Here is a 115,343-nt window from a genome sequence, read left to right as displayed (position 1 = left end):
GCTTTGCGCTTGGGATCCGAACCGGTCGGGTCCCGTTTGGCCTCCCATTCCTTTATGCGGACTTTGCGAGCGCATAAGAAAGAGGCTCTTCGTCAGACAGAGCTGAATGATCCGGCTGGTCGAGGACCGCTTGGCTGACGGTGTCGACGATCGCGTATTTCTCGGCCTGATAGTTCCAGTATTCCGAGACGAAGTTTCGGGAGAGCCAGAAGCTGCTTTTGCCCGGAGCGCCGGCCCAGCCGACGCTTCCGAGTTCTGTCGCCTGCTTCAAGAGCCGCTTCAGGTGAGTACTCGAAATCATGAACTGGCTCTGGATGACCTTCGGCGAGATGGGGTCGATCAGGACCCTGTCTGAGCCTGGATCAATCTTGCTGATTCGGGAGATGAGATAGTCCATCACGACGCCGCCGGAGGTCGCCCAGTTGAACAGAGCGAAAGTTACTCCGGGATTCTGCAGGCTTTCGCTATCCAGGATCATCTTGGCGATCTTCGGCTGCATTCGCAGCACCGAAGCGGGATCGGCGGTCGTCCTCGCCATCCTGTCGCCGCCGTCCAGGGCATCCAGAACCAGCAGATGCGTGTAGATCCAGCGGGCCATATATTCGCGGGTCGTTTCGGTGGGCTCAAGCAAGATGATGCGGCGGTCGGAACCGCCGGCGATCGGCCGAACGAAGCGGTAAGCAATCATTTCCTTCAGGAATGCCGCCGCCGTATTGCGGCTTGCAATCTTATGCTTGACCGCGAAATCGACAAACCTGCCGGTGTAGAGCGCCGGGGTGGGATCATCCGGATAGCCGAGAAAGAGAGCATAGCCAGCATGCGCCAGAAGCCATCTTTGCTGCGCGGCAAAGATCGAGGCTATGCGCGGATTCTCGTCGTAGATCGCCATCAGTTCATGCGCGCTATGCAATATAGCGGACAGAAAATGTTTATTTTGACTGAGTTCTTTTGCCGTGAAGGCCATAAGTGCCAACATTCTTTCAATAATTCAGGATCGGCCGGATCATCGGCTCGATATTTAATTAATGGTATTCTTTAAATACCAAAGTTTTGTTTGGCTTGTCGACCGCGAAGCAGGCGTCGAAAACCAGGGGGCGGTCAACTCTGCGCGAGCATTATGTCGGCATCCGCCAATGCAAGGGCCGTCATATTGCGATCTTATCGGAATGATCGAGCTGCCTTGCTTCTTTCGGGATGTGCTGCTAGTGACCCCCGCATAGCTTTGAAAGGCTCAGATATCCGGTCGCAGCCCACCCGGTCAAAACAAGGGACCTCAAATTATGAAGACTATCGTCATCTGCTCCGGCGGATTGGACTCCGTTTCGCTCGCTCACAAGATCGCAGCGGAACATCAACTCATCGGCCTCGTCTCGTTCGACTATGGCCAGCGGCATCGTAAGGAGCTGGATTTCGCTGCCGCCTGTGCCCAGCGGCTTGGCGTACCGCATCACATCATCGATATCACCGCCATCGGCAGGCACCTGACCGGATCGGCCCTGACGGATAACGTCGAGGTGCCGGACGGACACTATGCCGAGGAAACGATGAAGGCGACGGTGGTTCCGAACCGCAACGCCATTATGCTCGCCATCGCCTGCGGCCTTGCCGCCGCGCAGAAAGCGGATGCCGTCGCCGTTGCCGTTCATGGCGGCGATCATTTCATCTATCCGGATTGCCGGCCGGGCTTCATCGACGCGTTTCAGCAGATGCAAAACCATGCCTTGGATGGCTACGCCAGCGTTTCGCTCTATGCGCCCTATGTCACCGTCTCCAAGGCCGACATCGTGACTGACGGCGCGAAGAACGGCACGCCGTTTGCCGAGACTTGGTCTTGCTACAAGGGCGGCATTCGTCACTGCGGCCGCTGCGGCACCTGCGTCGAACGGCGCGAAGCCTTCCATCTCGCCGGTGTCGAAGATCCGACAGAATATGACGATCCAGACTTCTGGGTGGCGGCGACGGCAGGCTACTCGGCCGAGGAGGTGAAGTAATGTTCCGCATCACCAAGCAATTTCACTTCTCCGCCTCGCACCAGCTCGCCCACCTTCCCGCCGATCATCAATGTGCCCGGCTACATGGGCACAATTATATCGTCGAGGTGGAGCTTTCTGCCGCCGAACTCGATTCTGACGGGTTCGTCCGCGACTATCATGAGCTTGCGCCACTGAAGCGCTACATCGACGAGCATTTCGACCATCGCCATCTGAACGAGGTTCTCGGCCATGACCGCGTGACGTCGGAATATCTGGCCAAGCATTTCTACGACTGGTGCAAGCAGCGCCTGCCCGAAATTTCGGCGGTGCGCATCAGCGAGACGCCGAAGACCTGGGCGGAATACCGGCCATGAGCGAGGCGCGCGAAACCACGATCCGCGTCAGCGAGATATTCGGGCCTACAATCCAGGGCGAGGGGATATTGATCGGGCTTCCGACTGTGTTCGTCCGGACCGGGGGGTGCGATTACCGCTGTTCGTGGTGTGATACGCTGCATGCGGTAGACAGCGAATATCGCGATCAATGGCAGCCGATGTCGGTTGACGAGATCTGGCAGGAGGTGACCCGGCTTTCCGGAGGCAAGCCGCTAACGGTTTCGCTTTCGGGCGGCAATCCCGCGATTCAGCCTCTCGGGCCGCTGATCGCTCGCGGCCATGCTCAAGGCTACAGGTTTGCGCTGGAAACGCAGGCGAGCATCGCGAAGGACTGGTTCGCCGATCTCGACGTGCTGGTGCTAAGCCCCAAGCCGCCTTCGAGCGGCATGGTGACGGATTGGGATGCGCTTGCCGACTGTCTCCGTCAGGCGGGGGCGAGACCGCAGATCGCCTTGAAAATCGTCGTTTTCGATGACCGCGATTATGCTTATGCGCGCGATGCTGCCGCCCGTTTTCCGCACCTGCCGGTCTATCTGCAGCCCGGCAACCATACGCCGCCTCCGCCTGAAGCAGACGACGCATCGATCGATATCGACGGCATCATGGATCGAATGCGCTGGCTAGTGGACAAGGTGACATCAGACAGATGGTTCGAAGCTCGGGTTCTGCCGCAGTTGCATGTCCTGCTTTGGGGGAACAAGCGCGGCGTTTAGTGCCGGCTCTGTTGGGCGCGCAGAGGCGGTATTGCCTAGAATCGGTCGAGCCCGGCAATCGGGGTACAGTACCGGTCTCCCCAGGTGAGCGCTGCTGAAGAATTCGGCTAGCCGCATCATCGGATAGGTTGTGTATAATCTTTTCCACGAAGATTAGGCGAGAATATCAGCGGTAGATTTCGCCCGATTTTTGGCCAAAAATAACCCGTCAATAATTCAGGCTATGCCGATTATACTCAGAAAGGATGATGGGACGTTCGAGATTATCCTATGGTAAAACATGGATAATCTTGGAGGGTCGGATGTTGTATCCGCGTGACACCGTGATCGCTGTACTGGGCGTCATGCTGCTCGCGCCCTTGCCTTTGACAGCCGCCGAGAAGGTCGGCCAGGCGGTGCTGATCAAAACCGAGGTCACGGGCCAAGGCGGCCCGATGGAGGTCGATGATCCCGTCCACCGGGACGAGCAAATTCGCACCTCCCTTTCCGGCCTTGGACAGTTCACATTTCGGGATGGCACGAAACTGGCTGTCGGAGCCGGCTCCTCTGTCGTCATCGACAAATTCGTCTTCGATGACTCGGGCTCTGTCAAAAAGCTGACCGTAAATGCGGCGAAGGGTACTTTTCGCTGGATGAGCGGAAATTCGAACCACTCGGCCTATCAGATCGTGACTCCCGCCGGTACGATCGGTGTGCGCGGGACGGTATTTGATTTCTATGTCGGTTCCAACGGCACGACGGCGGTCGTTCTGTTGAGTGGCGCGGCGCAGTTCTGCGGTGCGGGCGGCTGCAAGCAGTTGAAGCAGCAATGCGACTGCGTCGTTGCCAAACGCAACGGTGAGATCAGCGATCCGCGCCGGGTCAACCGCGACGTTCTCAAGACGCTAGGCAATCAGCGAGCCTTGCCGTTCCTCTCCGGCGATCAACAGCTTTCAGGACGAATGGGCTTTGTCGGCGGCGGCGGATGCGGCCTGTCGACGGCGATGAAAGATCGGCCCAACGGCATATCGCCGCGCAGCGTTCCCGCGAATAATCCCGCTCCGGCACAGCCCAATACGCCCAGCGCACCGAGCCCGCGGGCCGAGGCGCCGGCTGCGCCAAGTACGCCCGAAACACCCAGCACGCCGAACACTCCAGACCCGCCAAGCACACCTGACAAGCCGGGTAAACCTCACGAGCATGACAGGGACGACGGCAAGCATCACGGTCACCACGATCATCACGGCAAAGGCGACCACGGATGGGGTGATCACAGCCGAGGCGACCAGGACGACGATGGCGATGATGATGGCGGCGACCACGGCGATCATGGCGATCACGGCGGCGGGCATCACCATCGGTAGCGCAGACGGTGTTGCGGGCGATGGCTGCAAATTCGGCTAGAGGTCGGCCGCCTTGTCTGCAGTTTCGTCGATGAAGTGTCCGGCTCGGCGCGAAATCTGGCCGTAAAATTCCTGCAATAGCCCTGTCGCCACGACCTGCGCCTTGAGCTTTGTGGCGCTGACGAGTTTGCGGCTGCTCGTCGAGCGTGTTCGCAGGGCAGCGACAAGCCGCCTGTGCATGGCCCAAAGTTCCACAAAATCGGCCGATCTTGCCAGGCGCGCATCGCCGACCACCGCAAAGAGTTTAGTCCGCATGCTCTTACCTTTCAGGGTCAGCGCTCCCGCCTCGAGCAGAGCGCAATCGGACAGCAAGCTCGCTGTCGGCTCGGATACCAGAATGTCGAAATTGATGTCCTTGCAGGCGGATTCGATGCGCGCGGCAATGTTCACGGCATCGCCGACTGCGGAGTAATTGAAGCGCGTCTCGGCACCCATGTTGCCGACGCAGGCAAGCCCGGTATGGATGCCGATCCCTATCCTGACCCGCCGTTCGTCCCCGAAACCGAATGCGTCGCTGTTATTGAGGCGAGCGAGTGTTTCCCGCATGCCCAGTGCCGCCTGCACGGCCTTGCCGGCATGGTCGGAGACATCGACGGGAGCGTTCCAGAAAGCCATGATCGAATCCCCGATGAACTTGTCGAGCGTGCCGTCGTTGGCGATGACATGGTGGCTCAGCGCGTCGAGCAGCGTGTTCAGGAATGCGACGAGGGCGGTCGGGGTCATCTCCTCGCTGATCTGGGTGAAGTTTCGCACATCGACGAACATGACGGTCAGCTCGCGCTCATCTCCTCCAAGGCGCAGGGCATTGCGCGTATGTTCGATGCGATAGAGCAGCGACGGCGAGAGATAGTGGCCGAAAGCCCGCCGCACGTCACGTCGTTCCCGGTCGGTCACGAGAAAGCGAAATGCCGTCGCGGCGAAATGCGTGATCGATCCGGCGACGATCGGTGCCAGCGGGTCGAAGAGAAGTCCGCCGTAGAGGAAGGCAAGCCAGGAGGCGACAAGGGCAAAAAAGGTAATCAGCAGGCCGCAGCCAAGTGCGACCGCCGGATTGACGAAGGTGGTGAGGATCACCAGAAGGCTGCCCAAGACGGCAATCGACAGGATTTCCATCCCATCCGCCCAATCCGGCCGGGAAAGGAAACGACCTGAAAGGATCTGCTCTACGATTTGCGCATGAATGGAGACACCCGGCACGTTTTCACCAAGGGCCGTCGTGCGGACATCCTGGAGGCCGGAAGCGGAGGTTCCGATGAAAACGATACTGCCTTCTACCGCGCTTCTGATATCGGGGGAGGGGGCTTCGGGCGCGAGTACCTTAGCTGCCGAAATATACCGTTCCGCGGTGTCGGGGCTGACATAGAGCCAGAGCTCTCCCGCTGCCGTGACCGGCACCACGAAGTTGCCGATTTTGACCCGGGTCAGCGTATTCGGCGTGTTGGGTGCTGCGTCGAGGACGTAGGTGGAGGCTCCCTGTGCGACACGGAGCGCTTCAAGCGCAAGATTGGGGTAAAGCTGTTTGCCGTCGCTGAGGAAAAGCGGAACTGCGCGCACCACCGCCGATGATGCGCCGGGATTGAGGCTGATATGACCGAGGCCCGCGGCATTGGCTTCCAATTGCGGCTGCAGCGGCGTCGCCGCCTTGATGGCGGGCGGCGCACCGAAGGGGCTTTCGCCCGTATAGGCAAAGCCTGCCTTGACCGGCGGCAGATAGTTCCCCTCGTTGGAGAGACCAAAGCCCAGCACCACGGGCTTTCCGGATAGCGATTGGGAAAAAATCTCATCATTATCCGGGAGTTTGCCCAGCAGCGAGGGGTCGATACCGGAGACGTCGCGAACGACATTGCGAGGAGACAGGCGGTCGGGCTCGGCGAAAAGGACATCGAAAGCGATGGCGGACGCGCCCATATCGGAAAGCTTGTCCACAAGGGCAGCAATCCGGTTTCTCGGCCAAGGCCATTGACCGAATTCGCGTAGGGACGCTTCGTCTATGTCGATGACCCGGACAGGCTGGTTCTCGAAGGTCCGGGGCACCAGGCGCTGATACTGGTCGAATGTCAAATCGCGGGCGAGCCGTAGCAATTGAGGATCGCTTGCCCGCAGGGTCGTCAGCGCTGTGACGATCGCCAGGCCGATAACGACGCCAATTTGCTGCGCGCGCGTCACCATTACGGTGTCAGTCCCTTTGCCCCACGTCCCGGCAATAAGTAGCAATTCAGAGAAATACAAAAATCTATTGATCCGCTGCTGCGCCGAGGAAGAATATGCTGCCTTGTTCCTGGGGGCGATGCAATGATCAAAGTATCTGAGGAATACCGAACAGGATTTTTGCGCAGTCAGCTAGCATGAGGCTGGCTCGGTGGCCGCCCTCGCAATCATCTAGGGCTTTTGATGAAGATGGTCGAGAGTGGCGGCAGCCGAAGAGATAGCGAGGCGGGGCGCCCGCTCAGCGAAGACAAGGCCGCCGGCAGCGCCCCGTTCACCAAGCCGGTGCCACCATATTCATGTGCATCGCTATTGAACTCCTCGATCCATATCCCTTCGGTCGGAACGCCGATGCGATAGTTGTCGCGCGGAACGGGCGTAAAATTCGACACAACAAGGATCGAATAGGAGCGGTCTTTCGGAAACCGCAACATCGCGAAAACGGAATTGGCCGCGTCGTCGACCACCGCCCATTCGAATCCTTGTGGATCAAGGTCGCCGAACTGCAGGGCTTCCTCCCTGCCATAAAGGCCATTCAGATCTCTTACCAGACGTTGCAAGCAGGCGTGTCGCGGCTGGTCGAGGACATCCCAGGTCACGGATTGATCGTGTTGCCACTCGCCCCGCTGGGCAATTTCCCCGCCCATGAAAAGAAGCTTCTTGCCCGGATAGCCCCACATGAAAGCGAGATAGGCCCGAAGATTGGCGAATTTCTGCCAGGTATCGCCCGGCATTTTCGTCAGAAGCGAGCCCTTTCCGTGGACCACTTCATCGTGGGAGAGCGGCAGCATGAAGCGTTCGGAATAGGCATAGATCATGCCGAAGGTCATGATGTCATGATGATGGCGGCGGTAGACGGGATCCTTCGACATATAAGTAAGGCTGTCATGCATCCAGCCCATATTCCATTTGATGTCAAAGCCCAGGCCGCCTTGCTCCGGTGGCTTTGTCACCCCGGGCCATGCCGTGGATTCCTCGGCGATCATGACTGCGTGGGGGCATCGTTGATGAATGATGCTGTTGAGGTGCTTGAGGAATTCGACCGCTTCCAGATTCTCCCGTCCGCCATATTGATTGGGTATCCATTCGCCTTCGTTGCGGCTGTAGTCGCGGTAGAGCATCGATGCCACCGCATCCACCCTCAGGCCGTCCACATGGTAGCGCTCCAGCCACTCCAAGGCGCTGGCGATCAGGAAGCCTTTCACCTCATTGCGGCCGAGATTGTAAATCAGCGTGTTCCAATCGCCGTGGAAACCTTCCCGGGGATCCTCGTGTTCGTATAAGGCGCTGCCGTCGAAGCGGGCGAGGCCCCAGACATCGGTCGGAAAGTGCGCGGGCACCCAGTCCAAGATCACACCCAGGCCTGCTCCATGGCACCGATCGACAAAATAAGCAAAGTCTTCCGGTGTGCCGTAGCGTCCTGTCGGGGCGAAAAGGCCCAGAGGCTGGTAGCCCCAGGAGCCGCCGAACGGATACTCCATGATGGGAAGCAACTCTATGTGGGTAAACCCCATGTCATGCGCATAGGGGACGAGCCGCTGGCTGAGTTCGATCCAATCGAAAGACCTGTTGCCGTCCTGAAGATTTCGAAGCCAGGAACCCACATGCACTTCGTAGACCGAGACGGCCCCTTCCAGGCCATTTCTCGATCGTCGGGAATGGATCCATTTGTCATCGCTCCAGCGGAACGGCCTTGAGGAGGCGACGATGGAGGCGGTGGAAGGAGCAGCTTCGCTCGCCCGCGCCACCGGATCGGCTTTCTGTGGAAGGCGGGTGCCGTTTGCATCGATAATCTCGAACTTATAGCGCTCGCCGGGCGTCAGCCGGGGAATGAAGATTTCCCAAACGCCCGCGGGCGCCCGCAGGCGCATTGGATTGCGCCGGCCGTCCCAGGAATTGAAATCTCCAACAACCGAAACCCGTTGTGCATTCGGTGCCCATACTGCAAAGCGAACGCCGGCAATGCCGTCGATCTCCATGGCGATGGCGCCGAGGGTCCGGCTCAGATTGTAATGGGTTCCCTCGGAAATCAGATGGAGATCGAGTTCGCCGAGCAGAGGCCCGAAGCTGTAGGGATCCTCAGTCGTTTGAACCGCGTCCGGCCACTTGATCCGAAGGCAATAGTCCATTTTTGAAGCAATGGCGGCGGCAAACAATCCAGTGGGGTGAACAAGCTGGCAGGCCGTCAGGACATGGCCGCTCGCCGTGTCGATGATATCCACCCCATCGGCGCCGGGCATGAAGATACGCACGATCGTGAATATGCCGTGCTTATGGATTCCAAGGATGGCAAACGGATCGCCATGGCGTCCTTGCATCAGCGCCGCAATCGCGTCGTGTCCGATGTCGGCGAGAAGATCGGAGCGTTCGATATCCACTAGCGAGCCTCCATAAGATTGGACAGGATGCCCGAAAGTCCTGCCAACGGAATGGGCAGCCATTTCGGTCGGTTCCGTGCCTCGTAGGCGACTTCATAAGCAGCCTTTTCCAGAAGAAAGGCGTCGAGAATCCTGCGCCGCTGTTGGGGCGGCATGGACAGTGCAGCCGACGCCGAAATTGCTTCGAAATAGGCATGCAGAAAAGCCCGTTCCGCATTCCCGGCGAAACGCGCGATGGCCTTCCGCCGACGCTCGTTCTCGTGCTCGATGACCGCATCATTGTCGAGGTCGGCGGTCGCGGCGAGATAACTCAGCGACCGCAACAGTCCGGCCACATCCCGCAAGGGACTTGTCTTGGCCCGGCGCTCGGCAAGGTTCCTCGCGGGCTCGCCTTCGAAATCAATGATCACCGCATCGCCTTCGCTGACGAGGATCTGGCCGAGATGAAAGTCGCCATGCACGCGTGTCATGAGCGTGCCGCGGACGCTTTCGGCCAGCATATCGGCGAGGTCGATAATCGATGCCTGGCGCTTCAGAAGCGGCCTCGCCAGCGCATCGATATCCGGATCGGCGGTCTCATCCAGTTCCGCAAGCTTCGATAGGGCATAGGAGACTTCGCCGGTGATTGCTTTCTTCAGCAATGCGACCTCGGCATCGGCCGCAGTGACCGGTTTGAAAGCCTCCTCCTCGGTACTTTGGGCGAGAACCACATGCAACTCGCCGAGCCGCTGACCGACCATGCCGACGAAGTTCGTCAGCGACTGGAAAAAATCGTCGCGCGGCTGAGCGGCCGGATCGCTCAAGGCGAATTCGTCGGCGGCGCGACGAAGATTGCTCAGCATCCAGTTCCAGGCGTCGCCCTGGTTTCGGATCGCGCCCTGGACGATGAGGAGAGTGGATCGGCGTCCGCCGGAATCCGTATGCGCAACCTCGCCCAGGAAGGGGGCAGTGTGGTCATAGCCGGCCCGGGTCAGAAAGCGCGTCATCTCGACTTCCGGATGCATGCCGGGAAAGATATGCCGGATCAGTTTGATGATGACCAGGTCGCCGATGATCAGCGAACTATTCGACTGCTCTGCCGAGAGCCAATGGATCGGCATGTCAGCGGTCATTTCAAGATGATCGAGCTGATCGGTACCGATGAACTCTATGGTTCCCGTGCGGCCGGTGGTGTGGGACCGTTCGCAAAGGCCACGCACGATCCCGCGCGCCATCGCATCCACGGCAAACCCGTCCGTCAGGAAGCCGACGCGCCGGCCCTGGCGGAGCCTGCCCAGCGCGAGCTGCTGGGCGAGTATGGGGGGCTGTGTGTCATCCCACGCCACGGCAAGCGGAAGCTGGTACGATTCCATGTGATCCGGAAGCGTCGCCTCCAATTCACCGAGCACGACACCTTCGGCAAACGGAATTGGTGTCGCAGAAATCAGCCGGGCCGCCTGCAGCGTCTGGTCTTTCGCCCCAAACCAGCGACGCTTGGCAAGATAGGCCGGCAGGATCTCGGAATTCAGGATGTTCGCATGCCTGGGCTCGTCCACCAATTCCAGCAGGTTCCGGCGGATGACCATCGTCAACAGGTCGGGGAGCTGCTCGGGAGGGGCTGTCCGCCAGGCGGGCCCATCCGCATCGGCGACCAACTGGAACCAGAAGAAGCCGTAGGGCGGTAGCGTCAACAGGTAGGTCAATTGGCCAATGGGCGGAAATGGCGACATGCCCGTCAATTCTATCGGCACGCGCGCCTCGAATTGCGACAGGTCGAGTTCCACGGCCTGCGGCAGCCGGGAAAGATTGGCAACGCAGAGAATGGTTTCGTCTTCGAATTCGCGAAGATAGGCAAGAATCTTACGGTTGTCCGGCGAGAGGAAACGCAGCGAGCCGCGTCCGAATGCCGGATGTTTGCCACGCAGCGCCAGCATCCTGCGCATCCAGTTGAGAAGCGAATGGGCATCCGTGCTTTGCGCCTCGACGTTGACGGCTTCAAATCCATAGAGTGGATCGGCAATCGGCGGCAAAACGAGGCGCGCGGGGTCCGCACGCGAAAACCCGGCGTTGCGGTCGAAAGACCACTGCATCGGGGTCCTGACGCCGTCCCTGTCGCCCAAATAGATATTATCGCCCATGCCGATTTCGTCGCCGTAATAAATCACCGGCGTTCCTGGCATGGATAGGAGAAGCGCGTTCATGAGTTCGATGCGCCGGCGGTCGCGCTCCATCAGCGGCGCAAGGCGCCGGCGGATGCCGAGATTGATGCGCGCGCGCTTATCGGAGGCATAAGTTTCCCAGAGATAATCGCGCTCGGCGTCGGTGACCATTTCGAGCGTCAGCTCATCGTGATTGCGCAGGAATATCGCCCATTGGCAGATGTCCGGAATTTCTGGCGTCTGGCGCAGGATATCGGTGATCGGAAAACGGTCTTCCTTGGCGATCGCCATGTACATGCGCGGCATCAGCGGGAAGTGAAACGCCATATGGCATTCGTCGCCGTCGCCGAAATATTCGCGCGTATCTTCCGGCCATTGGTTCGCCTCCGCCAGCAGCATCACGCCGGGATGGGTCGAATCCAACGCCGCGCGTATCCGCTTCAGAATCGCGTGGGTTTCGGGCAGGTTCTCGTTGATCGTGCCTTCCCGCTCGACGAGGTAGGGGATCGCATCCAGGCGAAAACCGTCGATGCCCGTTTCCAGCCAAAAGCGCATCACTTTCAGCAATTCTTCCATCACCAGGGGATTGTCGAAGTTCAGATCCGGCTGGTGCGAGTAGAACCGATGCCAATAATAGGCGCCGGCGACCGGATCCCAGGTCCAGTTGGATTTTTCGGTATCGACGAAAATGATGCGGGTTTCTGAAAACCTCTGATCGGTATCCGACCAAAGATAAAAATCGCGTTCGGGCGACCCAGCCGGCGCTTGGCGGGCACGCTGGAACCAGGGGTGCTGATCCGAGGTGTGATTGATCACGAGTTCGATGATGACGTGGATATTGCGCTGATGGGCGGCGTCCACGAAGGCGCGAAAATCCTCCATCGTCCCGTAATCCGGACTGACGTTGCCGTAATCGGCAATGTCATAACCGTCGTCGCGGCGCGGCGAGGGGAAGAAGGGCAGCAGCCAAATGGCGTTGATTCCAAGCGCCGCGATATGGTCGAGCTTTTGATGCAGCCCCGCAAAATCGCCGACGCCATCATTATTGCCATCGTAGAACGATTTGATATGGAGCTGATAGATCATCGCATCCTTGTACCAGAGCGGATCGCGTTCTCTGTCGCGCTGCATCGTATCCATTCATGCCTCCCTTGACCGGACGCGCCAGATCGCGAAGGGCAGGCTTTGTGGATCAAGCCTGATCCTCTGCCGTTTGCCGGTCCAACTGAAGCGACCGCCGCCGATGAGATCCTCGGCGTCCAACGTGCCGCCATCCCCGAGTGACCAGTGCCAGAGCGGTATGTCGATCTCGCTCTCCTGCGGATGATCGGGATCAAGGCTGATGGCGACGAGCAGGACGTTGTCGCGGGCAGGGTTCGCTTTTTCGAAAAAGAGAATGTTTTCGTTGGGTGCGTTGAGAAGCGTTAGCCCCAGATGCGAATGCAATGCGCTGTTTTCGCTTCTGATCCGGTTGAGCATCCGGATTTCGGCGATGATGTTTCCGGGCCGATCATGATCCCAGGCGCGGATCTCATATTTTTCGCTGTCGGCATATTCCTTCCGCTTGGCGTCGGGACGTCCCTCGCAAAGTTCAAAGCCGTTATAGACACCCCAAAGACCTGAAAGGGTTGCCGCGAGCGCGGCGCGGATCAGGAAGGCCGGGCGAGGGGCATCCTGCAGAAAATCCGGATTGATATCATGGGTGTTGACGAAGAAATGCGGGCGGAAAAAATCCTTCGCGGTTGTCTGGGTGAGCTCCCGCATATATTGCTCGAGTTCCCATTTGGAATTGCGCCAGGTGAAGTATGTGTAGGATTGGGAAAAGCCGAGCTTTGCGAGCCGGTACATGACTTTCGGCTTGGTGAACGCTTCCGAGAGGAAAACCACATCCGGATGACGCGCCCTGATATCGTCGATCAGCCATTCCCAGAAAGGAAACGGTTTGGTGTGGGGATTGTCGACCCGAAACAATTTTACGCCCTGATCCACCCACAACTGGACGACCCGCAGCAGCTCGAGCCATAGCCCGGGCACCGAATCCTTCGTGTAAAAATCGACGTTGACGATGTCCTCGTATTTTTTCGGCGGGTTCTCGGCGTAACGGATCGTTCCATCCGGCCGCCAGTCAAACCAGCCCGGATGCTGCTTCAGCCACGGGTGATCGGGCGATGTCTGGATGGCGAGATCGAGCGCAATCTCGAGGCCATGATGCTCGACCGCTTTGATCAGGCGACGAAAATCCTCGAAACTGCCGAGTTCCGGATGGATGGAATCGTGGCCGCCATCGGCAGAGCCGATGGCATAGGGGCTTCCAGGGTCGTCGGGGGCCGCCTGCAGGCTGTTGTTGCGGCCCTTCCGGTTGGTCGAACCGATCGGATGGATCGGCGGGAAATAGAGCACATCAAAGCCCATGTCGCGAATGGCGGGCAGTCTGGCGATAACGTCATCGAAGGTGCCATGCCTGTCTGGATCGCCGCTCTGCGACCGCGGGAAGATTTGGTACCAGCTTGCATATGCCGCGCACTTCCGCTCGGCATCGACTGCGCTAGCCTCCGAGCGAACCCGGAATGGCCGCTTGTCGGCTCGCGCCATCAGATCGGACGTATGCGCATTGAGCAGAATTGAGGTCCGCTCCGCCTGGGAGGAGAATTCCAGTTTCTGAAACAGGGCCTGCAGCTCGGCTCGAAGGGTGCCTTGCGCCTCCGCAAGCGCTGCACGAATGAGGTTCATTCCTTCCTGAATCTCGAGCTTGAGATCGAGCCGTGCCTCGTTCTTCTTCGCTAGCTCATAGCGAAAGATCGCAAACAGGCTCCTCCAGGCTTCGACTGCAAATTCATACCGGCCGACTCGTTCCAGCGGGAATTCGGCGCGCCAGCGATCGTTCTCGACCAGCCGCATTTCCGCCTCGCTCCATGCGCTCGCATCCATGGAGCGCCACATCAGAGCCGCGGCGATCGGATCATGTCCGTCGGCGAAGATGTCAGCTTCGACGGAAACGATGTCGCCGACAACCCGCTTGACTGGAAATCGTCCATCATCGACCCGCGGCATGATGTTTTCGATTGCCAGGCGCGGCGAAGCGGTTGCCTGTGCAATGTCGAGCGTTGGGGCGATCGTGATGGGCGTCGATGCGGTCGCCTCGAACGTGATGATTTCTCCCGCGCGCAGGCGAAAGGTCGCATCAACCCCATTCGAGAAGGGGAGAAAGCCAGACGCCGCTTCCCGCAGCGCCATCAAAGGCGCAGGCGCACTTTGCCGAAGGTCCCGGTTGAGGAGGATGATCTGTATACGGTCGGCGTTCCGCAGATCTTCTTCGTTTGAATGAAGGAGAGCCAATACCGGGCTTTTTGCGCTGCGGATGAGAGAAAGCGACGAATGAAATCTCGCGCCGTTCGTGCCGATTTGCGTGTTGGCGGCGCGAATCTCGGAGGAGATATCGAAGGTCAGGTCATGGCGAAGACCTCGCAATCCCGATCCGTCTCCATGGGTGGGATCGAGCGGCAGCGCGGCGCCATATTCGAATCCCATTGGGACCATGAGCCCGCCGCCCAACGACGTGGCAAGCCGCAACGCCCTTATGGACCGGCGCTCGCGTATTTCCCGGCTTTCCGTGCCGTGGGCCATACGTTTGGCAAAGGGCGGCTCTGGAAAAGCGATTTGCCAGCCAAGCGGCTGCTGGACGCGATGTTCCTCGATGAACCACCTTTCGTCGAAGTCCCACCAGGCCATCGATGAAAAGCAGCCATTGAAGCCTGCACCGTCCAATCCAGCTCGCGCCTCGAAGGCGGTACCGGGCGTCCAGGCAAAGAATTGCACATTCGGCGCCTTCTCCCGGACCGCCGCGATCAAGGATCGCCATAGCTCCGGGGGCACCCGATCGGTGCCAAGGCAGCGATAACCCGATATTCCAAGCTGGGTCAGCGCCTGCAGCCGTTTTGTCCACTCCGCCAATAGCTGCGATTGCTGATCTTCTGCGGCGAGGGTGACAAGCGAGCTGCGCGCGTCCAATGGCGAGAGCCTCGGATCGAGCGGGCGCGTATCCTCGGATGCGTCGCGCGCCTTCCTGTCGAGCACGAGGTCCATCATGAGCGCCATGCCGCGCTCTCTGGCCGCCAGCGTCAAAGCTCTCAAACCATCGACGAGAGATGTTCCAAGCGAGAATTCGGGATCGAGATTTTCGAAATTCCGTGGCGCGAACACGCTGTCGCCGCCCCGCTCGAAAAGAGGTGCGGTCAGAACTGTATCGAAGCCGATGTTCTTTGCGTGGTTGAAGACTTCGCGCCAGGCATCGATCCCTCTGAGAAGCAGGGGATTGACGTAGTAAATCTGGGGTGGAGTGCTCGGCAACCCCTCGTTCGCAGTTGATGTCATCGCCGCTGCTCACGTTGGTTCGACATGAGAGTTCGACATGACAACTTTCGCCGCCGCCGCTTTGTTCCCTTTTTTATGCCGCCAGATTGGCTCGCCGACATGTTCTCCCTTGAAGCAGCATGATGCCTCTTCAGAACGTCGTGCCAGATTTTCCCGCGTCTATAAGCAGTTACCGAATTCCTTGCTGCGGTAAGGAAAGCGCCACTCAAAGGCGAAAAAATGCTCGATACCGAGGGTCCCGCACGGTCACGAGAATTCGTTCATTGGAGGGCGGCTTTGCACCAGTCACATTGGAAGACCAGGACAGGCTTTAAAAAACCCTTCAGCCGCCGGTGGGCCGCATGTGCGAAGAAATCGGCGGTGCCGTACTCCCGAAAAATGCTTTCCGACACGAGGATCTGGTCTGCAGAGGCCGAGGCGCACAATCGCGCAGCAAGTTGAACGGTCGAGCCGAACAAGTCATTGCTGTCCTCGACGGGCTCGCCACAATCCAATCCGATGCGTATATGAAGCGGCTCAAGGTTGCCCTGATTGTAAAGCTCGAATTCCTGCTGGATCGCTATTGCGCAATCGACGGCTGCGGTCGTTGAGACGAACGTCGCCATGATGCCATCGCCGGTATGTTTCACCTCGCGGCCTGAAGAACGGGCAAGGCATCTGCGAACAATGGCGTCATGAGCCCTCACCAACTCGGTCGCCATGCGGTCGCCGAGACGTGATGTCATTTCGGTCGAGCCGACGATATCGGTGAAGAGAATTGCCCGGTGGGCAGCATCCATTGCGACTGAGGACTGTCCTGACGCCGGCTCGGGATCGTGAATTCGGCCGAGAAATGCCTCGACCGCCGACAGCGCGACTTCGACAACTTCTGCGGCGATAAAGCCATGTGCCTCGCGGTGCACGCATTGAGCCGTTTCCATATCGGGCGCGTCCATCAGGCAAAATGCAGTTCCGCGCCGCTCGTCGAACCAGTAGGTGAGGAACTTAACCCCATACTGATCTTGAATGTCGAGGTCCTTACGATGCGCTTCGGCGATATCGGCCGCTGTGACCCCCGCAAGATCATGCCGGTCCATGAAGATAGCCATTCTGTGCCCCGCTGGAATCTCCCCATGTATATTAGTTTACCCTAAAGCTTTGTCGTGGCCCATATCATCCTTACAGGTGACGGACGGAAAGGATCTGATGGAGCGGTCGCCGCGGCACGGCGCGCATTCCTGCGCGCCGATCGTTTGGCGATTTATCAGAGGGCTGCTACCGGATGCGGCGATCCGTCGTAAGCGCCCCAGACCGATTGATCGAAACAGATGACCGAACCGGTCATGAGGCCGGATTCGGCCGACGAAAGGTAGGCGCAGGCGCGGGCCACCTCTTGTGGGTCGACCAGACGGCCGAAGGGCTGGCTCGCCGCTGCCTTTTCCAGCCAGTCGGCGGGCGCATCGTGATATTCTTTCTGGATCCGGTCTTCGCCTTCAGAGGCCATCCAGCCGATGTTGAGGCCGTTGACGCGGATACGGTTGCGCAGCAGCGCGTAAGCGGTGTTTTTCGTCAGGGTTTCCAGCGCGCCCTTGGAGGCGCAATAGGCGACGATGAAAGGCTGGCCGGCCTTGGCGGACATCGAGCCGATATTGACGATCGTGCCTTCGATCTTCTCGCGCCGCATAACCTTGACGGCTTCCTGCATCAGGAAGAATGGCGCCCGGACATTGACGGCGAACATGGCATCGAAAAGCTCGGGACTGGTGTCCAGAATGGTGCCGCGATCGGTGATGGCGGCGGCGTTGACCAGCGCGTCGACGCGACCGAAGGTCTGGTCGCAGACATGCACGACGTTACGTGCCTCTTCGACATTGCCAAGATCGGCTTTGACATAGACGACCTTTGCGCCTGTTGCAGCCGAGATCTCCTCGGCCTTGGCCTTGCCTTTCACCTCGTTGCGGCCGCAGATGACGATGCCCTTGGCGCCGCGATCGGCAAAGAGACGGGCGATGGTGGCGCCGAGCCCCTGTGTGCCGCCGGTGACGATAGCGATCTTGCCGTCGAGACGGCTGTGGTCTGTGCTCATGTGGTTCCTCCCGGAAATGGTCTATTACGATATGCGGAAAGCCCCTCGCGGATGCGAGAGGCCTCATCTTGTTGGACGCGTCTTCGGTCCTGTCAGGTCAGCTTCTTGTCCGCCTGTTCGGCAAGTGCTTGGCTGAAGGCCTCGCCGCTCCAGTTCCCTTCCAGCGCCTCATGCATCAATTGCGCCTGCGTCTTCGGCGCGAGGCCGCCGATGGGCGGGTCGCGGTCTAGATTGGTGGGGAAGGAATAGCCTTCGGCACAGGCGGCAATGGCATTCGACACTTCCGCCGCGGAGAGCTTGCCTGCCGATTTCAGTTCCTTCAGCGCCGGAAACAGGCGTGCGCTCATGCGTTCGCGATTGACCGTTTCCATGGCGCGGCCGAAGGCAGAGGAAACCTGCAAAAGGTTAGCCACGCGCTTGATATCGGCCGAGCGGTTGTTGCCGGCCGCGTGGAAGAGGGCAGGGTTGAAGAAGACGACATCGCCCTTTTCGAGCGGAAGCTGAACATGGTTGCGATCGAAATAATCGCGGAACTCCTGGCGCTTCAGCGCGAGATAGCCGGGCACATAGGTCTGGCTGTGCGGCAGGAAAAGCGTCGGTCCGCTTTCGAGCGGCATATCGCAATGGGCAACCGCGCCCTGCAAGGTCAGAACAGGTGAGAGCCTGTGCACATGGGCCGGAAACTGCTCGATCACCTTCGATGTCTGGAAACCGAGGTGGTAATCGCGGTGAGCGGACTGCGCCTCGCCGCCGGGGTTGACGCGATTGACCTGCGCCGTCATCTGGTAGTTTGGTCCGAGCCAAGCTTCGCTGGCGATGGCGACAATGGCATTGCCGTAATATTCCGCGAAGTTGGCGGGATCGGCGAGGCAATGTTTTTCCAGCGAATTCCAGATGCGGTCATTGGCGCCGGGCTTGGCGAAGTGGTCTCCGCCGCCGGTGGCCGTGCGATGCTGTTCCTTGATGATGTCGTCGAAAATCGTGCTGGCGCGATCGATGACGGAGAGATCCTCATAAGCGCGCTTGAAGACGACAACGCCTGGACCTTCGCCGAAGGCCTCGCAGATTTCAGCGAGCACGGCGCGACGGCCTTGAGGATCGGCAATGTCAGCCAGAACCTTGCGGCTGTCGTAGATCAGGACGTTTTTCTCGACGTGATCGGCGGTCGGATAGTCTGAAAGCGCGGTGGTCTTCTCAGCCAGCGCGCGAAAATCGTCGAGGTCACAGGCGTCCTCGGTCAGCCAGACGCGGTCGGCGCGCTGCTTCTGAAGATTGTCGGTTTTCATCAGATGTTCCTCCATCCCTGATGGAGGCACTATACGGCAGATGCCGGTGTGTTATAGATCACAAATCCATCAAAAAACCATCAGAATGAAACGCGTGTCACATCCATTTCTCGTCAAGGACATTGCTTTTCAAGCCGGACTCAGCACCGCCACCGTCGACCGGGTGCTGAACGGACGGGCAGGCGTGCGCCGGCAGACAGAGATGCGGGTGAAGGCGGCAATTGCCGAGCTGGAAAAGCAGCACGCAAGTGTTGCGGTCAGCGGGCGGACGCTGGCGATCGACATCGTCATGGAGACACCGATGCGTTTTTCCGATGCCGTGCGCGCCGCCTTCGAAGCAGAGGTCGCAACCTTTCTGCCGACAGTCTTCCGCTGCCGTTTTCATTTTGCGGAAGTCATGAAGCCGCTTGAAATGGTGCAACTGCTCGATCGAATCCGGCTGCGAGGCACCCACGGGATTGTGCTGAAAGCTCCTGACATTCCCGAGATTGCGGCTGCGGTCGAGCGTGCGGCCAAAACCGGCATCACCGTCGTTACGCTGGTGACGGACCTGCCAAATTCTTCGCGCGCGGTTTACGCCGGCGCCGACAACCGTGCCGCCGGCGAGACGGCGGCCTATCTTGTCGGGAATTACTTCGCTGGGGCCGCCGCCCGGGTGCTTGTAACGCTGTCGAGCGGCCGCTTCCGTGGCGAGGAGGAGCGGGAGATCGGCTTTCGCCGCGTCCTTCGCGAGCGTTATCCGCAGATCGGTGTTGCCGAAATAAGCGAAGGTCACGGCGCCGACGCTGCCACTGGGATGCTTGCCGCCCGCGCCATCGCGGCGGATGCGACGATCAATGCGGTCTATTCCATTGGCGGCGGAAACAGGGCCGTACTCGCCGCCTTCGAGGAGGCCGGAAGGAACATCCGCATTTTTGTCGCGCATGATCTCGATGCCGACAATCGGGCTCTACTTGCCGCGGGTAAAATCGATTTTGTATTGCATCACGACCTGCGGACAGATGCGCGTTCGGCATTTCGAGCAATTATGAGCGGTGTGGTGAAAGAGCGCGTGGCGCCGGCTGTGCTGTCGGCGGTGGAAATTATCACGCCCTACAATATGCCTGCGGGCAACTGACGCGTCGGCGTTTTCCCGCTCAGCGTCGCCCTCCCACTTCATCGATGTGATAGAGAAGGTCGGCCGGATCTTCATAGACGCGGATCGCCCCGGCATCCTTGAGTTCTTCGCGGCCATAGCCGCCGCTCAGCAGCCCGACCCCGAGCGCCTTGCAACGCGTCGCCGCAAGCATGTCCCAGATGGCGTCTCCTACGACAATAGAATTTTCTATCGCAACCCCGAGGGCTTCTGCTGCGGCAATAAACAGGTCCGGGTCGGGCTCGGCGTATTTGACCTTGTCCCGGGTGATGATCGGGAATGCCGTCGGGTCGATCCCCAATGCGGCAGTATTGACCGCTGCCGTCTCCATGCGGCCGCTTGTGGCGATCGCGAACGGAATTCCGGCGTCCGAAAGCCATCGAAGGAGCTCGCTTGCGCCGGGAAGAGGCCGTATCTGGGTGCCGAGACGGTGATAGGCATCGGCATGAAGTTGCCGCAACCGCTCATTTTTCTCGTCGGTTATCTCGATGCCGGTTTCGCGGAGCAACTGATTGGTGAACAATCCGCCGCTCATTCCGATTTTTCGATGGATGCGCCATATCGAGAGCTCGATACCTTCGGCATCCAAGGCTTCTTTCCACGCCAGCACGTGCTGATAGACGCTGTCCACCAGCGTGCCGTCAAGATCGAATAGAAAGGCATGTTCAATGCGCATGGAACTCTCCTGCCCCAGATCTAGGGGAGGAGCGAAAGGCATCAATGGAAACTGGCGGAAAAGCCTTCCGCGGCTATGGGCAACTACCGCTTATCGCTCTCCAGCACCTGCAGCATGGCGGCAATGTAGCCATAGGTAAAAGCAAAGGCGGTGTTTTCCGGATCGCGCCCGGAGAGGCGCGGCACATGATCCGGCATGATCATATATTGGTAGCCGACCTCGGCGTAGGTTTTGAGCGATCGCCACATATCCATGTCGCCTTCCTCCGGAAAGGTCTCCATGAAGGAGAGCTTGCGGCCGCGGATGTTGCGAAAGTGGACGTTGAAGAGCTTGCCCCGCTCTCCGAACCAGCGGATGACGTCGAAGATTTCCTCGGCCGGATTGTCGAGCATTTCGCCGACCGTGCCCTGGCAGAAATTCAGCCCATGGTAGGGGCTCTCATGCATCTGAACGAACTTCTTCAGGCCTTCGACGCTGCCGAGAACGCGTGTGACCCCGCGATAGCCCGGCGGCGTATAGGGATCGTGCGGATGGCAGGCAAGACGCACTTTGCAGGCTTCGGCGACCGGAACGACGCGTGACAGGAAATAATCGATGCGCTCCCAATTCTCCTCCTCGCTGAGGATGCCGGCGATCGAAGGCGGCGCATCGTGATCGGCCTTTTCCCAGCGAAAGGCCTCGTTTCTCGATCCGCCGCGGCCGGTTTCCATCTCCGTACGAGGGATCCCGATGATATTGAGATTGTATTTGACCGAGGGAATGCCGACTGCGGCGGCATTCTCGATCAGGCGGCAGATGGAATCGATTTGGCGGTCACGGTTCGGTCCGGCCGTCAAAATGTCCGGGCTGTATTGCCGTTCGATCACGTTCGAGCTCATCGGGAGCTGGATCATATCGAGAATGAGGCCGAAGCTCTCGATACGGTCACGAAGGGCCTTGAGAATATCAAGCGTCCAGTCGTGCGGATTGCCATCGGGATCGGCATTGACGTGCCTGACGCCCAACTGTGCCATGACCCGGTAGTCATCATCGTCCCGAGCCTGAAACTGCGTACCGACATACATGTGAAATCCTCTCCTCGAATCTCGCCAATGCTAAGCAGCGGGAAGGCAAATTCCTCCCATCAAATCGCGTTCGCGGCAATCCGCCGCGGCTGGAGCAGGCAAAGACTTCAAGCGGCATTGGGAGACGAATTCAGCTTCCTTAGTGGATCGTACTGAGCACTGTCGGGCTTGCGGCAAGATTGTCGACAAGCACCGTTGCCGCATAGCAGGCGACGATTAGTTGAGCTGAAAAGCTCAATACAGGTCTCCAGTCGCGGGCAGGCCGAGATCGATTGTCGGTTGCGATGGAGCAGGTCTCGGCCTCAAGCGGCGCAGCCTCCAGGGTTTTGGCGCCGGAAGCCAGAAGCACGAGAATGTTGAATATGATGAACTGGCGCGGGCTCGCCCCGATAGTGCAGAACATGAGATTGCAGCACAGACAGGCGGCGCAAAGGTAGACACGTTGCTGCTTGCCAAGAAAGCGCTTTAAGGCGCTCAATCCATTCAAAAATCGTCCTGGATTGCTCCACCTGGCATAGCGGATCTGTTTCATATCCTGCCTCCCTGCTCGAATCAGGCAGGCCAAGGAAACCAGCTTTCGCCGGCCGCATGTGTTGCATTGTATTACGGCAAATTCTTTTAGTTTGCGGCGGTCAAGCCCCTTGGGCGCGGGCTCAAAGGATGAGCCACGCCGCTGCAACAAAATGAAACAAGATACAACACTGCTTTACATCGAAAAGCTCTATGTTTGACCCGAATTTGAATGAGAGGTCACGAGATGCTTTTGGATTCTCCTTCACAGCATGGTCGGGCGGATGTGCTGATCTGCCTCGACAATCAGCAGGTCGCCACGCGCATCGGCTCGGTCCTGTCCGCGCGCGGGCTGACGGTTGCCGCCGTTCCGGCGTCCGGCATGGATGCGGAATTCGAAACGAAGGGCTGCCAGGTTGTCGTGACGCATACAGCTATGATCGGACGGGTGCGCAACCGCTTGCGCCTGCCGGTGGTCAATGTCGAGGCGTTCATATTCGAGCGGCCGGATCATTCCACTGAAGGCGCCCCGAAGCAGTTCGACGGCGCCGCCTTCGTAAAACGTGTCCTGACGGTCATGAGCGACGCCGAACGGCGATCGACGCGATGACAGCGCAAGTTTCTACAAGCGCTGTTGGGTCTGCTTGTCGAAGAAGTGGATGCTCGGCGATTTGAGGGAGAGTTTCACCGTCTGGTCCGGCACCAATTCCGCGCGCTCGCGCATGACCCATGTCAGTTCGCGCCCTTCCAGATCGAGGGCGACATGGGTTTCCGAGCCGGTCGGCTCGACGACGGTGACCTTGGCCGGCACTCCGCCATCCGTCGCAAAGGATATGTCTTCGGGGCGAATGCCGACGATGACATCGCGGCCGCCGGCCTGGGCCGGAGCCGCCAGGAGCTCGATTGCGGTGCCGCTCGGGAGCGTAAGCCTCGGATTCGAGCCGCCCGTCAGCCTGCCTTCCAGGAAATTCATTGCGGGGGATCCAAGGAAGCCCGCGACGAAGACATTTCTTGGCCGGTCGTAAAGCTCGAGCGGCGTTCCGATCTGCTCGACTTTCCCACCCTGCAGCACGACGATCTTATCGGCCATCGTCATCGCTTCGATCTGGTCGTGCGTGACATAGACGATCGTCGTCTTCAGCCGCTGATGCAACGCCTTGATTTCGGCACGCATCTTGACGCGCAATTTGGCATCGAGGTTGGATAGCGGTTCGTCAAAGAGGAACACTTTCGGATCGCGTACGATGGCGCGTCCCATGGCGACGCGTTGGCGCTGGCCGCCGGAAAGTTGGGCGGGCTTGCGGCCGAGCAGGGGCTGAAGCCCGAGGATCTGCGCCGCCTCGCCGACTTTTCGGTCGATCTCCGTCCGCTTTGCGCCGGCCAGTTCCAGCGCAAAGCCCATGTTCTGGGCAACTGTCATCTGCGGATAAAGCGCATAGTTCTGGAAGACCATCGCGATGTCGCGGTCCTTGGGCGGCAGGTTGTTGACCACGCGGCCGCCGATCGAGATTTCGCCGCCGGTGATTTCCTCCAGCCCGGCAATCATCCGGAGAAGGGTTGACTTGCCGCAGCCCGATGGCCCGACGAGAATGACGAATTCGCCGTCCGATATATCGACATCGACGCCATGGATGATATCCACCGCTCCATAGGATTTCCTGACGCTTTTGATGCTCAATCCGGACATGAAATTCCTCCTGTAGACCCGATCAGTTTTTCTTGCGGATGCGAAGGGCCTGGTATGGCTTACCCGGCAGCTCGACGCCAAAGGCTGCATCCGCCTTGCCGCCGCGCACGATTGCGCCGTGCCGGGTGGGATGCGGGATCGGGGCTTCCACTTTCTTTGCGGGGGTGATCGTCATCTCCCAGGTGTCGATGATGTCGACATCGTAGTCGGTGCCGTCCTTGGGCAGGCCGGTGGACCAGACGACGGGCTGGTGCTCGCCAAGATAGACATAACGGAGATCGCCATCTTCGGCGCCTGAGACGCGCGTCCAGGGCCATTCACCACTGGCGCCGAGCGGATCGAGCCCGTTGACGACATCCTGCTCCAGCAGGTCGCGCAGGAAGCCGATGCGCTTCCATGCCTCACCACGCAGTTCGCCGCCTTTCGCCCACCAGATGAGGTCTTGCGGATGCGAGTAGGTTTCGCCGTGGCCGGCATAGCCGCCGCGCGTCACCGTGATCCAGAAACGATGCACCAGTTCCTGCGGCGTCAGATTGCCCCAGGATTGGATGATGTTGCCTTCATATTCAGGCTCGTCATTGACGACCGGCTTGCCGTAGGCGTCGCGCCATTCCTGCGTGCGCTTCACATCCCAGTTCTGGATGCAGGTGTGGGTCACCCAGGGCTTGCGATGATCGAAGTTCATCGTCGGTTCGCCATTATGGATGGACTTCAGATGGCCGTAGGGGTCGTTCTCTTCGAGGATGTGGAAATAACGATCCCACTGCACCATCGGCTTGGTGTCGAGAAGGAAGTCATATTCATTGGCGAGCGCCCACCAGACATTCCGATAGGCGGCAAGCCGCGCCGCGAGATAGGCGACATAGCGGAAATCCTGTTCGGCCGACATGTCGGCATAACCCCAGCGGTCGTAGGGGTGAAACATGATAATGTCGGCCTCGATGCCGAGTTCGCATAGTGCGGCTACCTGCCTTTCGAAATGCCGGAACAGGACGGGGTTCGGCCGATCGAAGTCTTCCTTGCCGTCGGCGCCCTTTTCGAAGCAGGGATGGAGAGGTTCGTTGACGTTATAGGGATAGTCCTTCGGAAACACGCCCATGCGGATCTTGTTGAAGCGTGCTTTCTTCAGCGTATCGAGTGTCTGGGCCTGCATCTCCAGCGGCTGATGTGTCCAGGCATAGCAGGTCGTCCCGAACGAAAGGAACGGCTTGCCGTCGGCATAGGCGAAATGAAATTTGTTACGCACGCGCACTGGGCCGTGATTGCCCTGCGAGGGTTTGGTGGCGGTTAGCGAGCCGGTCTTGCCGTCGAGTTCCGGGGTCTTCGAACGCGTCCTGAAGGACCATTCACCTTCGTTGTCGGGCATGAAGCGGACGCGATAGACGCCGTCGCCGTCATAGAAACCGGGCACGCGGATTTCGCGGCTGTTCTGGCTGAACACGGCATCGAATGCTGCGTCGAGATAGGGATTGCCGCCCGAAGGACCGTTGAAAGCGGCCTCGAAGACACCCCATTTTTCGACGGTTGCACTGGACATTATATTCTCCTCGAAAGACTTGCCGATTAGGTGATCGATCAGCCCTTGACGGCGCCGGAGGTGAGGCCGGAGACGAAATATCGCTGAAAGATGAGGTAGACGAGCGTTGCCGGCAGCACAGTCATGACGATCGCGGCATTGAGCTGGCCGTAGTCGTTTGAAAACTGCCCCTGGAAGGACATGAGCCCGAGCGGCAGCGTCCACATGTGCTGATCCTGCAGGAGCACGAGCGCCATGGCGAACTCGTTCCAGGTCGAAACGAAATCAAGGATGAGCAACGCGGCGAGTACCGGCAGGCAAACCGGCAGGAATATCCGGCGGAAGATGGTGAAATGGCTTGCACCATCGATCAGAGCGGCTTCGGACAGCTCCTTGGGAATGCCTTTGAAGAAACCGTGCAGGATGAAGACCTGATAGGGGACGCCAAAGGCGATGTAGGGCAGGATCACGCCGGGATAAGTGTCGATCAGGCCAAGAGAGTTGACCAGCGTGAAGAGCGGCGCCAGCATGACCTGGAAGGGGATCATGGTGCCGAAGACGACGAGAAGCAGCAGTATCTTGCTGAACCTCAGCCGGATCTTGGCGAGCGCATAGGCCGCCATCGCTGAAAGGATGAGCCCGAGCGGCACTTTGATGACGGTAATGATAGTGCTGTTCAGGAAGGCGTTGGCAAAATTGCCGCGACCCCAGGCGCTCGAATAATTCTCGAAAGCCGGATTGAGGGGTGGCACGAAGGCGCCCGTCGTCGTCACATCAGCCTGCGTTTTGAGCGACGTGAAGACAATGAAGACGAAGGGCGCAAGCCAGATCGCGGCGACGAGGAGCAGCGCGATCCATAAGCCGATCAGGACGGGATCCCGCTTGCGCTTTGCCGGAATGATGGTCTCGAAGCCATCCGACATGGATGATGCCGATGCTGCCGTCATTGTTCGGCCTCCTCATGCTTCTGCGTCCATCGCAGGTAGGGAATGACGATGGCGATGGTGATGAGCAGCAGGACAACGGAGATCGCAGCACCGCGGCCGAAATCGAAGATCTGCATGGCCTGCGTGAAGGCCCAGAGCGCCAGCATCTGGGTTGATTGCGCCGGCCCGCCGCCTGTCAGGCCGTAGACGATGTCAAAGGCCTTCAGAGACGAGATGACCGATAGCACCAGAACGATTGTCAGCGTGGTGCGTAGCGCGGGCAGGGTGACGTATCGGAAGATGTTCCAGCGCCCGGCGCCATCGATGCGTGCGGCTTCGACCAGCGTCTGCGAAACATTCTGCAGACCCGCGAGAAACAGAACCATGGAGAAGCCGACGGATTGCCAGAGATAGGCCACGAAGACCGAATAGAGGGCGATGTCCTTATTGCCGAGCCAGTCCTGAATCCAGTCCTGCAGCCCCATAGACGTCAGGATCTCGGTGAAAAGGCCGAAGAAGGGATCGTACATCCACTTCCACATGGTCGCGACCGCGATCGGGGCGATAATGACCGGCAGATAGAAGATGGCGCGGAAGGTATTGCGGGCGAAAAGCTTCTGATTGAGGCTCAGTGCCAGTAGCAGGCCGATCATGGGCGGGAAAATCACGCACATAATCGTCCAGATCACCGTGTTGCGGAAGGCGACCCAGAAAACGGGATCCTGCGTGAAGATATATTGATAATTCGCCAGGCCGACGAATGGGCGTTGGGGATCGAGGCCATTCCATTTCTGAAAGCTCAACACCACCACGTTCAGCATCGGATAAAGCGCGAAAATCGCGTAGATCAGCATGGCCGGGGCGAGCAGGATCGCTGCCTGGACGCGCGGGTCATGTGTTCGGTTGCGGAATGACATTCTGATTGCTCCCGGCGGCAACTGACGCGTGGGCATAAAATGAGGGAAGCCGTCCGCTGCGATTGGCAATCGGAGTGGCGGCCTCCCTCGAGGGATCACGTGCGACCCGCGATGAAGGTCTGCAACTGCTTGGCAGCATCGGCCGGCTGGATATTGCCGGCAGCGACGTCGTTGATTACCCGGAAGTATTCGGTGGTGACATCAAGCGGGAATGCCTGGTCGCCATTCATGTAGACCTTGCTGTAGGTCTTGAAGATATCCAGCCATTTCGCCTCGAGCGGCTTCTGGTTGGTGTACTGGACATTCTTGTTGACCGAGATCGAGCTGATCTGCCCGACGAGATCCTGCTGCACCTTGGTCGACAGGAAGTAGTCGAGGAACTTGGCGGCGAGATCCGGATCCTTGCTCTTGGTGCTGATGTAATTGTATTCGGCAAAGCCATAGAGGCGGTTGGTGTTCGTCGGGAACGGCACAACGCCGTAATCGTCGAGGTTGACCTTGCTGCCGCTCAACTGGCTGACCAGCCAGTCGCCTTCAAGCATCATCGCGGCACGGCCGGCGACGAACAGTGTGTAGGACTGCTGGTTGCTGATGCCCATGAAGGGTTTCAGCGTGTAGTCCTTGGTCCACTTGGCAAATTCGGTGAAGGCATCGGTGGCGCAGGGTTCTTTGGTCCAGTCGGCCTTCATGGCCATCAGCGCGTCGTGTTTGTCGGCCCCGCATTTGGTTTCGAGCAGCACGTCCATCAGACGCATGACGTGCCAGTTGACCGAGCCGCCGAAGGTGAAGGCCGGAATTCCAGCCGCCTTGAGCTTGTCGGCCGCCGCCAGCAGTTCCTCATAGGTCTTCGGCTCCTCGGTGATGCCGGCCTTCTGGAAGAGCTTCTTGTTGTAATAGATCGCTTCGCCCTTGAAGGTGAAGGGCACGCCATGCTTGCCGCCCGGATAAAGATCGGCAAAGGCGGCGGCGGACGGTAGCAGCTCGTCGTTCCACTTGTACTGGGTATAGTACTTGTCGAGCGGCAGCGAGAGGCCGGCCTTCACATATTCGCCGCCAAGGCCAAGCCCGGCCCAGCTAAAATAGATATCGGGTCCCTTGCTGGAGCCTGCTGCCACGCGAAGCGCTGTCTTGTGTTCGTCGACGCCGCGCTGGACGATTTCGATATGGGTGCCTGGATTGGCGGCCTCGAAATCCGCCGCCACCTTCTTGAGGGCACCGTTTGCTGCGCCGTTGTCGAAATTGAGCGTCCACAGTGTCAGGTCCTGCGCCTGGACACTCGTCGCCGCAAAGGCCGCCGCAGCAATCGCCATCGCGCCAAATCGTCTTGCATATTTGGAGTTGATGCGCATTTCCCGTCCTCCTCTGAACAATGCTGAGGGCGGTTTTGGCAAATCAACAGGCACATGTCAACTGGTATGATGAGGTCATCATCATTAAGGTAAGAAGAACCCTTTGAAGCAAGAGATGATGACCGTTGCCGAGGCTGCTCCCGGATCGATATGGCCCAAGGCGCGCTCGCCAAGCCTGGAAGAACGCCCCTTTGTGGCCACCATATGCTTCGTTGCTTCCGTCCCGGCTTCAGCGGCAATCAGAGCTTCCGAGAGACAATCCGCCAGCGATAGTCCTTTGTCGCGTGCCGCCCGGCAGGCGATGGCGGCGGGCGCCCAGGCGTCGACCATGGTTTTCTCCCCCACCTCGGCCTTGCCCCGGTCCTGGATCCCTTTGGCAAGCGCAACGAAGGCATCCACCATGTCGTCATCCGTCAGCGACGGTTTGCCCTTTACCGCGGCGCCCGCACGCATCAAGGCGGTGGCATAGAGCGGGCCGGATGAAGCGCCGACGGCGTTCAGGAAAGCCTTTGCCGCCGTGTTGAAGACGAGTGTCGGATCGGCCGTTGCCGAATCCAGTGGCACAACGGCCTTCGCGGCCCCCGAAAAACCGAGCTCCATGGCTATACCGTGATCGGCATCGCCGATGACGCCGTCGAGCTCGCATAAACGGTCTTTTTCGCGGGTCATCGCCTCCGCTGTGATATTCAGAAGGGACTTCAGATCGTCAACGGTGATTGTCTTTGTCATCGGAGCACTTCACCAGAACGGAACATCGCACAATCACAGGGATGATCGATCAGTCGTTGCAGTTCATCGTCCAAATGCATCAACGTGATCGAGGCACCAGCCATCTCCAGCGACGTGCAGTAGTTCCCAACCAGCGACAAGTGGATCTCTATGCCAGCAGCATCGAGCGTCATCTTGACCTTCCGCATCATGATGTAGAGTTCCATCAGCGGCGTCGAGCCGAGCGAGTTGACAAGCACGGCCACCCGGTCGCCCCGTACGGGCTTCATCTCACCGAGGATTTTATCGAGCAGTTCGGCGGTCACCTGATCGGCCGGCTTGAGCGGACCGCGGGCAACGCCCGGCTCGCCATGAATGCCCATGCCGATTTCCATCTCATCCTCGCCAAGCTGAAAATTCGGCTTGAGCGTCTGAGGCAGCGAGCAGGGCGATAGCGCAACGCCGATCGTGAAGGTGCGGTCGTTCGCCCATCGCGCGATCCGCTCCACTTCGTCCAGGCTGTACATCAGATCGCAGGCAGCGCCGGCGGCCTTGAAGACAAAAACATTGCCGGCGACGCCGCGCCGGCGGTCCCGTTGGTCGACGGGAGCGGAGGCGACGTCGTCCGTCGTCAGCACGGTGCGGACCTCGATGTCATCCATGGCGAGCATTTCGGCCGCCATATCGAAATTCATGACATCGCCGGCATAATTACCATATAAGAACAGGACGCCGGCGCCGCCATTGACCGCCTTGGCGCATTCGATGATCGGATCCGGTGGCGGAGAGGCAAAGACATTTCCGATTGCTGCCGCATCGGCAAGCCCTTTGCCGACATAACCCAGGAAGGTCGGCTCGTGCCCCGAGCCGCCGCCGACGACCATGCCGACCTTGCCGGGCCGCGGCCCCTCGATGGCGACGAGTGACCGCGGCGATCCTTCGAGGGCGCGCACGTGGCGGGGATGAGCCGCCAGAATGCCTGCCAGCATCTCGTCCACGGCGGCTGCGCCGTCATTGATAAGCTTCTTTGTCTTCACGTCAGTCCTCCCGGTCATCTCGCTTCGGAAGACTAAGTTGCGCTTCTCGGGTGTCAGGTCAATCCATCAGAGTGATCGAACCAACGGCAAAAGGCGCGAGCGTGAGGCTTCCGCTTTTTAGTTTCTCGGCCGGGCGCAGGCATCCGAGTTCGACCTGCCGGGCCGCAGCCGTAATGTTCACCAGTAGCAATTGCGGTGCCTCGTTAGCCGGCGCAGCAACAAAAGAAAGGACAGCAGTTGGATCCGAGGAGACGCATTCCCGCCATTGGCTGCCGGCGAGGCGGGCGAGCGTCGCGATCGTATTGAAGAGCGGTCGCCTGCCGCCGGCCGGCGACGGCTCATCCCCGCCGGCGATCAACCCGGACGGCCCTGTCAGTGCCGAAAGCGTCAGGCATTCTAGCCCGGCGTCGAGCACGGCAGCCGCATAGCCAAGCGCGAAAGCTTCGGCGAAACGGCCATTGTGCCGGGGGTCCCTGTTTGCCATTGGGATGCGGTGGCCGGCGGGATTGTCCATCGTCCGGCTGCCATAGGGGTTCTGGCGCATCGGGATGGTGGAGGGGCCTATGCGATAGGGCTTGTCGCCGTAGATGGCGCGAACCGAGCGCGTGATAAATAGCAGGGCTTCCAGCGTCTGCATCACACTGACATCGTCAGCCGCATGTACGATCGGGTTCGTGCAATGGGTGATGAAGTCGAGCGGTCCGGAAGGAACGCGCTTGCGGTTGAGTTCGGTGAAATAGCTGAGCATGCCGCCGCCTAGCCGCACACCCGGAAAGGCTGCATGAGCGGCGGCATAAACCTCTTCAAGCGGCGGACACTCGGGCCATTTGCTACCCGGTGGCGTTGATTGCCGGTCGACCGAAGGGGATATGACGATTGCATCCGGCTTGAAACCGGCATCTCGCATCCAGTTCGCTATTTGTTGAGCTTCGACAAGCGGAGCCTGGCGGCACGGCAATGCGATTTCCAACGTCGATCGGCCAGCGTGAAGCGCCGCGATGGCCGCAAAGGAATTGAAGGCCTCAGCGCCGTGGCCGGCGTCGGGGTCGAAGTGGAACAATAATTCCTGCGGCGCGACTTCGGCCAGCCGGTTCCGCGCAGCCAGTGTTGCCGGCGCTTCTTCCGGCGTAATGATGAGCCCGATTGCAGGCATCGTGCCAGATTTCTCTCCGAGGCTCAGCTTGACCGGGGGTGTATCCGCAGCAAGCGTGGAAGACGCGGTGGGCGAACGTCGCATATCGCCTATGGTGAGAACGATCCGTTGCCGCATGGGCTCACCGGGCGGGATGCGATAGGGCCAGGGCAGGGCAAGCGGGCGAACATAGGTCTTGTAGGAGGCATCGGACCAATTGCGCTGGTCCTCCATTTCGAAAGTGTCGCCTTCCATGCGGCACTCCGCCGTCACGTTTGACGTCACGCCATGCGTAATCGCCCGCATATCCTTGAAGGGTTGCCAGGGTTCGATGAGGTCAGGCAAATGCGTGTCCTCGCGGCTGCCATCGATATGCTCGACCGAAACCGGCCTGCCGGCGACGCCGACGATCGGATGCAGGATACAGAAGCCGCAGCGGTTCGTCTCAAAACCGGTCTTTGTCAGCGCTTCCGCCTCGAAGATCAGCGCTTCACCGGCCTCGGCCGTTATGTGAACGTCGATCGCAAGTTCGGTATTCTCAGGCCCCGTACAGCGCGCCACATAGCTGACAGAAAAGCCGTCCTGATGCTGGTCGATCCGCAGATCGTCGATAGCTGGCGCATACGTGCCCCAATCGCGATCGCGAACCAGATAGGAGACGGCCCGCAAGACTTCGGCGCCGTCGTAGCGGATGGTCCGCAGATTGCCGTCCTTGAAGTCAACGGCGAGCTTGCCGGCGGTCAGCCGCACCGGCGGCGTTTCGGTCTCGTGCGTGCCGTAGAGCTGGAACGGATCGATCTCAGTCGTCATCGCAGCATCGCTCCGATATCGACCGGACGCCCGTTGGCGGCACTCTCATAGGCGGCCTCGACAAGAGCGAAGGTCTTGAGATTGTCCGCACCGGACGTGGAGGTCTCGCCGCCATCGGCAAGGCGGTCGGTCCAGTGCTGCTGGATGGCGAGGACACTCTCCTGAATATTATGCCATGGGCGGGAAGCCCAGGAGAGAAGCCTGGGCGAAGCATCCGACACTGTCGCGCCTTCGGGGCTATTGATCTCAAGACGATAGCCTTGCGAGAGCCGGATCGTTCCCAGCGTTCCGTCAATCTCGATCAGCGTCTCGGGAAAGGGTTCTACACCAAGCTTGGTCGCATAGCTCACGTCGACGATTGATGTCGCGCTATTCTGATGGTCGAGCATGATCGTCGCGACGTCCTCGCCCTTGATCTTCGGATTGACCCGTTTGGTGCGAGCGGTGAGCGTCGCGACGTCGCCAAGGATGAAGCGCGCAATATCGAGCGTGTGGATGCCGAGATCCTCGATGATGAAGCGCTCGCCTTCGGCAAGGTAGGGCTGGCCGAAGAAGACATCGTAGCCGGAGCGGAAGGAAAAACGGCCCCAGAACGGCTCGCCGATCACGCCTGATTGAAGGACGGTGTGCACCGCCTGTATCGGTGTCTGCCAACGGAAATTCTCGTGAACCATCAGGGGGATGGCGGCGTCCGCGCAAGCCTTGACCATGGCTTTGGCGTCGCTCAACGTCTTGGCAAACGGCTTTTGGCAGATGGCGGGGACTTTATGGGTCGCAGCCATTTCCACCAGCGCGCGGTGGCTTTGCACGGTCGTCGCGATATCGACGAAATCGAAGCCGCCGTCGGCGAAAAGAGCCGCCGCGTCGCTGTAACGCCGCGCGACGCCAAACTGATCGCCGACAATTTTCAATCGCTCGGGATCACGATCGCAGATCGCGACGATCTCCGCGCCTTTGACGTCCTTCCACGCATGCATCTGATTGACTGCGAAGAAGCCGCAGCCGATGAGCGCACCCTTGAGTTCCGTCATTCTCAACCTGCCTTTGCCATTTGCATGAGTGTCACGCGCTGCTGGAGACGGCGCTGCGCCTGATCGACAACAACGGCGATGATGATGACCAGCCCTTTGATGACCATCTGCCAGAAGGATGAAACGCCCATCATCACCAATCCGTCGGAGAGGATGCCGATGACGAAAGCGCCGATGATCGTGCCGCCGATCGTGCCACGTCCGCCGGACATGGAGGTGCCGCCAAGGACGGCCGCGGCGATGGCGTTGAGCTCGAAGCTCTCGCCGGTCGCCGGATGTGCGGCCATCAGTTCCGACGAAATGACGATGCCGACGATGGCCGCGCATAACCCGGAGAACATGTAGACGAAGATCTTCACCAGATCGACGCGAATGCCCGACATGCGCGCCGCGCGCTCGTTGCCGCCAACGGCAAAGATATGCCGGCCGATGGGCGTCGAGCGGGCAACGTAGGCGGCAAGCAGCGCGAGAACGATGAGGATCCAGATGGAGACGGGGAGGCCAAGCAGCCGTCCGGCGCCGAAGACATCGAAGCCAGTCGTGTCGAATTCCGGTGTGCCGACCAGGTTTGGAAAGGTCTGGCCGTCCGAAGACAGCAATGCCATGCCGCGCGCTATATACAGTGTTCCAAGCGTTGCGATAAAGGGCGCGACGTTGAGCTTGGTGATGAGCAATCCGTTGATCAGCCCGATCACGATACCGACGGCAAGGGTGATCAGCACGATCTCATAAAGATTGAAGTAAACCGTATATCCGATCGGTAATTCGACGCCGTTGAGGATAAGCGCGCCGGTGACCATTCCGCACAGGCCGACGATCGAGCCGACCGAGAGGTCGATGCCGCCGGTGATGATGACGAAGGTCATGCCCATCGCCAGGAAGGCATTGAGCGCAACGTGCTTCGACATCAGGATCATGTTGGCCGTCGAAGTGAAGTTCGGCGCGAAGACGGCGAAGAAGATGATCACGGCAAAGAGCGCGATGAAGGTCCTGAGTTTCATCAGCGTCAGGAGTACAGAACCGTTCGACCGCTTGGCCGCAAAAGAAGAAGATATGTCCGCGGTCATCACGCGAGTTTCCTTGTATGTCCGTGTCCCTTGGCCGATGCTGCGACGATCGCCTCTTCCGTCGCCTCGCTTCTGTCGAAGACGGCAACCAACTGGCCGTTGCTCAAGACAGCGATGCGGTCGGAAAGCGCCATGACCTCTTCAAGGTCGGAGGTTGAAAACAGGATTGCGAGACCCTTACCGGCGAGCTTGCGCATGGTGCGGAAGACGTCTGCCTTGGCGCCGACATCGATGCCGCGGCTCGGCTCGTCCATCAGAAGGACCTTGGGATCGGTCATCAGTGCCTTGCCGATGACGACCTTCTGCTGATTGCCGCCGGACATCGACGTCACCTCGAAATCGGGGTTGGGTGCCTTGATCGAGAGATCGCGGATCATGTCGCGAATAGCCCTCTTCTCGGCATTGGCATTGATATGGAAGAGGCGAACGAAGCGGCCAAGACTCGCAAGCGTCAGGTTGCTGGCGATCGAGAGCACCTGCACCAGCCCCTCGCGCTGCCGATCCTCCGGGATCAGCGCCAAGCCTTTCCGGATCCGCCGGGTGGTATCGCGTTCTCGGACCTCGACGCCGTTGATGAAAATCCTGCCGGTCGAATGCATGTGCCGGCCCATGACGCATTCGAAAAACTCGCTGCGGCCGGCGCCCATCAAGCCATAGATGCCGAGAATCTCGCCGGCGCGAACGGAGAGCGAGACGTGGTCTACAGCAAGGCCCCCGGTCGGTCGCGGCAGGCTGATGTCCTCGGCGCGGAAGGCTTCCTTGCCGATCGCATGGCCGCTGTCCTTGGCGAAGTCCTTGGCATCCGATCCGATCATCGATCGGACGATCCATTTCGTGTCGATATCGCGGACCATCGCCTGGCCGGTGATCTGCCCGTCGCGCAGCACGGTGATGTAGTCGCCGATCCGCATCAGCTCTTCCAGCCGGTGGGAGATATAGACGATTGCTACGCCCTGCGCCTTCAGTTCGGCGATCACCTTGAAAAGGATGTCGACTTCCGCCGCCGAAAGCGCCGAGGTCGGCTCGTCCATGATCAGAATGCGGGCATTCAGCGAAATGGCCTTGGCGATTTCGACAAGCTGTTGCTGCCCGATCGGCAGATCCTCGACCATAGTCTCGGCATTGATGCCCGCATCCAGCTTCGTCAGAAATTCATTGGCCTTTGCGACCTGCGCCTTGTGATCGATGCCGAAAAGGCCGCGCGTGATTTCGCGTGTCGCAAAAATATTTTCGGCGACAGTCATGTTGGCGAAGAGATTGAGCTCCTGGAAAATCATGCCGATGCCGCGTGCCTGCGCATCTGCCGGACTGTCGAAATGAACGGCTTCGCCCTCCAGGAGGATACGGCCGGCGGTTGGACGTTCGACGCCAGCGATGATCTTCATCAGCGTCGATTTGCCGGCCCCATTTTCTCCCACCAGCACATTGACCGCGCCGCGCCGCAGTTGGAGGTTGGCGCGCTTGACCGCGACGATGCCGGAATAAACCTTGGACACGTCCTCGAGACGAAGGATGATGTCTTCCTCTGTGGTATCGCTCATCGTCATTGTTCCAACGTCAGCGCCGAAGGGGTAATCAGCGGCAATTGGCCGGATGCGGGCAGCGGAAAGGCGCCGGTCACATTGACCGTCTTGCCGGTCAGGCCATCTCGGGGCAAAGCAGCGAGAAAGGACGTGTTCACCTTCTCATTGAACGCTTTGCCGAATTGCGCCCATTCGATCTGGTTCTTGAATTCGTTGAAGTCTACGAAATCCAACGCGTCGCGCAGCGCCGTGCCGCGGATTGCAGGGCCGATCTGAATCTTCGCATCCGCCTTGCCGTCGCCATCGACATCGACGTCGAGCGTTGCGGCACGGGACGTCGTATCGGCGGCGACGATCTTGCCCTTGAGCTTCACGGCATAGGTCCAGGGCGAGGTGCTCTGCTTGCGTGGATTGCCGTATTTTGCGCCGGCTTCATCCGGGTTCGATGCCGCAGCCTGCATCACGGTTTTGAGATCGCCGGAACGCTTTTCAAGGTCGGGTACCGCCTGCGACTGCCAGATCGCGTCGACCTTGGCCGTAGGATCGAAGGCGCTCTTTGCCGCGTTCGCCGCCTTCTCTTCGGCGGTCGGCGTCTTGATGATCTTACAGCCGGGCAGTGCTGCGGCCAGTATGATGACCACAACCGCACCTCTGATCCTCAGCATGCAATGCACCTCAATCTCAAAGAAAAAAGCCTGGAGAGCGCGGCTCTGCCACGCCCTCCGCAATGCTCGGTCCGCCATCAATTCTTCAGCGCGAAGGTCTCAAGCTTGTCGGCATTCCCGCCATTGATGAGAACGCAATCCATGAGCTGCTTTTCTTCCTTCGGGGTCGTCTTGTTCTTGATGTACGCATCGGCCTGCTCAACCGCCATCTGGGCCTGTGCGTAGGCGGGCTGCAGTACGGTCGCCTTGATGCCGCCGGCCTTGATCGAGTCGCGCACATCGTTGGAGCCGTCGAAGCCGACGACGATCACATCCTTGCGGCCAGCGGCCTGAAGCGCTGCGATCGCGCCCATCGCCATGGTGTCGTTGCCCGAGATCACGCCCTTGATGTCCGGGTTCGCCTGCAGGATGGTTTCCATCTTCGCATAGGCTTCGGTCTGACTCCAGTTCGCCGATTGCTTGGCGACCAGTTTCAAATCCGGGTAGTCGTCGATGACGTCATGGTAGCCCTGCGAGCGGATGCCGGCATTGGTGTCGGATTCCTTGCCGACGAGCTCGACATAATTGCCCTTCTCGCCCATGAGCTTGACGAATTCCTGCGCGCCGAGCTGGGCACCCTGATAGTTGTTGGAAACGATCTGGGCGAGGGCAACGCCGGTCGCATTGATTTCGCGGTCGATGAGGAAGGAGGGGATCCCGGCATCCTTGGCCTTCTTGACGGCCGCAACCGTCGCATCGGCGCCGGCATTGTCAAGGATGATGGCCTTGGCGCCGCGGCCGATCGCCGTATCGATGACTTCCGACTGCTTGTTGGCATCGTCGTCGTGCGTCATGACGAGCGTCTCATAGCCCAAATCCTTCGCCTTGGCTTGGGCGCCCACGGCTTCGGCCTTGAAGAACGGATTGTCATGCGCGGGTGTGATGATGGCGATCAGATCGGCCGAAAAGGCCGGCATTACGGTGCCAAGCGCAAGAGCGCCGGCAAAGGCGGCAACAGTGAGTTTGCGTGTCAGTTTCATGGTGTCCTCCCGATTATGAAACAGGCCCTGTTCCCAGCAGGGCGAAAGAAGGGAGGGCCAAACCCTCCCGGGATTTCGGTCAGGTAATGCGGCGGATGCTTTCTGCGATTTCCTGCGGCTCGAAGACATTCTTCCAGTCGTCGCGCATCAGCGCCGGGATGCCGAATTCGATCGCCTTGTTGCAGGCATCCGAAAACACACCCTCGACCTGGTTGAAGATCACGGCGCCGAGGACGTTCATGTGGCCGAGCAGGAAATCGCGAGCGGCCTGTTCCGGGACGCCGCGCGCGACGCACTCGTCCATGGCTTGCCGCATCACAACGAGCAGCGATGCGCAGACCGTTTCCGAAAGCCCAGGCTCAAGCATCGCCATCTGCTCGACGGTGACTCGGTGCGAGCGCATAACCGGCGCCCAGATGATCTTGGCGATCTCCTCCCCGAGTGCGTAGGCAGCTTCCGGCCCCTGCATCAGCGCGGAAACGATATGCTGCTTGGCGAACAGGCCGCCGAAGTGGTCGTTCTTCGCCTGCATATCGGTTTCGTCGTTGAAGATCGGCGGATGGCAGGGATGGGTGACGAAATAGGTCAGGTCGTCGCGCTTCGGCAGGTGGCCCGCAAAAGGTGCCGCGGCGTCTAGGGCGACCACTATCGTTCCAGGCTTCAGCTTGTCGACGATCCCTGCGGCAACCTTGCCGATGGCGGTGTCCGGAACGGCCAGAATGACGACTTCGGCGCCATCAAGGGCCTCGTCCACGGGCACGCACGACAGATCGAGATCGTTCTTCAGGCGCGCCTTGCCGACATCGCTCACCTCGACATGGCGGACATCGAAGCGCGAGCCTTTGAGATTTTTGGCGAGCCGGTACCCCATTTTCCCGCCGGCGCCGAAAAGAGCAATTGCAGTCATGTTTTCTACCTCGTCCATTTCAAATTGTGGTATCGCAAGTGGTATAATGAGTCAATGATCACGCCATTATCCGAAGTGCGTAAGAGTCGTTTTGTAAGCGCGCCTTCCGTCGCGGATCTGTGAGAAATATCCGTCGGTTCCGACTTGTCCGCCTTTCAGCGCGATCTGCAGTCCATTGGTTGGTGCGTAGCTGCCGTGAGCCACGCAGAGCGGCGATCCCGGTGTCTGGGGAAGGGGGAGCAGCGTCGTCAGCGCTTCCACGCGCAATTCCCTGAGCGCGTGGCTCGACGTGTCGCCGCCGGCGATGACCGCACGGCCGAGCTTTTCACTTTCGACGATACGGCGCAGGATGGTGCCAAGGCCCTGTCCGAGCCGATGCCGGGCGCCCGGAAAACGGTCGATCGCGCTGCCGCGATCGGCCGAGGGGCCAAGCGCCGTGTGCAGGATGACGCTGCGGCCCGTCTGCAGGCTGGTAATGCCGGCATTGACGGCATCTTCGATCGCCCGGTCAGCACTTTCGCCGATGAGTGCCAGGGGATCGACGTCGATGCCGTCGAAACCATCCGTCATCGCCGTGCGTATCTGCCGTTCTGTCGTTGGCGAGACACTGCCGGAAACCACTGCGAGGCGTTCGACCTTTCCCGGCGGGGCGAAAACGGGGCGTTCGCCAATCAGACCTTCGTGGCGCCAAGCATTGAGAAGTGCGTATTCGACACCGGAGGACCCGGCGACGAAAGGCCCGTCCTTTGCCGCGCGCCGCCAAAGCTGCGTTCCCGCAGCCGCCTGCGTTTCGGTGCTGTCGACGTCGATCAACACGATTCCTGCCGTCTGGCCTGCGCATTCGTCGACGCGCCGGTCCGCATCCGGAGCCGCCAGGGTCACGAGATCAACGAGGCTGACGGGAAGCGAGGTCTGCTTGCCAAGATGCAGCGTCAGATCGGCTTCGTCCATCGGCGTGACCGGGTGCCGGCTCATCACCGGATGACGGTCGATGCGGTAGACCTTGCCCTGATAGGCCGCGAAAAGGTGGCCGAAGGCCGTGTAGCGCTTGAGCTGCGGCGCACCCACAACGACCGGCACCGAGGATTGCGCAAAAACCTCCCTGCCGATCTCGATCGCCTTGCCGATATTGCCGATGCGCGGACTGGAATCGAAAGTGGAGCAGACCTTGTAATGGCATATCGCCGCGCCGCGCCCTTTCAGCCACTCGAATGTCGGAACAAGATGCTCCTCCATCCATTCCGGCGTTTCGCTGCGGCTTGTTCCGGCAATGCCGATGGCACGGCATTGCTTAAATCGCTCAAGCAGTGCCGCATCGGGGATGCCGAGAAAAAGCACCGTCAGAACGCCGTTCGAGGCCAGAGCTTCCATCACATCGGTGGAGCCGGTGAAGTCGTCGCCGTAATAGCTGATGAGAAGATTGCCCATCGTCGTCACGCGCCCTTGCCGTCGCTGAATTTCGCGATCGAAGCGGCGAGTTCCGGATGATCCTTGGCATAGTCTTCGAGCGGGATGTCGGTGACTGCGGCCTGCCACGCCTGTTGGATCGCTCGGACGCCGGCGGCCGGTCCGAAGGGGTGGCTGACGATGCCGCCGCCGCAGAGATAGAGCAGATCCGTAGTCCGGCCGGTCCGCTGGTAGGTTTCCGGCGCTTGACCACCCCATTGACCCGAACCGGCAACGGGCAGCGGGCAATCCGACGGATCGAACAGCGGCGTGCTGATGGCCTTGAAGGACTCGACGAAGCTTTCGTCCGGTTCCCAATATTTGACGCGGATACCGTTGATCTGGAACTGGTCGACGCCGAGCAGACGCCAAAACTGCTGATAGACCTTGAAATCCATGCCGGCGCCGGGATGGCGGGTCAGCACATCCCAGCCGTTGCGGTGGGCGTGCAGCACCAGTCCCGAGCGCTTGCGCAGGAAGCTCATGCCGCCAAAACCGACGGAATTGATGTTGACGACGGCACAATTGCCGCCGGCTTTCAAAACGAGGTCGTGGTTGCGCATCATCTCGTCGGGATCGGCGTGGGAAATGCCGAAGGCATACATCACCTTCTTCCCGGTCTTCTGTTCGTGATCCAGGATCAGCGGCATGATCGCCTCGACACGCTCCTTGAGAGGCGAGTAGGCGGGGCTCATCAGCTTTTCGTCGTCCTTGATGAAATCGACACCGGAGCTGACGAGGTCGCCGACCAATTCCGCGGTCTCAGTGGGGCGAAGGCCGAGCGCCGGCTTGACGATCGTGCCGATGATGGGACGTCCCTCGACCCCTGTCAGGCGCTTGCTGCCGGCAACACCGAATTGCGGACCGGGATGCGCGCCGCGAAACGCCTCCGGCAGCTTCATGTCGACGATGCGAATGCCCGTCATCCCTTTGATCGAATAGACGCCGCCGATCGCAATCGTCATCAGGGCTGAAAGATCGGTGCCGACGGCATCAAGCGGAAAGGCGATATCGACATCGGCGCGATGAAGGGGACCATGGCCGGCCGCAACTTCGGGCCATGTCGGCCGATCCGCATCTTCGAGCCGCCGGATGCTGAGGACCCGTGCCGCCACCCGCGATTTCAGCTCTTCCGTTTCGCCGGGAACCGGCACGAACGTACCCGTCGACTGATCGCTGGCGATCTTGTCGGCCATCGCTTCGATGTGGCCGGGCGTCTCGATGCGATAGGTGATGGTAATGCTCATCAGCAGCCGTTGCTCCTCTCGCCGACGATTTTGTCGTGGCGTCAACTCGTGATCTGGTATAATGAGTATTCCAATTTGTGCAACGAATTTTTTTGTTCGGGAGGCCCTAAGTCGCGCCGAAGGGCTTTCTCGGCGCTATTTGACATTGCATAAGGGAGAAAAGCCTTGAGCCAGCGAGATGCCATGAGCCAGCCAATCGAACAGATTGTACGTCGGAAGCTCTCTGACGAAGTCTTCGACCGATTAGAGCGGTTGATCACGTCGGGAGAACTCAAACCCGGCGATGAGATGCCGTCAGAGCGTGTTCTCATGGAGCGCTTCGGCGTCGGGCGCCCGGCGATCCGCGAGGCGATGCAATCGCTCGCCAATATGGGATTGGTCAGCATCTCGCATGGCGAGCGGGCGAAGGTGCTTCAACTGACCGCGAAATCGATTTTCCGGCAGGTTGATCTAACGGCGAAGATCATGTTGTCCCAATCTTCGGACTCTCTCGAGCATCTGAAGAGCGCGCGCATATTCTTCGAGCGCGGCATGGCCCGGGAGGCTGCGCCGCGGGCAACGGAAAAAGATATTGCCGATCTCAGAGATATTATCGAACGTCAGCGGGCATCTCTGGGGCATGCCGAAGAATTCATCTCGGCCGACATGCAGTTTCATACCCGGATTGCCCAGATTTCTGGAAACCCGATCTTTGTCGCCGTCAGCGAGGCGATGCTGGCATGGCTGAAGACCTACCATACCGAGATGCTCATCTGGACCGGCAAGGAAAAGTTCACGCTTGTCGAACATGAAGAAATATTGGAGCGGCTTGCCGTCCATGATGCCGACGGCACGGAAGCTGCGGTCCTGAAGCATTTGGAGAGGTCGAGGGCGCTCTATACCAAATAGAGTTTGCGTTTCTGCCTGCCGAACAGCGCCTTGGCGATGTGTTCGATCTCAACGGCTTTTTCACAGAGGATGAAGCCCGTAAATCGGGTGCGAACGATGGGCGGGTGATGGCCTATCGCAAATATATAGGGAAGCTTCAGCCTCTGAAGCGTTTCCACGATCGGAAATACAAATCCGGCGTCAAGATGCAGATCAAGGATCACTGCATCCGCCTTCTTGCCTTCGATCAGTTCGAGAGCGTCCTTCGCCTTGCCGACGGGACCGATTAGGAAAATGCCAAGTTCGCGCAATTTCCCGCGCGCCTTTTCCGAGAGGAAATATTCGTCCTCGACGATCAAGAGCCGCTTGCCCGAAAACATCTGGCTATATGTCACCGCCGAGTCACTCATCTTTCGATCCAGAAACTGTCCCGCAGACCCACGAACATTCAAAGGCAACGGTTGTTCCCGAGCCGGCAAGAGGATGTCAATGATGCTGAGGAACGCAATCCTGCTGCTTGCGAGCATTCAGGGATATTCCAGCCCTACGCATGCAATGTCATATCTCTTCAAATAGCGCTCCATCCCGCGGGAACAATCATCTTGACGCCTTGTTTGGTGGGAAAATGACAGGGGGAGCAGATGAACGAGATCATCGACGTCAAATTCAAAATGCTCTGGAACGCACCGGTTTGCGTCGCAGTAGGTGGCCGCTTCGCCTCGTGCGTGAACGGACCGGAAGACGCAATCCATTTCCTTTCCGTCAGATGGCCGTCCGAAAGAGGCTCATATTATGTGAAGGCAAAGGAAAAGTGCCTCGCGGCCATTTCACATCGCGCCACCTTGGAGGCTGCGCGCGAAGCTTTTGTCATGGCCTGTCTCGAAGCACGTCTGATACGGGACGAGCGATCGGCATCGTGAAAATTGCCGTTTGCATCCGATCGACAATTCCCCGTTCGCCGAAACAACGGGGAACAAAGAGAGCGACGATCGGTTGACGAGGGTGTGACTTTCAAATTGCAGTGCGCTTCCCATGCTCGAAAAACACTCCTTGCCCGATAGCGGCCCTTCTCTCCAGCGCGATCATGCTGATGCGGCAACGCTCGGCGAACTCCGGCACGACGCCGAATCCTGCACGCGTTGCGACCTCTATCGCAATGCCACGCATCTCGTCTTCGGAGAAGGCCCCGAAACCGCCGAGGTTGTGCTGGTCGGCGAACAACCCGGCGACAAGGAAGATCTGGCGGGCAGGCCGTTTGTCGGGCCGGCGGGCCGCTTGCTAGATCTATGTCTTGAAGAGGCGGGGGTCGACCGCGACCGCTGTTACGTCACCAATGCGGTCAAGCATTTCAAGTATCAAATGCGCGGCAAGAAGCGGCTGCATTCCAGGCCCAATGCCGGCGAGGTGCAGCGCTGCGCCTGGTGGCTCGGCGCCGAACTTGAACTATTGAAACCGAAACTCGTCGTGGCGCTCGGTGCGACGGCCGTATCCTCGCTGCTCGGATCGAAGGTGCGGGTGATGCGCGACCGCGGCAGCATCCTTCATCCACCCGGGCAGCTTGACTTTCTCGTCACCATTCACCCATCGGCTCTTTTGAGGATCAGGGAGGCGGACGAAAAGGAGCGAAGCCGGTTGGCCTTCATCCAGGATCTGAAGAAGATCCGAAGTTTCCTGCGGCACTGACCGTCATCCATCACCAAATTCGCTATTCGTCGTTCGGAATATGCGCATCGACGCCGATCGTCCGAAGGTTATTTCGAACTTCCGCGACGCCGGGAATAGATAGAACGATCGCTGTGAGATGACGAGCCAGCGGAATCGTCTCGACGTTACCCTCCAGTGTCACAATGCCGTCGTTGGCGTGCACGTCGACGCTGTTGACGTCGACACCCCTCTGTTCGAGCTGTTCGGTTATGACCGCTTCAAGTTCGTCGCTGTCGATACGATCGCTCGGAAGAGGTCCGACGGTTTGATCCTCGCCTCGTTCGAGGCCGGTCGAATCGGCTGAATCTATGATGAAATCGCCATCCCGTTCCTCGTCGAAATTGGCTGAGGTATCGCCATATCCCCGATTCTCGGGACTTTCAGAGGCACTTCCACTCCCGTCCGAGTACGGCCAGCCGTCACGAAGATTGCGATCTTCATAATCGCGATAGTCTTCCTCGCGCGAGAGCGTTTTTGGCTTTCGAGGCTCAGTCATGTCGACCTCCTTTCCTATGAAAGGACAAACAAGACAGAGCTGATTTTGTTTCATTGATCCCCCTGCTTAACCCGAACATTCGCGACGAGAGGACGGCGTTCAGCTTTTGGACCGCGTTTTGGGCATGCAGGCATGACTATTTTTTTATTGTTTCGCTCCGTCTGGAACCAAGGTGGAGAGTGTCCGTTTCACGGGCGGAGGAAGCAGCTAAATGTCCAAATATTTGTGGAATCGTTCGGTGACGGTCGTCACCCAGGAGAGCGGCCACTACCTGACGATCAACAACACCGAACAGGCCCTTAAATTTCTTCTTCGCGAATGGCCGCCGGGCAAATCCGATCGCATTCATGCCACGGCCAAGAAAACCTTGATCAGCACCTATCACAGTCAAGGGTCGGTAGATGAAGCGCGCGATGCCTTTTTGGCGGCCGCCGTTTCGGCGGGCATAGCGATAAAGGATTGATGCGAAAGCAGATACAAGAATCGGAACCGGATGTTCCGGGCAACTTTCATGCAAAGCCACTTGAAATCGGAAACGTCCAACCGTATTTAGGCTTCACTTCCCGTGTTGATGGTCTGCTGCTCGACGTTTGTTGTCGCTGCGTTTCAGGCTGTCCGGGTTGGAAAGGGCGCTCCCCGAAAGGGTTGAGCGCCCTTTCTCGTTATGCTTGGATTCGGGCCGGAGGCCGGCTTCCTCGCAGCAACATTGCAGGCTTCTTATTCTCTCGCAGTAGATTGCTGCCCCGATGATCGCCCGCCAAGCGTCAGGCAAGGCGATCCTTGAGGATCTGTGGCCTCAGGGATTGCCAAGCCAACGCTCGACCGCCGGTGTCTTGCTTTCGCGATGCAGCCAAGTTGGACACATCGCCACGTCCGTCAGCCGGAGCCGGTATTGCCGAAACTACTAGACTATATCGACAACGCCTTGCGCAAACGGGCAAACAGGCTCGGAGGCCTCCCGGCGAGCAACGGACGAATGGAACGTGCGACTACGGCAGAACTGACCGTCTCGCCGAAATGGCAGTAGCAGACAATTCCGTGCAGCTCATGATCCGTGAGTTCGAAGAAGCGCTTGGCTTCTCCGTAGCTGTCGTTTTCCAAACCAGCGGCGCGAAGAACCGGATCCGCAAATGCGACGGAGATTGGGGAGCTATCCGTCCGCATTGCCGCCCTGGTTTCACTAGGCTGAAATTCGGTTTCGCGCAAAGTGGAAAGAAACTGTCGGGGACTCCGCTCGAGAAGATCTATCCAACGTTCGAGCCGTTGGGTTCGCGACATCTCTCGATTAAGGAAGTCCTGATCGACTTTTGCAATTTTCTGCAAATCATCGCGTGCATGCTGCTTCATCTCGGCCTCCTATTTGGCGATAGTTGGTCCCCTACGATGTAACTCCAGCCCGGATTGATGGTGATCCCAAAGAGACGAGATGTCCAGTCAACTTGGGGTGCCGGACGATCTGCGGAACGAGAAAAATTGTCCGTCCCTCCTTCAATCGCGTGTGGGCAAGATCGAAAGTTTGCATCTCGGCGCTGATGCCTGTCTTTCCGGCAGAGGCATCCTGCCAACCGAGGAGGGCGGCAATGTTCCGATCCCTGCCGACGGCCGCTTTATCCGAAATGATCGCGAAAGGCCTGCGGCGTGGTTCCGAAGGCTCTGAGGAAGCTCCGCCGCATTGTCTCTTCCGAACCGAAACCGCAGCGTATACGCGCCTGACGAACGGACAAGCCCTGCTCCAGGAGGCGCCGCACAGCCTCAACGCGGATATCCTCGACAGCCCTGGCCGGCGTGCGCCCCGTTGCCTGGCGATAATGCCGGGAAAAGCTGCGTGCGCTCATGTTCGCTTGCTCGGCAAGCGCCGGCAACGAAAGATCGGCGCGCAAATTGTCGATGATCCATCCGTGCAGCCGGTCGAAACGATCGCCGCTCTCCTGCAGCGAGAGCATCGTGCTGAACTGTGCCTGGCCGCCCGGCCGCTTCAGGAAGACGACGAGTTCGCGCGCGACGGCGAGCGCCAATTTGCGGCCGAGATCTGCCTCGACCAGCGCAAGTGCCAGATCGATGCCAGCGGTGACCCCTGCCGACGTCCATATATTGCCGTCCTGAATAAAGATCGGATCGGGTTCCAACCGCACATTCGGGAAGCGTTTTGAAAACTCCCTGCATCTGTTCCAATGCGTCACGGCGCGCCGCCCATCCAAAAGTCCCGCTTCGGCGAGCAGAAAGGCGCCGCTGCAGACCGAAGCGATCCGCCGCGCGCTAGCTGACCGCCGGCGGATCCAGTTGACAAGGGCCGTTTCCTCGCACGCTTTATTGACGCCGACACCACCCGCGACCATCAGGGTATCGATCGGTTCATCGTCCTGGGGCAGCAATGCCGTTGCAAGTGTCAGCCCCGAGGTCGTCCCGGTCTGCCCGTTCATGGCCACCGCGATCGCGTTATAGGGCCTCGGCTGACCGGCAGCGAAGGCCTCCTCGTTGGCGCTCGTAAACACCTGCAATGGCCCGGTTACATCGAGCAGTTGGGCATCTTCGAAAGCGAGAATTTCAATGTGGCGCATGGTTGGCTCAAAATGAGGGGAGTTTGGCGAATACGCCAGATGGTGATCGCGTAAGCTTGCCGGAGTCAACAACTGGAGATGCAAATATGACCATTCGCTTCGGACTGCTCGTTTTTCCCGGCATTCAGCAGCTTGACCTGACAGGGCCCTACGAAATCTTTGCCTCGACGGAGGGTGCGGAGGTCCATCTGATCTGGAAGGACACTTCGCCGATCATCTCTGCCACGAAACTGGTGCTTCAGCCGACGACAACCTTCGATGACTGCCCTCGGCTCGACGTCATCTGCGTGCCCGGCGGTGGCGGCATCAATGCATTGCTTGAGGATGAGGCCGTGTTGTCCTTTATCCGCGCACAGGCGGAGCAGGCACGTTTCATCACCTCGGTCTGCACCGGCTCCCTGGTGCTGGGCGCCGCCGGTCTGCTCAAGGAAAAGAGGGCGACGACGCACTGGAATGCCCAGGATTTTCTGGCGAACTTCGGCGCTATTCCAACCGCCGGCCGCATCGTCCGGGACGGCAATCTCATCACGGCCGGCGGCGTGACGGCCGGCATCGATTTCGGGCTGGCGGTCGTTGCGGCCCTTATTGGTCAGGAAGAAGCGGAAATGGTTCAGCTCTCGCTGGAATACGCGCCCGCCCCGCCGTTCCATTCGGGTACGCCGGAAGAGGCGACAGCCGATGTGCTCGCGAAGACGAAGCGACGCCTTGCCGGCACGCGGGTTGCACGAGAGGCGATCATCGCCCGATTGATGGCGTCTCAGAGCGAACCGGTTTAGGCGGGCATCGCGGAAACCAACCGAGAACATCTCGGCCTCCACGCCGGCGGTTGCTTCCTGTCGATGAGACAGTCGGAACCGCTGGCGATGTCACCGAAGTGCAATCGATTGCAGATAATGAAGTGGCGATTTACCACTGCATTTATCGAGGTTGCGATGAACAATCGGGCAAATAAAATACTTCCCCACCATCGGTTTTCACATTCGCTTGGCGCGCCTCTGGCTCGGGTTCAGGGTGTTATAGCGCATGTGTTCGAGGCTCCAGAGAACCACCACGGCGCAAACCACCAGCATTTCACGGTGAAGATCGAAACCGTCCTGAAATTTGACGGCGGCGACGATGATATTACCGGACAGACAGTATTCGTTGCCGTGCGTTTCGGCGACAATGAAGGGCTCGATCATGAAATTCCCGACTTGAGGACAGGAGAGGCGATCGAGCTGCAGGGCGAGTACATTTCCATTGCGTCAGCCTACCCCACCGAAGACAACAGCAACCCGGTACTGCCGGTCCTCCACTTCACGCACCATCCCGTAGGTTACGTGCTGTATGAAGGGGTCCACTATAGCTGAGCTTCGAGTTTCAGAATTCCGCCAAGCCAGGAGCGTCAGGCCGGCTCTCCTGCCGTGTGCACCACGCTTGACTCAGGCATCAATTCTGCGACCGTGGGAATATGATACTGCGTCTAGCGTTCGCGGCAGAAAGGCTAATCGTATGAACGGATTTTGGTTTTTTCGCTTCATGCGCCTTTTTGTGACGACCTCGATCGCCACGGCTGCCGCGGTGCTTTCGCCGGCACTGCCGACGTCAACGGCTTATGCGCTTGATGCCGCTTCACAGACGAAAGCCTCGGACAATCAGATCCAGAAACTCATCGGGGTCTTGGGGCAGACCTATGCCCCGCAGGACCTTCGCCAGCGGCGGGCCGCTTTCGAAAGGCTTATGGCGTCGACGCCGGATCCGACGCGCGTCCAGATCCGTCATGTCGATGCCAACGGGGTCGACGCCGATCTGATATGGCCCGCACGACTTCACCATCCGATTGGTCGGCGCGCGATTCTCTATCTCCACGGAGGAGGGTTCTACAGCGGCTCGCTCAGAACGCACCGGAATATAGCGGGCTCTCTTGCAAAGGCTGCGTCAGCCGATGTGCTCTTGGTCGATTATCGCCTGCTGCCAGAGAATAAGTACCCGGCCCAGATCGATGACACTCTGGCGGCCTATCGTTGGCTTCTTGCCTCAGGATATAAGGCCGAGAACGTGGTGATTGCCGGGGAGTCGGTGGGCGGAACACTGGCCATCGAGGCCACTCTCAACCAGCTTCGGATCAAGGCATCCTTGCCGGCGGCCGTAGTCGCGATGAGCCCGGTGACCGATTTCGCTGCAACGGGTGACTCCATGACCACAAATGCTCAGAATGATCCATTCATGGGCAAGGGCGAGCTGGAGATCATCCGCAACGCCTACATCGGCGACAAATCTCCGGTCTCTCCCGAGCGGTCCCCGCTCTATGCCGATATGACCGGCTTTCCGCCCTTACTCCTGCAGGTTGGTTCGCGCGAAACGCTGCTCGATGACACGCGCCGGCTGGAAGACAAGGCGCGCGGGGCCGGGGTCGACGTTACTACGGAGGTTTGGTCGGGCATGATCCATCAGTGGCAAATCTTCCCGTTCTGGATAGAGGATGCGCGCAAATCGAATAAAAAAGTCGCCGAGTTTGCCGTCTCTCATTTTGCCGACAGGCCTGACGAATAGGTAATCGATGGCTGAGAGGCGACGGTTCTACAGGCATTGAAAATACCGAGCACGAACTCGATCAAATCGCCCTGATATCAAGGTGTTTCCCAGCTATCATTTAGGTGCGCAGGCTCGCGACAGGCCAATGCAGTCTGCCGCGTCCGTGAAAATGGTTATAGGTGTGATTTCAATGCGGCGGCTTGTCGTCGCTCCTTATCTTCTGCCCGTCCAGATAGCCGTGCTCATATGCTTTGGCGCGACTGCTTTCCTCTGGATAGGGATTTTTCTCCGCCTCAGTCTCCCTTTTGCCGGCTTCAACGCCGCGCGCATAGGCGGCTTCATCATCGTCCTCGCCGCCAACACCATTTCCCGCACTATCTATCTTGGGCGGCTCTACCGAAGGTGGCTGGATGGGATTGGGAAGCCCCGCGTCCGGAGTTGGGACGGGTGACGTCGGATCATATTTTGCCATGGCATTGTCCTCCTGTAAGAAAACGCCATCGCCCCGCCGCGGTTCCCCGCGCGATCCCAATTCTGCTTCGTCATATCGCCGCTTGTTCGATCGAAAGACAACTTACGCCGCGGATGTTCGTCATCTGCGAAAAGCCAGGTCTCATTCGCCGCATTATCGATCCAACTTGAAGGAAAGCTGCACGCCGCGCGGCAAGGGTGGCAGCGGCCGGCTGATATCGACGCGGCGCTTCCAGGCGGCGCGCCGTTCCTGTTCACGTTCCCGCAGCGCTTTCGAGACTGCGACAAACGTCATGGCGCGTTCTATGACTTGCTCTGTTTTCGTCATGGATACCTCCATTTGTTCACTTTATGTTCTCATGATGGAGGGCAATAGTCAAGCCGACGATAAAGTCTCGCGCAAATGGAAGCCGGCTTGTTGATTGAGCTCCCATCTGAAGGAAGGAACCAGCGAACAAAACTGACTGACGTGCCGGAACAAAAACCGCGAGATATCGTTCAAGTCTATTGGTTTCACCGGAGATTTGTCGGATGTCGCCGCGTGCCCAATGGAAGGGTTATTTGCAATTCGGTTTGGTGACTTGTCCCGTGGCGCTTTATACCGCGTCATCGACATCAGAGCGGGTTTCTTTTCACACCATCAATCGTGCGACGGGCAATCGTGTCCGGCGCGAATTCGTGGACAGCAGCAGCGGGAAACCCGTCGGGCGCGAGGATCAAGTCAAAGGCTACGAAGTCGGTAAGGACGACTATGTGATCTTTGAGCCGGACGAAATCGCCGCCGTTGTCCCCGGAAGCGACAAGACCCTTCATCTCCAGGCATTTGTTGAATTCTCCGATATCGACGATGTCTATTTCGACAAGCCCTACTATCTCGCCCCGAGCGATCGCGGCAGCGAAGAAGCCTTTGCGCTGATCCGGGACGGTATGCAGAAGAAGAAGGTGGCAGCCATCGCGCGAACGGTTCTTTTCCGGCGCCTGCGGACTTTGCTGATCCGTCCCTACGATAAGGGCCTGCTCGCGACGACGCTGAACTTCGACTACGAGGTCCGTTCCGCGGACAAGGCTTTCGAGGACATACCAGACATCAAGATCAAGGGTGAAATGCTTGATCTCGCAAAGCATATCATCACCACGAAAAGCGGCACGTTCGACGCTCAGACATTTGATGATCGCTATGAGGCGGCACTCACCGAGCTGATCAAGGCGAAGCTCGAAGGTCGCAAAATTACTGTCCGCAAAGAGCGCAAGCCGGAAAAGGTTGTCGATCTCATGGAGGCGCTTCGCCAAAGCGCCGGCTTCAAGGGCGAAAAGAAGCAAACACCGAAACGAGCCGCTTCCAATGCTTCCCGGCAGCGAAAGGCAGGTTGATCCATGGCGCTTGAGACCTATCGCGAAAAGCGGGATTTCTCGAAAACATCCGAGCCGAGGGGACGCACGCGCAAGACAGCCGCGCAGAACAGCTTCGTCATCCAGAAACATGCAGCGCGCCGGCTGCACTATGATTTTCGCCTGGAGCTTGACGGTGTTTTGAAGAGCTGGGCGGTCGCAAAGGGTCCGAGCCTGGTTCCGAGCGAAAAACGCCTGGCAGTCCAGGTAGAAGATCACCCGCTCGACTATGGTGATTTCGAGGGCACTATTCCCAAGGGCGAATATGGCGGCGGCTCGGTGATCGTCTGGGATCGCGGTACCTGGGAGCCGGACGGCGATCCGCACAAGGGCTTCAACAAGGGCCACATCGAACTCGAACTGCATGGCGAGAAGCTCCACGGGCGCTGGCATTTGGTCCGCATGGCAAGGCGCGCCCGTGAGAAGAAAGACAATTGGCTGCTCATCAAAGGCGACGATGAGGCGGCCCGCCCTGAGGGCGCGGATGACATTCTCGAAGAGCGGCCGGAATCCGTGAAGACCGGTCGACTGATCGAGGAGCTCGAAGGCGAAAAACCCGGATGGTCTTCGAAGACGGGCAGGATCGAGCAACGGTCGAGCACGGCCAAGCAACCTCAACGGGCCGCGGTGAAAACTTCGGCAGATCCTTCATCCGTGAAAAAGGCTGGGAAATCGGCTTTGCCTGATTTCGTGCCGCCGACCTTGGCGACGCTGACGAAGACGCCACCGAGCGGGAAGCAATGGCTGCACGAGATCAAGTTCGATGGCTATCGCCTGCAGGTCCGCATCGAGGACGGGCGCGTCAAGTTGCTGACACGCAGCGGTCTCGACTGGTCGGACAAGTTCGGGAAAATGCTTCTTACCGAGCTCGCCCGTCTTCCCGTCAAGACGCTGCTTATGGATGGCGAATTGGTGGTCGAGACCGGTTCCGGCGCATCGGATTTTTCAGCCCTGCAGGCCGATCTGAGCGACGGCAGGAACGATCGTTTCGTCCTTTATGTCTTCGATCTCCTTTATCTCGACGGATATGATCTGCGCGCCGCCCCGCTGACGGAACGAAAAAAAATGCTGGAGAGGATCGTACCTTCAGGGAATGGCAAACTCCGCTTCAGCAGCGATTTCGACGCCGATGGCGACCTCATGCTGGAGCATGCCTGCCGCCTAAGCCTGGAAGGCATCGTGTCGAAGCGCGCCGATGAACCCTATCGCTCAGGCCGCGGCAAAGGTTGGCTGAAGTCGAAATGTTCCTTCCGGCAGGAGTTCGTGATTGCAGGTTATGTCCCGTCATCGACGGCGCGCAAGGCGATCGGCTCCCTCGTGCTCGGCATTTTCGACAAGGGCAGGCTGCAACATGTCGGTCGCGTCGGCACGGGGTTTACCAACAAGGTTGCCGAAGATCTCTATTCTCAACTCGAAGCCATGCGGGCGGATGAAAGCCCGTTCGACAAACGCCTTAGTGCCGACGAAGCGCGCGGCGTCCGTTTCGTTCGTCCGGAACTGGTCGCTGAAATTGAATTCCGCACCTGGACAGCGGATGGCCAGCTCCGGCACGCCGCATTCCGCGGTCTGCGCGAAGACAAGCAGGCGACTGAAATTGTCCGAGAAACCTCCGCCAGTTCGGCTACGGAACCCGAGCTGCCGAAGCGGACGGTCGTTCTCACGCACCCCGATCGTATCTATTGGCCGGACGAGGGCGTTACGAAGGAAGGCCTCGCCGATTATTACACCGATGTCTGGAAATACATGGCGCCTTTCGTCGTGCAGCGGCCATTGGCTTTGCTGCGTTGTCCCGATGGCATCAATGGCCAAAGCTTTTTCCAGAAGCATGCGTGGAAAGGCCTGAACAAGAACATCGTTCTTATCCATGATCCGAAGGAAAAGGATGAGGCCCCTTTGGTCAGCATCGATGACCTCGATGGCTTGCTTGGTCTCGTACAGGCGGGATCGCTGGAACTCCACCCCTGGGGCATTACAATCGCCGATTGGGAACATCCCGATATGATCATCATGGATCTCGATCCCGGCCCCGGCGTGCCTTGGGAGAAGGTGATCGAAGCGGCGGAGGAAACGCGCAATCGCATGAAAGAAGCTGGCCTTGCCGCCTTCATCAAGACGTCAGGCGGCAAGGGTCTGCATGTCGTGTCGCCATTGAAACCAACGGCAGACTGGCAGACCGTCAAAGCCTTCACGAAATCCATTGCCGATCAGATGGCCGCCGACAGCCCCGAGCGCTACGTTTCCACCATCACCAAATCGAAGCGCCAGGGTAAAATCCTGGTCGACTATCTGCGCAACCAGCGCGGTTCGACGGCGGTGGCGCCCTATTCGACGCGAGCGCGGCCGGGTGCCGCGGTCTCGATGCCACTCGCCTGGGATGAACTCAGTCCCGCGATCGGGCCGGCCTATTTCACGGTCAATAATACGCCCAACCGGCTCGCGGCGCTTCGCTCCGACCCTTGGGAAGATTTTCGGGCAGCCGCGGCACCTTTGGAAAAAGCAAAATCCAGAAAGAGCAGAGCGCGCTAGAGCCGGGCTTTGATGTAATCGCGAAATGCCTTTGCGCGAGCGGTCATCTGCCGTCCGGGTGCGCTGATTGCGTGGAGCGTGAGACCCGACCAACTCCAATCGGGCAGGACGCGAACGAGCCTCCCGGTCGATACCGAATTGACGACGACAATTTCGGGAAGAGGCGCGATTCCAGCCCCGGCCTCCGCGAGTTTTAATACGCAAGCGAAGTCGCTTGCTCGCACGTCGGCGCGCAGAGAGACCCTCTCTTCTCGTGCGCCGTTGGAGAGCGAGAGGTGGGTCACGCCCGGTCGCTCCCGCGGCAGAACAAGCGCATGTCGCTCGAGATCCGCCGGAACCTCGATCGGACCGCTCCCTTGCAGATAGGATGGCGCCGCGAACATGCTGACTCTCATTTCCGCGATGGGAAATGCTTGAAACTGCATATCGGGCATTTGCGCCAAGCCCACTCTGAGCGCGAGATCAATGCGATGTGCGACAGGATCCAGTGTTGCGTCCGTTGCGATAACCTCAATGGCGATCTGCGGATAATCCAGCCGAAACGACGTGATAATCTCCGGCAATACCTCGATCGCAATATCAATAGGCGCGGTTATTCGGATCGTCCCACGCGCGATCGACCGGGACCTCCGGACACTCGCTCCGGCGTCATCGAGCAGCGCCAAGGCAGGCATGGCCTTATCATAGAATTCCAGTCCTTCCGCGGTACAAGAGACGGAGCGGGGAGAGCGTGAAAGCAACCGGACGCCAACCGCCTTCTCAAGCCGCGAAATCCGTCGACTGATGCTGCCTTTGGTCTCGTTGAGTTGCCGAGCTGCTGCTGACAGCGTTGCAAAGTCAACCACGGCACAAAAGGCACGCACGTCATCGATCGAGCCAGAGAAGGTTTCCATATCAGCAACCATGTGTTCCGAAATGCACATCTGACGTGAATTCGTAAACCATGATTTTTTGTTTGCAATATCTCCTTGGAAGGAATTCGTCATGTCTGAATATGCTTTGCCAAGAAAATGGTCGCCGAAGACGGCTGCCTTGATCGGCATGCGCGTCATTCTCGCGGCCCTCTTTGCTGCCGCAGCGCTCGCCAAAATCGCTGGCGTGCCTCAAATGGTTCAGGAGTTTGACGCTATCGGTCTCGGCCAATGGTTTCGTTATTTCACCGCAGTTGTTGAATTGGCCGGAGCAGGCCTGACCATCTGGCCACGCCGGTCGGCCCTTGGCGCTATTCTGCTTACGGGCGTTTGCGTTGGGGCATTCTTCACGCAACTCTTGGCGTTGCACGGCGATGTCATACACACGATCATTTTGGGCGCTGTCGCAGGCGGTCTCGCTTTTATGCAGCGCAGCCAGCTCATTCAAACCCGCTGACCGTCGGGTTCGAGTGAACATATGAACAAGCGTAATCCGATCAAGTCCTCGCCATCTACATTGGCGCTGGCGCTTTTTGCTTTGGCAATCGCTGCGATGCTGGGGTGGGCTTCGACGATCGCGCCAGCCTTCGCAATGCAATCAAAGCCCCAGGAACATAAGGTCGTGTTTCAAGTGGACAGCAATGACGTCACGGCCATGAAACATGCCATCAGCGGTTCCATCAACGCAGCCCAATATTATAAATCCAAGCACGAAGGCATTTCGATCGAGATCGTTGCCAACGCTACCGGAATCGAGATGTTTCGAGACGACACGTCGCCGCTGAAGGATGCCATAGCGGCCCTGCGCACGATGGTTCCAGGCATCACGCTCAGCATGTGCGGTTCTTCGAAGGCAATTGCCGAGCAGAAGGAAGGCCATCCGCTGCCGCTGATCGAAGGGGTCACGGTCGTGCCCTACGGTGTCGGGCGATTGATCGATCTTGAAGAGCATGGTTGGGCCTATATTCATGCCTAGCCATCGGTCGCGTGTAACCTACAGCCGGCGGACATTGCTGCGTGGAATGGCCGGAGGCGCCGCGCTTTCCTTCCTGTCGCGGTCGGATCTTGCGAAGGCGAGCGATGACCCTCCCGTCTTTGAAAACGTGCGTCACCAATTCACGCTGCTAGAGCCTGCAAGAAACCTGCAGCCGACAAAACTCGCGGATCTTCGTGGAAACCAGCTCGATTTTCGACCGGAGCCGGGGCGGGTAACGCTCATTAATCTCTGGGCTACTTGGTGCGTCGCCTGCCGTACCGATCTGCCGGCACTTGATAAATTTTCACGCCAAATGGGTAACCAAGCCACCGTCGTTGCCGTTTGCGTCGATCTCTCAGACGGTGCTCGGGTCGCTGAATTTGTTCAAGACCTGGGGATCAAGCATCTTCGTGTCCTGATCGATCCGAGCGCATCGCTCACGCAACCGCGAGCACCCGCTGAAGCGCCGCTGCCGCTATACGGCATGCCGATCACCTATCTTCTAACCCCGAAAGGCCGGATCGCGGGCTTCATTGAAGGGGCGTCCGACTGGCTTTCTCCTGAAGGTCAAGCCCTCATAAATTACTATGCTTCGTTTTGAGCTACTATGCAGGGAGATTGCAGTGTTGCCGGACAAGGTGGATGGCCATTGTTGGTCTACCCGAAATTCCGGACAGAAAACTGCTATGCGCTTTGCCAGGAATTGCGTTAGCGCTTGGCTTTCGAGGCAGCGGCAACGCTCTTTTTCAACGCATCCAGGATGTTGATGACGTTGCTCGGCGGCGCTTCGGCTTCCGGCTTGGCTTTGGCCGGCCGTTTGCGGCCCTTCTTTTTCGCGGCAATCAGTTCATGCAACTTGTCCTGCACCGGGTCGCTTGCCATCGACGGCGTCCAGGGCTTCGTCTGCTCGTCGATCAATTGCAGGACAAGCGACATCAAGGACGGATCGGTATTGTCCGCCTTAATCGTTTCGAAATAGGCGGCTTCGTCGCGAACCTCGTCGCCGTAGCGCAATGTCCATAATACGATGCCTTTGTCCCGAGGCTCGAGCATGACGGCCCGCTCGCGGCGATACATGACAAGGCGGGAGACGCCGACGGTCCCGGTCGCTGCCATGGCATCGCGGATGACGCAGAAGGCTTCCTCGCCGACGGGATCGTCCGGGGTCAGATAATGCGGCTGGTCGAGCCATATCCATTCGATGGAGTCGCGCGGAGCGAAGACATCGATATCGATCGTGCGGGTGCTTTCAAGCGCGACGGAATCCAGTTCGTCGTCTTCGATCAGCACATAGTCGCCCTCGCCACGCTCATAGCCTTTAACCTCGTCATCCTCCTTCACGGGCTTGCCGGTGACGGAGTCGACATATTGGCTGACGACGCGGTTCCGGGTCTCGCGATTGAGGGTGTGGAATCGGATCTTCTCATTCGCGGAAACGGCCGGCGCCATCGCGACCGGGCAGGTCACGAGCGAAAGCTTGAGATAACCTTTCCAGAACGAACGCGGCGCCATGCATCGATCTCCCGATTCCAAAACGAACGGGAGACACGGCGCTTTGTTCCATGGCTATTCTCAGAGCCGGCTATTCGGCCGCCGTCGCAAGGCATCCATCGATGATCCCGCGGATTTCGGCTCTGCAGGAACCGCAATTGGTTCCCGCGTTCAGCGCTTTGCCAACCGCCTCGACGCTATGGCAGCCATTGCGAACCGCACCGACGATCTGGTTGACGCCGACGCCGAAACACGAGCAGACGGTTGCGCCGGGATCCGGTGCGTTGGCGCCCGGCCGGCCGGCGACGAGCGCAAAGCGTTTGCGCATATTGCCATGCGATGCGGACAGTTGCGCAATCGCCCAGTTGCGGGCGACGGCCACTGGCTGGCGGGCCAGAAACAGCGCCGCAATCAGCCTGTCTCCGTCGAAGAAGGCCAGACGCAGATCGCCAGAGGTTTGATCGGCATAACCGAGCGGTTCGACGTCTGCAGGAATGTCGAACGTGGCGCGGCACCAGTCCGCCCAGTCTTCCGCAGCGTCGTCGAAAGCCAGCTCCATCCGCCATCCGCCATCGGCCTTGGCGAGTGCCCAATAGGCGGCCTCCAGATGCTGCGGCTTTGCCACGGAAACGGCAAAGCCATAGCGGGATGCCTTGAACGGACGTGCCGCAACAGCGACATTTTTCGAAGCCGGCTGGCCGGAAAAGGGATCGGTCAGCGGTGCGACGACGGTATCGATACGCGCCCTTGCGGCGAAACTGTCGTTCCAATGCATCGGCACGAACAGGCTGCCGCGCGCCTGTCGTTCCGTCACCAATGCCCGGACGGTTACCTTGCCTTGTGGGCTTTCGATCTCGATAAGGCTTGCGTCGCTGACGCCGATTTCGATCGCATCGCGGGGATGGATTTCGGCAAAGGGCTCCGCAATATGCGCCGACAGCCGGGCGCTTTTGCCGGTACGGGTCATCGTATGCCATTGGTCGCGGATGCGGCCGGTATTGAGCGTGAACGGGAATTCCGCGCTCGTGCGGTCCGAAACGGGCATCTTGACGGCCACGAAACGGGCCTTGCCATCGGCATGAAAAAACCCGCCTTCGGCGAAGAAGCGCGTCGTCTGCGGTGCTGATCCCGCAGGCTGCGGCCACTGGAACGGCGAGAGCGCGTCATAGTCGTCGGCCGTTATCTCCTCGCAGGCACCAATATCGAAATCCCGACTGCCGTTATTTTCAAAGCTGGAAAGGGCGGCATGTTCGGCAAAAATGCTGGCTCTCGAGCCGAAGGAGAAGGCCTCGGCAAATCCCATCCGACGACCGACTTCGGCCATCTGCCACCAGTCCGGCTTGGCCTCGCCAGGGGAGGGGAGAAAGCCCCGCTGCCGGGAAATCCGGCGTTCGGAGTTGGTGACAGTGCCGTCCTTTTCGCCCCAGCCGAGGGAGGGTAGCAATACATCGGCGCGTCGTGCTGTATCCGTCAGTTTCAGGACATCGGAAACGACGACGAAGGGACAGGCCTTGATGGCCGCTTCCACGGCATCGGCATCCGGCATCGAAACCACCGGATTGGTCGCCATGATCCACAGGGCTTTGACACGTCCGTCGGCAACGGCGCGAAACATGTCGACGGCCTTCAGTCCCGGCCGTTCGGCGATAACGGGGGATTTCCAGAAGCGCTGCACGCGATCGCGATCGCCTGCATTTTCGATCGCCATGTGGGCGGCAAGCATATTGGCGAGCCCGCCAACTTCGCGTCCGCCCATGGCATTCGGTTGGCCGGTCAGGGAGAACGGCCCCATGCCGGGACGACCGATGCGTCCCGTGGCGAGATGGCAATTGAGGATGGCGTTGACCTTGTCGGTGCCGGAGGACGATTGGTTGACGCCCTGGCTATAGCAGGTCACCACCTTTTCCGTCGTCTCGAACAAGCGGAAGAACTCGCGCAGTTGCATCGCCGGCAGGCCGGTCTTGTCGAGCAGGTCGCCGAAGCTCAGCGCCGAGGCTTCCGCGAAAGCGTCCGAGAAGCCTTCCGTGTGGAGCGCGATGAAATTCTGGTCGATGGCGGAGCTCTGGGCGAGGCGCGCAAGCAAACCGGTAAATAGCGCCACATCGCCGTCCGGACGGATTGCCAGATGCAGGTCGGCAATATCGGAGGTCATCGTTCGGCGCGGATCGATGACGACGACCTTCATTCCAGGGCGTTCGGCTTTCGCGGCAGCAAGGCGCTGGTAGAGGACCGGATGACACCAGGCGAGATTGGAGCCGGTCAGGATCACCAGATCGGCCAATTCGATGTCCTCGTAGGTGCCGGGCACCGTATCGGAACCGAAGGCACGGCGGTGGCCCGCGACCGAGGAAGACATGCAGAGGCGCGAATTGGTATCGATGTTGGCCGAGCCGATAAAGCCCTTCATCAGCTTGTTGGCGACGTAGTAATCTTCGGTCAGAAGCTGACCGGAGACATAGAAGGCAACCGAATCCGGACCATGCGCGGCAACGGTTTCGGAAAAGCGCTTTGCCACCAGATCAAGAGCGTCGTCCCAGTTCGCGCGTTGACCGCCGACTTCTGGATAGAGAAGACGGCCGTCAAGATCGATCGTCTCCGCGAGCGCCGACCCCTTGGAACAGAGGCGCCCGTAGTTGGAGGGATGATCGGGATCGCCTTTGACGGAAACCTTGCCGTCGTCGTCGATGCTCGCAATGACGCCGCAGCCGACGCCGCAATAGGGGCAGGTCGTTTTGGTCTCAGCGGGCATTGAGGCGTCCTCCAACAGCCGTAGATATTGCCGGGCGCAAGACCATCTATTCCGCCGCCATCATGAGACTATCGAGCCTGATCGATAGAACTCCGTCCTCATTGCGCACCGGGATGGTGCGGACCGAACCTTCATCCGCCCCGAGCGCCTTGCCGGTTTCAAGCGAGATGACCCAATTGTGCAGTGGGCAGGTGACGGCTGCACCGTGCACGATTCCTTGCGAAAGCGGTCCGCCCTTGTGCGGGCAATGATCCTCGATGGCGAAGACTTCGTTTTCGGCAGTACGGAAGACCGCGATCTTGCCCTGCGGCGTCTTCACGCAGCGCGCGCCGCGCAGCGGGATATCCGAAATGTCGCCGATTTCAATCCAGTTCATGCTCATCTCCTTACTCGGCGGCCTGCGGGTAGCCGATCGTCGCCATCGGCTTGAACTCATGCTTGTCCTTGCCGGAGACGCGCTCCGACCAGGGGTCGACCTGGGCGAATTTCTGGCTGAAGACGAAGCGCTCGTAGTAAGCCTTGCGCTTTTCGGCATCTTCCATGATCTGGCGGCGGATTTCTTCAAGACCGATGCGCTTGGCCCATTTGTAGATGCGCTCGAGATAGCGGGCTTGTTCGCGGTACATCTGAGTCAATGCCACGATATGCTCCAGCGCCTCGTCCTCGGTCTTGACGAGGCCGAGCACTTCCGTGCCCTTGATGTCTAGACCGGCAGCGCCTGCGAAATGAATCTCGAAGCCGCTGTCGACGCAGATGACACCAATGTCCTTGCAGGTCGCCTCGGCGCAATTGCGCGGACAGCCGGAAACCGCCATCTTGAGCTTTGCCGGGGTCCAAGAGCCCCACATGAATTTCTCGATGCGGATGCCCAGGCCGGTCGAATCCTGCGTGCCGAAGCGGCACCAGTCGGAACCGACGCAGGTTTTCACCGTGCGCAGCCCCTTGGCATAGGCCTGGCCGGAGATGAAACCGGCCTTGCCGAGATCGGCCCAGACGGCGGGCAGGTCCTCCTTCTGCACGCCGAGCAGGTCGATGCGCTGGCCGCCGGTCACCTTCACCATCGGAATCTCGAATTTGTCGACAACATCGGCAATGGCGCGCAGCTCGTTCGAACTGGTCACGCCGCCCCACATGCGCGGCACGACGGAGTAGGTGCCGTCCTTCTGAATATTGGCGTGAACGCGCTCATTGATGAAGCGCGACTGATAGTCGTCGGCATATTCATCCGGCCAGTCGCAGACGAGGTAGTAGTTCAACGCCGGCCGGCATTTCGCGCAGCCGCACGAGGTCTTCCACTCCAGCTCCTGCATGACAGCGGGGATGCTCTTCAGCCCCTTGGCCTTGATCAGCCGGCGCACATCGTCATGGCCAAGCTCGGTGCAGGCACACATCGGCTGCACGGCCTTCGGATTGTAGCTGTCGCCAAGCGTGATCGTCATCAGTTGTTCGACGAGCCCGGTACAGGAGCCGCACGAGGCGGACGCCTTGGTATGGGCGCGCACCTCATCCAGGGACGTCAGACCCTTGGCAGTGATCGTCGAGGTGATCTTGCCCTTACAGACGCCGTTGCAGCCGCAGATTTCCGCATCATCCGGCAAGGCTGCAACGGCCGCCATAGGGTCCAGCGGGGACCCTCCCTGGTAGGCCTGGCCGAAGATCAGCGTCTCGCGCATCTCCGAAATATCGGTCGCCTTCTTCTTCAGGTCGTTGAACCATGCGCCGTCAGCAGTCTCGCCGTATAGCACGGTGCCGATGACGCGATTGTCCTTGAGGATCACGCGCTTGTAGACGCCGGCTGCAGCGTCGCGCAGAACGATTTCCTCGCGATCGTCGCCATCTGCAAAGTCTCCGAGAGAAAAGAGATCGATGCCGGTGACCTTGAGCTTGGTCGGCGTGTCGGAATGCACGAAGGCGGCGGAGCGGTCTCCCGACAAATGCGAAGCGGCGACACGAGCCATTTCATAGAGAGGCGCCACCAAGCCGTAGACCATGCCGCCCACCTCGGCGCATTCGCCAAGCGCCATGATGTCGCCATCGGACGTGTTCATGCCATCGTCGACGACGATGCCGCGGTTGACGGCGATACCGGCGTCCTTCGCGAGCCCGACGCTTGGGCGGATGCCGACTGCCATGACGACGAGGGTCGCGGGAATGATGCGGCCGTCTTCAAGCTCGATGCCCTCGACCTTGCCGTTCCCGACAATCGCTTTGGTATTGGCCTTGGTAATGACTTTGATGCCGCGCTCTTCCACCGCCTTTTGCAGCAGATAGCCCGCAGCCGGGTCGAGCTGGCGTTCCATCAGCGTCGGCATGACATGCAGAACGGTGACATCCATCCCGCGGGAGGCAAGGCCGGCAGCAGCTTCGAGGCCGAGGAGACCGCCGCCGATGACGATTGCCTTCTCACGCGACTGGGCGGCGAGCAACATCGCCTGCACGTCGTCGAGGTCGCGATAGGTGATGACGCCGGGCAGATCCTTGCCCGGCACCGGAATGATGAAGGGCACTGAACCGGTTGCGATCACCAGCTTGTCGTAGTTCTCGGTGACGCCGTGATCGGAGGTGACCGTCTTGGCCGCCCTATCGATATTGATGATCCTGTGACCCTTGTAGAGGGTGATGTTGTTTTTGATGTACCAGCCATCGCCATGGATGATGATCTGCTCGTAGTCCTTTTCGCCGGAAAGAACCGGCGACAGCATGATGCGGTCGTAATTGACGCGCGGCTCGGCGTTGAAGATCGTCACTTCATACTGGCCGGGCGCCTTTTCGAGGAGGTGTTCCAGCATGCGGCCGGGCGCCATGCCGTTGCCGATGATGACAAGTTTCTGGGTCATAGGGAAATCCGATCCGAATTACTGGGCAAAAACGCTGGTATTTGCGGTCGCTGCGCTGTTGCGCTGCAACTGCCGGATGGAGAAATGCATCCACACCAGCGAGATGGCGACGATCGCGAAGAGCAGCATGAAGCAGCTCGACCAGAGGCCGGTCATATCCTTGAGCAGGCCGAAGGCGATCGGCAGAATGAAGCCGCCAAGGCCGCCCATCATGCCGACGATACCGCCGACAGCGCCGACGGCGCCGGGATAATAGGCGGGGATGTGCTTATAGACGGCCGCCTTGCCGAGGCTCATGAAGAAGCCAAGGATGAAGATGACGACGATGAAGATGGCCGGCGTGATGCCGAAGGCCGGGCCTGCTGCCGTTGCGGCCGGCAGCGAAAGGATCAAGGTGGTGACTGCCGACACCGCCAGCATCGTGTACATGACGCTTCGTGCGCCCTTCTTGTCGGAAAGCATACCACCGAAGGCGCGGAAGATGCTGCCGGGAATGGAATAGGCTGCGGCGACCATGCCGGCAGTCTCAAGGTTGAAGCCGTAGACGCCGACCAGATAACGGGGCAGCCACAGCGACAGGGCGACGAAGCCGCCGAACGCGAAGAAGTAATAGAGCGAGAAGCGCCATACCTGCACATTCTTCAACGGCGCGAATTCCTGCAGGAGGCTCTTGGATGCGCCGCCGCCATTGCGACGGGCGCGGAAGGCCGGATCGTCCGTCGTGGTGAACCAGAAGACGATTGCCATGACTGCAAGCACCAGCGCCCAGATCTCCGCGACAGCCTGCCAGCCCCATGCAAGGAGAACGAAGGGGGCTGCGAACTTGGTCACCGCGGCACCGACATTGCCAGCGCCGAAGATGCCAAGCGCCGTTCCCTGCTTCTCCGGCGGGAAGAAGGGCGAGATATAGGCGACGCCGACCGCGAAGGAGCCGCCGGCAAGACCGACGCCGAGGCCGGCGATCAGCATCTGCGTATAGGTGTGGGCATAGGAGAGCAGGAAGGTCGCCACTGCGGCGGCCAGCATGGTGAGCGTGTAGACGAGCCGGCCGCCATAGCGCGTGGTCCAGATGCCAAGAACAATGCGGACGATCGAACCGGTGAGAACCGGAGTACCGACCAGCAGGCCGAACTCGGCCTCATTCAGGCCGAGCTCCTGTTTGATGCGAATGCCGATGATCGCGAAGATCGTCCACACGGCAAAACAGAGCGTGAATGCGAGTGTCGATATCCACAGCGCGCGTTGCGGTGCGTCAGAGGACGATGTCGGCGTTTGGTCAAAAGCAGGCATAGCTTCTCCGTGCGCGACAACGTCGCGCCTTCCTGGGTTCAAGTTGAAACAAAAAAGCTGCCGGCCAGGGTTCGCGCACGCTGGGAGCGCGTTCGTCAATCCTGATCAGCAGCTTTGCTTGGGGCGCCCCACGTTGGACGCCAATCTGTGAGCCTTATCGGCCTCAAAAATAACAAAGCAAGTTGCGTGCCAAATTCATGAAGCCAAGAAAATCTAGTATTATCAAAGGGGAAGGAAATTGTTGACCCGCTGACGGCATGGTCAAATCTTGGGCGGCCTTTGCTGCGGTGCACATTAATCGAGCAAGGCGCTCTGGCGAAAGCCGATAAAACAATGCCGCCAGGTGGCGGCATTTTGGGCGAGTTGCGCTGTGTTGCTTGGCCGCTGGGGCCTAAACCACGCGCCTTTCGACGGTTCACGAAGCCTTGGCTTCGAAAGTGGGCGGAAAATCACCCAGCGACTTTGCCTTGACGATCAAGCCTTCGATATCCTGCTCGACGATCGCTTCAAGGTCGGCGAAGCTGTCGATGACGTAGTAGATCGGCTGGACGATATCGATCCGATAGGGCGTCCTGAGGACCGTCAGTAGATCGAACGGCCGGAATTCGCAGGCCTTGCCCTCCATTGCCGCCTTCGCTTCACTTGGCGATGAGACGATGCCCGCGCCGAAGCAACGGCGGCCTTGCGGCGTATTGATCAGGCCGAATTCGACGGTGAACCAGAAGATGCGGAACAGATGCCACGAATAGCCTTTGCCGAGGCGCACGGCGGTTTCGCCGAAATGTCGAACGAAATTGGCATAGCTCTGGTTGGTCAGCAGCGGGCAATGGCCGAATACCTCGTGGAACAGGTCCGGCTCCTCGATATAGTCGATATGCTCGCGACGGCGCAGGAAAGTTGCGAGCGGGAATTTGCCCTGCGACAGGAGTTCATAAAAGCGCGAGGGCGGAATGAGCGCCGGCACACCTTCGACGCCGAAGCCGGTGGTCTCGTTCAGCCGTCGGTTGACATCGAGAAGCTGAGGCACCTTGCCCGACTTGAGCCCCAGGGTTTTGACGCCCTCCAGATATTCGCGGCAGGCCATATTGGCCAGCAGCTTCATCTGACGCTCATAAAGTTCGCCCCAGATCGCGTCTTCTTCGGCGGTGTAATCGTATAAACCGTCCGGGTCGGGCAGTTTGGCGGTGTAGCTGCTTTCCTTGGTCATGCTGATCCTCCCAGCCAGTGCGGCTTTCCTGCAATTGTGCTCCGAGCGGGGAGGATTTTCTTTTCTTTTATGCTGGCTATTGCCATATTGGTGGCAAATATTCTCGAATATGGCGCTGAAAATGAAAGAACCTGGGAATTTTCATCGCAAGCTTCTGCAACTCATCCAGGCCGATGGCAGCCTTTCGCTGGCAGACCTGGCGGAAAAAGCCGGGATGTCGCAGAGTTCGGCCTGGCGGAAGATCCAGGAGCTGGAAGGTGATGGCGTTATCCGCAAGCGTGTGACGCTGCTCGATCCGGGAAAACTCGATCTTAAGCTCTGCGTGATCGCGCATGTTACACTGGAGGATCATCATGAAGAGGCGGTGGCATCTTTTGCCTCGGTGGTGCTGGAGCGACCGGAGATCATGGAGTGCTACGCATTATCCGGCGCCTTCGACTATATGCTGAAGATCCGGGCCAAGGATGTGGAAAGTTATGAGGCTTTCATGACCCGATACCTCATGCGCAACCCGCATGTGCGCACGGTCGTATCAAGTTTTGTGCTGCGCGAGCTGAAATTCTCGACCGAACTGCCGATCTAGCGCTTGTCGCGCCGCATTCGCGCATGCTGACGACTCAGCGCGCACTATCGCCATGCCAACTGTGCGGCATGAGGACCGGAAATCCTTCAAATGTCTTCAGCGTATCGAGGACAATCGAGGTCTTCACGTGCTGCACCGACTCGTGGGGCAGCAGGACATCGTTGACGAACCTTGAAAGGTCATTGAGCCCGCGGGTCGCCACCTTCAGGTGATAATCCATTTCACCCGTCAGCGCATAGGCTTCGAGAACTTCGGGCAGTCCGTTGATCAGTTGGGAAAATCTGCGGGCATTGTCTCTGTTATGCGTTGCGAGGGTCACGGAAATGACCACCAGCATATCCAAACCCAGCTTCTGCCGGTCCAGGTTGGCCTGGTAGCTGCGGATATATCCCTCGGACTCCAATCTGGTCCGCCTTCGCGAGCATTGCGAGGGCGAAAGCGCGATCCGCTCGCCCAATTCGTTGTTCGTCAACCGACCGTCTTTCTGCAATTCCTGCAGCAGGCGCAAATCCAATTTGTCGAGCTGTTCATCCATTGCGCAAAATCTCAAAAACTCTCACGATCCGTGCATAATATCTTCCTCAGGCATGAAGAATGCAAGAACTTTGCGCGTGTTTTGGGCCACACTTTGCATATCAAATTCATCGTCTCTGAAGGAGAAAGAAAATGGGTCCTTTCCCGCACGATGCGCCGCCTTCGGAAATAACCGCCGACAATCCGGCCGGCACCGATGGCTTCGAATTCGTTGAATTCGCTCATCCCGAGCCTGAGAAGCTGCGCGAGCTCTTCACGCGCATGGGGTACGTTCCGGTCGCCAAGCACAGGACGAAAGACATCACCGTCTGGCGGCAGGGCGATATCAACTATCTCCTGAACGCCGAACCCGGCAGCCATGCCGCTCGTTTCGTTGCCGATCATGGTCCCTGCGCTCCGTCGATGGCCTGGCGCGTCGTGGACGCCAGGCATGCGTTCGAACATGCGGTGGCAAAAGGTGCCGTTCCCTATGAAGGGGATGACAAGGCGCTCGACGTCCCGGCGATTGTCGGCATTGGCGGCTCGCTGCTTTATTTCATCGAGACCTACGGTGAGAAGGGATCGGCCTACGATGCCGAATTCGACTGGTTTGGCCAGCGCGACCCGCGCCCCGAAGGGGTCGGTTTCTATTATCTCGACCACCTGACGCACAATGTCTTCCGCGGCAACATGGACAAGTGGTGGGCTTTCTATCGCGAGCTGTTCAATTTCAAGCAGATCCACTTCTTCGATATTGACGGGCGCATCACCGGTCTGGTGAGCCGGGCCATCACGTCACCCTGCGGCAAGATCCGCATTCCGCTCAATGAATCGAAGGACGATACGAGCCAGATCGAGGAGTTTCTGAAGAAGTACAAGGGCGAAGGCATCCAGCACATCGCCGTCGGAACGGAAGACATCTACGAAGGCACCGACAGGCTTGCCGCAAACGGTCTCCGCTTCATGCCGGGTCCTCCGGAGACCTATTACGACATGTCCTATGAGCGCGTGAACGGCCATGACGAACCCATCGAACGCATGAAGAAACATGGTATCCTCATCGACGGCGAAGGTGTGGTGAATGGCGGCATGACGAAAATCCTGCTCCAGATATTCTCCAAAACCGTCATTGGTCCGATCTTCTTCGAGTTCATTCAGCGCAAGGGCGATGAAGGCTTCGGAGAAGGCAACTTCCGTGCTCTTTTCGAGTCCATCGAGGCGGATCAGATCAAGCGCGGCGTCATCGGCACCGCGGCAGAGTGATCTTTCGGCGACCCTGCGCACAGGTGGGGTCGCCCCAATTTTCGGGAGGAATTGAGCGATGGACCAGACGAGAACCCGGGGTTCCGATCGCCGGTCTGCGGCGGCGGAGACGCTGCAATATATGCCCGGCTTCGGCAACGACTTCGAAAGCGAGTCGCTGCCCGGCGCTTTGCCGCAAGGCCAGAACAGCCCGCAGAAATGCAATTACGGTCTCTATGCCGAACAGCTTTCGGGTTCACCGTTCACCGCTCCCCGCGGGACGAATGAAAGATCATGGCTCTATCGCATTCGCCCGAGCGTGCGTCATACCCGCCGCTTTTCGAACGCTTCCTATCCTCTCTGGAAATCCGCACCCTGCCTTGACGAACATTCGCTTCCTTTGGGGCAGCTTCGCTGGGACCCGGTGCCCGTGCCAAACGAGAGGTTGACCTTCCTGGACGGGATTCGCACGATCACGACCGCCGGCGATGTCATGACCCAGACAGGCATGGCGTCACACGCCTATGTCTTCAACGAGGACATGGTGGACGATTATTCCTTCAATGCCGATGGCGAGCTGCTGATCGTGCCCCAGGTCGGTGCCATCAGGGTGTTCACCGAAATGGGCATCATGGACATCGAGCCCCTGGAAATCTGCGTCATCCCGCGTGGCATGATGTTCAAGGTGACGCGCAAGGGCGATGAGAAAGTCTGGCGCGGATATATATGTGAGAACTACGGCGCGAAATTCACGCTGCCGGATCGGGGGCCTATAGGCGCAAACTGCCTGGCAAACCCGCGCGACTTCAAGACCCCGGTTGCCGCCTTCGAGGACAAGGAAACGCCCTGCCGCGTGCATGTCAAATGGTGTGGCAAATTCTACGTCACGGAAATAGGCCACTCGCCCCTCGATGTGGTCGCCTGGCATGGCAACTATATTCCCTACAAGTATGATTTGCGGACGTTTTCCCCGGTCGGCGCGATCCTGTTCGACCATCCCGATCCGTCGATCTTCACTGTGCTGACCGCCCCAACCGAAAGTGCCGGCACGGCGAACGTCGATTTCGTGATCTTTCCGCCGCGCTGGCTGGTGGCAGAACACACCTTCCGCCCGCCCTGGTATCATCGCAACATCATGAGCGAGTTCATGGGCCTGATCCATGGCCAATATGATGCGAAGGAGCAGGGTTTCGTGCCGGGTGGCATGAGCCTGCACAATATGATGCTTCCCCACGGGCCGGACGCATCGGGCTTTGAAAAAGCATCCAATTCCGAGCTTAAACCTGTAAAGCTGGAGAACACCATGGCGTTCATGTTCGAGACGAGGTTTCCACAGCAGGTGACGAAATACGCGGCCGAGCTCGAAACGCGGCAGGACAATTACCTGGAATGCTGGGACGGCCTGGAACGCCGCTTCGACGGCACTCCCGGCATCAAGTGAAGTCCGGTCGAACATCCTCCGACATTGGGATTGGGACATGAAGCTTGCGACTTTGAAAGATTCCACAAGGGACGGTCGGCTTGTCGTCGTCTCCCGCGACCTTACGCGCTGCTCCGAGGTCGGTCACATTGCCCGAACGCTGCAGGCAGCGCTCGACGATTGGGAGCATGTGGCTCCGAGGCTTGCGCTGATTGCTGAGGGTATCGAGACGGGAGCGCAGCCGACGATCCGTTTCCACGAACATGATGCTGCGTCGCCTTTGCCGCGGGCCTATCAGTGGGCTGATGGTTCGGCCTATGTCAACCATGTCGAGCTGGTGCGCAAGGCGCGCAACGCCGTGATGCCGGACAGCTTCTGGATCGATCCGCTGATGTATCAAGGCGGCTCGGACGGTTTCCTTGGTCCACGCGACCCTATCGTGATGGCTGATGAGGCCTATGGGATCGACATGGAAGGCGAGGTTGCCGTCATCGTCGACGATGTTGCGATGGGGTCCAGTCCGGAGGCTGCCCGCAGCGCCATCCGCCTGGTCATGCTCGTCAATGACGTGTCGCTGCGCAGCCTCATACCCGAAGAACTGGCAAAAGGATTTGGTTTCTTCCAGTCCAAGCCCGCATCGGCATTTTCTCCGGTCGCCGTGACCCCGGACGAACTCGGGGAAGCGTGGGATGGCGGCAGGCTGCATCTTCCACTGCTCGTAAGCTTGAACGGCAAGGCGTTCGGCAAGGCGAATGCCGGTATCGACATGACGTTTGATTTTGGCCAACTGATCGCCCACGCCGCCAAAACCCGCAATCTGGTGGCCGGCACGATCATCGGCTCGGGAACGGTTTCCAACAAGCTCGATGGTGGGCCGGGCAAGCCGATCGACGACGGAGGAGACGGCTATTCATGCATCGCCGAGATACGGATGATCGAGACCATTGAAACCGGATCGCCGAAAACTCCATTCATGCAGTTCGGAGACCAGGTCCGCATCGAGATGAAGGATCGGACTGGGCATTCGATCTTCGGAGCGATCGAGCAGACGGTCGAAAAATATGAAGGATCGAAGGCGCCATGAATGAGGTCGTTCTCTACGACTACTGGAGATCATCGGCGAGCTACCGTGTCCGCATTGCGCTCAATATGCTCGGGATCGGCTATAAAACCGTGTCGATCAACTTGCTGGAAGGCGAGCAGCGGAGCGCGGATTATCTGGCGCTCAATCCGCAGGGGTTCGTGCCGACGCTGGTGATCGACGGGAGGACGCTGACGCAGTCGCTCGCAATCATCGAATATCTCGCCGAACTTCGGCCGGAGTGCGGATTGATGCCACAGGACATTGCGGACCGGCAGCACGTGCGGGCGCTTGCTTACGCGATCGCTATGGACATTCATCCTATCTGCAACACGCATGTCGCGGCGCATGTCATGACCATAACGGACAAGGCCGACGCCCGCGACGAGTGGATGAAGCACTTCATCACGAGCGGACTTGGCAAACTGGAAGCAATGCTGGGCGAGAGCAAGGGAGAGTTCAGCTTTGGAGATCAGCCGACGATGGCGGATCTCTGCCTTGTTCCGCAGGTCTACAACGCCCGCCGCTGGGGGGTGGACATGACCGATTTCAGGCGCATAGCCGATATCGATGGCAAGTGCGCCAAACTGCCCGCCTTTCAGGCGGCGCATCCTGACCGCGTGAGACCATAACGGCAAATCCCGACTCATGACGAAGTCTGAAGAATCACTAGACTAAAGGGCCTCTTGGCGCGCCCAGAGGGGTCAAGGCTGGGCTGGCATCGAGAAATGCCACCATCCGTTTGATTTCGCGATGAAGAATCCTCCAGAGGACGTCTGAAGGAGAGGCTGCGAAGTCAGCCAACTTCAGGTTCAGGCAAGCCCCTTTTCGTACCCAGCATTTAAAGAATGGCGGAATCGAGTGGCCGATGCTCATTCAGAGCTTGGGCAAACATGCCGCCTGTTGGTTGTTGAGACGCTGGACTTAACGTTTAGGATTTGCGGGCATGACTACGATCGCTTCTTCCCTGACTGTCAATCAAATCAGACTTCTTTCGACAGCGTCGGTCGCGGCGTGGTCCACCGAAGATGTGGCATCGCTTTCCACAGCGCAGATCCAAGCGCTTTCTTCGGCTCAGATCGCAGCTTTGGATACGGAAGATGTTGACGTCCTCGATACCGAGCAATTGAGCGCCATTTCGCAAGGCGCCATAATTGGTTTGACGCTGGATCAACTGAGCGTTCTCGATAAGGTTTCTATTGAAAGTCTGAGTTCAGGCCAGGTTTCCGCGCTCACCACCACGCAGCTTCATGCTCTGACGACAGATCAGGCTGAGGCTCTGACGACGGATCAGGTCGGCGCCCTGAAGATGGCGCAACTCGCAGCCCTGAGTGCGGACGATATAGCGACGTTCTCGACCGCCGATATCGCGGCGATTGCCAGCAAAGCCGTCTCGGGTCTGGGCACGGACGCCGTCGCGGCGCTTTCTACCGATCAGGTTGCCGCGCTGACGACAAGCCAGGTCAGCGCCCTCAAGACGACGCAACTCCAGGCCTTGGATACCGATCAGCTCGAGACCCTGTCGACCGATCAGATTGCTGCCTTGAACAGCGGCGCGATTGCAGGTCTGAGCACCGATCAGATCGCGGCCTTGAGTACCGCTCAGGTCGAGGCTCTGACGCCGGCACAGGTGAAGTCGCTGAGCTCGACGCAGCTCGCGGTTCTTGGTGCGGATGACATAGCCACATTCTCGACCGCCGATATGGCGGCGATCACGAATAAGGGCATCCTGGGCTTGGTTACCAACATTGTGGGAGGTCTGAGCACCGACCAGATCGCCGCTCTGAGCACCAGCGCGGTCGCTGGCCTGACGACCGATCAGGTCGCGGCTTTGAGTGCTGATCAGGTTGAAGCCCTGTCGTCGACGCAGGTCAAGGTGTTGAGCTCGACGCAGCTTGCGGTCCTTGGCGCAGATAACATTGCGACATTCTCGACCGATGATGTCGCAGCGATCACGAACAGGGCCGTTCTCGGCTTGGATACGGATATGATCGCAGCGCTGTCGACCGATCAGATTGCTGCCTTGAACACCAATGCGGTCGCAAGTCTTACGACCGAACAGATTGCGGCCATGAGTACTGCTCAGGTCGAGGCCCTGTCATCGGCGCAGGTCAAGGTATTGAGTTCGACGCAGCTTGCGGCCTTGAGTGCGGAGGACATGGCGACCTTTTCCTCCGCCGATATCGGGGCAATCACGAACAAAGCGATCCCGGGCTTGAGCGCGGACGTCATCGCGGAGCTCTCCACCGATCAGATCGCCGCATTGACGACGCTTCAGATCACGGGCTTCACGACGAAGCAACTTGAGGCATTGAGCACGGAGCAGGTCGAAACCCTGTCGTCGGCGCAGGTGGCGTCGCTGAGCTCGACGCAACTCGCGGCCCTGGGCACAGCAGACATCGCGACGTTCTCCACCGCCGATATCGCGGCAATTGCCAGCAAGGCCGTGAAAGGCTTGAGCACGGAAGTTATCGCAGCGCTTTCCTCCGACAAGATTGCCGTGTTGACGACAGCCCAGATCGCCTCGCTTAAAACAACGCAGGTCGAGGCCTTGGACGCTGATCAGTTCGATGGCCTGTCGACCGCCCAGATTGCTGCCCTCAGCACCACCGCGATTGCAAGCCTGACGACCGATCAGATCGCCGGTTTGAGCACCGCCCAGGTCGAAGCCTTGTCGCCGGCGCAGGTCAAGGCCCTGTCCTCGACGCAGCTCGCGGTCCTAAGCACGGATGACATAGCGACATTCTCGACCGCCGATATCGCGGCGATCACGAGCAAAGGCATCTTGGGCCTGGGTACGGGCATTCTTGAAGCGCTCACCACCACTCAGATCGCCGCATTGAGCACTGTCGCGGTTCCAAAGCTGACGACCGATCAGATCGCAGCCTTGAGCACCGATCAGGTCAAGGCTCTGACCTCGGCGCAGGTCAAGGCTCTGACTTCGACGCAACTTGGGGCTCTCAGCACGGATGATATAGCGACCTTCTCGACCGCTGATATCGCTGTCATCACTGCCAAAGCCATACCGGGCCTGAGCGCGGACGTCATCGCAGAGCTCTCCACGAAGCAGATCTCCGTATTGACGACGGTCCAGATCGCTGCCCTCAAGACAGCGCAGATCGAGGCTTTGACCTCCGATCAGGTCGAGGCCTTGTCGTCGACCCAGGTGAAGGCGCTGACTTCGACACAACTTTCTGCCTTGAGCGCAGAGGATATAGCGACATTCTCGGCCGCCGATATCACGGCGATCGCCGGCAAGGCCATGCCCGGTTTGAGCACGGACATTGTCGCCGCCTTTACCACAAGTCAGATCGCTTCATTGACGACGGCTCAGCTCAGTGCCCTTACGACAGTACAGCTCCAGGCCTTGAGCACCGATCAGGTCGAGGCTTTGACGCCGACACAGGTCAAGTCGCTGAGCTCGACGCAACTTGCGGCCCTGAGCGCGGAGGATATAGCGACCTTCTCGACCGCTGACATCGCGGCGATCGCGGTCAAGGCCCTCCCGGGCATGAACACGGACACCGTCGCTGCGCTTAGTACCAATCAGATCGCTGTATTGACGACACTTCAGGTCGCAGCGCTCACAACATCACAGCTTACGGCCTTGAGCACCGATCAGGTCGAGGCTCTGTCGCCGACGCAGGTCAAGGCGCTGAGCTCGACGCAGCTTGCAGTTCTGAGCGAGGAGGACATAGCGACCTTTTCCACCGCGGATATCGTGGCGATCACCAGCAAAGCCCTGACAGGCTTGAGCACGGATACCGTCGCGGCGCTTTCCGACGATCAGATCGCCGTGTTGACCACGCTCCAGATCAATGCCCTCAAGACAGTACAGCTTCAGGCCCTGAGCGCCGACCAGATCGAAGCCATGTCGACCGTTCAGATTGCTGCCTTGAGCACCAGCGCGGTTGCAAACTTGACGGCCGACCAGGTCGAGGCTTTGAGCACCGATCAGGTGGGAGCCCTGTCCACGACGCAGGTGCGGTCGCTGACTTCAACGCAACTTGCGGCCCTGAGCGCAGAGGACATAGCTGTGTTCTCGACCGCCGATATCGCGGTGATCACGAACAAGGCTATATCGGGCCTGAGCGAAGATATTATCGGAGCCCTGTCGACTGTTCAGATTGCTGCCTTGAGCACCAGCGCGGTTGTAGGCCTGACGGCCGACCAGATCGACGCCTTGAGCACAGCTCAGGTCCAAGCACTATCCACGGCTCAGGTGAAGGTGCTGAGTTCAACGCAACTTGCGGCCCTGAGCGCAGAGGACATCGCGACCTTCTCAACCGCCGATATCGCGTCGATCACGAGCAAGGCCATGCCGGGCTTGAGCACGGATGTTGTCGCATCTCTCAGCGAAGATCAGATTGCTGCCCTGAGCACCAGCGCAGTTGTGAGCCTGACGGCCGATCAGGTCGAAGCCTTGAGCAGCACTCAGGTCGGCCTCCTCTCCGCTGCGCAGGTCAAGGCGCTGACTTCGTCGCAAGTCGCTGCCTTGGGTGACGATGTTACAGTCTTGTCCACCGACAAGATCGCCGTGCTGAGTTCATCGGGCATTACGGGCTTGACTGCCGATCAGATTACCGCCCTGAGCTCGGCTCAGCTCGACGCCCTGACCAGTACCCAGATCGGCGCACTCAGCTCGACACAGATCGCGGCGCTGAGCACGGGCGACATAGCGTCGCTTTCAACGACCCAAATCGCGGCACTGAGCACCGCTGGCGTCGCAGGACTTTCGACCAAGCAGCTCGCCGTCCTGAGCACCGATCAGATTGCGCTTCTGTCGACCAAGCAGATCGCGGCGCTGAGTTCGGCGCAGGTTGCTGCTTTGAGCACAGACGACATAGCGGCTCTTTCAACAGCCCAGATTGCTTCCCTCAGCACGGCTGGCGTTGCGGGATTGAGCACCAAGCAACTAGCGGTGCTCAGCACCAGTCAGGCTGAAGCCTTGACCAGCGCCGAGGTCGGCGCTCTCCATTCCACACAGATTGCCGCGCTTACTTCGGACGACATAGCAACCTTCTCGACCAAGGACATTGCGGCAATCAGTTCGAGTGCGATTCCGGGGTTGTCGACGGCGACGATCGCCTCCCTGACGACAGCCCAGATCGCGGCCCTGAGTACGCAGGGTATTGCCGCCCTGAGCACAGCGCAGATTGCAGCGCTGAGCACCGCTCAAGTGGAGGCCTTGACGAGCACCCAGGTCGGCGCGCTGAGCTCACGGCAGATCGGAGCCCTCGGCACGGACGACATAGCAACGTTTTCGACCAAGGACATTGCGGCGATCAGTTCGGATACCATCGCCGGATTGTCGACAGACACCGTCGCCTCCCTGACGACGACCCAGATCGCATCGTTGAGTACGGCAGATATCAATGTGCTCAGCACCAAGCAGATCGCGGCCCTGAACACGGCGCAGATGGAGGCTTTGACCAGCACCCAGATCGGAGCACTCAGTTCCACACAGCTTATGGTATTGGGGTCTGACGATATAGCGACCTTCTCGACGAAGGAGATCGCGGCGATCGGTTCGAATGCGATCCCAGGCCTGTCGACGGACGCGATCGCCTCCTTGACGACGGCTCAAATCGCGGCGCTGAGCACGGTCGGCGTCAGTGGACTGAGCACCAAGCAGATCGCGGCCCTGAGTACCGATCAGGTGGACGCTCTGACCAACGCTCAGGTCGGCGCGCTCGGCTCGCGACAGGTTGCGGCCTTGGGCACCGGCGACATCGCTACCCTTTCGGCAAGCCAGATCACCTCTTTGAGCACGGCGGGCATCGCAGGTCTGACCACCGATCAGATCGCGGCGCTCAGCACCGATCAGGTCGAGGCCCTGACCAGCACCCAGGTCGGCGCACTTAGCTCGAAACAGATTGCCTCCCTCAGCGCCGAGGATCTCGACACCTTCACTGCTGCGGAGATAGCCGTAATCACTTCGATTGCGGTCTCGGGCCTGTCGACGGCAACGATCGCCTCGCTGTCGGCGACCCAGGTCGCCGCACTTGGCACGGCGGGCATATCGGGTCTGACCACCGATCAGATCGCGGCGCTCAGCACCGTTCAATTGGACGCTTTGACGACCGCGCAGGTCGGCGCTCTCACCTCGAAGCAGATTGCGGTCCTCAGCACCGACGATATCGCTTCGCTCTCGTTGGAACAGGTCGCGGCACTTGGCACGGCGGGGATAGAGGGTCTGACCACGGATCAGATCGCGGTGCTCAGCACCGATCAGGTTGAAGCCTTGAGCAGTACCCAAGTGGGCGCGCTCAGCGCGAAGCAGATCGCGGCGCTCAGTGCGGACGATCTGGATACCTTCACCACTGCCGAAATGGCCGCGATCGGTTCAAGCGCGGTCTCGGGCCTGTCGACGGCAACGATCGCCTCGCTATCGGCGACCCAGATGGCGGCCTTGGGTACGGCGGCCATAGTGGGGTTGACCACCGATCAGATCGCAGTGCTGAGCACCGATCAGGTGGACGGCCTGACGACGGCACAAATGCACGCACTCAGCTCGAAACAGATTGCGGCCTTGAGCACCGCCGACATCGCCTCGCTTTCGCTGGAACAGGTCACGGCACTTGGCACGGCGGGGATAGAGGGTCTGACCACCAGCCAGATTGCTGCCCTGAACACCAATCAGGTCGAGGCGCTGACCAGTGTGCAGATCGGCGCCCTCAGCTCGAAACAGATTGCCGCCCTTAGCGCGCAGGATCTGGATACCTTCACCTCAGCCGAGCTTGCGGCAATCGGTTCGAGTGCGGCTTCGGGCCTGTCGACGGCAACGATCGCCTCACTGTCGGCCGCCCAAATCGCAGCGCTGGGTACGGCCGCCATTTCGGGTCTGACCACCGATCAGATCGCAGTGCTGAGCACCGATCAGTTGGACGCTTTGACGACGGCTCAGGTCGGCGCTCTGACCTCGAAGCAGATTGCGGCCATGACCACCGGCGACATCGCCTCGCTTTCGGAGGAGCAGGTTGCAGCACTTGGCACGTCGGGTATAGCGGGCTTGACCACCGATCAGATCGCGGTATTGAGCACCGATCAAGTCGAGGCACTGACAAGCGTGCAGATCAGCGCGCTCAGCTCGAAGCAGATTGCCGCCCTCAGCGCGGATGATCTGGATACCTTCACCACGACCGAGATCGCGGCGATCGGTTCAAGCGCGGTCTCGGGCTTGTCAACGGCAACGGTCGCCTCGCTGACGGCGTCCCAAGTCGCAGCCCTGGGGACAGCCGCCATATCGGGTCTGACCACCAACCAGATCGCAGTCCTCAGCACCGATCAGGTGGATGCCCTGACGACCGCTCAGGTCGGCGCTCTCACCTCCAAGCAGATTGCGGCCATGAGCACCGTCGACATCGCCTCACTTTCGGATGCGCAAATCGCCGCCTTAAGTTCGACGGCTGTTGCAGGCCTCGGCAGCGCGCAGGCCGGCGCCTTGACGGTTGAGCAGGTCGAAACGCTCTCGACCAGTCAGATCGCTGGATTGAGTTCGGAGGCGCTGAAGGGCCTGACCCTTGATATGCTGGACACTTTCTCACCGGAAGAACTCGGTGCGATTAGCTCAAGCGCGATGAAGGGGCTATCCACGGACTTTATCGTGACGCTTTCCGCCACCGAAATTGCGGCCTTGAGCACGGCAGGCGTTGCGGGATTGAGCAGCGACCAAGTCGCAGTTCTTAGCGAGGAGCAGGTCGAAGCGCTTTCCACCAGTCAGATCTCCGCATTGAGTTCCACCGGGCTTGCCGGGTTGACCACCACGGATCTGGAAACCTTCTCGACGGAGGAACTTACGGCGATTAGTTCGACGGCGATCAGAGGATTGTCCACGACCGCCATCGCGTCCCTATCCTCCGACGAGATTGCGGCTTTGACGACAGGCCAGATTTCTTCGCTGAGCTACGCCCAGGTGGCGGCAATGAGCACTGCGCAAATCGAAGCGCTGTCGACATCGCAGGTCGGCTCCTTCGACGTCATGCAGGCCGCAGCACTGGATGCTACCGACCTCGCCGCGTTTTCAACCGAGCAGATCATCTCTCTGAGCACGAGCGCGATTTCGGGACTGAGCACCAGTGCGCTGGCCGCCTTGTCAACGTCCCAGGCTGAAGCCTTTACGTCAGGTCAGCTCGCTTCCATGACGTCGGCACAGCTCGCGGCGTTGACGACGAGCAGCTCCGCGTCAGACGCTTTGTCCTACCTGACGGTCTGACGTTCGGAGGTGACCAGATGGCAAATGGACAACTATTATGATCGGCTGGTCATCATTGCTGTGCAGAACAAGGCATTGAGCCTGCCGAGGCAGGCTCAAGCGTGATGGAGTTCTGTTCCCTGGATAGCCGAAAGCTTCCAGTCGGAACCGGGCTGGCGCACGAAGGTCCAGACTTCGGTGGTCTCAGACGCATTGCGATCGTCGCCGTCGACGAGTCGGCCCGTCGTGCGGTCGAGCAGCGCGTCGACGCTCGAATAGCGCATGGCAAGAGTGGCATATTCGGCATTGCCTTCGCGCCAGGCTTCTGAAATATCGCCCTGCAGCAGACGAACGTTGGAAACGCTGTTGCGGACGCCTTTGGTTGCATTCTCTCCGAGCTCCTCGGCAAGATAGGACATTGCCTCCGGCGTGGTTAGACGGCGTAGGGTGTTGTAGTCCTCGGCGCCATAAGCCGATTGGACTTCCGTCAGAAGCTGTTCGAAACGGTCGAGATCGGCTTGCGACAGCCCGATCTCGTCATTGGCATGTCTTTGCGGCGCCTGGCTCGCAGCGCCACCGCCTATCGTCGGAATGGAGAAGGAAGAAGGCCGCGGCGCGCTCATATTGTATGACGCGTTCGATCCCGATGCCGAATAAGAGGTTCGCTGCCGGTTGGCGAAAAACCGCATGGCGAAGCTGATGGCCGCGACGATCAGGCCGATCTGCAGCAGCATGCCAAGGAAACCGAAGCCGCCGCCGAACCCGTGTCCGAGCAGAATGCCGAGAAGACCGCCCGCTATCAATCCGCCGATCATCGACCGGCCGAAACCGTTGAAGAGGCTGGGACGCGGCTGCGTATTGATCGGCGACTGCGTTTGGGTTTGGGTCTGCGGCCGGGGCGTCATGGTTCGGTCGATGGGAGCGGCCTGCGTCGGAGCTGTGCGGGTTATGGCCGGAGAGTCAAAGGTTCGCGTCCCGCGGCTGCCGAATCCACTAAAACCGCCGGCTCGACGCGCATCGGCATCGCTGAAGCTCGCAAGGGACGTAGCAACGGCAAGGGCGACGATGACTGCAAGCTGAGTGAAACGCGGAACTGCACCGGGCATTGTTTCTCCTGTCCTTAGGCAGAAAGATGACTTGTTCCGTATATATAGGAACGCGGCTTGCGATTAAAAGTTGGCGGGAAGTTCGCCTTTGCGCCTGCCTGTTCCGTGTGTCGGCAAGATCGTTGCCCTCCGTCAGCAGCGTTTCCAACGGGAAGAGGCGGCATGGAGCATCGAGGAGATGAAAGCCTTCTGGCGCAGATCGCTTAGCTCAGTGTCTGCCAACTCATTGTTTTGAAGTTCACCGGGGGCATAGTCGGGACTGGATCGCCGATCCCCTCCGGTGCGAGCGGGCAGATTGCCCAAAAGCCACTGCATCACATGCATGCGATACAGAAGCCCGGACAAGATATGGAAGCGGGCTTTCTTGTTTGCGGCCGCCTGCCAATCCTGGGAGGATGCGTTCGGATCATGGTCTTCCGGATACATTTTCGCGGCTCCGTATTGGATGTTTGCCATCGGCCTCCGAAGCCACTGCAACTCCGCTCGTCCTAGTGATACCGGTGCGCAAGCTCGACATCGAAATGCGGGGGCGCATCGGAGGTGATCGGCACAAAACGACCTTTTACCCGGAACACTTTTTCGATGAGCCCAGTGCCGGCCAGAACCTTGGGATCACCGTCGAAGACCAGATTGCCTCTGTCGAGCAATGAGATCTGATCGCAAACCGACATTGCCTGGTTGAGATCGTGGATCGCCATGATGATGGTGACACCCTTTTCCCGGCTGAGCCGGTGGGCGAGATCGAGAACCTCCACCTGGTAGCCGATGTCGAGGAACGAGGTCGGCTCGTCGAGCAGCAAAATCCGTGCTTCCTGCGCAATCGCCGCCGAGATCCAAGCCCGCTGGCGCTCGCCGCCGGACAGTTCCCGCAGGCTCCTGTCGGCATAACCGTGGAGCCCTGTGCTTTCCAGCGCCCAGCGAATGGCATCCTCATCCCGCGGACCATAGCTTTTGAACAGGCCGACATGCGCGAAGCGACCTTGCCGCACCAGTTGCGCCACGGTCATCTCGTCAGGCGCGGCCGGTTGCTGCGGCAGGAAGGCAAGCTGTTTGGCCAATTGTCGCCGCGACATGGATGTGATCGGCCTGCCATCGATCTCCGCGTTCCCACCGGCCGGTTTGATCAGACCGGAAAGGGCTTGCAGGGCCGTGCTCTTTCCGGAGCCGTTGGGTCCGATCAGCGCGCGGATTTCGCCTGGCCTGAAGGAGAGATCGAGGCCGTTCAGCGCTCTTCGAGGACCATAGGCGACGGATAGGCGGGAGCAGGACAGCAGCATGGCATCCTCATGGGGTTTTGCGAAGAAGTGCGATGAGCACAGGAACGCCACAGATCGCCGTGACGATGCCAATCGGGATTTCGTCGGCCTGCCCTATCAGCCGGCCGACAAGATCTCCAAGGGGCACGGTCACCGCGCCGAGGGCGACCGTCAACGGCAGAATGAGGGCATTGCGTCTGCCGGCAAGAAAGCGGGCAAGGTGAGGCACGATGAGCCCGATGAAGACGATCGGGCCAACCGTGCCAACCGCGCTTGCCGCAAGAGCGCAGGACAGGAGCAGAGCAAGCGAAAACTGCCGCTTGTAAGAAAGCCCGAAGGATTGGGCCATCGGGGCTTCGAAACGCAGGAGTTCCAGTGGCCGTCGGATCATGGGCAAGACGGCGAGACCGGCAATCGTATATGGAAACAGAAATGCGGCATGTTCCCAACTCCGCGCGTAGAGACTGCCCGAAAGCCATTCCAGCAGCACTTCGATCCGCGCAGAGCCCCAGCCTGCGATCAATCCGATGGCGAGAGCTTGCAGGACGGCTCCCACGGCAATGCCGCAAAGCGTGATGCGAAGCGGCCCCAAATCGAGGCGAAACGCCAGCAGATAGATGATGCCGCCGGCCAGAAGACCACCCACCGTGCCAACGGCGGGCAGCCATTCAAGGGGGAGCTCGGCGACAGTCGTCGATCCCGTATAGTGAATATAGACTGTGAATAGCAGGAAGATGGTGACTGCAAGCGTTGCCCCCTGAGAGACACCCATGATCGATGGATCGGCGAGGGGGTTGCGGGTAACGCTTTGAAGAATAAGGCCGGAAACAGCCAGATGAATGCCAGCCAGTATTCCCGTGACGATACGAGGCAGGCGGATGTCCATGATGATCGATTGCGCCTGCTGCGAGCCGCCTCCCGTGAACACTGCGATGACATCCGATGCCGGAATATCGGCCACCCCAACGAACACCGCCAGGACGAAGGAGAGGAGCGCGATGAAGACAAAGACGAGCAGGAATCCGGTGCTGCCGGTGTTTCGGAGCGGCAAGGAAGTGGCCATGATCACGCTTTTCCCTCGAACGAGAAGCTGCGGCTTTGCACGAGGTAGATGAACAACGGCCCTCCTATCAGCGCCGTGACGATCCCGACCGGAAGCTCTTGAGGAGCAGCAACGCTGCGCGCGATCACATCGGCGGCAACGACCATCAGGCCACCGAGCGCTGCGGTCAGGGCAATGGTCCATCCCGGACCGTTTGGCCTCAAAAGCCGGGCGATATGCGGCGCGGCCAAACCGACGAACGCGATAGGACCGGCCACCGGCGTAACACCCGCTACGGGGAAAACCGCCAGAAGCAGCAGCAACGGCTTCCAAAACGAGAGCTGCAATCCCATCCCGGCCGCCGCCTGTTCGCTGAGGGCGAGAAGGCCGATCACTCGCTGGCATGCCAATGCGCCGGCGGTGCCGATGAGCACCCATGGGGTCATGTATGTGAGCTGCGTCCACGAACGTCCCTGAAAGCCGCCGGACAGCCAGAAAAGCAATGATGGCACCTGCGGTCCGCTCAACAAGAGGACGTATGTCGTGACCGCGCTGAGGAACAAAGAGATGCTGATGCCGCCAAGCGCCAGATGCAAAGGTCGCCCTCTGCCCCCGCGTGAGACCCAGAAGGTCAACAGCGCAGCCGCCAAACCGCCCGCCAGTCCGACCAATGAATAATATACGGACGAAAGCCACGGTACGAAGACGAAACAGAAAACGATTGGTGTCACCGCTCCGGATGTCACGCCGGTCAGGCCCGGCCCGGCAAGCGGGTTGCGCGTCAGGGTCTGCAGAAGATAACCGGAGACGCCGAGACCGGCGCCCCCGATGAAAGCCGCAAGGCTGCGCGGCAGCCGCAATGTCCATACGAGAATGGAATCGATTTTCCCGTCGGGAGCTAACAGGACCGTCCAAAGAGCACGCGGCTGAAGGGGCTTTGCGCCGATCAGAAGCCCGCCGGCGACGACGATCGCGGCAGCGACCACGATCATCATTGTCATCACCAGCGATCGAAGGTCATTCCGTGGCCGCGTGGCGGCCGCAAGCCTGATCAATTCTGCAGCTCGGTCGGAATCAGCTTGGCCGCCTCCGCCTTGACATCGACGGCAGGGAAGGTGTCAGGGTAGAGGTAATGGGCGGCCTCACGCAGCACCAGCTCGCGGGCGATCGGACCATTGGTTTCCACCCACTCGTCGCCGACATAGAACACGCGACCGTTCTTGACTGCCGAGAGCTGCTGCCAGATGGGATTGTTCTCATGCGGACGATCCGGTCCGCTGTCATAGACGAAGATCACCTGCGGATCTTTTTCCAGCATCGTTTCGAGGCTCAGTTCCTGGCCGAACTTACCGTTCTGCGTCATCGGGCCGGCAATATTGTCGCCTCCGAGCGCTGCAACGATCGACGCCGCGGTGTTTTCCGTATGGAAGGAGAAGGGGGTATCGCCCGCCCACATGATCTGGAAACGCGGGTGCACATCCTTCGGCGCCTTCGCGGCGAAATCTTCGAGATCCTTCTTGAAAGCGGCATTCAGTTCTTCGCCACGCTGCGGATTTCCGAATAGCTTCGAAAGGTCGCTGACCTCCTGATAGCTTTGGCTCAGAAGCTCCATATTATAGGCGACATAGGGCGCGATCTTCTCGAACTGTGCAGCGTTGCCGACGGTATAGCGTTTCATGGCAATGATGACGTCGGGCCGGACTTCCGACAGCAGTTCGAGATTGGGCTTTGCCCGTTGCCCGATCTGCTTCATGTCCTTTGTTAGGCCGAGAAGGTAGTCCGGTTCGCGTCCGGCCGTCATGTAGGTGGTCGCAACAGGCTTGATGCCGAGGGCCAGCGCGACATCGACCGCGAGGTAGGAAACCGAAGCAATCCGTTTGGGGTTGACCGGGGCCTGCACGGTCACACCACGATCATCCACGATCGAAAGCGTCTGTTTTTCCTCTGCGAAAGCGCTTCCCGAGATCAACATGACAATAATGCTTGCAATATTACACACGCTCAACACGCGCCGCCTCATGGCGAACCTCCAGGTCAATATTTGTTACAACATAACGTTCATTCGACAGGCACAGCCTGTCCGCCGCTCAAGGAGAAACGGCACCTCGGCGCTTTTGCCCGAAAAACTTGATCGTTATTGTCTGCTTTAACGACAAAACATGATGAATACAATCATCTTTTGGCGCGGCGTGCGGAATATCGTCATGCCTTTCCGCCAAACCCGACGGGTGCCCGATATTCTGGGTCTTGCGGCATGGCCGATGCCATTCTCAGGTCCGCAATGAAGCGCCACCACAGCAGAAAGCTGGTCGCTCCAAATCCGACGCAAAGGCCGAACCAGATGCCGTAACTGCCCCAGCCGATCCAATATCCGCAGACCGCCATGGCCGGGATGCCGATCAACCAGTAGCCGATGAGCGTGTTTGTCAGCCCAGCCTTCGTGTTTCCGAGCCCCCGCAGCAGCCCGATGCAGATATTTTGAGAACCTTTGAAGAACTGATGGGCTATGGCGAACCAGAGGAGCGTCGTTGCGGCGGCGAGCACGGCCGGATCGGCCTCATCACCCAGGAAGGGGCGCAGCACCGCCTGCGGAAGCAAGACGTAGAGGAGCCCAACAGCCGTCATGATGGAAAAGCTGATCGTGAAGGTGCGCCTCGCGACCGCGCCGATTTCACCAGTCTGCCCTTTTCCGGCCGTGCGGCTCACCAGGATCGACGAGCCTTGAGACAGCCCGATATTGGCTTGGTAGACGATATAGGCGAGCTGATTGACGATGTTGGAAGCGGCGAGAGCGACCGGACCGAACGTCCCCATGAAGACGGTCGCGATCGAGGTGATTGCCGCTTCGGAACCGTAGGTCAATGCGATCGGCGTTCCCATCCTGGCGATTTTTCTTATCGTCGCAGGCTGCGCCCGCCATCCATCCAGCGCGAGGAGGGCGTTCAGTTTTTCGTCCCGCCGGACCGTGCGCAAATAAACGAAAAAGGTCCATATCTGGACAAGCGTGGTCGCCAGACCGATGCCTGCAAGACCCAGTTTCGGCAAGCCGAGCCATCCGTAGATGAAAGCGGCATCGAGCAAAGCGTTGACGCCGATCGAGATGATCGTAACCCGCAAGAGGGAGCCAGCGCGACGCATTCCGACCGCAAACTGACGCAGGACATTGAGCCAGAGCATTGGCAATAGGCCCGGTGCGAGGGTCAGCATAATCGGCTTCGCAAGCTCGACGACCTCGCTGCTCTGCCCGAGAAAGACCAGGCAATAGCTGAGCGCGACGAGGACAATGCCCGCGGCGATCGCCACGATTGTCGCAAGCAGCATGGACGCACGAAGCAAATCACGAATTTCGTCATGCGCAGTGGTGTCAATGGATGAGGTGCCGGTTCTTTTTTCTCCTCGGCCGACCGAGGCGGCAATCATGTTGCCGACGCCCGTTACCATGCCGACGCACATCGTACGCAGTTGGTTATAGAGCAGGATCGCGAGACCGCCGGCAGCAACCGCTTGGACACTGATGAAGCCCATCATCAGGAGATCGGTGCTGGTAAGAGCGACCTGAGCGAACTGAATGCCGGCAATGGGCGCGGCGAGCGCGATGATTTCCCGATAGTTCCGAAATTGCATTGTGGCCACGTCGTTATGCTCCCACCGCTGCGGCGGTTCGAGATGCCAGATATATCGATTCCCGGTACGCATCGAAGAGCCGATGCAGTCGCCGATGTGCTGTCTCGTCGAACAGATGACGCTCCCGAAGCCACTCATCGTCGTAAATGGTATCGAGATATTTTTCGCCCGCGTCACAGACCAGGACCACCATTGTGCTGTTCGGCTCGATAAGGGCCAAACGCTTGAGTGCCACATGGATCCCGGCGCCGGCGGTGCCGCCGACAAGCATTCCCGTTCGGCGAGCGACAACACGGGCAGCAGTGAACGCATCGATGTCGCCGACCGTCAGTCCCTCATCGATCAGAGCGTGATCGACATTGGGGCCGACGGTAAATCCGCCCGGCGCGCCGGCGCCGGTCTGCCAATATTTGCCGGGTCGTCCTCCGAAGATAATCGATCCTGTCGGTTCGACGCCGATGCTCGTTACCTGCGAGCCGAGGCGGCGCAACTCCCTTACCGTTCCGCATAGAGTGCCGCCGGTGCCGACCGCGCCGACGAGATAGTCGACATCCGTGCCGAGGTCACGCAGCAGTTCGGCCGCGAGGCCAACATAACCATTGTTGTTGTTGGGGTTATGGTGCTGATCCGGCCAGAATGCACCTGTTTCCTTGGCAATTTCCCCCGCGACGCGCCGCCGCTCGACAGTGCTTGGGCCTTCTCCCTTGCCCTCGATAAAAACGAGATCGACGCCCATGGCCTTCATCGCCCGAAGCTTGTCGCGCGATGCGTGGCTGTCTACGACTGCGGTAAACTTATAGCCCCGTTCGATCGCCGCAAGCGCCAGGCCCGTTCCGGTATTGCCCGAGGTCGGCTCGACGATGCAGCCGCCCGGCTTCAGTTTTCCGTCCCGCTCGGCCGCCAAGATCATTTCCCGCGCCATTCGAACCTTGCAGGAGCCGGTCGGGTTGAACTGTTCCAGTTTGAGCAGCAATCGACTGCCGGATCCCGTCCGGGCAAGTTCCAGCAACGGCGTGTCGCCAATCAGCTCGGAGCATGTGGTTACCACTCGTTCAGCAGGCCGGCTAATGTGTCTGGTCATTGATCCATTCTCCAGGTGAAACGTTCGCCTTGCCGGGCCACAACAATCTTGGGCGGCAAGGCGAGCTGGTGAAACTCACTCTCGTTCTTGTCCATCTGATAGCCGGCGGTATTGGGGTAGATGATCAGATCGCCATACCGAGGTGCCGCGGGAAATGCGATCTTGCGCCAGGTCAGAACGTCATATTCCATGCAACTGGAGCCGCCGATCGCTGCCCGAACGGGCTCCTGCGGGCGGGCTTCTCCCCTTTGCACCAGAACAGGGGTCGGCAGAAACTCGCTGTTTTTCCATTGTTCCGACAAGCTCATGCTGAGGCCGGCGACGGTAACGATGCCGTGCTCTGCATTTTTCTTGAAACCCTGCACCGGAAAAACCGTGATTCCCGCACCGTCGAGAAGGGCTCGACCCGGCTCGAGGTATAGTTGCACGTCCGCAGCGATCAGCTTCGATGCGAGCGTTCCCTCTGCATCTCGGCTTTGCAGGATCGCGTCGAGCATGGCGGCGCCCGTGGGGGCCTGGTAGTAGGGATAGAAGTGGCTGAAGCTCTTTTCCGCATGAAAATCAGCCGGATCAGCTAGTTCCTTGAAAGCTTTCCAATCGGGCTCTTCGACATAGGTGCAGGCAAAGCCTCCGCCTATGGAAATGGCGGATGCCGGAAAGCCCTGTCGGCGTGCTTCCAGGCATTGGTCGATCAACATCGATGCCAATTCGGCGCGCGGCTGCACCGCATAGCCGTCGAGGTGGAACGAAAAGCCATCCATGATCAGGTGGGCTCCGGCCTTCGCGCAGCGCTCGAGCGCCACGCGAAGGTCATTTGAATTGAGTCCGAAGCGGCTGTTCTGCCCTGAGGGCGGCAGCACACGCAGCAGGACTCGCAAGGGAGCGGTGTCCGCCGCGATGCCGATCGCCCGCTCCATTTCGTCCAGGGCGTCGATGGCAACGGTTGCACCGTGGCGGCAAGCCAGCCACAAGAGATCGTTGCTCTTGGCGGCGCCCGTCACGCCAATATTCTCACCCCGAACGCCGTTGGCCAGCGCATGAACAAATTCGGGTATGCTGGCGACGTCCACTGATCCGTGCAGCCTTGCAACCTCACGCAGCCATGCGCCCGCCTTATTGGCTTTCTTGCCGAAATAAACATGTCCTGCCACGTTCCTTTCCCGCAGAATGCGCTGGAAGGCCGCGAGATTGTCGGCAAAGCTCTCGGGATGGATGATGTGAAACGGGCCATCCGTGGCGCCGTGAATCTGGCTCAGCAGCTCAATGTCCTGCCTGACGGCGGTCGCCCAGGCCTGTTCACGAGCGCGCATCGAATTGATCATTAGCTCCATAGTTCGACCCGCTTGCCGCGGCCGGCGGCAATCCCTCTGGTGGCCAATGCATGGGCGACAGGGATATCCGTGATGATCATGCCGCTGCTGAAGGCGAACACCCGGTCCTCTTGGGTGTTGCGCCCGGGTTTGCGGCCGCCGACGATTTCAGGCAGTTCTGCGTCGATTCTGGCAACGCCGTCCGGGCCGGCGAGCCTCTTTCCGGTGACGCCCAACTGACCCTCGTTCGTCGCGATCGCATAGTCCGCATCGTGCAATGCGCCCGATTCAACCCCCTTGCTGGCAACCGAGATCAATAGACCACCGGGCTTGAGCCACTTGGTCTGGACTTTGGGGTGGGCGGCCCGGCCGGAGGCGGCCACGACGATATCGGACGCTGCGACAGCTTCCGGGACATCCTTCACCAACTCGATCTCACGATCGGGAAAATACTTGGCAAATGTGGAGAGGCTCGCGGCAATCCCGTCGGGATGCGTGCCAAAGAGGCGCAGGGTTTGCAGGCGGGGCAGGGCGGTCAGAAGATATGGCAGCGTATTGATGCCCTGCGCACCTGTCCCGATCATCAGCACCGATCGAGCGTCCTCCTTGGCGCAATGCTTGGCAATGATCGCGGTCGTCGCCGGAGTGCGCGAACCGCCAACGCGATGGCAATCCATGAACGCGAAGGGAAGCCCGGTCGTGTCGTCATAGAGGCTGATCGTGGTGTAGTATTTTTCGGCGCTTTCGCTGCCTTGGCGATAGGAGGTCTTGAACCCGACCTGTTCGAGCGCGCCATCATATCCGAGCATCGAATAGGATACCGCATCCCGCTGCTCGTTCGGGAGCGGCATCATAAGCTTGGTCGGGCAACGCGACTGTCCGTTGGCATAGGACAAGTAGGCGTCTTCGACGAGTCGAATGACCTCCGCCGGCGGCAGCTCGATATCCGATAGGTCGGAACGTGTGAGGATATGGATGGCAGGCGTGTGCATGAACGTCTTGGTCATCGTCGATGCCTTTCGATGTTGCCGATGTGATGTGAGGTGAAAAAAGGGGCGGCGCTGAGCGAGCGTTTCGCTCATCCGACCATCGGGATGGGAGGATCTGCGCTGGGCCGTTTGGCCTCTCGCCTTAGGAGGGAGCCATTGAATGTTTGGCGCTTGGGCTGGGGTCGGGATGCCGGAGATCCCTCAAAGGAATATCGCAAGCCGGCGGCGGGCCTTCGAAAATGTGGCGCGTCGTTTTGCAGGGGAATTTTCGGCCGCTGCGCGCCATCTCGAAAATCATGTCGGGAGTGATTGTCTCACCCAGCCGCCATGCTTCCACCCGGACGGTGTCGTAGTCCAAAAGAACAACTGGCAGGACTTTGAAGCCAAGGCGTTGCGCAATGGTGAGCCTGTGGTGCCCGTCCATGACGAACCAATCGCCGCGATGGACGGTGATCGGCCGCGTCCACCGGCCGGATTGGACGATCTCCTGTTCGAGCTCGTTTACCCTGTCACTGTCGATTTCTTCGGTTGGAATGAGCCTCCTGGGGTCGAGAAGCTGGTACTGAACAATGCTCGTTTTCATTCACGCCTCCCCGACGTCATGATTTGCGAGAGCGCAAGCCGGATCGTTTATGAGCGGGAACTTACACCCTTTTAAGATGCAGTCAATAAAAGATGATGAAAATAATCAACTTTAGAATTAAACTAAGAATCTATCTAAAACAGTGCGTTAGAATCTGGCTAACAAAAGTATAACAACTATTGATAGTATAAGAGGTTGTGCGAAAATGAGCCATGCGATGCTGTCGCAAAGCCCATATGGCATGGAACACGCGGCGGGGTCTCATGTGCTCGTCATTCTGCTTGTCAGATAGTTTTTCGGCAATTTGTCGTTCCGATCATCCTTTGCGCCGACCGCCAACGTGGGTCGCTGAATGGGGAGGACGACGCGCAAATCCGGCGTTTGTATTCAACGAAAGCTGACGGGAAGGTGATTGTCTTTGTTGCTGCTATGCGCCTATGTTGCCGCATCGATTGCCCCCGGAGGAGTTGCACCATGGAATATCGTCGTCTTGGAAAGTCGGGTCTGCAGGTCAGCGAATTCTCGTTCGGATCGTGGGTTACCTTCGGCCGACAGGTCGAAGGCAGCGATGCCGTAAGTCTGATGTCGCGTGCCTACGACAGCGGCATCAATTTCTTCGACAATGCCGAGGGCTATGAGAGCGGGAAATCCGAAATCGTTATGGGTGAAGCCCTGAAATCGCTGGGCTGGAGCCGGGATAGCTTCATCGTTTCGAGCAAGGTGTTTTGGGGTGGCCAGAAGCCGACCCAACGGGGCCTGTCGCGCAAGCATGTTACGGACGCCGCTCACGCTGCGCTGAAGCGCCTGCAGGTGGATTATCTCGATCTCTATTTTTGCCACCGGCCCGACATCGATACCCCGATCGAGGAAACGGTTCGCGCCATGCACGATCTCGTTACCCAGGGCAAAATCCTCTATTGGGGTACGTCGGAATGGTCAGCCCAGCAATTGACCGAAGCCTATGCTGTGGCCCGCGATCTGCGCATCACGCCGCCGACGATGGAACAGCCGCAATACAATATTTTCGAACGCCAGAAGGTCGAGGGTGACTACCTGCCGCTTTATGACCTGATGGGCTTGGGTACCACGATCTGGTCGCCGCTCGCATCGGGCGTTCTGACCGGCAAGTACAATAAGGGGGTGCCGAACGACAGCCGCATGAACCTGCCGGGTTATGAATGGCTGAAGGAGAGATGGGCGAGCGACGCCGGCCGCGCTCGGCTTGCCCAGGTGGTGGAACTGGCTGATCTCGCGGAAGAGATCGGCATTTCGATCACCCATATGGCTCTGCTCTGGTGCCTTTCGAACCCCCATGTGTCCACGGTGATCCTCGGCGCCTCGCGCATGAGCCAACTGGAGGACAACCTGGCAGCGCTGGCACACAGAGATAAGCTGACACCCGAGGTGTTGGCTCGTATCGACGCCATCGCCGGAAACAAGCCGGCGGCTCCGCAGCGGTTCTGAGCCAGGAGCAGCCTGCGAGGTTTATGACCGGAATACCATCATGACCCCTTCGAGATTTTGATGAATTAAATCAAAACGACGCGTTCACGCCATATTCAGGCAAATATTATCATGTTTGAAAGCGTTCCTTAACTGAGTCGAAGACTTGAATCGTATGGCGTGCGGCGTCGGAGGTGGTCATGATGAAAAAGACAGTTCTTTCGGTTTTCTTTACTGCAGTGTTTGCAAGCAGCACATTGATTGGTGGTTTTGCCCAAGCGCAGCAATATGACTGGCGGGACGGCCCGCCTCCGGAACGGCGTCATCATCATCACCATGATGGAAATGTAATCGCTGGCGGCGTTGCAGCCGGGCTTATCGGCGGCATAATCGGCGGCGCAATCGCCAATGGTGGTGGAGTGTATGAGCCTGCACCGCCGCCGCCGAGATGCTGGCATGAGAGCCGTCCTGTTCAGAACGAATATGACGACGGATATCATTACGAGCGCGTGCGCGTCTGCGATTAAGAGCCTTCCTTTCGCCCTGAACGGCAGATCGGCTCTCGGTCCCAAGGCCTGATATGGCCGGTAAAATATCGGATGCTTTCAATAAGCACCTATTCAGAGCACCCCGCTTTCTGGTGGACCACCGAAAGCGGGGTGCTCTGGTTTCAAAGAGCAGCCTGTATGCGTTAAAACCCAGGGCGCTAGGCGGTGTGAGAACCGTTGGCGACGATGACGGGGGTCAACAGGTCGCCCCAGTTGCCGTTGCCGCTGTGATGGCGAGCGGAACGTACCAGCTCGACGGAGACTCCAGCCTCGACCGCATCCATAACGACCTGGTTGAGGCGATGCAGCTCATTAGCCAGCATGCGGATAACAGCCTGTTGGTCGGCATTCATGCTCGAAGACTGTTCTTCGGTTCTTTCGCTGATGCGTGCGATGGATGGCATTGTCGTTCTCCTCCGATTGATGGTTATTTATTCCGCAGCCGGCTTGAATTGCGCGTGCTCGGTCGATTCATGCATGGCGGTAGTCGAAGACTGGCCGCCGGTGATTGCCAGTGAGACGGCGTCGAAATAGCCGGTGCCGACCTCGCGCTGATGCTTGGTGGCGGTGTAGCCATTGGCTTCGGCCGCGAACTCCGCTTCCTGCAGTTCCGAATAGGCCGCCATCTGGCGAGCCTTGTAGCCGCGGGCAAGCTCGAACATGCCGTAGTTCAGTTGATGGAAGCCCGCGAGCGTGATGAACTGGAACTTGTAGCCCATCGCTCCGAGTTCGCGCTGGAACTTGGCGATTGTCGCGTCATCGAGGTTTTTGCTCCAGTTGAAGGACGGCGAGCAATTGTAAGCGAGCAGTTTGCCCGGATGAACCCGGTGCACGCCTTCGGCAAATTTTCGCGCCTGCTCCAGATCCGGCTTCGATGTCTCGCACCAGATCAGGTCGCAATGCGGTGCATAGGCGACGGCGCGGGCGATACAGGGCTCGATGCCATTCCTGACCCGATAGAAACCCTCCACGGTGCGGCCGGCTTCGTAATCGACGAAAGGACGATCGCGTTCATCGATATCGGATGTCAGAAGCTTGGCTGCTTCGGCATCGGTGCGGGCGATGACCAGTGTCGAAACACCCATGACATCGGCCGCCAGACGAGCGGCATCGAGATTGCGGATATGGGCCGCAGTCGGGATCAAAACCTTGCCGCCGAGATGACCGCACTTCTTTTCCGAAGCGAGTTGGTCTTCGAAATGCACGCCGGCAGCGCCAGCCTCGATATAGGCCTTCATGATCTCGAAAGCGTTGAGCGGCCCGCCGAAACCAGCCTCCGCATCGGCGACGATCGGCGCGAACCAGGTTTCGACCGAAAGGCCCTTGCCTTCGGCAATCTCGATCTGATCGGCGCGCTGCAGCGTGCGGTTGATCCGCTTTGCGAGCTCCGGCCCGGCATTGGCCGGATAGAGCGATTGGTCGGGATACATGGCGGACGCCGTATTGGCATCGGCCGCAACCTGCCAGCCGGAAAGATAAATTGCCTTCAGACCGGCGCGAACCATCTGCATCGCCTGGTTTCCTGACAGCGCGCCGAGCGCATTGACGAAATCCTCTTCGTGGATGAGCTGCCAAAGACGGTTCGCTCCCATCTCGGCTAGGCTATGGCGAATAGAGATCGATCCACGCAGCCGCCTGACATCGTCAGCCGTATAGGGCCGCTCTATGCCGTCGAAGCGGCCAGCAGGCGCCGCCGAAATGAGTTTGTAAAAATCAGTCATAGCAGTTTTCCTTCTCCCAACCACTTGCGTTTCGTGATGTGACTAAATTTACATTGCAGTGCGGCGTGAAGCCAATGAAAACGGCCCAATCCCGAATTGAAAAGGGTTAGGATGTCTTGCGCTTGACAAGATGGCGCGGTAAATTTGTCAAATCTGTAAATCTTTGCGGCTGGACAATTTTGTAAAAGGAATGACAGATGGCTGAGCGCAAGATCTTTGCCGGCCCCCGGATGCGGCGCATTCGCAATGGCCTCGGTTTGACGCAGACGGCCATGGCGCAGGCGCTGGAGATTTCCCCTTCTTATCTCAATCTCATCGAGCGCAATCAGCGGCCGCTGACCGTACAGCTCCTCTTGAAGCTCTCTTCGGTTTATCGGGTCGATCTCGACGAACTCCGGGGCGAGGCCGGAGGCGGCGCCGGACAGTTGCGCGAGGTCTTTGCAGATCCGCTATTGGCGGGAGAAATCCCGGGAGAACAGGAACTGATCGAAGTTGCCGAAGCGGCGCCGAATGCTGCGAATGGCATGATCAGGCTTTACCGCGCCTATCGTGAGCAGGCGGCGCGGCTGTCCGACCTGGCCGAGCTTCTCGCGCGTGAGGGCCGTGTTCCGGCGCTGGCCGGCCCGCGCCTGCCGCTCGATGAAGTGCATGACAGGCTGGAGCATCGTGCGAATTTCTTCGCCGGCATCGAAGACGCGGCCGAGGCCTTTCATGCGAGGCTGGCGCCGGGAGACGACCTGGCGGCGGCGCTGAAGACATGGCTTCGCAGCGAGCATGGCATTGCCGTGCGCACGCTGCCCGTCCACGCCATGCCGAACCTGCGCCGGCGCTATGACCGCCACTCGATGCGGCTCTTTCTGTCGGAGCGTCTGTCCCCTTTCGATCAGTTGCAAGAGATTGCGACCGAAGTCTCGCTGCTGGCGTTGCGCGAGGAAATTCATGCCGAGCTCGAGCTGTTATCGCTGTCGACGCCGGAAGCAAACCGCATTGCCCGCTTCGAATTGGGGCGCTACGCCGCGCATGCGCTGATGATGCCGTACGGTGCCTTCCACAACGCGGCGCAGCGTTTGCATTACGATATTGACGCGCTGCGCGCCCGTTTCGGCACATCCTATGAGCAGGTGGCCAGCCGCCTGACGACCCTGCAGCGGCCGGGTGCGGCCGGCATTCCCTTTTTTCTGATGGAGATCGACGGGGCAGGGCATCGCCTGCGCAAGGTGGGGGCTCAAGGCTTTCCGCAGGCGCGCTTCGGTGGCGGCTGTCCCAAGCTCAATGTTCATGCTGCTTTTGCACAGCCTGGACAGATTCTGGTCGAAGCGGTCGAAATGCCAGATGGTACCGGCTTTCTGACGATATCGCGCACGATCGAGGGTCCGCAGGCCAATTTCGGCGAAAGAGTTCGCCGCACCGCGCTTCTCGTTGGCTGCGATCTCGGATTTCGGGAGGAAATTGTCTATGGCAAGGCTCTTGCCGTGGCTCCGATCGCAATCGGCACCGCCTGCCGTCTCTGCGAGCGTCAGGGTTGTCTTGCAAGGGCCGAGCCGCCGGTGACGCGGCCTCTCGGGCTCGATGAAATGGCCGCCGGGCTCAGTGTCTTCGATTTCCAGTGATGCCGGTAATCGGTCCTGTTGCATCGAACAGCCGCTAGGGCCGCTGGCAGGAACCAGCCAAGATCGCCTTGGCGGCTCTCTTCGGCTGGTTCCAGCTATTCGCGCCAGAGATTAGCACTATCGCGGATCTCCTAGACCAATGGTGGCCGCCTGTCCGATCCACCAGAACAGGCTTGGCTCATGGCCTGGTATTTGTGTCTTGGTTTCGGAACGCCGCCTCGCCGGCGTCCGACACCTCGACCCACTTCTTGTCGGGCGCCGCGTCCGCGACGTAGCTGTCGTGCCAGTTCCACCATTTGTAGGTCGGCGTCTGGGGATAGCCCTCGGGCGAATCCTCCCAGACCTCCTGCCGACCAAGAGGCGTGATATCGAGGTAGTTCCAGGTACCTCCCATCTGTTCATCGCCGCGGTTGTTGATGAAGTAGGTGCGGAACACGCGGTCGCCGTCACGGTAGAATACGTTCGTGCCGTGCCACTCGCCGACGCCGAAGTCAGTATCGAAACTGTCCGTGATGGTGAACCAAGGAATCTCCTTCCAGCCCATCCGCGCCTTCAGCCGCGAGATATCCGCCTGAGGCGCACGCGAGACGAAAACGAGGGTGGTATCGCGCGCATTCAGGTGGGCAACGTGGGCGACCTGGTCGGCCACCATGGAACAGCCCCGGCAGGCATGGTCGGGCCAGCCGAATACGCCCGGCTCAAAGAAGGCGCGATAGACGATCAGTTGCCGCCGACCTTCGAAGAGATCGAGCAGGCTTACCTTGCCCGAAGGCCCCTCGAATGCGTAGTCCGTCTTCACTTCCATCCACGGCATTCGCCGGCGCTCGGCGGCCAGGGTGTCCCGGGCGCGGGTCTGCTCCTTTTCCTTCACGAGCAATTTTTGGCGGGCCGCCTCCCATTCCTGCGACGACACGACCGGTGGTGCGTGCATCGCAGGCTGCCCACCATTCCGACCATTCTCGGCTGATGTAGTCATGGCTTTGAATCTCCTGGCTTGGGCGAATTGCCGCGCTCGTGGTTGAGGCACGATTTCATTCGCTGGTTAACGCTCCTTGTTCGTCGTGAGATAGTCTGGCACCGGAGAGCGGCCAGTGGGAGTAACAAGTGTGGCGGTATTCCAAACGGCGCCCGCTGATTGCAGCCGGCATGCGAGAGGCGCCGCGTCCTGCGCTAGTCACGGTCTTGACCAGGATCAAGGCGGAGCGCCAAGATCGGCCTAGAATGGCGCTGATCGAACAACTTCAAACATGAGGTGTGACCATGCGAGCCAAAACCGTTTTGAGCATCATAGGCATCAATCAAGACAACGGGGATCTGCGTTCGGCGATCGAGCTATGCCGTGCGGCGGGGGCGCATCTTTCCGTGCTGGTGACAGCGCTTGCGATAGCGCCTGTCGGCGGATACGGCGAAGTCTCTTCCTCCGCATGGGCCGAAGAGCGCGAGCGTGAGGTGCAGAGCCTCAGCCAGCAGGTGGCAACCGCAAAAACTCTGCTGCAATCGAGCAATATTTCGTTTGATGTGGACAGTCTGCTAACGGAGTACGGATGGGTCGACAATGAAATTGGCGAACGCGCTCGCTACGCCGACCTGACGCTCGTCGGCGGCGGTCTCCTGGCCCAAAATGATATGCGGTGGCGCGTATTGGATGGTGCGCTGTTTCATTCGGCGGCGCCGATTCTTATTACACCGAGAGGGCGCGTCGCCACGCTTCAGCCGCGCGTGGTGCTCGTTGCCTGGGATTCCCGCAACGAGGCAAGTCAGGCCGTTCGCGCTGCAATGGAGCAACTGACGGCAGCCGAAAACGTGCATGTCGTCATTGTTGATCCACGCGCATCGACCCGCGGCAACGGCGAGGAGCCGGGCGCGGATATCGCCGCCTTCCTTGCACGACACGGCGTCAATGTCTCAGTCGATATTCTGTCAGGCGGAGGCAGGACCGTCGCCGAAGTCCTGCGGCAACATGCCGTGGATATCAGCGCCGAACTGATCGTCATGGGTGCTTATGGACATTCGCGAATGCGGGAGCGGATTTTTGGGGGAACCACGCGCTCGATGCTGGAGGCCGCGCCCGTCCCGTTGATGATGACGCGATGATACCCTTCGGAGGCGGCGTGCCGCCCCTCTTGCTGGAGCGTTTCATCATCAACCGCGAGAGCATATTTAGTTCGCTGCTCTCCGGAGTTCATCGATGATCCGGATGAATTGTGCGTTCCTCTGAGCCTACGGTTAGGCAACGGCTTCAAAGTGGATATACTGAGCGCGGACCGATTTTTGAAACAAGCACATGCTCTGGGATTCGAACCGAACTTGTCGGCGGAAGCGGCAGAGATCTCTTCTGAGGTGAAATATGTATAAGACGATCGTCTGCGCCGTAGGCCTTGGATCACGGGAGAGAGCAGAGCATCTGGTGCGCACGGCTCAATCGCTTCTCGAGACCGATGGCAGCTTGCATGTCGTTCATGTCGTGGAACGTTTTCCTTCCATCACCAGTCAAGAACCGGACGGCTGGGCCGTCTCGGTTATCGACGAGGCTGAGAAGAAGCTGTCACAGCTCTGCAAGCAACTGTCGGTTCCTGCACTTATCCATGTTCGCCCCGGTCGTGCCGGGGATACGATCTTGGCGATTGCAGCCGAAGTCAAAGCGGATTTGATCGTCGTCGCGGGCCATAGGCCCGATGTCCTCGATCGCGTCTTCGGATCTACCGTCGATCAGATCATGCACCATGCGAAATGTTGCGTGCACGTCGATCGGATTGAAGCGAAACAATGAAGATTGAAGGCATCGGATGCGAATTCTTGGCCGAGCTAAAATCTGGCCTTGGAAAAATTCGATGTAAGGATCATAGTGCCGATGCTGGATGATGGTTACCGCCTGACGAGAATGGCGGCGGCTTCAATTGCACGCTCCACACCAGTACCGTTCCGCGCCAGATGCCGGGCATGCGGATCGGCACAATGATTACCAGCCTATCGTTCTTGATTTAGGAAACGCCTACGAAAGACTGCCCATTAGAAGGCATGCTCCATCGTTTTATGCGGATTGGGAGAGCCTTCGATGAGGACGCAGGTCAAAACGAATCCACGGGAGGAAAAACGATGCTGACAACAGATCGGGAATGCCGAAGAGGTGGAGAGCGATTTGCAATGCCAACGCTCGGTGAAATCGAGGGGAAACTCATCGTTTCGGAAATCGTCGCCGCAAATTGCTTGCGTCAACTTCTCGCCGGACCAGAAACTGAACCGTTGTCCTCGATAAGGCGGGGGATCAAGCAAGCACTTCAAAATCGATGCAAGAAATCAGGGCTTTGCGGCGAAGACACTGATGCGGCCTTGGAGTACGCTTTTCAGCTCCTCGATGCAGCCGTGGAGGCCGTGGGCAATCAGCCCAAACTGGATTCCAATGCGCGTGAGACAGCCCCTCAGTTGAGCCGCGTGGCGGCGCCTCCGCAATAGCCGACACGAAAACAACAGCAGCATATCTATGTGATTTGGATGGCGTCACCGCCAACCTACCGTCCCCTTCAGGGATTGCTTCGGTTTGGCAGGTTTAGTCAGTCTTGGCATGGTGACGCCAAACATGAGCATTGCCCTATAAATCGTAAGGTTCGTCAGGATATTCGTTAAACGTCCTGCAATACATCTTGGATAAAACACTTCCAAATTATGGGGGAGATTTGGGATGTTTACTAACAATAGAATGAAGTTATTGCTGAAGATAGTAACGCCCGCTTTGATTGTCGCCGTTTGTGCAGCCATGCCAATGAATATGGCGGCCGCGCAATCAATCTCGGCTGAGCGGGGTGATCAAAACGTTATAAAGCCCGCCGACTCAAAAAAGAAAACAATCAAGAGCAAAAACGTTTCGGCAAAAACCGCAAAGCCGATTTATCTCGGCGGGGCGCCGTACATTTGTACACCAAGCGGATTCGGACATACGTCGAGATGCTTCCTGAGGTGAATGGCTTCCTCACCCGCCTCAGCATCAAGTTCGCCCTGCGATAAAGTCAGAGAAGCCGTCCGTTCCGCTCCTGAAGGAGCACAAATACAGACGGCCTCGTCAAGCAGGATCAATGTCCTGCAGGAATGCTCGGTCTATTTGTTTTGCGACAATTTGATCCGCATGCGGTTGTATCCCGCCGTCGCGTAATCTCCGGGCCGCACCTTTTGGTATTCATCGTCGACATTGGCCGGAGTTTTGAATGCATACCAATCTCCGTCCGGCTCGCGCTTCTGGAATATGGTATTGCCTTTCTTGCGATGACTGAAACATGTCAACGCCAAGGCTTTCCCTGTTTTGGCGTACCACGTGGCCCTGAAGCATAGTTTGCCCGCGTCCGTCACAAACCAACGGCCAACCCCATAGGAACCTGTTCCCTCCCCAGACCAGGCCTTGAATTCGCGCGCCTTCGCAGCAAAATAGCCTGCGCCATCTTTCCAGATCCAGGTACGATTGTAATAAAGCTGAAACACGTTCTCAGCAGTCAGCGGCACTGACATGGCTGGAGGTTTTTTCATCTTATCTTGCGCGGTATTGGCGGCAAAGGCACCGGTGCTGGTCACGGCAAAAACGCCCAATAGTAACAGCGTTCGGAATACAGTCATTGGTTTCCTCCTGTCTGTTGATTGTCTGTCGGCGAATGAACTACGGCAGAGCGGCTTTGTAAAAATGGAGATTCCGGCCGTCTGTTCGTCGATTTGAGCAGCTTGCGGTTGATCTTGCAAGCTGCCGATTCCTTCGCGGCAGCGGATATCGCGGCCACGCCGCATCCAAGCATGGATGGGAAGGGAGAGCAGTTCTCCAAACGAGGGCCCTGTTGCGGATGACCATCTCTGGGCCGATCGCGATGAGCTGCATGCCGAGATCTTCAGAGAAAGCGAGGTTCTTGAATTGAGCTTGGGGTTTGCGACGGAAGGCGATGGCCGCAGGTCAACGATCTGGCTATTCTGATGTGGTTGATGATTCTGAAAGAAGACGGAACGGCATTGGCGCGAAAATTTCGGGCTCAAAAGGGCATTTTAGTTTCCCCGTCAGATTGAATAGATATATGCGTCATTCATCATTAACGATTTGGTTTTAAATCATTTGCTGATAGACACTTAGAGTGGTACAAATGGCCTCCCGAAAGTTGTGAGGAAATATTGCCTGACTCACCTCAGAAAGGGCATTCGTCGCAGGCTCCCGTCGAAGGACAAAAAGACGGGCAGGCGAGCACGCACCCTACATTCCAAGTCGAGCGCCGGCGTTGGCCTCGGACGTCGGATACTATTCAAGAAACAAATCCGCCTTTGCCGCCGGCCCTGGAACCCCTGCGGTTCTCCACGCACGATTTGCCGCAGGGCGATCAATTCGCGGCCTGGCAGACGTATTTGGCGTCTCTGATCGATATCAGGCTACCGGAAGGTGTGTCGGAGGAAGCTGGCTTTCCTGCCGATCACACAGCCTGGAATCTTGGCGGCATGCTGGTCGTCCAGCAATCGGTGCCGGCACATTCCTATTCGCGTTCGGTAACAAAGCTGCGATCGAATTCAATCGACCATTGGCATATCGTGTTGTTGCGCGCCGGCCAAAGCTGGACAGAGGTTGACGGAAACGTGTCGAAGGGCGCGCCCGGACGGGTAGAACTGCGATCGTTGGGCCATCCGTTCCGGGGAAGGGCTACTGACGCGCAAAGTCTCTCCGTCTACCTGCCGCGGGAATTGTTTCTGGACATGCCCGCGTTCAACGAGATCAAGAGCAATACGATATTCTCCGACACCTATGCGAAGCTGCTGATCGATTATCTCGACAGCGTCGAGGCGAAGCTATCCAGCATGACTGCGGCGGACCTGCCCCGCGTCGTCCAAACAACGCACGATATGCTGGTGACATGCATTTCGTCATCGGCGGACCATGCCGGGCCCGAGAAGCAGCAGAGTAATTTGGCTCTGATGGAGCGCGTACGTCGTTTCGTTCAGCGCAATCTGAGTTCGCAAGATCTCACGCCGGATGCGCTATGCCGGGAGCTTGGCATTTCGCGCACCCGACTCTACCAGTTGTTCGAGTCGAGCGGCGGCGTTCTCCATTATATACAAAAGCGTCGCCTTTTTGCGGCGCATGTCGCGCTCAGCAACACCGTCAATCGGCAGCAGATCGTGGAGATCGCCACAGAAACCGGGTTCACCTCTGCGGCCCACTTCAGCCGGGCGTTCAGCAAGGAATTTGGTTATACTCCTCGCGAGGCCCGAAATGTCGCCGCTCCGCCCTTTCTTGCACGCGCGGTTTCACCCGCGGACACGAAGGATGGCGCAAACCCATTCGGCGACTGGCTGAATTCCCTCGGACATTAAATAGAAGCGCAGTTGCGGCCGGCGTCTGGCTGGGGTTACGCCCCAATGCCGCGACGGCGGCTTAACCGAGCCCATCCATCTTCGATCTGACCAGACCTCCCCCAAACAGGTCACTGCGATCCGGTGTCTGTCCCGAAAATTACGGCCGGTTGTATGAGCGTTTGCAAATATGGACGCTGCGGCAAATTTCAGGATGCGCAGCTAACGACAGTTAATGACTCCTTAAGTATAAAAACAGCAACAACAACGCCGATGTACAACGCTTTGATCTAACTCGAAAGCACATTTCCAGTGTTTTTAATTAGGCAAAGAATAGGCAAATTATGGGGTCAGGAAGATGAAAGTAATGCGTCCAACAACTGATCGCTCCGACATTAATACCATTCTCGGTGACATACGTGTTCTCCATTCAAAGCAGCAACCTCGGCACATTCTTGTAGCCGGTGGTGCGGGCTTTCTTGGGTCACATCTTTGTGAGCGTCTCCTTAAATTGGGGCACAGCATCATTTGCGTTGATAATTTTTCAACCGGACTTGAGCGCAATATCCGCCATCTCCGCAACTTCGACCGCTTCAGCGTCATCAGGCATGACGTCATCGATCCGATCGACATCGAGGTCGATGAAATCTACAACCTTGCCTGCCCGGCATCGCCGCCTCACTACCAGGCCGATCCGATCCACACGATGAAGACGTCTGTCTTCGGTGCACTCAACTTGCTGGAATTGGCCGGACGTACCGGCGCCCGCATTTTCCAGGCATCCACCTCCGAAGTCTATGGCGACCCGCTCGTGCACCCGCAGGTCGAGAATTATTGGGGCAATGTGAACCCGTTTGGCCCTCGGTCCTGCTACGACGAGGGTAAGCGCAGCGCCGAGACGTTGTTCTTCGATTTTCATCAAAGATACGACGTGGAAATCAAGATTGCGCGAATCTTCAACACTTACGGCCCCCACATGCGCCCCGACGACGGCCGTGTCGTCTCGAACTTCATCGTGCAGGCGCTGAAGGGCCAGGACATCACCATCTATGGCGATGGCTCGCAGACGCGGTCATTTTGCTTCGTCGATGATCTCATCGAGGGCTTTCAGCAATTGATGGCGACCGACCCGTCGTTCACCGGGCCTGTCAACCTCGGAAATCCGGGTGAATTCACCATTCTGGAACTCGCCGAACAGGTGATCAGGCTCACCGGCTCCCGGTCGAAGATGATTTGCAAGCCATTGCCCAAAGACGACCCGCGCCAGCGCCGTCCCGACATAAGCCTTGCCCAGCAGAAGCTCGGTTGGCAGCCGCTAGTGCCGCTATCAACCGGCCTGGAAAAGACGATCTGCTATTTCGACCGTCTCCTGACTGAAGAAGCACATGAATGGGTGGGGACTGCGTGATGGCACAGCGAAAAGTTCTGGTAGCCGGCGGCGCTGGATATATCGGCAGCCACACGGCCAAGCTGCTCCGTTCCCAAGATATCGAGCCGATCGTCTTCGACAATCTGGTTACGGGGCATCGTTCCTCCGTCCGTTGGGGACCGTTCGTGCATGGCGATATCCTTGATACCAGCAGCCTGGCACGGACCCTTCTGCAATACAAACCGGATGCGGTCGTGCATTTTGCCGCATCCGCCTATGTCGGAGAGTCCGTCGAAGACCCCGCGAAATACTATCGGAACAATGTCGGCGGCACGCTATCCCTTCTGGACGCCTGCCGTCATGCCGGAATCGATAAGGTCATTTTCTCGTCGAGCTGCGCAACCTATGGCGTTCCGGAGTCTCTCCCCATAACAGAGACGACGCCGCAGCTGCCGATCAATCCATATGGCAGGACGAAACTCATTGCTGAGCAAATCCTGAGGGACTACGCGGCAGCCTATGATCTGAAATATGTCGCGCTGCGCTACTTCAATGCTTGCGGCGCCGATCCGGACGGAGAACTCGGCGAATGGCATGAGCCGGAGACCCATCTCATTCCGAGAGCATTGCTCGCGGCCGGCGGGGCAATCCCCCATCTCGCCGTCTTCGGCGACGACTATGACACCGAGGATGGAACCTGCGTTCGCGACTACATTCACGTCACGGATTTAGCGCGTGCCCATGTTCTGGCACTTGAACACCTAGTCAACGGCGGCGACAACCTTTCGGTCAATCTCGGAACCGGCTGCGGCTCGTCCATCAACGAGATTGTGAGGGCCATCGGCCGTATCACCAAACGTGAAGTCCCGGTCGAGATGCATGCAAGACGCGCTGGCGATCCGCCGGCTCTCTATACCGACCCGACCTTCGCGCGCGAAGCGCTTGGCTTCTCGCCCGAATATTCCGACATCGACACCATCATCAAGACCGCCGCTCCCTTCTTTGGCCTGGAGTCGCGGACATGAGGAACACGACCGACACGAAGGCTAAAGAAACGGCCGAACCGCTGCAAATCCGGGTTCTTCAAGGTCGCGATCGGCTGGAATATCTGGCCGGTGCTGTAATCTGGGTGGGCATGCTCATCTATTTCTGGGCCTGGTGGCTGAAGCCGGAGCACTATATCGGCTTTTGGCGCTTCACGATGGTGACCGCCATACTGGCTTGGGTCACTCTTCTGCCGGCCTATTTCATTGCAATATTCTATCGCGCGCAGAAGCCGAACGGACCGTTGCGGCTTCCCGCCGGCAGCCGCGTCGCCATGGTCGTGACCAAAGCTCCGTCCGAGCCTTTCTCTGTCGTGGCGACGACCTTGCAGGCGATGCTCGACCAATCCTTTGCGCATGATACATGGCTCGCGGACGAAGATCCGACTCCGGAGACGCTGAACTGGTGCCGGCAGCATGGCGTTCTCGTTTCAACGCGAAAGAACAGGCCCGACTATCACCGGACCAGTTGGCCGCGCCGTACGCGATGCAAGGAGGGCAATCTCGCCTTCTTCTATGATCACTTCGGCTATGATCGCTATGATTTCGTCGTGCAGCTCGACGCCGATCATGTTCCGGAACCCGGTTATCTCGTCGAGATGCTGCGCCCGTTTGCCGATCCTAAGGTCGGTTATGTCTCGGCGCCCAGCATTTGCGATCGTAACGCATCGGAAAGCTGGGCTGCACGCGGGCGGCTTTATGCAGAAGCGAGCATGCATGGCTCCCTCCAGGCCGGCTATAATGACGGGCTCGCTCCCCTTTGCATCGGATCGCACTATGCCGTGCGCACGGTCGCCCTCAAGGAAATTGGAGGGCTGGGGCCGGAACTTGCGGAAGATCATTCGACAACGCTGGTGATGAACGCTTATGGCTGGCATGGTGTACATGCGCTCGATGCGATTGCGCATGGCGACGGCCCCCGCACGTTTGCCGATCTCGTCACCCAGGAATTCCAGTGGTCACGCAGCCTTGTCATGTTGCTGCTGCGGTATTCGCCGACCTATGTTGCGCGCCTGCCGCTGAGATTGAAATGCCAGTTTCTGTTTTCGCAGTTGTGGTATCCGCTCTTTGCGCTGTTCATGGGCCTGATGTTCGTCATGCCAATTCTGGCACTCGCCTTCCATCAGAACTTTGTTGCAGTCACCTATCCCGAATTTTTCGCCCACTGCGCGCCGCTCTCCATCACGTTGATGCTGCTGGCCTATCGGTGGCGTGCCAGCGGCTCATTCCGGCCGTTCGATGCCAAGATCTTGAGCTGGGAGGGGGTATTTTTCCTCTTCGCCCGTTGGCCCTGGGCGGTGGCTGGAACGATCGCTGCCGTTCGGGACTGGATGACCGACTCCTATGTCGACTTCCGCATCACGCCCAAAGGTGCGTCTGAAGTGGATCCGCTGCCCTGGCGCGTTCTATTGCCCTACGCTTTTCTGTCGCTTGCTTCCGTGCTGCCGGTTCTGCTTGTCGACCGGGCTGGTGAAACGCGGGGTTTCTACATCTTCGCGATTATCAACTCCGTGCTCTACACCCTTTTGCTGCTGATCATCGTCATCCAGCACGCTCGGGAGAATGTCGTCAGAATTCGCGCAAGAACGTATCGGCCGGCAATGGCTATGAGCCTTCTTTGCCTCATCGCAGCTCCCGGATTCGCCACCATTGAGCGCGGAACGGAAGGACTGGCATCTCTGACGTGGGGTACCGGCCGCCTGAGGCTCTATGAAACGCAATATGCGGTGGCCGGCGCCGGCTTTGGAAGGCAGGACCTCCAAAAGCTGACATTCAACCCACATTGGTTAGCCGACAGGTCGAATGAAGAGCTTCCGCAAGAAGAAGCATCAAATCCGAGATCTTGAAGATCACGGAAGAATAGCAGGCAGAGTTGCTGATGTTGACAGGAGGAAAACCCAATGAGCAACAGGAAAACCAAAGCAGCTATGGTCGCCTTATTTGCAACCTTGGCGACGACTGGGACAATCTTTGCGGCAAGCATCCCCCGCGGAATCCCGGCCGGCGAAGGGACTCATGCAAGGCAGATTACCGATAAGCGGCCGAAGATCGGTCCGGACTCGGCAACCTTCGGTGCATATGATCCTCACGGTGATTTCAGGGACGACCCGAACTCGAAGATCGAACATCTTTTCCTTCCTTGGGAAGATGTCGATCTGGCAACGCTCTCGCTTGCCGATGACTACGCCCAGAAACGGGGGCGGAAGCTGTTGATTACCGTGGAACCGTGGTCTTGGGCAGTCGATCGGCGATCGACTTCCGAAGAGCTGCTCCAGGGCATTCTGGCCGGCAAGTATGATCGCAACATGGCTGCTGTCTGCGACACTGCAGCCACGCTGAAGAGCGATGTGACCATTCGCTGGGCGCAGGAGATGGACGAAACCGACAACCAGTTCATCTGGTCCCATTGGCAACCCAGCAGCTACATAGCCGCCTATCGGCGAATGGTGAATGTCTGCCGCAAGCACGATAAATCGGCGAAATATATGTGGTCGCCTAAAGGCGAGCCGAGCCTCGTCAAGTTCTATCCCGGCGATGACGTTGTCGATGTCATCGGTCTTTCGGTGTTCGGCTTGCAGCAGTATGACAAGGATCATTTCGGTGCAGACCGGACGTTTGCCCAATTGCTGACGCCCAAATACAGGCTGGTCCAGGGCTTCAAGAAGCCTGTCGCCGTCGCTGAGCTCGGTTATGAAGGCGACGCCACCTATGTCAGCAACTGGGCTGCGAACGCCGCCAAGCGATATCCGGAATTTCCGAACCTGACGGCCGTTGTCTACTTCAACGACAAGGAACTCTATCCTTGGCCAAAACCCTATGGTCTTCCTAATTGGCGGGTGGTCAAAGAGGCCAGCTTCTGATTGTGAAGTTTTTCAATCTCGGCGCGCAAGATGATCTTCCACGCGAGGCCCCGACGCATCATAATATATAGGCATCGGGGCCTTCACTTTCTTGCGTATCGATCGAAATTTCGCAGAAGGCTGGTCTGATCGTTTTGATGTCGGATTACCTGTTTGCAGTAAAGAAAGCCGACCCTGATGAAAATCGAGCAACTGTCCAACTATGACGACAATTCGATTATTACAGCGGACCTCGTAATTGTGGGCGGCGGCCCCACGGGGCTTACAATCGCAGCCCAATGTGCGAAGGCGGGCAGAAAAGTACTCATCGTCGAAAGCGGGCTTGAACTCGAAAACTCGGAGCATTCGGCACTCAACGAAGTCGAGAGCGTCGGCCAGCCCCAATCGGAAGCGCAATGCCGCAAGCGGATCGAATTTCACAGCCCGCAGGCCAGGTTCTGGTCTCAGGAGGTTCAGCCCTTTGGGGTTCGCTGCCGCGCGCTGGGCGGATCGACGCATGCCTGGGCGGGAAAATCTGCACCTTTTAGTGGCATTGACTTCAAGGCTCGCTCCTGGGTGCCCCATTCCGGCTGGCCGGTCGATCGCGAGCAAATTGATCCTTATATCGTGCGTGCAATGGAGGTGCTGAATCTCAGCCCCCAGGAACCACCGGGCCGCTTTGACCAGGAGGGACTTCATTCCTTTTATTGGCAGTTTGCCCGCTCGCGCGTAGACCGGCTCGACGTCATGCGCTTCGGCAGTGAGTTCATGGCGCAACGGCTGGATAATATTGATGTTCTTCTGGATGCGACCGTGACGCATGTCGGCCTGAGCCCGGACGGATCGCGCTTTTCAGACCTCGAGGTCGCCAGCATGGACGGCAAGCGCGCACGCATCGAGGCCGGCATGTGCGTACTGGCCGCGAGCGGGATTGAAAATGCCAGGCTGCTGCTCGTATCCAACGACGTGCATTTCAATGGAATTGGCAATCACCACGATGTCGTCGGGCGATATCTCATGGATCATCCGGGCGCTCGCATCGGTGCAATCCCGACCGATCAAATGGCCGTGCTCACCAAGCTCTTCGGCTTCTTCGGTATTCATCACCATGGCCGCGCGCACATGTTCATGCATGGCTTGGCGCTGACGCCGGAAATACAGGAGCGCGAGGAGCTGCTGAACGCCGCTGTCTATTTCGCCACCGAGCGCGCGCCCGACGACCCATGGGATGCGTTGAAGCGGCTGCTGCGCCGACACAGCCCAGATGTCGGCCGCGATCTACGTTCGGTTGCCGCAGGCTCCGGGCTTATCGTCAAGGGACTCGGAATGAGGGTCCTTTCCGACAGTCGCACGCCCAAGGCTCTCAAGGATATTGTGGTCAACAGCGCAATCAGGATGTCCCCGAATTTGGTTGCCAATGAATTCCAGAACCAGGGCGTGCCCCATAAGCTGGTCGGTCTGAGGATCGAAGCGATCTCCGAACAGATTCCGAACTCGGAGAGCAGGATCAGTCTCAGTTCGCGGAAGGACCGTTTTGGTGTGCCATTGGCCAAAGTCGCCTGGCGGATCAACGATGCCGAACGTCAAACGCTGCTCAGGATCGCCGAGCTCTCACGCAAAGCCCTGACGAGCGCCGGCCTGCCTGCCCCTGTACTGGAAGATTGGGCACGTGAGCGGCGTCCTGAAGACATCGTCATCATCGACATGGCGCATACGCTTGGCACGACGCGCATGTCGGCCGACGCGAAGACGGGCGTCGTCGACGAGAATTGCAGGGTCCACGGCGTATCCAACCTTTATGTTGCCGGCGGATCGGTGTTCCCGACCAGCGGCCACGCAAACCCCACATTGATGATCCTGGCCTTTGCGATAAGGCTGGCCGATCATCTAAATTCGAACCTGGCAAAGGTTTGAGCCTCGGGCCTCCTTAGCCCGAAAGCTGCTGCTTAGCGCTCATATCGCCGGAAATGGGCTAACCAGCCGCCTTCGGCTGCCGCTGCGCATCGATATATGCATCGATCTTGTCGGGATCGAACAGGCCGCCATCGAAGAAGCCATCGGGGCCGAGCGTCAGGCTGGCGTCGGTGGAACCAACCGGCGTTTCCACGCGAAGAGCGCCTTCGACCTTGGCGCTGGCGCCGGGCAGGGGCACGCCAAGCGCCTGCAGCGCCGAGCGGTATATATCCGGCCTGTAGGTGTTCCGGGCGATGGTCTCGTTGTGTTCGTCGTGAGCCACCTGTCCCCAGCGCACCATTTGCGTATAGAACCAGAGCGCATGGCTTTTCCACGGGAAGGTGGCCGCCTTGGCACGGGGAACAAAGAAGTCCTTGATGCTCGTAATCCGCCCGCCCCCGACCTGCAGATCGCCTGAAAGGGCAGGGAGCAGCCAATCGATGGGGCGGCCGATATAGGCGGGCTTGGAAAGGAAAGACGCCAAGCTTTCCCGGTTTTGTGGATCGGAGCACCAGACAGCCGAGCGGTACAAGGCTCGCAGGAGAGCGGCCATCGCCTCTGGGTGATCGTCCGCCCAGCCGGCATTGGCGCCGAGCACCTTTTCCGGGCTGGACTTCCAAATGGCAGCTTTGACCGTTGCCATATGGCCTTTGCCGCTAAGGACACCGGCCGTATTCCACGGTTCGCCGACGCAGTATCCGTCGATCTGCCCCGCGCCGAGCGCATCGGCCATCTCCGGTGGCGGCAGGATGATGATCTCCACGTCGCGATCGGGATTTATATCGCATGCCGCGAGCCAATAGCGCAGTTCGTAGTTGTGCCCGGAATGGGGATGGACGACGGCGAAACGCAACGGACGTTCGGCGCGGGCAAGGACGACCTCATGCAGGGCCTTGCCGTTGCGGCCGGCATCGAGGTCATCCGTCGCGCCGGCGGCAGCCATTTGGTCCCAAAGCGCTGACGATACCGTCACGGCATTTCCGCCGAGACCGAGCGCCATCGGCACGATCATCCGGGGAGCCAATGGGGTCAGTCCGAGATTGCAGGCAATCGGCATCGGGGCGAGCATGTGCGCCACATTGTAGCGGCTGACCGCGAGCCGGTCGCGAATATTGGCCCAGGAGACCTCCCGCACGAGCTGAAGATCGATCGCCTCGGCCTCGGCGAAACCCTTTTCCTTGGCAATGACGAGCAGGGCGCTGTCGAGAAGGGGCAGGAACCCGGCGACAATCTGGTGTTTCTCCATCATGCATTTTCTCCTGGATCGAGCAGGCCGATCGCGGTTACCAGACTTTGCGCGATGTCGATGATCTTGCGGTTCTGGTTCATGGCCGTCTTGCGCATCAGCGCATAGGCCTCCTCTTCCGAAATGCCCCGCGATTTCATCAGCAGGCCCTTGGCGCGGTCGATCACCTTGCGGTTTTCCAGCTCGCCCCGGGTCTCTTCCAGTTCGCGGTTGAGGCGCGCGAAGGCGTTGAAGCGGCTGATGGCCATCTTCAGGATCGGCCGCACGCGCTCCTGCTTCAACCCGTCGACGATATAGGCGGAAACGCCGGCATCGACGGCCGCCTCGATCGAGGCTTCGTCCGATCTGTCGACGAACATGGCGATCGGCCGCTTCACGGCGCGGGAGAGCTGGAACATGTTTTCGAGCATGTCTCGATTGGGATTTTCCAGATCGATGACGATCACATCCGGATTGATCTCGCTGATCCTGCGGGCAATGCCGTTGATGTCATGGACGATCGTAACGTTCCCATACCCGGCCTCGCGCAATCCCGCTTCGATGATCGATGCGCGAATGCGGTTCTCGTCAATGACCAATACGGCAAGGGTATGGGATTTCATCGTCTCATATCGCCTCCGGCCCAAGCTCACAGGTTGAAGCGCCGTTCAACGCCGGAGCTGCGCGTGCTTCCTTACGATCGGTTTGCCGCAATCGCAACGGCAAAGGGGGCCCATAAGGTCCATTGCCGGGAAATTTGTGAGCCAATGTATGAGGAAGCCCGCCGTACATATTGGCGGACAAATTGGCCGCCTGTTCCCGGCAGGCGCGCCTGGACATATGGCGAGGCACAGCAGATAGATTGCGTCGTAATCAATATCGCACAATCTATCTTACAAAGGGGTTTCCTTATGATCAAGCACATTCTGTTCCGGGTGGCTGTGGCTCTCGCGGTAACAACAACAGCGCCATGGTCCATTGCCACCGCTGCCGAAGTGAAGAACATCGTCATCGTTCACGGCGCTTTTGCCGATGGTTCCGGCTGGCGCGCCGTGTCCAATATCCTGGCGAGGGACGGCTATAAGGTTACGATCGTGCAGGAGCCGCTCACGTCGCTTACTGATGATGTTGCCGCGACCAAGCGTGTGCTCGATTTGCAAAACGGTCCGAGCGTCTTGGTCGGCCACAGCTATGGCGGCATGGTCATCAGCGATGCCGGAAACGCCGACAATGTCGCTTCTCTCGTCTACGTGGCGGCATTCGAACCTGACAAGGGTGAAAGCCTGGCGACGCTCGCTCAGAGCAAGCCTGTCGAGAACATGAGGAAGGACAGCATCAGGGCAACGGCGGACGGTTTCCTCTATTTGGATCCCGCAGCGGTGCACGAGGCATTCGCCGCCGATCTGCCGCAAGCTGAAGCCGACTTTATCGCCCGCTCGCAGGTCTTTGCCTCTCAGAAGCTATTCGGTGCTGAGGCGGGTGAGCCGGCTTGGAAAAAGAAGCCGAGCTTCGCGCTTGTTGCAACCGAAGACCGATCGATCAATCCGGAGCTCGAGCGCAGCATGGCGAAACGCGCCGGAAGCAAGACCTATGAAGTCAAGGCGAGCCACGTCGCGTTTATGTCGAAGCCGAATGAGGTTGCAAGGCTGATCGAGGAGGCCGCGAAGGCTGCCTCAAAGTGAGAGATATCGTTCGCGTACATGCGAATGGAAAGGCACCTTGCCTTTAAGGCGAGGAAAGAGGATTGCTATTCGACAATCCTCTTTCCTCTGTCGCACATCCAACGTCACCATTTCTTGCTGAGCTTGAAAGTGATGGTCCGCGCGTCGCCATAGCCGCAGACATTCTCGCCGGCGCAACCCGAGACGTATTCCTTGTCGAAGAGGTTGGCGACGTTGAACGAGGCGCCCCAGCCCTTCTTTTCGTAGCGGATGCCTAAATCGAAAAGTGTCGCCGATGGCACACGCAGCGTGTTTGCCTCGTCCGCCCAGGACTTGCCTTGATAACGCATGCCCGCTCCGATGCTGAGGCCGTCAAGCGCATCGCTGGTGAAGGCGTAATCGAGCCACAGCGACGCCGTGGAATTCGGCACGAGATAGGGCGAATTGCCGATGACGGAGGAATCGATGTCCTTGGTGATTTCGAGGTCGGTGTAAGAATAGGAGCCGAGCAGCTTCCAATTGTCGTCGAGGTTGACCTTGCCTTCGAATTCGACGCCGCGGGAGCGTACTTCGCCGATCTGCCGCTGCAGGAAAGTCACCGGATCGGTCAACGCCATATTCTTGCGGTCGATCTGGAAGATGGACGCCGTGAACAGACCATCGATGAATTCGGGCTCATATTTGACGCCGGCTTCATATTGCGCGCCTTCTTCGGGTACCAGGCCGCCGCCGGTGACGCTGGTGCCGACTTTCGGATTGAAGAAGGTGCCGGCGCTGATATAGGGCGTGATGCCGTTGGCGAATTCATAGGCGAGACCCGCCCGGCCGCTCGCCGCCTTATCGTTGGAACTATAAGTGGTGCCGACGATGGCATCGGAATTGGTGTCGACAAAATCATAGCGGCCGTTGAGCGTGACGAGCCAGCCGCCGCCGAAGCGCATCTGATCCTGAGTGTAGATGCCGAGCTGCTGCTGTGTCAGCACCTGATCGAGATAGACGAAATTGGTGCCCTGCGGCGTGCCGTAGACCGGGTGGGTGGCACTGATCGGATTGGAGCCGCAGCAGGCTTGGATTTGATCCAGCCGATAGATCGAGTAGTCCGAGCCGATCATGAAGTTATGGCTGACCGCGCCGGTATCGAACTCGTTCTGTGCGCGGGTATCGACCGAGAAGGTATCGACCTTCGACCGCTCGTAGAAGCCGATGCGGTCGAGCAAGAAGTCCGGATCGTCATAGGACGGATCAAGCGGATTGCCGTTCTCGTAACCGTTCAGATATGGGCCTTCCTCGCGCTTGTAGAGATGGCCATAGCGGGCGTTCTGCGACACGGTCCAGCCGCCATCGAATTCGTGCGAGACCTCGTAGCCGAGCATCTGCTGGGCATATTTCAGGTTGTCGATATCCGGCTCGCCATAAAAAGCCTTGCGGTCGATCTTGCCGAAGGGTGCATCGACCACCGTGCCGACATACGGAAAGAAGCCGTTGCCGCTGTGAACCTCATCAAGGCCGCTGACCATGCCATAGACGGTGAGCTTGGTGGATTCGTCGGGCGAAACGGTAAGCTGCGGCATGATGAAGCCGCGCTTGTCGTGGGTGTAGTCGCTATAGGTATCGCCACCCGCGATCTTGCCGGTCAGGCGGTAGCGATACACGCCATCGGCCGAGAGCTTGTCGGAAAAGTCGAAGCCCAGGAAGGCGTTGCCGATATTGTTGATGCCGATCTCGGTATAATAATAGGGATCGTCGGTCGGCTCCTTGCGCACCATGTTGACGATGCCGCCCGGGTTGGCGCCGCCATAGATCACCGAAGCCGGCCCCTTTAACACCTCGACGCGTTCAAGCATGGAGGGATCGATCTGGAAGCCGCCGAACCCATAGCTGTAGAGCGTCAACCCATTCAGGAAAACGCCCGTCTGAGTGGCGTCGAAGCCGCGGATATAAAACCAGTCTGTATCGCCATCATTGCCGAAGGGCTGCGTCGTCACGCCAGGCGTGTAACGCAGCGCCTCATCGACCTTGTTGGTGACGCCGCGATCGTTCATTTCCTGCCGGCCGACAACGGAGACCGATTGCGGTACCTCGGTGATGGGCATATCGGTTTTGGAGCCGGTGGTCGTTTTGGTGGCGACATAGCCTTTGACAGGGGCAGTGCCGCTCGCTTCGCTGTTTTCCTGACCGGATTGGACGACCAGCGGTTTCAGCTCTGTCGGGCTCTCCTGCGCGGCGGCCTGCGTGCCAAGCGCCAATGCCGCAACGGCAATACCTGCTGCCAAAACCCGTTTCATCGATACACCAGTCAATTCCTGCATTTCCGTAGCCAGCCCCAACTTCGCGGCACCCGGCATCCAAGCTAGGTGTCTTCCTTCACAATAAGATGAGCAATTAACTCATATTAAACGCGACGGCTTGTCTCGAATGCGGGAAATTGAACGTTTTTGGGCAATTCTCCACAATGCCGGCAATTGCCCGCGGAGTGTGGCTTTTAGGCTATCTGGCTGCGTTTCCAGCTTGCCGGGGTCGTGCCGACATTCTTGCGGAAAACGCGGGTGAAATGCGCCTGATCGGCAAAGCCGGTTTCGACTGCGACATTGGTGAGCGGCGTATCGCCCTTCAGCAGCAATTGCTTGGCCCGTTCGAGCCGTGCCTTGGTCTGCCATTGGTGCGGCGGCAGGCCGGTCGATGCCTTGAAGGCGTGGCTAAAATGCGATTGAGACAGGCCGGTCAGCGACGCCAGCTCCTCCAGGCGGATGCTTCGGAGGCAATTTTCCTCGATGTAGTCGACGGCTCGGCGCAATTGCCAGGAGGCGAGTTCGCTGCGTCTGCGCGGCTGTGATCCTCGAAGCTGCAACACATTGATCAGCAGCGAAAGCGTCAGGCCATCGCCGTAAAGATCATGCAGCGGCTCCGGATTCTCGCATTCGGCTGCAATCAACTCGGCGACTGCCATTAGCTGCGGATCGGAGAAATGCAGGCGCGGACTCTCGAGACGAGCCGGGTCCAGATCCTGCGTCAGCCGCTGGCCGATAACCTCGGCATCGAAATGAATATCGAGATGGCGCACGAAATCGATTCCGTCGAGATCGGCCCAGAGCTCCATGCCCGCGGGAATGTAGGAAATCCTTTCACGTTCAAACTCCTGCCGCCGGTTTTGGACGCGCGGCGAGAGCCGGACGCCACTCGTGCCGGAGCCGCGTTGATCGAGCAGGATGAAGAGCCGTGGATCTTCGGCGATGTAGTAGCCGCCGGCGCGGGCCGCACAATTGACGTTCCAGACGTCGGCGACGACCCCGTTCCATCGGCGCCGATGAACGCCGCCAATGACGGAGAAACCGCCGATCTTGTTTTGCATCCTTGGCTGAAACATCATCCGAGCCGCCAGCTCCACCTTGCGCTAAAATCCTTCACCATAAACTCAAGTTATTATATCAGCGAAATTCCTGTGGCAATGCGCGCTGGTTGGCGAAGGTCCGCGGGAAGGAGGACACTCGCTATAGGAAAACAACCCAATTTTGAGCCTTGGGGCGATCCAACTTTGTCTCGTGTTCGTAATGGCTTGCCGATAGTTTTGCCCTAGCAACGTGAGTCTCACGCTTGCCGCTGACAAAACAGCATACAACCGACGCTGACAGGACCTCTCCGTGAAAAAAACGCTTCTCATCGCCGCGGCATTCGCAGCAGCTTTTCCGCTTCTTGCTCACGCCGAAACCATACAGTTCCCGAGCGACGAACCGATCGCCGAGGTTTCGATTCCGCATACCTGGGGCCCTAAAGAGACGGAAACCGGCGTCGACGCAACGTCCCCGGACTCCGCGATCTATTTCTCGATCGATATCGCCAGCGACAAGACGATTGATAAGACCCTCGACGACGTCATTGATTTCCTGTCGAAAAACGGTGTCGACATCGACGCCAAGTCCAAGCATGAATTTCCGGATTCCGTGCTCAACGGCATGAAGATGGCGCATCTCGAATGGGATGGCAAAGACAAGGACGGCCCGGTCGATGTCGAACTCGGCCTGCTTCAGCCGTCTGAGCACAAGCTTCTGGTCGTCACCTACTGGGGATCGAAGGAAACTCAGGACAAGCATGACGAAGCGGTGCAGGGCATCATGAATTCACTGAAGCCGCTCAACGACTGAGCTGTCTCAGGCAAATGACGGCAAAGGCAACCGCATATGCCGTTGCCTTTGCTTCTTCGGCTCATGTTGGTTCGGCCTCGGATGTTGCGGTTGCGATGAGGTGCTCGAACCTTCAGCCTGCGGAGTCTTGTGCCGTCGGAAGGCTGAGCGCTTCCAGGCGTTCCAGGAAGGGTAGTTGGCTGCCGAGGATCTTCCGG

Annotated in this window: 100 protein-coding genes (1 of these 100 only partly in view); 39 read left to right on the top strand and 61 right to left on the bottom strand. The window is 59.0% G+C overall.

The window, feature by feature from the left end:
* Nucleotides 1–52: 52 nt before the first annotated feature.
* Nucleotides 53–964: a hypothetical protein gene (locus ACXHXG_RS26940; RefSeq protein WP_457901404.1), complete on the bottom strand. Its 912-nt coding sequence runs from the start codon at nt 962–964 to the stop codon at nt 53–55.
* A gap of 316 nt (nt 965–1,280) precedes the next feature.
* Here ACXHXG_RS26940 and queC point away from each other — a divergent pair, with 316 nt between their 5' ends.
* The 4 genes from queC to ACXHXG_RS26920 all read left to right on the top strand — a co-directional run bounded on the left by queC (nt 1,281) and on the right by ACXHXG_RS26920 (nt 4,424).
* Nucleotides 1,281–1,991 carry a 7-cyano-7-deazaguanine synthase QueC gene (queC, locus tag ACXHXG_RS26935; RefSeq protein WP_285169807.1) on the top strand — a complete coding sequence of 237 codons (711 nt, stop codon included), beginning with the start codon at nt 1,281–1,283 and terminating at the stop codon, nt 1,989–1,991.
* Nucleotides 1,991–2,347, top strand: coding sequence for a 6-carboxytetrahydropterin synthase QueD (gene queD, locus ACXHXG_RS26930; RefSeq protein ID WP_260304238.1), 357 nt, complete (start codon nt 1,991–1,993; stop codon nt 2,345–2,347). The genes queC and queD overlap by 1 nt, the downstream gene beginning before the upstream one ends.
* Nucleotides 2,344–3,081, top strand: coding sequence for a 7-carboxy-7-deazaguanine synthase QueE (gene queE, locus ACXHXG_RS26925; protein WP_457901319.1), 738 nt, complete (start codon nt 2,344–2,346; stop codon nt 3,079–3,081). Before queD ends, queE begins: the two co-directional genes overlap by 4 nt.
* A 302-nt stretch (nt 3,082–3,383) precedes the next feature.
* Entirely contained in the window at nt 3,384–4,424 is a 1,041-nt protein-coding gene (locus ACXHXG_RS26920) for a FecR family protein (protein WP_285169805.1), read from the top strand.
* 36 nt (nt 4,425–4,460) lie between these two features.
* On the opposite strand, the gene ACXHXG_RS26915 is transcribed toward ACXHXG_RS26920, so the two are convergent.
* From ACXHXG_RS26915 to ACXHXG_RS26885, 7 genes are all read right to left on the bottom strand, one after another.
* Nucleotides 4,461–6,632, bottom strand: coding sequence for a CHASE2 domain-containing protein (locus ACXHXG_RS26915; protein WP_457901318.1), 2,172 nt, complete (start codon nt 6,630–6,632; stop codon nt 4,461–4,463).
* A gap of 206 nt (nt 6,633–6,838) precedes the next feature.
* Nucleotides 6,839–9,046: a 1,4-alpha-glucan branching protein GlgB gene (glgB, locus tag ACXHXG_RS26910; protein WP_457901317.1), complete on the bottom strand. Its 2,208-nt coding sequence runs from the start codon at nt 9,044–9,046 to the stop codon at nt 6,839–6,841.
* Nucleotides 9,046–12,324 (bottom strand): maltose alpha-D-glucosyltransferase, encoded by a 3,279-nt coding sequence (gene treS / locus ACXHXG_RS26905; RefSeq protein ID WP_457901316.1) that lies wholly within the window; start codon nt 12,322–12,324, stop codon nt 9,046–9,048. Before treS ends, glgB begins: the two co-directional genes overlap by 1 nt.
* Nucleotides 12,325–15,555: a maltotransferase domain-containing protein gene (locus tag ACXHXG_RS26900; protein ID WP_457901315.1), complete on the bottom strand. Its 3,231-nt coding sequence runs from the start codon at nt 15,553–15,555 to the stop codon at nt 12,325–12,327.
* 260 nt (nt 15,556–15,815) lie between these two features.
* Complete coding sequence (locus ACXHXG_RS26895; RefSeq protein WP_104827262.1) at nt 15,816–16,643, bottom strand: nickel-binding protein; 828 nt, start codon at nt 16,641–16,643, stop codon at nt 15,816–15,818.
* Nucleotides 16,644–16,798: 155 nt separating this feature from the next.
* A complete protein-coding gene (locus ACXHXG_RS26890) occupies nt 16,799–17,620 on the bottom strand; it encodes an SDR family oxidoreductase (protein WP_283051803.1) in 822 nt (273 codons plus the stop codon).
* A gap of 92 nt (nt 17,621–17,712) precedes the next feature.
* Nucleotides 17,713–18,906, bottom strand: a complete 1,194-nt coding sequence (locus tag ACXHXG_RS26885) for a phytanoyl-CoA dioxygenase family protein (RefSeq protein WP_457901314.1) — start codon at nt 18,904–18,906, stop codon at nt 17,713–17,715.
* 94 nt (nt 18,907–19,000) lie between these two features.
* Here ACXHXG_RS26885 and ACXHXG_RS26880 point away from each other — a divergent pair, with 94 nt between their 5' ends.
* Nucleotides 19,001–20,023: a LacI family DNA-binding transcriptional regulator gene (locus ACXHXG_RS26880; RefSeq protein WP_457901313.1), complete on the top strand. Its 1,023-nt coding sequence runs from the start codon at nt 19,001–19,003 to the stop codon at nt 20,021–20,023.
* 19 nt (nt 20,024–20,042) lie between these two features.
* On the opposite strand, the gene ACXHXG_RS26875 is transcribed toward ACXHXG_RS26880, so the two are convergent.
* The 3 genes from ACXHXG_RS26875 to ACXHXG_RS26865 form a co-directional block, all read right to left on the bottom strand.
* Nucleotides 20,043–20,717 carry an HAD family hydrolase gene (locus tag ACXHXG_RS26875; protein WP_457901312.1) on the bottom strand — a complete coding sequence of 225 codons (675 nt, stop codon included), beginning with the start codon at nt 20,715–20,717 and terminating at the stop codon, nt 20,043–20,045.
* Nucleotides 20,718–20,800: 83 nt separating this feature from the next.
* Entirely contained in the window at nt 20,801–21,781 is a 981-nt protein-coding gene (locus ACXHXG_RS26870) for a mannonate dehydratase (RefSeq protein ID WP_457901311.1), read from the bottom strand.
* Nucleotides 21,782–21,920: 139 nt separating this feature from the next.
* Complete coding sequence (locus tag ACXHXG_RS26865) at nt 21,921–22,313, bottom strand: hypothetical protein (protein ID WP_283051793.1); 393 nt, start codon at nt 22,311–22,313, stop codon at nt 21,921–21,923.
* Nucleotides 22,314–22,538: 225 nt separating this feature from the next.
* On the opposite strand from ACXHXG_RS26865, the gene ACXHXG_RS26860 reads away from it, so the two are divergent.
* Nucleotides 22,539–22,901, top strand: a complete 363-nt coding sequence (locus tag ACXHXG_RS26860; protein ID WP_457901310.1) for a hypothetical protein — start codon at nt 22,539–22,541, stop codon at nt 22,899–22,901.
* 12 nt (nt 22,902–22,913) lie between these two features.
* On the opposite strand, the gene ACXHXG_RS26855 is transcribed toward ACXHXG_RS26860, so the two are convergent.
* The 16 genes from ACXHXG_RS26855 to oiaX form a co-directional block, all read right to left on the bottom strand.
* Entirely contained in the window at nt 22,914–23,978 is a 1,065-nt protein-coding gene (locus tag ACXHXG_RS26855) for an ABC transporter ATP-binding protein (protein ID WP_457901309.1), read from the bottom strand.
* A 22-nt stretch (nt 23,979–24,000) separates the two neighbouring features.
* Complete coding sequence (locus ACXHXG_RS26850) at nt 24,001–25,515, bottom strand: DUF5060 domain-containing protein (protein WP_457901308.1); 1,515 nt, start codon at nt 25,513–25,515, stop codon at nt 24,001–24,003.
* A gap of 38 nt (nt 25,516–25,553) precedes the next feature.
* Nucleotides 25,554–26,441 (bottom strand): carbohydrate ABC transporter permease, encoded by an 888-nt coding sequence (locus tag ACXHXG_RS26845; protein ID WP_104827252.1) that lies wholly within the window; start codon nt 26,439–26,441, stop codon nt 25,554–25,556.
* A complete protein-coding gene (locus ACXHXG_RS26840) occupies nt 26,438–27,337 on the bottom strand; it encodes a carbohydrate ABC transporter permease (RefSeq protein WP_120708270.1) in 900 nt (299 codons plus the stop codon). Before ACXHXG_RS26840 ends, ACXHXG_RS26845 begins: the two co-directional genes overlap by 4 nt.
* A gap of 95 nt (nt 27,338–27,432) precedes the next feature.
* On the bottom strand, nt 27,433–28,686 hold the full coding sequence (locus ACXHXG_RS26835; RefSeq protein ID WP_260304220.1) for an ABC transporter substrate-binding protein: 1,254 nt from the start codon (nt 28,684–28,686) through the stop codon (nt 27,433–27,435).
* A gap of 84 nt (nt 28,687–28,770) precedes the next feature.
* Nucleotides 28,771–29,415 (bottom strand): dihydroxyacetone kinase subunit DhaL, encoded by a 645-nt coding sequence (gene dhaL, locus ACXHXG_RS26830; protein WP_457901307.1) that lies wholly within the window; start codon nt 29,413–29,415, stop codon nt 28,771–28,773.
* On the bottom strand, nt 29,412–30,431 hold the full coding sequence (locus tag ACXHXG_RS26825) for a dihydroxyacetone kinase subunit DhaK (protein ID WP_457901306.1): 1,020 nt from the start codon (nt 30,429–30,431) through the stop codon (nt 29,412–29,414). Before ACXHXG_RS26825 ends, dhaL begins: the two co-directional genes overlap by 4 nt.
* 58 nt (nt 30,432–30,489) lie before the next feature.
* On the bottom strand, nt 30,490–32,373 hold the full coding sequence (gene apnL, locus ACXHXG_RS26820) for a D-apionate lactonase (protein WP_457901305.1): 1,884 nt from the start codon (nt 32,371–32,373) through the stop codon (nt 30,490–30,492).
* Nucleotides 32,370–33,404 (bottom strand): Gfo/Idh/MocA family protein, encoded by a 1,035-nt coding sequence (locus ACXHXG_RS26815; protein ID WP_457901304.1) that lies wholly within the window; start codon nt 33,402–33,404, stop codon nt 32,370–32,372. Before ACXHXG_RS26815 ends, apnL begins: the two co-directional genes overlap by 4 nt.
* Nucleotides 33,405–33,406: 2 nt before the next feature.
* Nucleotides 33,407–34,471: an ABC transporter permease gene (locus tag ACXHXG_RS26810; RefSeq protein WP_457901303.1), complete on the bottom strand. Its 1,065-nt coding sequence runs from the start codon at nt 34,469–34,471 to the stop codon at nt 33,407–33,409.
* Nucleotides 34,471–36,018 carry a sugar ABC transporter ATP-binding protein gene (locus ACXHXG_RS26805; protein ID WP_457901302.1) on the bottom strand — a complete coding sequence of 516 codons (1,548 nt, stop codon included), beginning with the start codon at nt 36,016–36,018 and terminating at the stop codon, nt 34,471–34,473. Before ACXHXG_RS26805 ends, ACXHXG_RS26810 begins: the two co-directional genes overlap by 1 nt.
* On the bottom strand, nt 36,015–36,659 hold the full coding sequence (locus ACXHXG_RS26800; protein WP_457901301.1) for a DUF2291 family protein: 645 nt from the start codon (nt 36,657–36,659) through the stop codon (nt 36,015–36,017). Before ACXHXG_RS26800 ends, ACXHXG_RS26805 begins: the two co-directional genes overlap by 4 nt.
* Before the next feature lie 77 nt (nt 36,660–36,736).
* The gene (locus tag ACXHXG_RS26795; protein WP_457901300.1) at nt 36,737–37,678 is read right to left on the bottom strand and encodes a D-ribose ABC transporter substrate-binding protein; all 942 of its coding nucleotides are present in this window, start codon (nt 37,676–37,678) and stop codon (nt 36,737–36,739) included.
* 79 nt (nt 37,679–37,757) lie between these two features.
* Nucleotides 37,758–38,585, bottom strand: a complete 828-nt coding sequence (locus ACXHXG_RS26790; RefSeq protein WP_104827938.1) for a phosphogluconate dehydrogenase C-terminal domain-containing protein — start codon at nt 38,583–38,585, stop codon at nt 37,758–37,760.
* A 66-nt stretch (nt 38,586–38,651) separates the two neighbouring features.
* On the bottom strand, nt 38,652–40,013 hold the full coding sequence (locus ACXHXG_RS26785; RefSeq protein ID WP_457901403.1) for a four-carbon acid sugar kinase family protein: 1,362 nt from the start codon (nt 40,011–40,013) through the stop codon (nt 38,652–38,654).
* Between the two features lie 5 nt (nt 40,014–40,018).
* Nucleotides 40,019–41,278, bottom strand: coding sequence for a 3-oxo-isoapionate-4-phosphate decarboxylase OiaX (oiaX, locus tag ACXHXG_RS26780; protein WP_457901299.1), 1,260 nt, complete (start codon nt 41,276–41,278; stop codon nt 40,019–40,021).
* A gap of 183 nt (nt 41,279–41,461) precedes the next feature.
* Between oiaX and ACXHXG_RS26775 the strand changes: the two genes are divergently transcribed.
* Nucleotides 41,462–42,166 (top strand): transcriptional regulator NanR, encoded by a 705-nt coding sequence (locus ACXHXG_RS26775; protein WP_260304208.1) that lies wholly within the window; start codon nt 41,462–41,464, stop codon nt 42,164–42,166.
* On the opposite strand, the gene ACXHXG_RS26770 is transcribed toward ACXHXG_RS26775, so the two are convergent.
* Nucleotides 42,154–42,555, bottom strand: coding sequence for a response regulator (locus ACXHXG_RS26770; protein WP_283051769.1), 402 nt, complete (start codon nt 42,553–42,555; stop codon nt 42,154–42,156). The genes ACXHXG_RS26775 and ACXHXG_RS26770 overlap by 13 nt on opposite strands.
* 231 nt (nt 42,556–42,786) lie before the next feature.
* On the opposite strand from ACXHXG_RS26770, the gene ACXHXG_RS26765 reads away from it, so the two are divergent.
* Nucleotides 42,787–43,065 carry a DUF982 domain-containing protein gene (locus ACXHXG_RS26765; RefSeq protein ID WP_311319446.1) on the top strand — a complete coding sequence of 93 codons (279 nt, stop codon included), beginning with the start codon at nt 42,787–42,789 and terminating at the stop codon, nt 43,063–43,065.
* 112 nt (nt 43,066–43,177) lie between these two features.
* Nucleotides 43,178–43,828, top strand: coding sequence for a UdgX family uracil-DNA binding protein (locus tag ACXHXG_RS26760; protein ID WP_283051765.1), 651 nt, complete (start codon nt 43,178–43,180; stop codon nt 43,826–43,828).
* Between the two features lie 22 nt (nt 43,829–43,850).
* Here ACXHXG_RS26760 and ACXHXG_RS26755 read toward each other — a convergent pair whose 3' ends face one another.
* A complete protein-coding gene (locus ACXHXG_RS26755) occupies nt 43,851–44,345 on the bottom strand; it encodes a BON domain-containing protein (protein ID WP_457901298.1) in 495 nt (164 codons plus the stop codon).
* A 238-nt stretch (nt 44,346–44,583) separates the two neighbouring features.
* On the opposite strand from ACXHXG_RS26755, the gene ACXHXG_RS26750 reads away from it, so the two are divergent.
* Nucleotides 44,584–44,808 (top strand): DUF982 domain-containing protein, encoded by a 225-nt coding sequence (locus ACXHXG_RS26750; protein WP_158704596.1) that lies wholly within the window; start codon nt 44,584–44,586, stop codon nt 44,806–44,808.
* 446 nt (nt 44,809–45,254) lie between these two features.
* On the opposite strand, the gene ACXHXG_RS26745 is transcribed toward ACXHXG_RS26750, so the two are convergent.
* Together ACXHXG_RS26745 and ACXHXG_RS26740 are read right to left on the bottom strand one after the other, a co-directional pair.
* Nucleotides 45,255–45,692, bottom strand: a complete 438-nt coding sequence (locus ACXHXG_RS26745) for a hypothetical protein (RefSeq protein WP_104827235.1) — start codon at nt 45,690–45,692, stop codon at nt 45,255–45,257.
* Nucleotides 45,693–45,952: 260 nt separating this feature from the next.
* Nucleotides 45,953–46,903 (bottom strand): GlxA family transcriptional regulator, encoded by a 951-nt coding sequence (locus tag ACXHXG_RS26740; RefSeq protein WP_457901297.1) that lies wholly within the window; start codon nt 46,901–46,903, stop codon nt 45,953–45,955.
* An 86-nt stretch (nt 46,904–46,989) separates the two neighbouring features.
* On the opposite strand from ACXHXG_RS26740, the gene ACXHXG_RS26735 reads away from it, so the two are divergent.
* The 3 genes from ACXHXG_RS26735 to ACXHXG_RS26725 all read left to right on the top strand — a co-directional run bounded on the left by ACXHXG_RS26735 (nt 46,990) and on the right by ACXHXG_RS26725 (nt 49,435).
* Nucleotides 46,990–47,679: a DJ-1/PfpI family protein gene (locus ACXHXG_RS26735; protein ID WP_457901296.1), complete on the top strand. Its 690-nt coding sequence runs from the start codon at nt 46,990–46,992 to the stop codon at nt 47,677–47,679.
* A 156-nt stretch (nt 47,680–47,835) separates the two neighbouring features.
* A complete protein-coding gene (locus ACXHXG_RS26730; RefSeq protein WP_457901295.1) occupies nt 47,836–48,252 on the top strand; it encodes a hypothetical protein in 417 nt (138 codons plus the stop codon).
* A gap of 169 nt (nt 48,253–48,421) precedes the next feature.
* Entirely contained in the window at nt 48,422–49,435 is a 1,014-nt protein-coding gene (locus tag ACXHXG_RS26725; RefSeq protein ID WP_457901402.1) for an alpha/beta hydrolase, read from the top strand.
* A gap of 169 nt (nt 49,436–49,604) precedes the next feature.
* On the opposite strand, the gene ACXHXG_RS26720 is transcribed toward ACXHXG_RS26725, so the two are convergent.
* Nucleotides 49,605–49,889 carry an Sf3a2-prov protein gene (locus ACXHXG_RS26720; RefSeq protein WP_260304200.1) on the bottom strand — a complete coding sequence of 95 codons (285 nt, stop codon included), beginning with the start codon at nt 49,887–49,889 and terminating at the stop codon, nt 49,605–49,607.
* Nucleotides 49,890–50,042: 153 nt separating this feature from the next.
* Nucleotides 50,043–50,216: a hypothetical protein gene (locus ACXHXG_RS26715; protein ID WP_199773627.1), complete on the bottom strand. Its 174-nt coding sequence runs from the start codon at nt 50,214–50,216 to the stop codon at nt 50,043–50,045.
* A 203-nt stretch (nt 50,217–50,419) separates the two neighbouring features.
* Between ACXHXG_RS26715 and ku (ACXHXG_RS26710) the strand changes: the two genes are divergently transcribed.
* Nucleotides 50,420–51,259, top strand: a complete 840-nt coding sequence (ku, locus tag ACXHXG_RS26710) for a non-homologous end joining protein Ku (protein ID WP_260304198.1) — start codon at nt 50,420–50,422, stop codon at nt 51,257–51,259.
* Between the two features lie 3 nt (nt 51,260–51,262).
* The gene (gene ligD, locus ACXHXG_RS26705; RefSeq protein WP_457901294.1) at nt 51,263–53,803 is read left to right on the top strand and encodes a DNA ligase D; all 2,541 of its coding nucleotides are present in this window, start codon (nt 51,263–51,265) and stop codon (nt 53,801–53,803) included.
* Here ligD and ACXHXG_RS26700 read toward each other — a convergent pair.
* A complete protein-coding gene (locus tag ACXHXG_RS26700) occupies nt 53,800–54,846 on the bottom strand; it encodes a LysR family transcriptional regulator (protein WP_457901293.1) in 1,047 nt (348 codons plus the stop codon). The genes ligD and ACXHXG_RS26700 overlap by 4 nt on opposite strands.
* Here ACXHXG_RS26700 and ACXHXG_RS26695 point away from each other — a divergent pair.
* The 3 genes from ACXHXG_RS26695 to ACXHXG_RS26685 are packed head-to-tail and all read left to right on the top strand — an operon-like array spanning nt 54,845 to nt 56,291.
* Complete coding sequence (locus ACXHXG_RS26695) at nt 54,845–55,171, top strand: DoxX family protein (RefSeq protein WP_260304195.1); 327 nt, start codon at nt 54,845–54,847, stop codon at nt 55,169–55,171. The genes ACXHXG_RS26700 and ACXHXG_RS26695 overlap by 2 nt on opposite strands.
* Nucleotides 55,172–55,192: 21 nt before the next feature.
* Complete coding sequence (locus ACXHXG_RS26690) at nt 55,193–55,690, top strand: DsrE family protein (RefSeq protein ID WP_457901292.1); 498 nt, start codon at nt 55,193–55,195, stop codon at nt 55,688–55,690.
* 46 nt (nt 55,691–55,736) lie between these two features.
* A complete protein-coding gene (locus tag ACXHXG_RS26685; RefSeq protein ID WP_457901291.1) occupies nt 55,737–56,291 on the top strand; it encodes a TlpA disulfide reductase family protein in 555 nt (184 codons plus the stop codon).
* A 107-nt stretch (nt 56,292–56,398) separates the two neighbouring features.
* On the opposite strand, the gene ku (ACXHXG_RS26680) is transcribed toward ACXHXG_RS26685, so the two are convergent.
* The 6 genes from ku (ACXHXG_RS26680) to ACXHXG_RS26655 all read right to left on the bottom strand — a co-directional run bounded on the left by ku (ACXHXG_RS26680) (nt 56,399) and on the right by ACXHXG_RS26655 (nt 65,264).
* Nucleotides 56,399–57,202 carry a non-homologous end joining protein Ku gene (gene ku / locus ACXHXG_RS26680; RefSeq protein WP_457901290.1) on the bottom strand — a complete coding sequence of 268 codons (804 nt, stop codon included), beginning with the start codon at nt 57,200–57,202 and terminating at the stop codon, nt 56,399–56,401.
* Between the two features lie 70 nt (nt 57,203–57,272).
* Nucleotides 57,273–59,930 carry a nitrate reductase gene (locus ACXHXG_RS26675; RefSeq protein WP_457901289.1) on the bottom strand — a complete coding sequence of 886 codons (2,658 nt, stop codon included), beginning with the start codon at nt 59,928–59,930 and terminating at the stop codon, nt 57,273–57,275.
* Between the two features lie 46 nt (nt 59,931–59,976).
* On the bottom strand, nt 59,977–60,312 hold the full coding sequence (nirD, locus tag ACXHXG_RS26670) for a nitrite reductase small subunit NirD (protein ID WP_260304190.1): 336 nt from the start codon (nt 60,310–60,312) through the stop codon (nt 59,977–59,979).
* A gap of 4 nt (nt 60,313–60,316) precedes the next feature.
* Complete coding sequence (gene nirB / locus ACXHXG_RS26665) at nt 60,317–62,767, bottom strand: nitrite reductase large subunit NirB (protein ID WP_457901288.1); 2,451 nt, start codon at nt 62,765–62,767, stop codon at nt 60,317–60,319.
* A gap of 18 nt (nt 62,768–62,785) precedes the next feature.
* Nucleotides 62,786–64,057 carry an MFS transporter gene (locus ACXHXG_RS26660; RefSeq protein ID WP_285169765.1) on the bottom strand — a complete coding sequence of 424 codons (1,272 nt, stop codon included), beginning with the start codon at nt 64,055–64,057 and terminating at the stop codon, nt 62,786–62,788.
* A gap of 415 nt (nt 64,058–64,472) precedes the next feature.
* Nucleotides 64,473–65,264 carry a phenylalanine 4-monooxygenase gene (locus tag ACXHXG_RS26655; protein WP_457901287.1) on the bottom strand — a complete coding sequence of 264 codons (792 nt, stop codon included), beginning with the start codon at nt 65,262–65,264 and terminating at the stop codon, nt 64,473–64,475.
* A gap of 121 nt (nt 65,265–65,385) precedes the next feature.
* On the opposite strand from ACXHXG_RS26655, the gene ACXHXG_RS26650 reads away from it, so the two are divergent.
* Nucleotides 65,386–65,847 carry an Lrp/AsnC family transcriptional regulator gene (locus ACXHXG_RS26650; protein WP_260305249.1) on the top strand — a complete coding sequence of 154 codons (462 nt, stop codon included), beginning with the start codon at nt 65,386–65,388 and terminating at the stop codon, nt 65,845–65,847.
* Between the two features lie 34 nt (nt 65,848–65,881).
* Here ACXHXG_RS26650 and ACXHXG_RS26645 read toward each other — a convergent pair whose 3' ends face one another.
* A complete protein-coding gene (locus tag ACXHXG_RS26645) occupies nt 65,882–66,382 on the bottom strand; it encodes an Lrp/AsnC family transcriptional regulator (RefSeq protein WP_260304187.1) in 501 nt (166 codons plus the stop codon).
* 131 nt (nt 66,383–66,513) lie between these two features.
* Here ACXHXG_RS26645 and hppD point away from each other — a divergent pair, with 131 nt between their 5' ends.
* From hppD to ACXHXG_RS26620, 5 genes are all read left to right on the top strand, one after another.
* Nucleotides 66,514–67,623, top strand: coding sequence for a 4-hydroxyphenylpyruvate dioxygenase (gene hppD, locus ACXHXG_RS26640; RefSeq protein WP_260304186.1), 1,110 nt, complete (start codon nt 66,514–66,516; stop codon nt 67,621–67,623).
* Nucleotides 67,624–67,681: 58 nt separating this feature from the next.
* Nucleotides 67,682–69,043, top strand: a complete 1,362-nt coding sequence (hmgA, locus tag ACXHXG_RS26635) for a homogentisate 1,2-dioxygenase (RefSeq protein ID WP_283051728.1) — start codon at nt 67,682–67,684, stop codon at nt 69,041–69,043.
* Nucleotides 69,044–69,080: 37 nt separating this feature from the next.
* Nucleotides 69,081–70,106, top strand: coding sequence for a fumarylacetoacetate hydrolase family protein (locus ACXHXG_RS26630; protein ID WP_457901286.1), 1,026 nt, complete (start codon nt 69,081–69,083; stop codon nt 70,104–70,106).
* The gene (gene maiA / locus ACXHXG_RS26625) at nt 70,103–70,735 is read left to right on the top strand and encodes a maleylacetoacetate isomerase (RefSeq protein WP_285169763.1); all 633 of its coding nucleotides are present in this window, start codon (nt 70,103–70,105) and stop codon (nt 70,733–70,735) included. The genes ACXHXG_RS26630 and maiA overlap by 4 nt, the downstream gene beginning before the upstream one ends.
* A gap of 314 nt (nt 70,736–71,049) precedes the next feature.
* Nucleotides 71,050–78,318, top strand: a complete 7,269-nt coding sequence (locus ACXHXG_RS26620) for a beta strand repeat-containing protein (RefSeq protein WP_457901285.1) — start codon at nt 71,050–71,052, stop codon at nt 78,316–78,318.
* 95 nt (nt 78,319–78,413) lie between these two features.
* Here ACXHXG_RS26620 and ACXHXG_RS26615 read toward each other — a convergent pair whose 3' ends face one another.
* The 11 genes from ACXHXG_RS26615 to ACXHXG_RS26565 all read right to left on the bottom strand — a co-directional run bounded on the left by ACXHXG_RS26615 (nt 78,414) and on the right by ACXHXG_RS26565 (nt 89,288).
* Nucleotides 78,414–79,403: a Tim44 domain-containing protein gene (locus ACXHXG_RS26615; RefSeq protein ID WP_457901284.1), complete on the bottom strand. Its 990-nt coding sequence runs from the start codon at nt 79,401–79,403 to the stop codon at nt 78,414–78,416.
* A gap of 132 nt (nt 79,404–79,535) precedes the next feature.
* Nucleotides 79,536–79,829 (bottom strand): hypothetical protein, encoded by a 294-nt coding sequence (locus ACXHXG_RS26610; protein WP_104827213.1) that lies wholly within the window; start codon nt 79,827–79,829, stop codon nt 79,536–79,538.
* Nucleotides 79,830–79,891: 62 nt separating this feature from the next.
* Nucleotides 79,892–80,680 carry an ABC transporter ATP-binding protein gene (locus ACXHXG_RS26605; protein WP_457901283.1) on the bottom strand — a complete coding sequence of 263 codons (789 nt, stop codon included), beginning with the start codon at nt 80,678–80,680 and terminating at the stop codon, nt 79,892–79,894.
* A 7-nt stretch (nt 80,681–80,687) separates the two neighbouring features.
* A complete protein-coding gene (locus ACXHXG_RS26600) occupies nt 80,688–81,722 on the bottom strand; it encodes a FecCD family ABC transporter permease (protein ID WP_457901282.1) in 1,035 nt (344 codons plus the stop codon).
* Nucleotides 81,723–81,724: 2 nt separating this feature from the next.
* On the bottom strand, nt 81,725–82,702 hold the full coding sequence (locus ACXHXG_RS26595) for a FecCD family ABC transporter permease (protein ID WP_457901281.1): 978 nt from the start codon (nt 82,700–82,702) through the stop codon (nt 81,725–81,727).
* Between the two features lie 50 nt (nt 82,703–82,752).
* Nucleotides 82,753–83,673, bottom strand: a complete 921-nt coding sequence (locus ACXHXG_RS26590; RefSeq protein ID WP_457901280.1) for an ABC transporter substrate-binding protein — start codon at nt 83,671–83,673, stop codon at nt 82,753–82,755.
* A 230-nt stretch (nt 83,674–83,903) separates the two neighbouring features.
* On the bottom strand, nt 83,904–85,325 hold the full coding sequence (locus ACXHXG_RS26585) for an MATE family efflux transporter (protein WP_457901401.1): 1,422 nt from the start codon (nt 85,323–85,325) through the stop codon (nt 83,904–83,906).
* 13 nt (nt 85,326–85,338) lie between these two features.
* Nucleotides 85,339–86,406 carry a PLP-dependent cysteine synthase family protein gene (locus tag ACXHXG_RS26580; RefSeq protein ID WP_283051710.1) on the bottom strand — a complete coding sequence of 356 codons (1,068 nt, stop codon included), beginning with the start codon at nt 86,404–86,406 and terminating at the stop codon, nt 85,339–85,341.
* Nucleotides 86,403–87,716 (bottom strand): type III PLP-dependent enzyme domain-containing protein, encoded by a 1,314-nt coding sequence (locus ACXHXG_RS26575; RefSeq protein ID WP_457901279.1) that lies wholly within the window; start codon nt 87,714–87,716, stop codon nt 86,403–86,405. The genes ACXHXG_RS26580 and ACXHXG_RS26575 overlap by 4 nt, the downstream gene beginning before the upstream one ends.
* 11 nt (nt 87,717–87,727) lie before the next feature.
* On the bottom strand, nt 87,728–88,723 hold the full coding sequence (locus ACXHXG_RS26570) for an ornithine cyclodeaminase (RefSeq protein WP_457901278.1): 996 nt from the start codon (nt 88,721–88,723) through the stop codon (nt 87,728–87,730).
* Nucleotides 88,724–88,847: 124 nt separating this feature from the next.
* Nucleotides 88,848–89,288, bottom strand: a complete 441-nt coding sequence (locus ACXHXG_RS26565) for a ParB N-terminal domain-containing protein (RefSeq protein WP_285169280.1) — start codon at nt 89,286–89,288, stop codon at nt 88,848–88,850.
* A gap of 474 nt (nt 89,289–89,762) precedes the next feature.
* Between ACXHXG_RS26565 and ACXHXG_RS26560 the strand changes: the two genes are divergently transcribed.
* The gene (locus ACXHXG_RS26560) at nt 89,763–90,752 is read left to right on the top strand and encodes a potassium channel beta subunit family protein (RefSeq protein ID WP_457901277.1); all 990 of its coding nucleotides are present in this window, start codon (nt 89,763–89,765) and stop codon (nt 90,750–90,752) included.
* 179 nt (nt 90,753–90,931) lie between these two features.
* A complete protein-coding gene (locus tag ACXHXG_RS26555; RefSeq protein WP_104827204.1) occupies nt 90,932–91,258 on the top strand; it encodes a hypothetical protein in 327 nt (108 codons plus the stop codon).
* Between the two features lie 179 nt (nt 91,259–91,437).
* Here the strand turns inward: ACXHXG_RS26555 and ACXHXG_RS26550 are convergent, their stop codons facing one another.
* Both ACXHXG_RS26550 and aceA read right to left on the bottom strand, forming a co-directional pair.
* Nucleotides 91,438–91,683 carry an SMc00767 family acetate metabolism repressor gene (locus tag ACXHXG_RS26550; protein ID WP_104827203.1) on the bottom strand — a complete coding sequence of 82 codons (246 nt, stop codon included), beginning with the start codon at nt 91,681–91,683 and terminating at the stop codon, nt 91,438–91,440.
* Nucleotides 91,684–91,710: 27 nt separating this feature from the next.
* On the bottom strand, nt 91,711–93,000 hold the full coding sequence (gene aceA, locus ACXHXG_RS26545; protein WP_104827202.1) for an isocitrate lyase: 1,290 nt from the start codon (nt 92,998–93,000) through the stop codon (nt 91,711–91,713).
* Between the two features lie 197 nt (nt 93,001–93,197).
* Here aceA and ACXHXG_RS26540 point away from each other — a divergent pair, with 197 nt between their 5' ends.
* Nucleotides 93,198–94,610: a helix-turn-helix domain-containing protein gene (locus ACXHXG_RS26540; RefSeq protein WP_457901276.1), complete on the top strand. Its 1,413-nt coding sequence runs from the start codon at nt 93,198–93,200 to the stop codon at nt 94,608–94,610.
* Nucleotides 94,611–94,788: 178 nt separating this feature from the next.
* Here the strand turns inward: ACXHXG_RS26540 and ACXHXG_RS26535 are convergent, their stop codons facing one another.
* Nucleotides 94,789–95,586 carry a DUF899 domain-containing protein gene (locus ACXHXG_RS26535; RefSeq protein ID WP_285169276.1) on the bottom strand — a complete coding sequence of 266 codons (798 nt, stop codon included), beginning with the start codon at nt 95,584–95,586 and terminating at the stop codon, nt 94,789–94,791.
* 284 nt (nt 95,587–95,870) lie between these two features.
* On the opposite strand from ACXHXG_RS26535, the gene ACXHXG_RS26530 reads away from it, so the two are divergent.
* The 4 genes from ACXHXG_RS26530 (at nt 95,871) to ACXHXG_RS26515 (ending at nt 98,568) form a co-directional block, all read left to right on the top strand.
* A complete protein-coding gene (locus ACXHXG_RS26530) occupies nt 95,871–96,704 on the top strand; it encodes a universal stress protein (RefSeq protein ID WP_285169275.1) in 834 nt (277 codons plus the stop codon).
* 253 nt (nt 96,705–96,957) lie between these two features.
* Nucleotides 96,958–97,380, top strand: coding sequence for a universal stress protein (locus ACXHXG_RS26525; RefSeq protein WP_260304167.1), 423 nt, complete (start codon nt 96,958–96,960; stop codon nt 97,378–97,380).
* Between the two features lie 326 nt (nt 97,381–97,706).
* On the top strand, nt 97,707–98,063 hold the full coding sequence (locus tag ACXHXG_RS26520; RefSeq protein ID WP_260304166.1) for a hypothetical protein: 357 nt from the start codon (nt 97,707–97,709) through the stop codon (nt 98,061–98,063).
* Between the two features lie 226 nt (nt 98,064–98,289).
* The gene (locus ACXHXG_RS26515; protein ID WP_457901275.1) at nt 98,290–98,568 is read left to right on the top strand and encodes a hypothetical protein; all 279 of its coding nucleotides are present in this window, start codon (nt 98,290–98,292) and stop codon (nt 98,566–98,568) included.
* 134 nt (nt 98,569–98,702) lie between these two features.
* Here ACXHXG_RS26515 and ACXHXG_RS26510 read toward each other — a convergent pair whose 3' ends face one another.
* Nucleotides 98,703–99,212 (bottom strand): DUF995 domain-containing protein, encoded by a 510-nt coding sequence (locus tag ACXHXG_RS26510; protein ID WP_457901274.1) that lies wholly within the window; start codon nt 99,210–99,212, stop codon nt 98,703–98,705.
* A 537-nt stretch (nt 99,213–99,749) separates the two neighbouring features.
* Between ACXHXG_RS26510 and ACXHXG_RS26505 the strand changes: the two genes are divergently transcribed.
* The 6 genes from ACXHXG_RS26505 to ACXHXG_RS26480 all read left to right on the top strand — a co-directional run bounded on the left by ACXHXG_RS26505 (nt 99,750) and on the right by ACXHXG_RS26480 (nt 108,082).
* On the top strand, nt 99,750–100,937 hold the full coding sequence (locus ACXHXG_RS26505) for a helix-turn-helix domain-containing protein (protein ID WP_457901273.1): 1,188 nt from the start codon (nt 99,750–99,752) through the stop codon (nt 100,935–100,937).
* A 373-nt stretch (nt 100,938–101,310) separates the two neighbouring features.
* Entirely contained in the window at nt 101,311–102,324 is a 1,014-nt protein-coding gene (locus ACXHXG_RS26500; RefSeq protein ID WP_457901400.1) for a UDP-glucuronic acid decarboxylase family protein, read from the top strand.
* Nucleotides 102,324–103,310, top strand: a complete 987-nt coding sequence (gene galE / locus ACXHXG_RS26495; protein WP_457901272.1) for a UDP-glucose 4-epimerase GalE — start codon at nt 102,324–102,326, stop codon at nt 103,308–103,310. Before ACXHXG_RS26500 ends, galE begins: the two co-directional genes overlap by 1 nt.
* On the top strand, nt 103,307–105,175 hold the full coding sequence (locus ACXHXG_RS26490) for a glycosyltransferase family 2 protein (protein ID WP_457901271.1): 1,869 nt from the start codon (nt 103,307–103,309) through the stop codon (nt 105,173–105,175). The genes galE and ACXHXG_RS26490 overlap by 4 nt, the downstream gene beginning before the upstream one ends.
* Before the next feature lie 54 nt (nt 105,176–105,229).
* A complete protein-coding gene (locus ACXHXG_RS26485; protein ID WP_457901270.1) occupies nt 105,230–106,189 on the top strand; it encodes a glycoside hydrolase family 26 protein in 960 nt (319 codons plus the stop codon).
* 177 nt (nt 106,190–106,366) lie between these two features.
* Nucleotides 106,367–108,082: a GMC oxidoreductase gene (locus tag ACXHXG_RS26480; RefSeq protein WP_457901269.1), complete on the top strand. Its 1,716-nt coding sequence runs from the start codon at nt 106,367–106,369 to the stop codon at nt 108,080–108,082.
* Between the two features lie 58 nt (nt 108,083–108,140).
* Here the strand turns inward: ACXHXG_RS26480 and ACXHXG_RS26475 are convergent, their stop codons facing one another.
* Nucleotides 108,141–109,370, bottom strand: a complete 1,230-nt coding sequence (locus ACXHXG_RS26475; RefSeq protein WP_457901268.1) for a CmpA/NrtA family ABC transporter substrate-binding protein — start codon at nt 109,368–109,370, stop codon at nt 108,141–108,143.
* Nucleotides 109,367–109,969: an ANTAR domain-containing response regulator gene (locus ACXHXG_RS26470; RefSeq protein WP_283051682.1), complete on the bottom strand. Its 603-nt coding sequence runs from the start codon at nt 109,967–109,969 to the stop codon at nt 109,367–109,369. The genes ACXHXG_RS26475 and ACXHXG_RS26470 overlap by 4 nt, the downstream gene beginning before the upstream one ends.
* 288 nt (nt 109,970–110,257) lie before the next feature.
* Here ACXHXG_RS26470 and ACXHXG_RS26465 point away from each other — a divergent pair, with 288 nt between their 5' ends.
* Nucleotides 110,258–111,028 carry an alpha/beta fold hydrolase gene (locus ACXHXG_RS26465; protein ID WP_457901267.1) on the top strand — a complete coding sequence of 257 codons (771 nt, stop codon included), beginning with the start codon at nt 110,258–110,260 and terminating at the stop codon, nt 111,026–111,028.
* Between the two features lie 104 nt (nt 111,029–111,132).
* Here ACXHXG_RS26465 and ACXHXG_RS26460 read toward each other — a convergent pair whose 3' ends face one another.
* Complete coding sequence (locus ACXHXG_RS26460; RefSeq protein WP_457901266.1) at nt 111,133–113,292, bottom strand: TonB-dependent siderophore receptor; 2,160 nt, start codon at nt 113,290–113,292, stop codon at nt 111,133–111,135.
* Nucleotides 113,293–113,489: 197 nt separating this feature from the next.
* Nucleotides 113,490–114,374: a helix-turn-helix domain-containing protein gene (locus tag ACXHXG_RS26455; RefSeq protein ID WP_457901265.1), complete on the bottom strand. Its 885-nt coding sequence runs from the start codon at nt 114,372–114,374 to the stop codon at nt 113,490–113,492.
* 271 nt (nt 114,375–114,645) lie between these two features.
* Here ACXHXG_RS26455 and ACXHXG_RS26450 point away from each other — a divergent pair, with 271 nt between their 5' ends.
* Nucleotides 114,646–115,146, top strand: a complete 501-nt coding sequence (locus ACXHXG_RS26450; RefSeq protein WP_104827185.1) for a histidine kinase — start codon at nt 114,646–114,648, stop codon at nt 115,144–115,146.
* Nucleotides 115,147–115,258: 112 nt separating this feature from the next.
* Here ACXHXG_RS26450 and ACXHXG_RS26445 read toward each other — a convergent pair whose 3' ends face one another.
* Nucleotides 115,259–115,343, bottom strand: partial view of an NUDIX hydrolase gene (locus tag ACXHXG_RS26445; protein WP_457901264.1) — the 3' end only. It continues 395 nt past the right edge of the window; only the last 85 of its 480 coding nucleotides appear in the window; its start codon lies off the right edge, out of view — the gene reads right to left on this strand; its stop codon occupies nt 115,259–115,261.

It is taken from the genome of Rhizobium sp. LEGMi-198b, from assembly GCF_054114205.1.
This window is presented reverse-complemented; position numbering and strand designations above follow the sequence as displayed.

Coding starts and splice junctions, on each gene's coding strand:
- ACXHXG_RS26940 (WP_457901404.1), bottom strand. CDS start 964: ATGGCCTTCACGGCAAAAGAACTCAGTCAAAATAAACATTTTCTGTCC.
- queC (WP_285169807.1), top strand. CDS start 1,281: ATGAAGACTATCGTCATCTGCTCCGGCGGATTGGACTCCGTTTCGCTC.
- queD (WP_260304238.1), top strand. CDS start 1,991: ATGTTCCGCATCACCAAGCAATTTCACTTCTCCGCCTCGCACCAGCTC.
- queE (WP_457901319.1), top strand. CDS start 2,344: ATGAGCGAGGCGCGCGAAACCACGATCCGCGTCAGCGAGATATTCGGG.
- ACXHXG_RS26920 (WP_285169805.1), top strand. CDS start 3,384: ATGTTGTATCCGCGTGACACCGTGATCGCTGTACTGGGCGTCATGCTG.
- ACXHXG_RS26915 (WP_457901318.1), bottom strand. CDS start 6,632: ATGGTGACGCGCGCGCAGCAAATTGGCGTCGTTATCGGCCTGGCGATC.
- treS (WP_457901316.1), bottom strand. CDS start 12,324: ATGGATACGATGCAGCGCGACAGAGAACGCGATCCGCTCTGGTACAAG.
- ACXHXG_RS26900 (WP_457901315.1), bottom strand. CDS start 15,555: ATGACATCAACTGCGAACGAGGGGTTGCCGAGCACTCCACCCCAGATT.
- ACXHXG_RS26895 (WP_104827262.1), bottom strand. CDS start 16,643: ATGGCTATCTTCATGGACCGGCATGATCTTGCGGGGGTCACAGCGGCC.
- ACXHXG_RS26890 (WP_283051803.1), bottom strand. CDS start 17,620: ATGAGCACAGACCACAGCCGTCTCGACGGCAAGATCGCTATCGTCACC.
- ACXHXG_RS26885 (WP_457901314.1), bottom strand. CDS start 18,906: ATGAAAACCGACAATCTTCAGAAGCAGCGCGCCGACCGCGTCTGGCTG.
- ACXHXG_RS26875 (WP_457901312.1), bottom strand. CDS start 20,717: ATGCGCATTGAACATGCCTTTCTATTCGATCTTGACGGCACGCTGGTG.
- ACXHXG_RS26870 (WP_457901311.1), bottom strand. CDS start 21,781: ATGTATGTCGGTACGCAGTTTCAGGCTCGGGACGATGATGACTACCGG.
- ACXHXG_RS26865 (WP_283051793.1), bottom strand. CDS start 22,313: ATGAAACAGATCCGCTATGCCAGGTGGAGCAATCCAGGACGATTTTTG.
- ACXHXG_RS26860 (WP_457901310.1), top strand. CDS start 22,539: ATGCTTTTGGATTCTCCTTCACAGCATGGTCGGGCGGATGTGCTGATC.
- ACXHXG_RS26855 (WP_457901309.1), bottom strand. CDS start 23,978: ATGTCCGGATTGAGCATCAAAAGCGTCAGGAAATCCTATGGAGCGGTG.
- ACXHXG_RS26850 (WP_457901308.1), bottom strand. CDS start 25,515: ATGTCCAGTGCAACCGTCGAAAAATGGGGTGTCTTCGAGGCCGCTTTC.
- ACXHXG_RS26845 (WP_104827252.1), bottom strand. CDS start 26,441: ATGACGGCAGCATCGGCATCATCCATGTCGGATGGCTTCGAGACCATC.
- ACXHXG_RS26840 (WP_120708270.1), bottom strand. CDS start 27,337: ATGTCATTCCGCAACCGAACACATGACCCGCGCGTCCAGGCAGCGATC.
- ACXHXG_RS26835 (WP_260304220.1), bottom strand. CDS start 28,686: ATGCGCATCAACTCCAAATATGCAAGACGATTTGGCGCGATGGCGATT.
- dhaL (WP_457901307.1), bottom strand. CDS start 29,415: ATGACAAAGACAATCACCGTTGACGATCTGAAGTCCCTTCTGAATATC.
- apnL (WP_457901305.1), bottom strand. CDS start 32,373: ATGACGACTGAGATCGATCCGTTCCAGCTCTACGGCACGCACGAGACC.
- ACXHXG_RS26815 (WP_457901304.1), bottom strand. CDS start 33,404: ATGACGGAACTCAAGGGTGCGCTCATCGGCTGCGGCTTCTTCGCAGTC.
- ACXHXG_RS26810 (WP_457901303.1), bottom strand. CDS start 34,471: ATGACCGCGGACATATCTTCTTCTTTTGCGGCCAAGCGGTCGAACGGT.
- ACXHXG_RS26805 (WP_457901302.1), bottom strand. CDS start 36,018: ATGACGATGAGCGATACCACAGAGGAAGACATCATCCTTCGTCTCGAG.
- ACXHXG_RS26800 (WP_457901301.1), bottom strand. CDS start 36,659: ATGCTGAGGATCAGAGGTGCGGTTGTGGTCATCATACTGGCCGCAGCA.
- ACXHXG_RS26795 (WP_457901300.1), bottom strand. CDS start 37,678: ATGAAACTGACACGCAAACTCACTGTTGCCGCCTTTGCCGGCGCTCTT.
- ACXHXG_RS26790 (WP_104827938.1), bottom strand. CDS start 38,585: ATGACTGCAATTGCTCTTTTCGGCGCCGGCGGGAAAATGGGGTACCGG.
- ACXHXG_RS26785 (WP_457901403.1), bottom strand. CDS start 40,013: ATGGGCAATCTTCTCATCAGCTATTACGGCGACGACTTCACCGGCTCC.
- oiaX (WP_457901299.1), bottom strand. CDS start 41,278: ATGAGCATTACCATCACCTATCGCATCGAGACGCCCGGCCACATCGAA.
- ACXHXG_RS26775 (WP_260304208.1), top strand. CDS start 41,462: ATGAGCCAGCCAATCGAACAGATTGTACGTCGGAAGCTCTCTGACGAA.
- ACXHXG_RS26770 (WP_283051769.1), bottom strand. CDS start 42,555: ATGAGTGACTCGGCGGTGACATATAGCCAGATGTTTTCGGGCAAGCGG.
- ACXHXG_RS26765 (WP_311319446.1), top strand. CDS start 42,787: ATGAACGAGATCATCGACGTCAAATTCAAAATGCTCTGGAACGCACCG.
- ACXHXG_RS26760 (WP_283051765.1), top strand. CDS start 43,178: ATGCTCGAAAAACACTCCTTGCCCGATAGCGGCCCTTCTCTCCAGCGC.
- ACXHXG_RS26755 (WP_457901298.1), bottom strand. CDS start 44,345: ATGACTGAGCCTCGAAAGCCAAAAACGCTCTCGCGCGAGGAAGACTAT.
- ACXHXG_RS26745 (WP_104827235.1), bottom strand. CDS start 45,692: ATGAAGCAGCATGCACGCGATGATTTGCAGAAAATTGCAAAAGTCGAT.
- ACXHXG_RS26740 (WP_457901297.1), bottom strand. CDS start 46,903: ATGCGCCACATTGAAATTCTCGCTTTCGAAGATGCCCAACTGCTCGAT.
- ACXHXG_RS26735 (WP_457901296.1), top strand. CDS start 46,990: ATGACCATTCGCTTCGGACTGCTCGTTTTTCCCGGCATTCAGCAGCTT.
- ACXHXG_RS26730 (WP_457901295.1), top strand. CDS start 47,836: ATGAACAATCGGGCAAATAAAATACTTCCCCACCATCGGTTTTCACAT.
- ACXHXG_RS26725 (WP_457901402.1), top strand. CDS start 48,422: ATGCGCCTTTTTGTGACGACCTCGATCGCCACGGCTGCCGCGGTGCTT.
- ACXHXG_RS26720 (WP_260304200.1), bottom strand. CDS start 49,889: ATGGCAAAATATGATCCGACGTCACCCGTCCCAACTCCGGACGCGGGG.
- ACXHXG_RS26715 (WP_199773627.1), bottom strand. CDS start 50,216: ATGACGAAAACAGAGCAAGTCATAGAACGCGCCATGACGTTTGTCGCA.
- ku (WP_260304198.1), top strand. CDS start 50,420: ATGTCGCCGCGTGCCCAATGGAAGGGTTATTTGCAATTCGGTTTGGTG.
- ligD (WP_457901294.1), top strand. CDS start 51,263: ATGGCGCTTGAGACCTATCGCGAAAAGCGGGATTTCTCGAAAACATCC.
- ACXHXG_RS26695 (WP_260304195.1), top strand. CDS start 54,845: ATGCGCGTCATTCTCGCGGCCCTCTTTGCTGCCGCAGCGCTCGCCAAA.
- ACXHXG_RS26700 (WP_457901293.1), bottom strand. CDS start 54,846: ATGCCGATCAAGGCAGCCGTCTTCGGCGACCATTTTCTTGGCAAAGCA.
- ACXHXG_RS26690 (WP_457901292.1), top strand. CDS start 55,193: ATGAACAAGCGTAATCCGATCAAGTCCTCGCCATCTACATTGGCGCTG.
- ACXHXG_RS26685 (WP_457901291.1), top strand. CDS start 55,737: ATGGCCGGAGGCGCCGCGCTTTCCTTCCTGTCGCGGTCGGATCTTGCG.
- ku (WP_457901290.1), bottom strand. CDS start 57,202: ATGGCGCCGCGTTCGTTCTGGAAAGGTTATCTCAAGCTTTCGCTCGTG.
- ACXHXG_RS26675 (WP_457901289.1), bottom strand. CDS start 59,930: ATGCCCGCTGAGACCAAAACGACCTGCCCCTATTGCGGCGTCGGCTGC.
- nirD (WP_260304190.1), bottom strand. CDS start 60,312: ATGAGCATGAACTGGATTGAAATCGGCGACATTTCGGATATCCCGCTG.
- nirB (WP_457901288.1), bottom strand. CDS start 62,767: ATGACCCAGAAACTTGTCATCATCGGCAACGGCATGGCGCCCGGCCGC.
- ACXHXG_RS26660 (WP_285169765.1), bottom strand. CDS start 64,057: ATGCCTGCTTTTGACCAAACGCCGACATCGTCCTCTGACGCACCGCAA.
- ACXHXG_RS26655 (WP_457901287.1), bottom strand. CDS start 65,264: ATGACCAAGGAAAGCAGCTACACCGCCAAACTGCCCGACCCGGACGGT.
- ACXHXG_RS26650 (WP_260305249.1), top strand. CDS start 65,386: ATGAAAGAACCTGGGAATTTTCATCGCAAGCTTCTGCAACTCATCCAG.
- ACXHXG_RS26645 (WP_260304187.1), bottom strand. CDS start 66,382: ATGGATGAACAGCTCGACAAATTGGATTTGCGCCTGCTGCAGGAATTG.
- hppD (WP_260304186.1), top strand. CDS start 66,514: ATGGGTCCTTTCCCGCACGATGCGCCGCCTTCGGAAATAACCGCCGAC.
- hmgA (WP_283051728.1), top strand. CDS start 67,682: ATGGACCAGACGAGAACCCGGGGTTCCGATCGCCGGTCTGCGGCGGCG.
- ACXHXG_RS26630 (WP_457901286.1), top strand. CDS start 69,081: ATGAAGCTTGCGACTTTGAAAGATTCCACAAGGGACGGTCGGCTTGTC.
- maiA (WP_285169763.1), top strand. CDS start 70,103: ATGAATGAGGTCGTTCTCTACGACTACTGGAGATCATCGGCGAGCTAC.
- ACXHXG_RS26620 (WP_457901285.1), top strand. CDS start 71,050: ATGACTACGATCGCTTCTTCCCTGACTGTCAATCAAATCAGACTTCTT.
- ACXHXG_RS26615 (WP_457901284.1), bottom strand. CDS start 79,403: ATGCCCGGTGCAGTTCCGCGTTTCACTCAGCTTGCAGTCATCGTCGCC.
- ACXHXG_RS26610 (WP_104827213.1), bottom strand. CDS start 79,829: ATGTATCCGGAAGACCATGATCCGAACGCATCCTCCCAGGATTGGCAG.
- ACXHXG_RS26605 (WP_457901283.1), bottom strand. CDS start 80,680: ATGCTGCTGTCCTGCTCCCGCCTATCCGTCGCCTATGGTCCTCGAAGA.
- ACXHXG_RS26600 (WP_457901282.1), bottom strand. CDS start 81,722: ATGGCCACTTCCTTGCCGCTCCGAAACACCGGCAGCACCGGATTCCTG.
- ACXHXG_RS26595 (WP_457901281.1), bottom strand. CDS start 82,702: ATGACAATGATGATCGTGGTCGCTGCCGCGATCGTCGTCGCCGGCGGG.
- ACXHXG_RS26590 (WP_457901280.1), bottom strand. CDS start 83,673: ATGTTGATCTCGGGAAGCGCTTTCGCAGAGGAAAAACAGACGCTTTCG.
- ACXHXG_RS26585 (WP_457901401.1), bottom strand. CDS start 85,325: ATGCAATTTCGGAACTATCGGGAAATCATCGCGCTCGCCGCGCCCATT.
- ACXHXG_RS26580 (WP_283051710.1), bottom strand. CDS start 86,406: ATGACCAGACACATTAGCCGGCCTGCTGAACGAGTGGTAACCACATGC.
- ACXHXG_RS26575 (WP_457901279.1), bottom strand. CDS start 87,716: ATGCGCGCTCGTGAACAGGCCTGGGCGACCGCCGTCAGGCAGGACATT.
- ACXHXG_RS26570 (WP_457901278.1), bottom strand. CDS start 88,723: ATGACCAAGACGTTCATGCACACGCCTGCCATCCATATCCTCACACGT.
- ACXHXG_RS26565 (WP_285169280.1), bottom strand. CDS start 89,288: ATGAAAACGAGCATTGTTCAGTACCAGCTTCTCGACCCCAGGAGGCTC.
- ACXHXG_RS26560 (WP_457901277.1), top strand. CDS start 89,763: ATGGAATATCGTCGTCTTGGAAAGTCGGGTCTGCAGGTCAGCGAATTC.
- ACXHXG_RS26555 (WP_104827204.1), top strand. CDS start 90,932: ATGATGAAAAAGACAGTTCTTTCGGTTTTCTTTACTGCAGTGTTTGCA.
- ACXHXG_RS26550 (WP_104827203.1), bottom strand. CDS start 91,683: ATGCCATCCATCGCACGCATCAGCGAAAGAACCGAAGAACAGTCTTCG.
- aceA (WP_104827202.1), bottom strand. CDS start 93,000: ATGACTGATTTTTACAAACTCATTTCGGCGGCGCCTGCTGGCCGCTTC.
- ACXHXG_RS26540 (WP_457901276.1), top strand. CDS start 93,198: ATGGCTGAGCGCAAGATCTTTGCCGGCCCCCGGATGCGGCGCATTCGC.
- ACXHXG_RS26535 (WP_285169276.1), bottom strand. CDS start 95,586: ATGACTACATCAGCCGAGAATGGTCGGAATGGTGGGCAGCCTGCGATG.
- ACXHXG_RS26530 (WP_285169275.1), top strand. CDS start 95,871: ATGCGAGCCAAAACCGTTTTGAGCATCATAGGCATCAATCAAGACAAC.
- ACXHXG_RS26525 (WP_260304167.1), top strand. CDS start 96,958: ATGTATAAGACGATCGTCTGCGCCGTAGGCCTTGGATCACGGGAGAGA.
- ACXHXG_RS26520 (WP_260304166.1), top strand. CDS start 97,707: ATGCTGACAACAGATCGGGAATGCCGAAGAGGTGGAGAGCGATTTGCA.
- ACXHXG_RS26515 (WP_457901275.1), top strand. CDS start 98,290: ATGTTTACTAACAATAGAATGAAGTTATTGCTGAAGATAGTAACGCCC.
- ACXHXG_RS26510 (WP_457901274.1), bottom strand. CDS start 99,212: ATGACTGTATTCCGAACGCTGTTACTATTGGGCGTTTTTGCCGTGACC.
- galE (WP_457901272.1), top strand. CDS start 102,324: ATGGCACAGCGAAAAGTTCTGGTAGCCGGCGGCGCTGGATATATCGGC.
- ACXHXG_RS26490 (WP_457901271.1), top strand. CDS start 103,307: ATGAGGAACACGACCGACACGAAGGCTAAAGAAACGGCCGAACCGCTG.
- ACXHXG_RS26485 (WP_457901270.1), top strand. CDS start 105,230: ATGAGCAACAGGAAAACCAAAGCAGCTATGGTCGCCTTATTTGCAACC.
- ACXHXG_RS26480 (WP_457901269.1), top strand. CDS start 106,367: ATGAAAATCGAGCAACTGTCCAACTATGACGACAATTCGATTATTACA.
- ACXHXG_RS26475 (WP_457901268.1), bottom strand. CDS start 109,370: ATGATGGAGAAACACCAGATTGTCGCCGGGTTCCTGCCCCTTCTCGAC.
- ACXHXG_RS26470 (WP_283051682.1), bottom strand. CDS start 109,969: ATGAAATCCCATACCCTTGCCGTATTGGTCATTGACGAGAACCGCATT.
- ACXHXG_RS26465 (WP_457901267.1), top strand. CDS start 110,258: ATGATCAAGCACATTCTGTTCCGGGTGGCTGTGGCTCTCGCGGTAACA.
- ACXHXG_RS26460 (WP_457901266.1), bottom strand. CDS start 113,292: ATGAAACGGGTTTTGGCAGCAGGTATTGCCGTTGCGGCATTGGCGCTT.
- ACXHXG_RS26455 (WP_457901265.1), bottom strand. CDS start 114,374: ATGATGTTTCAGCCAAGGATGCAAAACAAGATCGGCGGTTTCTCCGTC.